Source organism: Corynebacterium sp. HMSC056E09 (assembly GCF_001813425.1).
Classification (GTDB): Bacteria; Actinomycetota; Actinomycetes; order Mycobacteriales; family Mycobacteriaceae; genus Corynebacterium; species Corynebacterium hesseae.
The window spans coordinates 1-114,778 of the sequence record NZ_KV812477.1 but is presented as its reverse complement, the minus strand read 5'-3'; the positions used below and the strand labels follow the sequence as shown (position 1 = coordinate 114,778).

General features: G+C 60.3%; 110 protein-coding genes and 1 tRNA gene (1 of these 111 cut by a window edge). 37 read left to right on the top strand and 74 right to left on the bottom strand.

Translation table 11 applies throughout. The features are described 5' to 3' along the window. Positions 1–16, top strand: partial view of a RecB family exonuclease gene (locus tag HMPREF2912_RS01115; protein WP_070520526.1) — the final stretch only. The gene continues 788 nt to the left of window position 1, outside the view; only the last 16 of its 804 coding nucleotides appear in the window; its start codon lies beyond the left edge, outside the window; it ends in the stop codon at positions 14–16. Between the two features lie 27 nt (positions 17–43). Here the strand turns inward: HMPREF2912_RS01115 and HMPREF2912_RS01110 are convergent, their stop codons facing one another. The 9 genes from HMPREF2912_RS01110 to HMPREF2912_RS01070 form a co-directional block, all read right to left on the bottom strand. Then, positions 44–1,711: a formate--tetrahydrofolate ligase gene (locus HMPREF2912_RS01110; RefSeq protein WP_070520529.1), complete on the bottom strand. Its 1,668-nt coding sequence runs from the start codon at positions 1,709–1,711 to the stop codon at positions 44–46. A gap of 72 nt (positions 1,712–1,783) precedes the next feature. Next, a complete protein-coding gene (locus tag HMPREF2912_RS01105; RefSeq protein WP_070520532.1) occupies positions 1,784–3,091 on the bottom strand; it encodes an anaerobic C4-dicarboxylate transporter in 1,308 nt (435 codons plus the stop codon). A gap of 309 nt (positions 3,092–3,400) precedes the next feature. After that, the gene (gene aspA, locus HMPREF2912_RS01100) at positions 3,401–4,933 is read right to left on the bottom strand and encodes an aspartate ammonia-lyase (protein ID WP_070520535.1); all 1,533 of its coding nucleotides are present in this window, start codon (positions 4,931–4,933) and stop codon (positions 3,401–3,403) included. A 91-nt stretch (positions 4,934–5,024) separates the two neighbouring features. Continuing rightward, on the bottom strand, positions 5,025–5,870 hold the full coding sequence (hisG, locus tag HMPREF2912_RS01095; RefSeq protein WP_070520538.1) for an ATP phosphoribosyltransferase: 846 nt from the start codon (positions 5,868–5,870) through the stop codon (positions 5,025–5,027). A 58-nt stretch (positions 5,871–5,928) separates the two neighbouring features. Continuing rightward, the gene (locus HMPREF2912_RS01090; protein WP_070520541.1) at positions 5,929–6,192 is read right to left on the bottom strand and encodes a phosphoribosyl-ATP diphosphatase; all 264 of its coding nucleotides are present in this window, start codon (positions 6,190–6,192) and stop codon (positions 5,929–5,931) included. A gap of 103 nt (positions 6,193–6,295) precedes the next feature. After that, positions 6,296–7,021 (bottom strand): HAD family hydrolase, encoded by a 726-nt coding sequence (locus HMPREF2912_RS01085; protein WP_070520544.1) that lies wholly within the window; start codon positions 7,019–7,021, stop codon positions 6,296–6,298. Next, complete coding sequence (locus tag HMPREF2912_RS01080; protein ID WP_070520547.1) at positions 7,022–7,405, bottom strand: hypothetical protein; 384 nt, start codon at positions 7,403–7,405, stop codon at positions 7,022–7,024. It abuts the gene before it with no gap. A gap of 24 nt (positions 7,406–7,429) precedes the next feature. Beyond that, positions 7,430–8,674, bottom strand: coding sequence for a cysteine--1-D-myo-inosityl 2-amino-2-deoxy-alpha-D-glucopyranoside ligase (gene mshC, locus HMPREF2912_RS01075; protein ID WP_070520550.1), 1,245 nt, complete (start codon positions 8,672–8,674; stop codon positions 7,430–7,432). Positions 8,675–8,771: 97 nt separating this feature from the next. After that, positions 8,772–9,623 carry an undecaprenyl-diphosphate phosphatase gene (locus tag HMPREF2912_RS01070; protein WP_198530948.1) on the bottom strand — a complete coding sequence of 284 codons (852 nt, stop codon included), beginning with the start codon at positions 9,621–9,623 and terminating at the stop codon, positions 8,772–8,774. A 69-nt stretch (positions 9,624–9,692) separates the two neighbouring features. Here HMPREF2912_RS01070 and HMPREF2912_RS01065 point away from each other — a divergent pair, with 69 nt between their 5' ends. Next, positions 9,693–10,730, top strand: a complete 1,038-nt coding sequence (locus HMPREF2912_RS01065; protein ID WP_070683049.1) for an NHL repeat-containing protein — start codon at positions 9,693–9,695, stop codon at positions 10,728–10,730. Between the two features lie 44 nt (positions 10,731–10,774). Continuing rightward, positions 10,775–11,887, top strand: a complete 1,113-nt coding sequence (locus HMPREF2912_RS01060; protein ID WP_070623429.1) for a quinone-dependent dihydroorotate dehydrogenase — start codon at positions 10,775–10,777, stop codon at positions 11,885–11,887. 45 nt (positions 11,888–11,932) lie between these two features. Here the strand turns inward: HMPREF2912_RS01060 and HMPREF2912_RS01055 are convergent, their stop codons facing one another. Beyond that, positions 11,933–12,328, bottom strand: coding sequence for a hypothetical protein (locus HMPREF2912_RS01055; protein WP_070520563.1), 396 nt, complete (start codon positions 12,326–12,328; stop codon positions 11,933–11,935). 23 nt (positions 12,329–12,351) lie between these two features. After that, complete coding sequence (locus HMPREF2912_RS01050) at positions 12,352–12,915, bottom strand: YbhB/YbcL family Raf kinase inhibitor-like protein (protein ID WP_070564536.1); 564 nt, start codon at positions 12,913–12,915, stop codon at positions 12,352–12,354. Positions 12,916–13,125: 210 nt separating this feature from the next. On the opposite strand from HMPREF2912_RS01050, the gene HMPREF2912_RS01045 reads away from it, so the two are divergent. Further along, a tRNA-Leu gene (locus tag HMPREF2912_RS01045) sits at positions 13,126–13,211 on the top strand. A gap of 75 nt (positions 13,212–13,286) precedes the next feature. On the opposite strand, the gene HMPREF2912_RS01040 is transcribed toward HMPREF2912_RS01045, so the two are convergent. After that, on the bottom strand, positions 13,287–13,958 hold the full coding sequence (locus HMPREF2912_RS01040; RefSeq protein ID WP_185964743.1) for a DedA family protein: 672 nt from the start codon (positions 13,956–13,958) through the stop codon (positions 13,287–13,289). 345 nt (positions 13,959–14,303) lie between these two features. Between HMPREF2912_RS01040 and HMPREF2912_RS01035 the strand changes: the two genes are divergently transcribed. Next, positions 14,304–15,044: a TVP38/TMEM64 family protein gene (locus tag HMPREF2912_RS01035; protein WP_070520569.1), complete on the top strand. Its 741-nt coding sequence runs from the start codon at positions 14,304–14,306 to the stop codon at positions 15,042–15,044. Positions 15,045–15,081: 37 nt separating this feature from the next. Further along, positions 15,082–15,654, top strand: a complete 573-nt coding sequence (locus HMPREF2912_RS01030) for a MarR family transcriptional regulator (protein WP_070520572.1) — start codon at positions 15,082–15,084, stop codon at positions 15,652–15,654. Here the strand turns inward: HMPREF2912_RS01030 and HMPREF2912_RS01025 are convergent. Then, a complete protein-coding gene (locus HMPREF2912_RS01025; protein ID WP_070564527.1) occupies positions 15,651–16,499 on the bottom strand; it encodes a DUF3097 domain-containing protein in 849 nt (282 codons plus the stop codon). The two genes, HMPREF2912_RS01030 and HMPREF2912_RS01025, sit on opposite strands and share 4 nt — an antisense overlap. A 33-nt stretch (positions 16,500–16,532) precedes the next feature. On the opposite strand from HMPREF2912_RS01025, the gene HMPREF2912_RS01020 reads away from it, so the two are divergent. Beyond that, positions 16,533–17,300: a hypothetical protein gene (locus HMPREF2912_RS01020; protein WP_070683048.1), complete on the top strand. Its 768-nt coding sequence runs from the start codon at positions 16,533–16,535 to the stop codon at positions 17,298–17,300. Here HMPREF2912_RS01020 and HMPREF2912_RS01015 read toward each other — a convergent pair. The 3 genes from HMPREF2912_RS01015 to HMPREF2912_RS01005 all read right to left on the bottom strand — a co-directional run bounded on the left by HMPREF2912_RS01015 (position 17,297) and on the right by HMPREF2912_RS01005 (position 22,216). Further along, positions 17,297–18,415 carry a ferrochelatase gene (locus HMPREF2912_RS01015; RefSeq protein WP_070532875.1) on the bottom strand — a complete coding sequence of 373 codons (1,119 nt, stop codon included), beginning with the start codon at positions 18,413–18,415 and terminating at the stop codon, positions 17,297–17,299. The genes HMPREF2912_RS01020 and HMPREF2912_RS01015 overlap by 4 nt on opposite strands. 26 nt (positions 18,416–18,441) lie before the next feature. Next, complete coding sequence (locus HMPREF2912_RS01010; protein ID WP_070683047.1) at positions 18,442–20,355, bottom strand: DIP1281 family NlpC/P60 protein; 1,914 nt, start codon at positions 20,353–20,355, stop codon at positions 18,442–18,444. A gap of 1,384 nt (positions 20,356–21,739) precedes the next feature. Next, complete coding sequence (locus HMPREF2912_RS01005; RefSeq protein ID WP_070683046.1) at positions 21,740–22,216, bottom strand: Rv1476 family membrane protein; 477 nt, start codon at positions 22,214–22,216, stop codon at positions 21,740–21,742. Between the two features lie 346 nt (positions 22,217–22,562). On the opposite strand from HMPREF2912_RS01005, the gene can reads away from it, so the two are divergent. The 5 genes from can (at position 22,563) to HMPREF2912_RS00980 (ending at position 28,596) form a co-directional block, all read left to right on the top strand. After that, on the top strand, positions 22,563–25,379 hold the full coding sequence (gene can / locus HMPREF2912_RS01000) for an aconitate hydratase (protein WP_210386600.1): 2,817 nt from the start codon (positions 22,563–22,565) through the stop codon (positions 25,377–25,379). A gap of 171 nt (positions 25,380–25,550) precedes the next feature. Beyond that, positions 25,551–26,123 carry a TetR/AcrR family transcriptional regulator gene (locus tag HMPREF2912_RS00995; RefSeq protein WP_070532884.1) on the top strand — a complete coding sequence of 191 codons (573 nt, stop codon included), beginning with the start codon at positions 25,551–25,553 and terminating at the stop codon, positions 26,121–26,123. 47 nt (positions 26,124–26,170) lie between these two features. Beyond that, on the top strand, positions 26,171–26,962 hold the full coding sequence (locus HMPREF2912_RS00990; RefSeq protein ID WP_070532889.1) for a hypothetical protein: 792 nt from the start codon (positions 26,171–26,173) through the stop codon (positions 26,960–26,962). A 96-nt stretch (positions 26,963–27,058) separates the two neighbouring features. Next, positions 27,059–27,841: a hypothetical protein gene (locus HMPREF2912_RS00985; RefSeq protein ID WP_070683045.1), complete on the top strand. Its 783-nt coding sequence runs from the start codon at positions 27,059–27,061 to the stop codon at positions 27,839–27,841. A 257-nt stretch (positions 27,842–28,098) separates the two neighbouring features. Continuing rightward, positions 28,099–28,596: a hypothetical protein gene (locus tag HMPREF2912_RS00980; protein ID WP_246816444.1), complete on the top strand. Its 498-nt coding sequence runs from the start codon at positions 28,099–28,101 to the stop codon at positions 28,594–28,596. On the opposite strand, the gene HMPREF2912_RS00975 is transcribed toward HMPREF2912_RS00980, so the two are convergent. Then, a complete protein-coding gene (locus tag HMPREF2912_RS00975) occupies positions 28,593–29,282 on the bottom strand; it encodes an SDR family oxidoreductase (protein ID WP_070683053.1) in 690 nt (229 codons plus the stop codon). The genes HMPREF2912_RS00980 and HMPREF2912_RS00975 overlap by 4 nt on opposite strands. A 79-nt stretch (positions 29,283–29,361) precedes the next feature. Here HMPREF2912_RS00975 and HMPREF2912_RS12810 point away from each other — a divergent pair, with 79 nt between their 5' ends. The 4 genes from HMPREF2912_RS12810 (at position 29,362) to HMPREF2912_RS00955 (ending at position 32,353) form a co-directional block, all read left to right on the top strand. Further along, positions 29,362–29,631, top strand: coding sequence for an ACT domain-containing protein (locus HMPREF2912_RS12810; protein WP_070524521.1), 270 nt, complete (start codon positions 29,362–29,364; stop codon positions 29,629–29,631). A 15-nt stretch (positions 29,632–29,646) separates the two neighbouring features. Then, positions 29,647–31,011 (top strand): PFL family protein, encoded by a 1,365-nt coding sequence (locus tag HMPREF2912_RS00965; RefSeq protein ID WP_070564503.1) that lies wholly within the window; start codon positions 29,647–29,649, stop codon positions 31,009–31,011. A gap of 72 nt (positions 31,012–31,083) precedes the next feature. Beyond that, positions 31,084–31,773, top strand: a complete 690-nt coding sequence (locus HMPREF2912_RS00960) for a MerR family transcriptional regulator (RefSeq protein WP_070565321.1) — start codon at positions 31,084–31,086, stop codon at positions 31,771–31,773. A 148-nt stretch (positions 31,774–31,921) separates the two neighbouring features. Continuing rightward, positions 31,922–32,353, top strand: a complete 432-nt coding sequence (locus HMPREF2912_RS00955) for a hypothetical protein (RefSeq protein WP_227485769.1) — start codon at positions 31,922–31,924, stop codon at positions 32,351–32,353. A gap of 30 nt (positions 32,354–32,383) precedes the next feature. Here HMPREF2912_RS00955 and HMPREF2912_RS00950 read toward each other — a convergent pair whose 3' ends face one another. Together HMPREF2912_RS00950 and HMPREF2912_RS00945 are read right to left on the bottom strand one after the other, a co-directional pair. Next, complete coding sequence (locus HMPREF2912_RS00950) at positions 32,384–33,121, bottom strand: DUF2785 domain-containing protein (RefSeq protein ID WP_070683041.1); 738 nt, start codon at positions 33,119–33,121, stop codon at positions 32,384–32,386. A 219-nt stretch (positions 33,122–33,340) separates the two neighbouring features. After that, on the bottom strand, positions 33,341–34,972 hold the full coding sequence (locus tag HMPREF2912_RS00945) for an ABC-F family ATP-binding cassette domain-containing protein (protein ID WP_070524251.1): 1,632 nt from the start codon (positions 34,970–34,972) through the stop codon (positions 33,341–33,343). A 161-nt stretch (positions 34,973–35,133) separates the two neighbouring features. Here HMPREF2912_RS00945 and HMPREF2912_RS00940 point away from each other — a divergent pair, with 161 nt between their 5' ends. Then, entirely contained in the window at positions 35,134–37,146 is a 2,013-nt protein-coding gene (locus HMPREF2912_RS00940; protein ID WP_070683039.1) for a fructose-specific PTS transporter subunit EIIC, read from the top strand. Here the strand turns inward: HMPREF2912_RS00940 and HMPREF2912_RS00935 are convergent. The 7 genes from HMPREF2912_RS00935 to HMPREF2912_RS00905 are packed head-to-tail and all read right to left on the bottom strand — an operon-like array spanning position 37,143 to position 43,418. Further along, the gene (locus HMPREF2912_RS00935; RefSeq protein WP_070524254.1) at positions 37,143–37,568 is read right to left on the bottom strand and encodes a metal-sulfur cluster assembly factor; all 426 of its coding nucleotides are present in this window, start codon (positions 37,566–37,568) and stop codon (positions 37,143–37,145) included. The two genes, HMPREF2912_RS00940 and HMPREF2912_RS00935, sit on opposite strands and share 4 nt — an antisense overlap. Further along, a complete protein-coding gene (sufU, locus tag HMPREF2912_RS00930; protein WP_070564486.1) occupies positions 37,569–38,018 on the bottom strand; it encodes a Fe-S cluster assembly sulfur transfer protein SufU in 450 nt (149 codons plus the stop codon). Beyond that, on the bottom strand, positions 38,015–39,262 hold the full coding sequence (locus HMPREF2912_RS00925) for a cysteine desulfurase (RefSeq protein WP_070683037.1): 1,248 nt from the start codon (positions 39,260–39,262) through the stop codon (positions 38,015–38,017). Before HMPREF2912_RS00925 ends, sufU begins: the two co-directional genes overlap by 4 nt. A 60-nt stretch (positions 39,263–39,322) precedes the next feature. Further along, positions 39,323–40,081, bottom strand: a complete 759-nt coding sequence (sufC, locus tag HMPREF2912_RS00920; RefSeq protein WP_070524257.1) for a Fe-S cluster assembly ATPase SufC — start codon at positions 40,079–40,081, stop codon at positions 39,323–39,325. Positions 40,082–40,108: 27 nt separating this feature from the next. Next, positions 40,109–41,299 carry a Fe-S cluster assembly protein SufD gene (sufD, locus tag HMPREF2912_RS00915; RefSeq protein ID WP_070683036.1) on the bottom strand — a complete coding sequence of 397 codons (1,191 nt, stop codon included), beginning with the start codon at positions 41,297–41,299 and terminating at the stop codon, positions 40,109–40,111. Continuing rightward, positions 41,300–42,745, bottom strand: coding sequence for a Fe-S cluster assembly protein SufB (sufB, locus tag HMPREF2912_RS00910; RefSeq protein ID WP_070524260.1), 1,446 nt, complete (start codon positions 42,743–42,745; stop codon positions 41,300–41,302). Positions 42,746–42,767: 22 nt separating this feature from the next. Beyond that, positions 42,768–43,418 carry a helix-turn-helix transcriptional regulator gene (locus HMPREF2912_RS00905; protein WP_246816447.1) on the bottom strand — a complete coding sequence of 217 codons (651 nt, stop codon included), beginning with the start codon at positions 43,416–43,418 and terminating at the stop codon, positions 42,768–42,770. Between the two features lie 198 nt (positions 43,419–43,616). Here HMPREF2912_RS00905 and mptB point away from each other — a divergent pair, with 198 nt between their 5' ends. The 5 genes from mptB (at position 43,617) to HMPREF2912_RS00880 (ending at position 49,275) form a co-directional block, all read left to right on the top strand. Continuing rightward, complete coding sequence (gene mptB, locus HMPREF2912_RS00900; RefSeq protein WP_070683033.1) at positions 43,617–45,380, top strand: polyprenol phosphomannose-dependent alpha 1,6 mannosyltransferase MptB; 1,764 nt, start codon at positions 43,617–43,619, stop codon at positions 45,378–45,380. Then, entirely contained in the window at positions 45,381–46,301 is a 921-nt protein-coding gene (locus HMPREF2912_RS00895) for an ABC transporter ATP-binding protein (protein ID WP_371441096.1), read from the top strand. A 45-nt stretch (positions 46,302–46,346) separates the two neighbouring features. Beyond that, the gene (locus HMPREF2912_RS00890; RefSeq protein WP_070683029.1) at positions 46,347–47,108 is read left to right on the top strand and encodes an ABC transporter permease; all 762 of its coding nucleotides are present in this window, start codon (positions 46,347–46,349) and stop codon (positions 47,106–47,108) included. Positions 47,109–47,190: 82 nt separating this feature from the next. Beyond that, positions 47,191–48,201 carry a COX15/CtaA family protein gene (locus tag HMPREF2912_RS00885; protein WP_070683027.1) on the top strand — a complete coding sequence of 337 codons (1,011 nt, stop codon included), beginning with the start codon at positions 47,191–47,193 and terminating at the stop codon, positions 48,199–48,201. Between the two features lie 102 nt (positions 48,202–48,303). Then, positions 48,304–49,275, top strand: coding sequence for a quinone oxidoreductase family protein (locus HMPREF2912_RS00880; RefSeq protein ID WP_070524523.1), 972 nt, complete (start codon positions 48,304–48,306; stop codon positions 49,273–49,275). Positions 49,276–49,294: 19 nt separating this feature from the next. Here HMPREF2912_RS00880 and HMPREF2912_RS00875 read toward each other — a convergent pair whose 3' ends face one another. After that, on the bottom strand, positions 49,295–50,239 hold the full coding sequence (locus HMPREF2912_RS00875; RefSeq protein ID WP_070683026.1) for a heme o synthase: 945 nt from the start codon (positions 50,237–50,239) through the stop codon (positions 49,295–49,297). A 340-nt stretch (positions 50,240–50,579) separates the two neighbouring features. Here HMPREF2912_RS00875 and tkt point away from each other — a divergent pair, with 340 nt between their 5' ends. The 5 genes from tkt to pgl all read left to right on the top strand — a co-directional run bounded on the left by tkt (position 50,580) and on the right by pgl (position 57,238). Continuing rightward, positions 50,580–52,655 carry a transketolase gene (tkt, locus tag HMPREF2912_RS00870; RefSeq protein ID WP_210396354.1) on the top strand — a complete coding sequence of 692 codons (2,076 nt, stop codon included), beginning with the start codon at positions 50,580–50,582 and terminating at the stop codon, positions 52,653–52,655. A gap of 44 nt (positions 52,656–52,699) precedes the next feature. Beyond that, positions 52,700–53,788 carry a transaldolase gene (gene tal / locus HMPREF2912_RS00865; protein ID WP_070623470.1) on the top strand — a complete coding sequence of 363 codons (1,089 nt, stop codon included), beginning with the start codon at positions 52,700–52,702 and terminating at the stop codon, positions 53,786–53,788. A 130-nt stretch (positions 53,789–53,918) separates the two neighbouring features. Beyond that, the gene (zwf, locus tag HMPREF2912_RS00860) at positions 53,919–55,451 is read left to right on the top strand and encodes a glucose-6-phosphate dehydrogenase (protein WP_083303832.1); all 1,533 of its coding nucleotides are present in this window, start codon (positions 53,919–53,921) and stop codon (positions 55,449–55,451) included. A 21-nt stretch (positions 55,452–55,472) separates the two neighbouring features. Then, on the top strand, positions 55,473–56,405 hold the full coding sequence (locus HMPREF2912_RS00855; RefSeq protein ID WP_070683023.1) for a glucose-6-phosphate dehydrogenase assembly protein OpcA: 933 nt from the start codon (positions 55,473–55,475) through the stop codon (positions 56,403–56,405). A gap of 71 nt (positions 56,406–56,476) precedes the next feature. Next, on the top strand, positions 56,477–57,238 hold the full coding sequence (gene pgl / locus HMPREF2912_RS00850) for a 6-phosphogluconolactonase (protein ID WP_070683021.1): 762 nt from the start codon (positions 56,477–56,479) through the stop codon (positions 57,236–57,238). Between the two features lie 107 nt (positions 57,239–57,345). Here the strand turns inward: pgl and secG are convergent, their stop codons facing one another. The 29 genes from secG to pyrR form a co-directional block, all read right to left on the bottom strand. Further along, entirely contained in the window at positions 57,346–57,579 is a 234-nt protein-coding gene (secG, locus tag HMPREF2912_RS00845) for a preprotein translocase subunit SecG (protein WP_070524288.1), read from the bottom strand. A 186-nt stretch (positions 57,580–57,765) separates the two neighbouring features. After that, positions 57,766–58,545 carry a triose-phosphate isomerase gene (gene tpiA, locus HMPREF2912_RS00840; RefSeq protein WP_070683017.1) on the bottom strand — a complete coding sequence of 260 codons (780 nt, stop codon included), beginning with the start codon at positions 58,543–58,545 and terminating at the stop codon, positions 57,766–57,768. 42 nt (positions 58,546–58,587) lie between these two features. Continuing rightward, positions 58,588–59,805, bottom strand: coding sequence for a phosphoglycerate kinase (gene pgk, locus HMPREF2912_RS00835; protein ID WP_070683015.1), 1,218 nt, complete (start codon positions 59,803–59,805; stop codon positions 58,588–58,590). Positions 59,806–60,042: 237 nt separating this feature from the next. Continuing rightward, positions 60,043–61,050 (bottom strand): type I glyceraldehyde-3-phosphate dehydrogenase, encoded by a 1,008-nt coding sequence (gene gap, locus HMPREF2912_RS00830; RefSeq protein ID WP_070623482.1) that lies wholly within the window; start codon positions 61,048–61,050, stop codon positions 60,043–60,045. A 481-nt stretch (positions 61,051–61,531) separates the two neighbouring features. Further along, positions 61,532–62,521: a DNA-binding protein WhiA gene (whiA, locus tag HMPREF2912_RS00825; RefSeq protein WP_070623485.1), complete on the bottom strand. Its 990-nt coding sequence runs from the start codon at positions 62,519–62,521 to the stop codon at positions 61,532–61,534. 165 nt (positions 62,522–62,686) lie between these two features. Continuing rightward, a complete protein-coding gene (gene yvcK / locus HMPREF2912_RS00820) occupies positions 62,687–63,685 on the bottom strand; it encodes a gluconeogenesis factor YvcK family protein (protein ID WP_070524298.1) in 999 nt (332 codons plus the stop codon). Positions 63,686–63,761: 76 nt separating this feature from the next. Further along, on the bottom strand, positions 63,762–64,643 hold the full coding sequence (gene rapZ / locus HMPREF2912_RS00815; protein ID WP_070524299.1) for an RNase adapter RapZ: 882 nt from the start codon (positions 64,641–64,643) through the stop codon (positions 63,762–63,764). A 38-nt stretch (positions 64,644–64,681) separates the two neighbouring features. Further along, positions 64,682–66,736, bottom strand: a complete 2,055-nt coding sequence (gene uvrC, locus HMPREF2912_RS00810) for an excinuclease ABC subunit UvrC (RefSeq protein WP_070683013.1) — start codon at positions 66,734–66,736, stop codon at positions 64,682–64,684. Continuing rightward, positions 66,736–67,359, bottom strand: a complete 624-nt coding sequence (locus tag HMPREF2912_RS00805; protein ID WP_070564436.1) for a PH domain-containing protein — start codon at positions 67,357–67,359, stop codon at positions 66,736–66,738. The genes uvrC and HMPREF2912_RS00805 overlap by 1 nt, the downstream gene beginning before the upstream one ends. An 83-nt stretch (positions 67,360–67,442) precedes the next feature. Next, positions 67,443–67,925: a 6,7-dimethyl-8-ribityllumazine synthase gene (gene ribH / locus HMPREF2912_RS00800; protein ID WP_070524305.1), complete on the bottom strand. Its 483-nt coding sequence runs from the start codon at positions 67,923–67,925 to the stop codon at positions 67,443–67,445. Positions 67,926–67,967: 42 nt separating this feature from the next. After that, on the bottom strand, positions 67,968–69,230 hold the full coding sequence (locus HMPREF2912_RS00795) for a bifunctional 3,4-dihydroxy-2-butanone-4-phosphate synthase/GTP cyclohydrolase II (RefSeq protein WP_070524307.1): 1,263 nt from the start codon (positions 69,228–69,230) through the stop codon (positions 67,968–67,970). A gap of 11 nt (positions 69,231–69,241) precedes the next feature. Beyond that, positions 69,242–69,880 (bottom strand): riboflavin synthase, encoded by a 639-nt coding sequence (locus HMPREF2912_RS00790; protein WP_070564433.1) that lies wholly within the window; start codon positions 69,878–69,880, stop codon positions 69,242–69,244. A gap of 18 nt (positions 69,881–69,898) precedes the next feature. Continuing rightward, the gene (gene ribD / locus HMPREF2912_RS00785; protein WP_083303831.1) at positions 69,899–70,924 is read right to left on the bottom strand and encodes a bifunctional diaminohydroxyphosphoribosylaminopyrimidine deaminase/5-amino-6-(5-phosphoribosylamino)uracil reductase RibD; all 1,026 of its coding nucleotides are present in this window, start codon (positions 70,922–70,924) and stop codon (positions 69,899–69,901) included. Further along, positions 70,921–71,598 (bottom strand): ribulose-phosphate 3-epimerase, encoded by a 678-nt coding sequence (gene rpe / locus HMPREF2912_RS00780; protein WP_070564430.1) that lies wholly within the window; start codon positions 71,596–71,598, stop codon positions 70,921–70,923. Before rpe ends, ribD begins: the two co-directional genes overlap by 4 nt. Before the next feature lie 28 nt (positions 71,599–71,626). Then, the gene (locus HMPREF2912_RS00775; RefSeq protein ID WP_070623488.1) at positions 71,627–73,201 is read right to left on the bottom strand and encodes an RsmB/NOP family class I SAM-dependent RNA methyltransferase; all 1,575 of its coding nucleotides are present in this window, start codon (positions 73,199–73,201) and stop codon (positions 71,627–71,629) included. Further along, positions 73,198–74,196 (bottom strand): methionyl-tRNA formyltransferase, encoded by a 999-nt coding sequence (gene fmt / locus HMPREF2912_RS00770; protein ID WP_070623491.1) that lies wholly within the window; start codon positions 74,194–74,196, stop codon positions 73,198–73,200. The genes HMPREF2912_RS00775 and fmt overlap by 4 nt, the downstream gene beginning before the upstream one ends. Before the next feature lie 88 nt (positions 74,197–74,284). After that, the gene (gene def / locus HMPREF2912_RS00765; RefSeq protein ID WP_070623494.1) at positions 74,285–74,794 is read right to left on the bottom strand and encodes a peptide deformylase; all 510 of its coding nucleotides are present in this window, start codon (positions 74,792–74,794) and stop codon (positions 74,285–74,287) included. A 152-nt stretch (positions 74,795–74,946) separates the two neighbouring features. Continuing rightward, the gene (locus HMPREF2912_RS00760) at positions 74,947–76,989 is read right to left on the bottom strand and encodes a primosomal protein N' (RefSeq protein ID WP_070623497.1); all 2,043 of its coding nucleotides are present in this window, start codon (positions 76,987–76,989) and stop codon (positions 74,947–74,949) included. A gap of 11 nt (positions 76,990–77,000) precedes the next feature. Then, positions 77,001–78,224, bottom strand: a complete 1,224-nt coding sequence (gene metK, locus HMPREF2912_RS00755; protein WP_070564415.1) for a methionine adenosyltransferase — start codon at positions 78,222–78,224, stop codon at positions 77,001–77,003. Positions 78,225–78,339: 115 nt separating this feature from the next. Further along, complete coding sequence (gene coaBC, locus HMPREF2912_RS00750) at positions 78,340–79,560, bottom strand: bifunctional phosphopantothenoylcysteine decarboxylase/phosphopantothenate--cysteine ligase CoaBC (RefSeq protein ID WP_070623569.1); 1,221 nt, start codon at positions 79,558–79,560, stop codon at positions 78,340–78,342. Positions 79,561–79,774: 214 nt separating this feature from the next. Further along, complete coding sequence (rpoZ, locus tag HMPREF2912_RS00745) at positions 79,775–80,077, bottom strand: DNA-directed RNA polymerase subunit omega (RefSeq protein ID WP_070524322.1); 303 nt, start codon at positions 80,075–80,077, stop codon at positions 79,775–79,777. Positions 80,078–80,115: 38 nt separating this feature from the next. Further along, positions 80,116–80,685 (bottom strand): guanylate kinase, encoded by a 570-nt coding sequence (gmk, locus tag HMPREF2912_RS00740; protein ID WP_070524324.1) that lies wholly within the window; start codon positions 80,683–80,685, stop codon positions 80,116–80,118. Between the two features lie 8 nt (positions 80,686–80,693). Continuing rightward, the gene (gene mihF, locus HMPREF2912_RS00735) at positions 80,694–81,014 is read right to left on the bottom strand and encodes an integration host factor, actinobacterial type (protein WP_010186801.1); all 321 of its coding nucleotides are present in this window, start codon (positions 81,012–81,014) and stop codon (positions 80,694–80,696) included. A 270-nt stretch (positions 81,015–81,284) separates the two neighbouring features. Then, entirely contained in the window at positions 81,285–82,133 is an 849-nt protein-coding gene (gene pyrF / locus HMPREF2912_RS00730; RefSeq protein WP_070623503.1) for an orotidine-5'-phosphate decarboxylase, read from the bottom strand. Further along, entirely contained in the window at positions 82,117–85,458 is a 3,342-nt protein-coding gene (gene carB / locus HMPREF2912_RS00725; protein WP_070564407.1) for a carbamoyl-phosphate synthase large subunit, read from the bottom strand. The genes pyrF and carB overlap by 17 nt, the downstream gene beginning before the upstream one ends. Positions 85,459–85,488: 30 nt before the next feature. Beyond that, a complete protein-coding gene (gene carA, locus HMPREF2912_RS00720) occupies positions 85,489–86,652 on the bottom strand; it encodes a glutamine-hydrolyzing carbamoyl-phosphate synthase small subunit (RefSeq protein WP_070623509.1) in 1,164 nt (387 codons plus the stop codon). 103 nt (positions 86,653–86,755) lie between these two features. Next, entirely contained in the window at positions 86,756–88,114 is a 1,359-nt protein-coding gene (locus HMPREF2912_RS00715) for a dihydroorotase (protein ID WP_070623510.1), read from the bottom strand. 44 nt (positions 88,115–88,158) lie between these two features. Then, entirely contained in the window at positions 88,159–89,130 is a 972-nt protein-coding gene (locus HMPREF2912_RS00710) for an aspartate carbamoyltransferase catalytic subunit (RefSeq protein ID WP_070623512.1), read from the bottom strand. After that, on the bottom strand, positions 89,131–89,721 hold the full coding sequence (pyrR, locus tag HMPREF2912_RS00705; RefSeq protein ID WP_070532978.1) for a bifunctional pyr operon transcriptional regulator/uracil phosphoribosyltransferase PyrR: 591 nt from the start codon (positions 89,719–89,721) through the stop codon (positions 89,131–89,133). Between the two features lie 161 nt (positions 89,722–89,882). Here pyrR and HMPREF2912_RS00700 point away from each other — a divergent pair, with 161 nt between their 5' ends. The 5 genes from HMPREF2912_RS00700 to HMPREF2912_RS00680 are packed head-to-tail and all read left to right on the top strand — an operon-like array spanning position 89,883 to position 93,387. Beyond that, a complete protein-coding gene (locus tag HMPREF2912_RS00700) occupies positions 89,883–91,280 on the top strand; it encodes a TIGR01777 family oxidoreductase (protein WP_070683011.1) in 1,398 nt (465 codons plus the stop codon). A 35-nt stretch (positions 91,281–91,315) separates the two neighbouring features. After that, positions 91,316–91,831, top strand: coding sequence for a YbjN domain-containing protein (locus HMPREF2912_RS00695; RefSeq protein ID WP_070683009.1), 516 nt, complete (start codon positions 91,316–91,318; stop codon positions 91,829–91,831). Then, the gene (locus HMPREF2912_RS00690; protein WP_070683007.1) at positions 91,824–92,345 is read left to right on the top strand and encodes a YbjN domain-containing protein; all 522 of its coding nucleotides are present in this window, start codon (positions 91,824–91,826) and stop codon (positions 92,343–92,345) included. The genes HMPREF2912_RS00695 and HMPREF2912_RS00690 overlap by 8 nt, the downstream gene beginning before the upstream one ends. Beyond that, complete coding sequence (locus HMPREF2912_RS00685; protein WP_070683005.1) at positions 92,342–92,860, top strand: hypothetical protein; 519 nt, start codon at positions 92,342–92,344, stop codon at positions 92,858–92,860. The genes HMPREF2912_RS00690 and HMPREF2912_RS00685 overlap by 4 nt, the downstream gene beginning before the upstream one ends. Further along, positions 92,857–93,387: a hypothetical protein gene (locus HMPREF2912_RS00680; protein WP_070524349.1), complete on the top strand. Its 531-nt coding sequence runs from the start codon at positions 92,857–92,859 to the stop codon at positions 93,385–93,387. Before HMPREF2912_RS00685 ends, HMPREF2912_RS00680 begins: the two co-directional genes overlap by 4 nt. A gap of 3 nt (positions 93,388–93,390) precedes the next feature. Here the strand turns inward: HMPREF2912_RS00680 and HMPREF2912_RS00675 are convergent, their stop codons facing one another. The 8 genes from HMPREF2912_RS00675 to HMPREF2912_RS00640 are packed head-to-tail and all read right to left on the bottom strand — an operon-like array spanning position 93,391 to position 101,295. After that, a complete protein-coding gene (locus tag HMPREF2912_RS00675) occupies positions 93,391–94,245 on the bottom strand; it encodes a PPK2 family polyphosphate kinase (protein ID WP_070564382.1) in 855 nt (284 codons plus the stop codon). Positions 94,246–94,270: 25 nt separating this feature from the next. Beyond that, positions 94,271–95,026, bottom strand: a complete 756-nt coding sequence (locus HMPREF2912_RS00670; protein WP_070596564.1) for a sulfite exporter TauE/SafE family protein — start codon at positions 95,024–95,026, stop codon at positions 94,271–94,273. Positions 95,027–95,032: 6 nt separating this feature from the next. Further along, positions 95,033–95,509 (bottom strand): pantetheine-phosphate adenylyltransferase, encoded by a 477-nt coding sequence (coaD, locus tag HMPREF2912_RS00665; RefSeq protein ID WP_070596563.1) that lies wholly within the window; start codon positions 95,507–95,509, stop codon positions 95,033–95,035. A gap of 2 nt (positions 95,510–95,511) precedes the next feature. Continuing rightward, positions 95,512–96,114 carry a 16S rRNA (guanine(966)-N(2))-methyltransferase RsmD gene (gene rsmD, locus HMPREF2912_RS00660; RefSeq protein ID WP_070683004.1) on the bottom strand — a complete coding sequence of 201 codons (603 nt, stop codon included), beginning with the start codon at positions 96,112–96,114 and terminating at the stop codon, positions 95,512–95,514. 42 nt (positions 96,115–96,156) lie between these two features. Then, positions 96,157–98,253 (bottom strand): ATP-dependent DNA helicase RecG, encoded by a 2,097-nt coding sequence (locus HMPREF2912_RS00655; RefSeq protein ID WP_070532991.1) that lies wholly within the window; start codon positions 98,251–98,253, stop codon positions 96,157–96,159. A gap of 3 nt (positions 98,254–98,256) precedes the next feature. Next, complete coding sequence (locus HMPREF2912_RS00650; RefSeq protein WP_070683002.1) at positions 98,257–99,642, bottom strand: DAK2 domain-containing protein; 1,386 nt, start codon at positions 99,640–99,642, stop codon at positions 98,257–98,259. Positions 99,643–99,652: 10 nt separating this feature from the next. Next, positions 99,653–100,261, bottom strand: a complete 609-nt coding sequence (locus HMPREF2912_RS00645; RefSeq protein WP_209167807.1) for a uracil-DNA glycosylase — start codon at positions 100,259–100,261, stop codon at positions 99,653–99,655. 35 nt (positions 100,262–100,296) lie between these two features. Continuing rightward, positions 100,297–101,295 (bottom strand): thiamine-phosphate kinase, encoded by a 999-nt coding sequence (locus HMPREF2912_RS00640; RefSeq protein WP_070524368.1) that lies wholly within the window; start codon positions 101,293–101,295, stop codon positions 100,297–100,299. A 57-nt stretch (positions 101,296–101,352) separates the two neighbouring features. Between HMPREF2912_RS00640 and HMPREF2912_RS00635 the strand changes: the two genes are divergently transcribed. Further along, positions 101,353–102,267: a DUF3515 domain-containing protein gene (locus HMPREF2912_RS00635; protein WP_070524370.1), complete on the top strand. Its 915-nt coding sequence runs from the start codon at positions 101,353–101,355 to the stop codon at positions 102,265–102,267. A 50-nt stretch (positions 102,268–102,317) separates the two neighbouring features. Here HMPREF2912_RS00635 and HMPREF2912_RS00630 read toward each other — a convergent pair whose 3' ends face one another. After that, positions 102,318–103,388, bottom strand: a complete 1,071-nt coding sequence (locus HMPREF2912_RS00630) for a D-alanine--D-alanine ligase family protein (protein ID WP_070524372.1) — start codon at positions 103,386–103,388, stop codon at positions 102,318–102,320. Between the two features lie 21 nt (positions 103,389–103,409). Beyond that, a complete protein-coding gene (locus HMPREF2912_RS00625; RefSeq protein WP_070623537.1) occupies positions 103,410–104,408 on the bottom strand; it encodes an NAD(P)H-dependent glycerol-3-phosphate dehydrogenase in 999 nt (332 codons plus the stop codon). A gap of 147 nt (positions 104,409–104,555) precedes the next feature. On the opposite strand from HMPREF2912_RS00625, the gene HMPREF2912_RS00620 reads away from it, so the two are divergent. After that, positions 104,556–105,554 carry an NUDIX hydrolase gene (locus tag HMPREF2912_RS00620; protein WP_070683000.1) on the top strand — a complete coding sequence of 333 codons (999 nt, stop codon included), beginning with the start codon at positions 104,556–104,558 and terminating at the stop codon, positions 105,552–105,554. Between the two features lie 46 nt (positions 105,555–105,600). Here the strand turns inward: HMPREF2912_RS00620 and HMPREF2912_RS00615 are convergent, their stop codons facing one another. From HMPREF2912_RS00615 to leuC, 3 genes are all read right to left on the bottom strand, one after another. Continuing rightward, a complete protein-coding gene (locus tag HMPREF2912_RS00615; RefSeq protein WP_070682998.1) occupies positions 105,601–106,485 on the bottom strand; it encodes a sulfur globule family protein in 885 nt (294 codons plus the stop codon). Between the two features lie 75 nt (positions 106,486–106,560). Continuing rightward, positions 106,561–107,151: a 3-isopropylmalate dehydratase small subunit gene (gene leuD, locus HMPREF2912_RS00610; RefSeq protein WP_070682996.1), complete on the bottom strand. Its 591-nt coding sequence runs from the start codon at positions 107,149–107,151 to the stop codon at positions 106,561–106,563. Positions 107,152–107,167: 16 nt separating this feature from the next. Continuing rightward, a complete protein-coding gene (gene leuC / locus HMPREF2912_RS00605) occupies positions 107,168–108,610 on the bottom strand; it encodes a 3-isopropylmalate dehydratase large subunit (RefSeq protein ID WP_070682995.1) in 1,443 nt (480 codons plus the stop codon). Positions 108,611–108,658: 48 nt separating this feature from the next. Between leuC and HMPREF2912_RS00600 the strand changes: the two genes are divergently transcribed. Then, complete coding sequence (locus tag HMPREF2912_RS00600; RefSeq protein ID WP_070682993.1) at positions 108,659–109,372, top strand: IclR family transcriptional regulator; 714 nt, start codon at positions 108,659–108,661, stop codon at positions 109,370–109,372. 76 nt (positions 109,373–109,448) lie between these two features. Here HMPREF2912_RS00600 and HMPREF2912_RS00595 read toward each other — a convergent pair whose 3' ends face one another. After that, on the bottom strand, positions 109,449–110,195 hold the full coding sequence (locus tag HMPREF2912_RS00595) for a S1 family peptidase (RefSeq protein WP_246816443.1): 747 nt from the start codon (positions 110,193–110,195) through the stop codon (positions 109,449–109,451). A gap of 223 nt (positions 110,196–110,418) precedes the next feature. Between HMPREF2912_RS00595 and HMPREF2912_RS12470 the strand changes: the two genes are divergently transcribed. Together HMPREF2912_RS12470 and HMPREF2912_RS00585 are read left to right on the top strand one after the other, a co-directional pair. After that, on the top strand, positions 110,419–110,709 hold the full coding sequence (locus HMPREF2912_RS12470) for a hypothetical protein (RefSeq protein ID WP_070708426.1): 291 nt from the start codon (positions 110,419–110,421) through the stop codon (positions 110,707–110,709). Between the two features lie 115 nt (positions 110,710–110,824). Next, complete coding sequence (locus HMPREF2912_RS00585; RefSeq protein ID WP_246816442.1) at positions 110,825–111,541, top strand: hypothetical protein; 717 nt, start codon at positions 110,825–110,827, stop codon at positions 111,539–111,541. 170 nt (positions 111,542–111,711) lie between these two features. Here HMPREF2912_RS00585 and HMPREF2912_RS00580 read toward each other — a convergent pair whose 3' ends face one another. The 4 genes from HMPREF2912_RS00580 to HMPREF2912_RS00565 all read right to left on the bottom strand — a co-directional run. Next, positions 111,712–112,161, bottom strand: a complete 450-nt coding sequence (locus HMPREF2912_RS00580; protein ID WP_070682990.1) for a hypothetical protein — start codon at positions 112,159–112,161, stop codon at positions 111,712–111,714. A 5-nt stretch (positions 112,162–112,166) separates the two neighbouring features. Then, positions 112,167–112,823 (bottom strand): Panacea domain-containing protein, encoded by a 657-nt coding sequence (locus HMPREF2912_RS00575; protein ID WP_070682989.1) that lies wholly within the window; start codon positions 112,821–112,823, stop codon positions 112,167–112,169. A 298-nt stretch (positions 112,824–113,121) separates the two neighbouring features. Further along, positions 113,122–113,754 (bottom strand): hypothetical protein, encoded by a 633-nt coding sequence (locus tag HMPREF2912_RS00570; protein WP_070682987.1) that lies wholly within the window; start codon positions 113,752–113,754, stop codon positions 113,122–113,124. Between the two features lie 473 nt (positions 113,755–114,227). Further along, positions 114,228–114,778, bottom strand: a 551-nt coding sequence (locus HMPREF2912_RS00565; protein ID WP_210396353.1) for a hypothetical protein, incomplete at its 5' end; no start/stop codon positions are given.

Sequence of the window (114,778 nt, the reverse complement as noted above, 5' to 3'; positions counted from 1 at the left end):
GGACCGGGCCTCGTAGACGGCGCCCCGAAGAGCGCGCCGCGGCTTAGAACAGGCCAGAGATGGAACCATCCGCAGCAACATCGATGTTGTTGGCCGCGGGCTTCTTCGGTAGACCCGGCATGGTCATGACGTCGCCGGTCAGCGCCACGATGAAGCCAGCGCCTGTGCGGGGCTGCAGCTCGCGGACATGAAGGACGTGGCCTTCCGGGGCGCCGAGCTGGCTCGGATCATCCGAGAAGGAATATTGAGTCTTCGAGATCACGACTGGGAACTCCTCCCAACCGTTGTCCTTGATGTACTTCAAATCCTTCAGCGCCTTAGACGAGTACTCCACCCGCTCGGCGCGGTAGATTTCCCTAGCAATGGTGTCGATGGAGGCCTCGATGCCCTCAGCGGGATCATAGAGCTGGTGGGAGTTACCCTCGGAAAGACTCTCCAGAAGGCGCTCAGCCAGCGCTGTTGCTCCCGCTCCGCCCTTGGCCCACACTTCTGCTTCTTCGAGCGCGACGTCGAAATCGGCGGCCCACTGGCGCATGAACTCGCGCTCGGCCTCGGTATCGCTCCAGAAGAGGTTGAGAGCGACCACTGGCTTGAGGCCAAATTTGCGCACGTTCTCAACGTGGCGCTCGAGGTTCACCACGCCCTTCTTTAGCGCCTCCAGGTTTTCGGTAGTGAGTTCCTCGCGGGGCTGTCCGCCGTTGTACTTCTGGGAGCGGATAGTCGCAACAACGACGGCACCGGCGACGTCAAGATCACCGAAGCGGGACTTGACGTCCATGAATTTCTCGCCGCCGAGATCCGCGCCGAAGCCTGCCTCCGTGAGGACAATGTCACCGAAGCGCATCGCAGTCTGGGTTGCCAGCAGCGTGTTGCAGCCGTGAGCGATATTGGCGAAGGGGCCGCCATGGACGAAGGCAGGGGTGCCGCCCAGGGTCTGGACCAGGTTAGGGTTCAGGGCATCACGCATGAGCGCTGTTAGTGCGCCTTCTGCGCCCAATTCGCGGGCGGTTACTGGCTTTTGGTCGTAGGTGTAGCCCACAGTGATGTCACCGAGACGCTTCTTTAGGTCTGCCAAGTCGGTTGCGAGGCCGAGGATGGCCATGATTTCCGACGCCGCCGTAATGGTGAACCCAGTCTCCCCCGGCACGCCGTGGGCGGGGCCACCGAGCCCGGTAACAACGTGGCGCAGGGCACGGTCATTGACGTCAACGCAGCGCTGCCAGGTAATGCGGCGCGGATCGATGTTGAGCGCATTGCCCTGGTGGATGTGGTTATCGATGATGGCGGCCAAGGTGTTGGTGGCCGCGGCGATAGCGTGGAAGTCACCGGTGAAGTGGAGATTGATGTCCTCCATTGGGACAACCTGAGAGTAGCCGCCACCCGCGGCGCCTCCCTTGATGCCCATGACAGGGCCCTGGGAAGGCTCGCGAAGGGCGACGATAGCCTTCTTGCCCAGCTGCGTGAGGGCGTCGGTCAAGCCGATAAGAACAGTAGATTTACCCTCGCCAGCTGGCGTCGGTGAGACGCCGGTGACGAGGACCAACTTGCCATCTGCGGGAGTATCCCCAACTCGAGTGATATCCACTTTGGCTTTGCTTTGCCCATAAGGAATAAGAGCCGTCTCCGGAATGCCTGCGCGTGCAGCAATATCCGTAATCGGTTCGAGCTGGTGAGCTTGAGCAATATCAACATCAGAAGGTTGCGTAGTCATGCTCTCCAGCTTAGCGCGCTAAAGAAGCGCGCTAAGCAACATCAAATTATTTCTAAATGATGCTAGGTGATGCTAGATAAGGACTGCGCCAAAGGCGTAGCACAGGAGGACCGACAAGACGATGCTCACAGTGCCTGGAATGATGAACGGGTGGTTGAAGACAGCCTTGCCAATGCGAGTCGAGCCAGTGTCATCCATTTCGACGGCCGCCAACAAGGTCGGGTACGTCGGCAGGATGAACAGCGCGGACACTGCTGGGAAGGCAGCCACTGCGGTAAGCGGGTTGACGCCGAGGGCCAGGGCTGCCGGCATGAGAGCCTTAGTGGTTGCGGCCTGCGAGTACAGGAGCGCCGCAGCGAAGAAGAGCACGATGGCCAGCAGCCACGGGGCGGACTCAATGATGGACCCGGAGATGGCCTGGATGTCCTCCATGTAGTGGTTGATCAGCGTGGTACCCAACCATGCGACACCGAGCACGCAGATACAGGCGGACATACCCGACTTGAAGACAGGCGTGTTGAGAACGTCGCCGGCGGGGACCTTGGTGACCATGACGATGAGTGTTGCGGCGGTGAGCATCACTGTCATGATGGCCTCGTTACGCGGCAGCGTCGGTTCCTCGATAAGACCCACCTGGGATGAGGTAAGGGTGGCCCACAGCATCACGATGACGATGGCGACTAGGAAGATGATGACCGAGGTCTTTGCACCTTGTGCCGGAGCGTAGTTCTGGGAACCCTGCGGCAGCTTCACCAAGCCCTGGGCCTTGCGCTCTTGGTAAACGGGGTCATCTTCGAGTTCTGCGCCCGAGCGGTTTGCTACCCAAGCGGCAGGGAAAATGGAGAGGAACGTAGCCGGAATAAGGACCGCGAGGATCTGCAAATAGCCCACGCCCATCGGCTCCAGCAGCGAAGCCAACAGAACAACGGCTGCGGAAATAGGTGAGGCACAGATTGCCATCTGCGAGGCTACGACGGAAATCGAAAGCGGGCGGGAAGGACGGACCTTGCCTTCCTTCGCTACCTCAACGATAACCGGGAGCGTGGAGAACGCCGTGTGGCCGGTGCCTGCCAGAACGGTCATCAACCACGTAACGATAGGTGCGTAGAACGTGATCCTCTTTGGGTTCTTGCGAAGAAACTTTTCGGCAAGGTAGACCAGATAGTCCATACCGCCAGCACGCTGCATGGCAGCAATGGCGGCGATCACGGTCATGATGATGCCAATGACATCAAAGGGGATGTCTTCACGCGTTACGGGGACACCGGTGAGGCCGAGTAGTAGAACGCCCAAGCCGCCGGCCATACCAATACCGATCGAACCAATTCGGGCACCGAGATAAATCGCCGCAAGGACGATAATGATGTGCACAACAACCATTATGTAACTCCAATATGTGCAGGTGAACTGCAGTATGGGTGGTAATTCGCGCTGTGGTCAGTACACGACCTGGGCGCGACAACTGACAGTTCTAATTCTGCCCTATTTATGTGGCTTTGGCGAGAATCCAGGCCCGATTGTGTCCGTTTACACACCGATGCCAACCACTGCACCCCCATCGGGGTATCCAGGGTGTCGGCAGCATCAGTCGGATTGAAAACAGCCAAACGCCCGTACCACCTTCAGCGAGGCAGTACGGGCGTGGACGAAACAGCAGAGCGTATTTACAACACTGGTGCTGACGAAGGTTTATTCATCGATGTAGAGCTGACCGCGGAACTCCGGGTGCATGAGGTTCTCAACGGACAGAACCTTGTTGAGGGTCTCCTCATCGAGCAGGCCCTTCTCCAGAACGAGCTCCTTGACGCCCTTGCCGGTCTTGAGGGACTCCTTAGCAATCATGTCACCGTTGTGGTGACCAATGAACGGGTTCAGGTAGGTGACGATACCGATGGAGTTCTCAACGTACGCGCGGCAAACATCAGCGTTAGCCGTGATGTCCACGACGCACTTCTCACGCAGGGTGTCGACGGCGTTGCCCATGATGCGGATGGACTGGAACAGTGCCTCACCGATAACCGGTTCCATGACGTTGAGCTGCAGCTGACCAGCCTCGGCAGCCATGGTGACTACGTGGTCATTACCGAAGATCTTGAAGCAGACCTGGTTGACAACCTCCGGGATAACCGGGTTGACCTTACCCGGCATGATGGAGGAACCGGCCTGACGCGGTGGCAGGTTGATCTCTGCCAGGCCGGCGCGCGGGCCAGAGGCCAGCAGGCGCAGGTCGTTACAGATCTTGGCCAGCTTCATCGCTGCGCGCTTAATGGTGGAGTGCAGAAGCACGTAGGCGCCACAGTCGGAGGTTGCTTCAATGAGGTCGCGGGCGGTCTTGATCTCAAGGCCCGTCACCTCAGACAGTGCTGCGGTGACCTGGTGGCGGTAGCCAGCCGGGGTGTTCACGCCGGTACCGATGGCGGTTGCGCCGAGGTTGATCTCCAGCAGGCGCTTCTGGGCGTCACGCAGGATGGCCTGCTCTTCGGCCAAGTTGTGAGCGAAGGCCTTGAATTCATCACCCAGGGTCATCGGCACTGCGTCCTGCAGCTGGGTGCGGCCCATCTTCAGGATGTCAACGAACTCATTGCCCTTGGCGTGGAATGCAGCCTGCAGCGCGTCGATACGCTCAATGAGGTCCTCCATCGCGTAGTAGATGCCGAGACGGAAGCCGGTCGGGTACGCGTCGTTGGTGGACTGGGACATGTTGACATCATCGTTCGGGTTGATGATGTCGTAGGCACCCTTTTCCTCACCGAGGTGCTCGAGCGCCAGGTTGGCCACAACCTCGTTGGTGTTCATGTTGAGCGAGGTGCCAGCGCCACCCTGGAAGACATCCAGCGGGAACTGGTCCATGCAGCGGCCTTCTTCCAGAATCTGGTCACAAGCCCAGATAATTGCTTCTGCCTTCTTCTTCGGAAGAACGTGCAGGCGGCGGTTGGCCATAGCGGTGGCCTTCTTGACCTGGACCATGCCGCGGATGAAGTCCGGGATGGTGTTGATGGTCACGTAGGAAATCTGGAAGTTTTCGATAGCGCGGAGCGTGTGAACGCCGTAGTACGCATCGTTCGGAACTTCCAGGGAGCCGAGAAGGTCAGTCTCAGTACGCGTCTTCTTGCTAGAGGCGGACTTCGAAGACTTGTTGGTGGCCTTTTCTTCGACCTGGGACTTTACATCCTTGGTCTCTTTGGCCTCTGCTTGTGCATCCTTCTTAGTTGTCTTTGCCATCGGGGCTGACTCCTTGCATAAAAATCGAAGAACGATGATGGTCAGTCCCCATCGTAGCTAGGAGCCCGAATAAAATGTTTGGAATCTCCCCCTAAAAGCGGGCAATCCGAAGATCCGAGGCAAGAATTGCCTCTGCCCCGAGCTCTTCGAGGCTGTCCATAACTTGGTTGGCCAGTTTGCGGGGAACCATGACGCGCACGGCAACCCACCCTTCACGGGCCAAGGGAGAGATGGTCGGTCCTGTAAGCCCAGGGGTCACTGCCTCGACGTCTGGCAGCTTTTCTTCTGCCACGTTGTAGTCGAGCATGACGTAGTGGCGCGCATTGAGGATTCCTCGAATGCGGCTAAGCACAACGTTTTCATCAGCGGTGACGTCTTCTCCCTCACGCTTTATCACCACGGCCTCCGAGGAGACGATGGGGTCGCCGAAGGGTTCAAGCCCCTGCTGGCGGAGGGTGGCTCCTGTGGAGACAACGTCGGCAATGACGTCCGCGACTCCAAGGTGAATCGAAATCTCTACTGCACCGTCAAGGCGGATAACCTCTGCATCGATTCCATTGGCAGCGAGGTGATCGCGCACCACGTTGGGATAGGACGTGGCGATGCGCTTGCCTTGCAGCTTGGCGACGTCCCACTGCTCCCCTGCTGGTGCGGCGTAACGGAAGGTCGAGCCGCCAAAATTGAGTGCTAGAACTTCATTGAATTTCGCGCGGGAATCGAGCGCTAAGTCTCGACCAGTAATTCCCAGATCCAAGACGCCTTGTGCCACGTAGATAGCGATATCCTTTGGGCGCAGAAAGAAGAACTCGACTCCGTTCTCCTCGTCCACGACGTTGAGCGATTTACTGTGTCCGCGGCCCTTGTAGCCGGCTTCCTTGAGGATTTCAAGGGCTGCCTCGGACAGCGATCCCTTGTTGGGGACGGCGATTTTGATCATCAGTGTGTGGTGCTTTCTACGCTGAATACGGTGAATGGTGGGACGGCTTTATGGCCGATTAAAGGTAGGTGTAAATGTCTTCGAGCTTCAGGCCACGCTTATGGGCCATAACCTGGAGCCAATACAGCAGCTGTGACATCTCCTCAGCGAGCTCTTCATCAGACTGGTATTCCGCGGCGATCCACACTTCGCCAGCCTCTTCGATGATCTTCTTGCCCAGATGGTGGATGCCTTTGTCAAAAGACTCCACGGTGCCGGAGCCCTCAGGGCGTTCGGCGATCTTCTGGGACAGTTCCTCAAATAGGCTCTCAAAATTCTTCACGGTGGTTTATTCTTCCACACCGCTGCATAAAATTCTGCTAGTCGGCCGAAATTCTCAGTTACGCAAAGCCGGCTGACATGATGCGCAACTGAAATCGGTACGTCTAGTCGGCGCGCAACCGGCTAAACCACTCGTGAACATTGGCCGCCGTCGCCCCCTTCAGATGACGGTGAGCAGAGCCCCGGAGGTCAGTAATTTCGGTGGCTTGCTCGGGCACCGCGACGTGGTCTCCCTCCGGCAGTCCGATGACGGTGCACCCGGCGTCGACAGCCGCGCGCATACCTGCCGCAGAGTCTTCAAATACAAGGCAGTCCCGTGGATCGGCACCCACTCGACGCGCCGCCTCGATATACATATCGGGGGCAGGTTTGCCTTGGGGTACTTCGTCACCGCAAATCGTGTCGACGAAGTACTCGCGGCCTAAGGCCGCAATCGCGGAATCAGCCACATATCGTTCCGTGTTTGTGGTCACGATCATCGGCATTCCCAGGCCCTTGAGTTCGTCGAGCAGCTCGGGAATCCCCGGGAAAATCTCCAGGTGTTGGGCAAAAAGGGACCTGACGTAATCGAACATGAGCGCACGATAGCGTTCGTTATCTCCTGGCTGAAGCGTAACGCCTGCTTTGTGCGCACAGATGCTGAGTGTGTCTTCGAAGGTAGCGCCAACCGTGGCCAAGCGCTCCGTGGGTGTTAAGCGGCGCCCCAGTGTTTCAGAGAGATAAAAAGTGGCCTCTTCCCACAGGGGCTCGGAGTTGGTCAGTGTGCCGTCCATATCCCAAAAGATTGCTGCTGGACGGGTAGTGAAAGCGGAAGTTGCGTGGTCAGTCACTTAGAAGTCCAGCTCCGGAAGCTGCGCGAGTGCCTCATCGTCCGCACCGGTTGCCGCAGAGGCGGAGTGAATAAGCTCCGTGAGCTCTTCCTTCTCCTCCGGTTCCAGCACTGCATCTGCGTTTTCTTGGTTGAAGGCCGCGAGCTTGTCCACGGTGGGGCGTACCGCGGCGCTCAGGAGTGACCCTTCAGGGTCATCCGGCAGCTTATCCATATCGTCAAGGAAGGACTCCAAGATAGTGCGAAGGCGTGGGAGTACCGCGGCATCAAACGGGGCCTCCCAGAACTCCTTTTCTTCTTCCTTGAGGTAATCCCCGGTAGCGAAGGACTGTAGGTTGGACATGAACTCATCAACGGTGGGCTGGAATTCTGCACGAATCGTCATGAGCTAAATCATGCCTGAAGTTACCTAGAGGCGCACGCCCAGCAAGGAATTAACTGCGGTGCGCAGCAAATCGGATGCCTCTTCTGTTGCTTCCCCGGATTCTGGAGCCTTCTTCGCCCATTCATCGAGAACCGCAATGGCGCGCGGAGTATCGAGATCATCAGCCAACGCCAACCGCAGGTGCTGAATGACCTCCTTGACCTCCTCCACAGTGCCCGGATGGCTTAAAGCTTCGCGCCATCGCTGGAGTCGCTCCTGCGCAGTGCGCAAAACGTCATCTGACCAGTCGCGGTCGGCACGGTAGTGGCCGGCGAAGACACCCAGGCGTATCGCTGAGGGATCGACGCCCGCCTCCACGAGCTTGTGGACGAACACGAGGTTGCCCAAAGACTTGGACATCTTGGTTCCGTCCAAGCCGATCATGCCGGTGTGTACATAGGACTGCGCCATGCGCTCCACGCCGAGCGCTGCTTCTGCGTGCGCTGCGGAGAATTCGTGGTGCGGGAACTTCAGGTCCGAACCGCCGCCTTGAATATCGAAGCTGGAGCCAAGCCGGTTGGTTGCGATGGCGGAGCACTCAATGTGCCATCCAGGGCGGCCCGGCCCAAAAGGCGAATCCCAGGCCGGTTCGCCTTCACGGTGCGCGCGCCAAATCAGAGCGTCAAGAGGATCGCGCTTGCCGGGGCGATCAGGGTCGCCACCGCGCTCGGCAAAGAAGGTCTCCATTTGCTCGCGGGAGTAATTCGACTCGTAGCCGAAGTTCTTCGTGGCCTCGATGGATGCGTAGACGTCCGGATAGTCGGGGTCATCGACGACGTAGGCCGCACCTGCGTCGAGAAGCGCCTGCACCATCTCCGTAATCTCGTCGATGGCTTCCATCGCCCCAACGAAGTGCTGCGGAGGAAACACGGAGAGCAGCTCCATGTCTGAGCGGAAAAGGTTGATTTGGGAGGTCCCCAACTCGCGCCAATCCACGCCATCGCGCTCCGCGCGCTCGAAGAGCGGATCATCCACATCGGTGATGTTCTGGGCGTAATTCACCTTGTAGCCGTTATCCAGCAGCTGGCGGTAAATCAGATCAAAGGTCAGATAGGTCGCGGCGTGGCCCAGGTGGGTCGAATCATATGGGGTGATGCCACAGACGTACATGGTGGCAGTCTCCCCACTGATGTCGAGCTTCTTTACCGCTTCATCAGCGGAGTCATAGAGGTGAAGCGGCGACGGAGCGCCAGGGACGGAATCGATGTGCGGGACAGGCCAAGATTGCATGCCCACAATCCTAACGTGTGCTGCCTCCGACGCGGGCGCATGGCCGGGCACATGGCTATGTATCGCAGGGTGCTGCGGGGCTGCGCCTCCTCACCACCTACGCGGCGAGCACGCCAAGGCCCAGCAAGAGCATGACGATCAGGCCGACGGGGATGCGGTAAGCGGCGAACCACTCGAAGGAGTGGCTGCCCACGAACTTCAGCAGCCAGGCGATAGATGCATAGCCCACAACGAAGGCGATGAGCGTGCCAACGAGTAATTGGGCGCCGGTGGCGGATTGTCCCACGGTGGGACCGAAGGCGTCGCCAAGCGAAAACAGCCCCGAGGCCATCACCGCCGGAATAGCCAAAAGAAAGCTAAAGCGCGTGGCCACCTCACGGTCGAGGCCGAGGAAGAGGCCACCGGAGATGGTGCCGCCGGAGCGTGAGACGCCAGGGATGAGTGCTAGGCATTGGCATAGTCCCATAACGATGGCATCGCGCATCGTGAGCTCGTCGAAGCCGCGGGTTTTCTTACCCACGCGCTCTGCCAGGATGAACACAAAGGAAAACAGGACGAGCATGGAAGCAGTAATCCATAGGTTGCGCAGATTATCCCTTATCAGGTCTTTCCCCAGCACTCCCAGGATGCCAATCGGAATTGAGCCAACGATGACCATCCAACCCATTCGATATTCCTGACCGCGCTGGTCCTTGTGTACGAGGCCCACGCACCAGCCTTTCAGGATCTGCCAAATCATCCCGGCGAAGTAGACAATCACCGCTAGCTCGGTGCCCAGCTGGATGACAGCGGTGAAGGAAGCACCGGCATCCTGTCCCCAGAAAAGAGTGGAGACGATGCGCAAGTGCCCGGACGAGCTCACGGGCAGGAATTCGGTGAGGCCTTGGACAAGAGACAGGACGATGACCTGCAGCCATGTCATGGCTTCAGTTGTAGCTGTTGTAGTCACCCGCGATAGCCTACTCGGGAGTCCCATCGCTTCCTGTTTCCACCACGCTGGCTGCTAGGATGAGGGATCGTGAAAACGCGTCGAGTCCTGCTTTCTTTTGCCCTCCTTTCCAGCGCATGCGCGCTTGCCGCCTGTAATCCTACGGTCGGGGTTGGCGGGGACCCCGACTCGGCGGTCTATGGCAAGGCCGAGCCCGCGTCCTCCCCGGCATCCGAGAAGCCGGTGGGTAACGTCGTGCCATTCGATGCAGCGACAGACCTCGCAGCCGTCGGCGACATCCTCGCCGTGCGCACCGAGGACTCGCTCGCGGTAGGTTCAGCTGCGGACTTTGAAGGCAAAAAGTCCGCGCAGGTTACCGTGGGCGAGAAATGTGGTGACCTCACCGCTTCTGAGAAGCACTTCCTTCTAGCGTGCGGGGATAGCGTTATGCTCATTGATCCGCTCAAGCCGGATTCCCCGCAGGAATTGGCTGTGGAAGAGGAGCAACCGGTGACGGTGGCTGCGGAAGCCTCCAGTGGCGAAGTCTTCGTTGGCTCGAAGGACTCCACCACCATCGGCGTGTACCTAGACGGCGAACGCACTACCGGCATCACTGTGGAAGCAGGCTCGGATCAGCTCATCTCCGTGCCTAATCCGGATGGCGCCGACGGCATCGTCCGTGTCTTGAGGGAAGACTCCACGATTCAATCGTTGGACTGGGAGAAGGAGCGTGCAGGAGGACGCCTTCGCGTGGGCCAGGGTGTAGGTCAGATCGCAGGCGGCGAGGGCGCCGTGGTTGTGGCTTCGGATACCGTCGGAAAGCGCATCGCCATTTACACCGCCAGCGACGTCATCCGCTTGCACCAGTACGGCAATACCGATGGCACCCCGTGGGGTGTGGCTTGGGACGCCGGGCGCAAGCTAGCGTGGGCGACAACTACAGACAACAACCTCCTCCACGCCTACACCATCGCTGCGGGTGTCCCGGAGAACGTCGGCACCATGGATACGGTGGCGGATGCGCGCAATATTGCCGTGCTTGGCAACGGCACCCTCGTCACCGCCTCCGCTTCTGGCGACGGGCTCCAATTCATTTCTGATCCACAGCTCGAGAAATCCCCGCGTTAGTATTTCAGTCCCCCCTTTAGCCTCAACTTTCCAAAGGACAATGCATGCAGTACTCCGCTCTTGACCGCGCCCGCCACGTGGCTTACCAAGCCGCCTTGAAGGGGATGTTTAAGCTCAGCCCGGAAAGAATTCACGGGATCATCAACGGTGGGTTGGCTGTGTTCCAATCGGCCGGCCCCTTCAACCGAGCTCTGGGCAAAGCTTTGCCGGTTACCGATCCCGTCCTTGAACAAGACGTGTTTGGGGTGCACTTTCCGCGCCCGCTGGGTCTAGCAGCAGGCTTTGACAAGAACGCGGCGGCAGCCGACGTCTGGTCCCCCATCGGCTTTGGGTACGCGGAGCTGGGCACCATCACCCCGAAGGCGCAGCCGGGAAACCCGGCTCCCCGGTTGTTCCGGCTCAAAGCAGACAAGGCCATCCTCAACCGCATGGGCTTCAATAACGAAGGGGCGCTGTCGGCCGCACGAAACCTCCGGAAGCGCCGCTACAACGATGTCATCGGCATCAATATCGGAAAGAACAAGGTCACCGAGGCTGAGCACGCAGTGGATGACTACCGTCAGTGCGCATCAGTTCTCGGGGAGCTGGCCGACTACGTTGTGGTCAACGTGTCCTCCCCTAATACCCCGGGGCTGCGTGATTTGCAGGCAGTGGAATCGCTGCGCCCCATCATGGAAGCCGTGGTGGAATCGACGTCCTCGCCGGTCTTGGTCAAGATTGCCCCAGACCTCAGCGATGAGGACATTGATGCTGTGGCGGATATGGCCGTTGACGTGGGGCTGGCGGGAATCGTGGCTACCAACACCACCATTTCTCGCGAGGGTTTGAAGACCCCATCCGCTGAGGTTGCCGCCATGGGCGCAGGCGGCGTGTCGGGTCCCCCGGTGGCTGCGCGTTCCTTAGAGGTGCTCAAGCGCCTCCATGCCCGCGTAGGCAACGACCTGGTACTCATTTCCGCAGGCGGAATCTCCACCCCGGAGCAAGCATGGGAGCGCATCACGGCAGGCGCTTCGCTGTTGCAGGGCTACACCGGCTTGATTTACGGCGGCCCGGATTGGATCCGTGACATCCACCGCGGCATTGCCCAGCAGATCCACGCTCACCGCCTCAGCAATATCTCGGAGGCCATTGGTTCTGGTCTTGAATGGATTGACTAGCCCGGCGAAGAGCTTTCAGGCCAGCCGCACGGAGCGCTTCAGCGTTTAGCGCAGTGTGCGGCGGATGATAACCGCGCACAGCCCTGCCGCCACTGCGTAGAGGAAGACGACGTATTGGCCCATCGTCGTGAGGACCGTACTAGGCAGCGCGCGGCTGGCGATGATAAGCACTAGCGCGAGAATCAGCGCAATGATTTGTTCGCGGCTACCACGCTGATCGCGGCGTTGGGTACTGAATGCGCCGACGAGGAGGGCCGCACCAACGATGGCGAGGCGGCGCCACGTCCATTCGAAGGTGGCGCCCCATCCGTCGGTGAAAATGGACACGAGCCCGAATAGTGCTAACACGGCAGCCAACAACATGAAAGCGCCGCCCACGCGCAGGGCGGCGGGGATTTCTACTCCGTCGGATGTGGGAGGGATGTCCGGGTTCTTACTCATTGTGATGAGTGTAATTGGGCCGCTTAGTGGGCCTCGTACCAGCCCCAGGTAATCGCGCGCCCGAGGGTGTGGAAATAAAGGTTGAAGCCGAGGACCGTAGGTGTTGCCTCCGGGTCGATCTCGAGGCGTTCGACGTCGACAGCGTGAACGGCGAAGAGGTAGCGGTGCGGGGCGTGACCTGCAGGCGGCTGGGGGCCATAATAGACGCGCTGGCCAGAGTCACCGCGCAGGCTGATAACGCCTTCGAGTCCGAGATCCTCAGCGGACCCTGCACCTGTGGGGAGCTCGCGTACGTCGGCCGGGATGTTGAAGGCCGCCCAGTGCCAGAAGCCGGACCCCGTCGGCGCGTCAGGGTCAAAGCACGTGACGGCAAAGGACTTGGTCCCTTCGGGCACATCCGACCACGACAGCTGGGGCGAGACATTTTCAGGTGCGCGGAAACGCTCTGCGATCTCCGCTCCCTCCTCGATATCGGACGAGGCCACGGTAAAAGCTGGGACATCCCCCAACGGTGCATAGGGGTCTGGACCGGGGAAACGGGAGTCGGTGGCGTAGTTCGCAGTGGAATGTGAAGTGTTACTAGTCATAAATCCATTTCTACCGGAAAGCTATCTGCCGCGTTGTCGCTTACTACCCGGCTGTCTCAGGAGGTGGCAGTGGATACGCAACTTTCATCGTTGTGTTTTCCTCGTTTAAGAACACAGTGAAAACCCGCTCTGAAGTGGCGATTTGTGAAGTTATGCCGGTTCGGGATACAGTATGCGAGTGCCCAGCCGAGAGGCTGAACAAACACCCTAGCCCGGGTGGCGGAATGGCAGACGCGCTAGCTTGAGGTGCTAGTGTCCTATTAACGGACGTGGGGGTTCAAGTCCCCCCTCGGGCACAGACCGAAGCCCCGTGCTTCACACCGTCAGAGATGATGATGTGAGGCGCGGGGCCTTCTTCATGCGTCTAGGGTCTATGCGTGCGATTCCGCAGTAGGTGCCGTCTCCTCTACTACCGTAGCCTTCTTCTTCGACGTGATGTAGCTATGCAGGCCCTTGATGACGATAGGCGCCACCGACAACGCGATGATAAGCAGCATAATCTTCTCAATCGAGTCAGCAATGCCCGGAATGTTTCCGAGAAAGACACCAACGAGATTCATGGAGAGCACCCAAGCGACTGCGCCGCTGACATTCCATCCAATGAATTTCTTGTACCGCATTCTCGCCGTGCCGGCGGCTACCGGAATGAAGGTCCGCACGATTGGGACGAATCGTCCGAGCACTAGTGCAAGCGGGCCGTGCTTGCGGAAGAAGTCCTCGGCGGTGTTGAGATACTCCAGTTTGAGAAGCCGTGCGTCCTTCTTAAACAGGCCACGGCCAAAACGGTGCCCAATCCAGTACCCCACCTGGTCACCAGCTATCGCGGCGATCATGCCTACAGCAATGAGTACCCACAGGGAGACCTGGAGCTCATGGCGCAGAATCGCGGCAGTTACGAGTAGTGAATCACCCGGAAGAAATGGGAAGAGCACACCGGACTCGATGAAGACGACAAGGGCTATACCACCGATGACCCAGGGCCCAAAGGCTTCGAGCAAGGTGGCTGCGTCCATATAAGACGTGAGGTTGTGGATAAAGTCCATAATGCTCTCCAAAGAAAAATGCAGGCGCCAGGGCGGGCGCCAAAAGTAGGTAGTGAATCAAGAATTCGCTCCGCAGCTAGGGCGTAGAGACAATAAAGGTGAAACTAGCTAAGACGGTCACAATAGAAGTGGACCTAGAGATGCTTGCGGATGCGCAGTGCTGTTCAGTATCCCGCGTGCAAGGCAATACTCATGCATCGAATCGCGGCTTAACAGTAAGTTGAGGTGCAGCTCTCAGCTGCTCCCCAGCCAGCCAAGCCGTCTCCTGCCTTCGTCTTTAGCCGTTCTCCCATGCTTTGGACTCAATGCGGGGTTTGGCGTCTTCGGCACTAGACTTCTATCTCTATGAACACAGGTTGGGTGCACAGCGTCGGGGACTTCTTCGCGTCTCTGGGCCGCGCTGCGTGGCAAAGCTGCAAGCGTTGGACGTGGAAACGTTGGACGGCAGTAGTCGCTGCCGGTGCGGCATTGATGCTACTCGCCGTGCTTGTCGACGTCCCCTCACTCGCCGCCCTCCGCACGTGGTCAGACCAACTCGGGCCGTGGTTTGTCGTTGCTTTTACGGGCGCCTACATCTTCTTCACCCAGTTCCCTATTCCCCGGACCGTGTGGACTTTGGCGGCAGGCCTTCTTTTCGGCCCGTGGCTTGGGCTTTCTGTTTCCCTTGTCGCGCTGACTATCTCCGCCACCATTTCTCTCCTTATCGTCCGCGGCTTACTTGGTGAGTGGATTCGCCCGCATCTCACGCACAAAGCGGTATATGCAATCAATGCCCGGCTTGAGCGCCGGGGTTGGCTAGCGGTGGCGTCATTGAGAATGGTCGCCGGAGTTCCGTTTTCCTTACTAAACTATGTTGCAGCGCTCACGCCGATTTCGGTGACTCACTTCGCCATCGCTACACTCATCGGTTCGATTCCCACCACCGCCATCGGGGTCTTCTTCGGGGATGCGCTCACCGGAGCGATGAGCCCCTACACGATCGCCGGCTTCCTTATCGCTGCGGCAGTGGGAATCGCTGGTCTCATCCTAGACACGCGGTTGCCGCTCGGCCCCGGAATGCGTGGCCCAGTCAAGCGCAAAGAGTAGACTGAGCGTTGTTTCTTGCTGGAAGGAGTCTCTCACTGTGCTAGCTGTCCATGCCCGCTACCGCGGACGCTCGGTACGCCGCGCCGATTTGGTCCAACGATCCGCCGCCGCGCTTTCCACCCTGGAGGGAATCGGCGAGTTTGAGGTCCTTGGTGTTGAGGATATTTGCGCTGTGGCCTATTCTTCTCCGGCGGTCTGTGATGTCGTTATGGCGCTTCTCGCGGACGGTGACTGGGCCATTGGCATTGGAATTATCCCTGGCGAAGGCGCAGGTGATGCCGAAACACGCGCAGTGGCAACCGCCGCGGTAAAGGGCTCGGCGCGGGCCGGACACGTCTACGCCAAAATTGATCGGCGCGGGCGCGCTGCGGAGGCGCAGGATATTGCAGCGGCATTCGCCCTACTCGGCTTTGTGCTGCACAAGCGCACAATGGAAGGCCGTGAGGCGACATCTCTTGTACGCGGCGGGTTGAATCAGAACGAAGCTGCGGAAGAGCTGGGCATTTCCAAACAAGCGATGTCCCAGCGCCTCCAAGCGGCGGGGTGGGCAGCAGAGACGGCCGGTTGCCAGCTCGCCATCAACCTCATTGACCGAGCGAATTCGAATTAGAGCAAATCTTCTTTGCTCAATTCCGGTGTTGTGACAAAGTCGACGAGCCGCTCGACGGCGCCGATGAGCGTGGAATCGAGATCCCGGAAAGAATTCACGGCGTTGTACACGCGGCTCCACCCTTCCTTGGGATCAGACCACCCCGCGCGCTTGCAGATGCCCGTCTTCCAGTCTTCCCCATAGGGAACCTCGGGCCAGGCGCGCAGCCCTAGGCGCTCAGGCTTTACAGCCGCCCAGATATCAATGAAGGGGTGACCGGTGACAAGCACGTGCTCGCCCACCGTTTGCGTCAACCGCGTTTCCTTTGATCCTTCGACTAGGTGATCCGCGAGGACGCCCACACGGCGTCCCGGACCGGGCTGAAACTCAGCCAGGCGTTCCTCAAGGTTATCGAGTCCTTCGAGGTATTCGACGACCACACCTTCCACCCGCAGATCGTGACCCCAGACCTTTTCAACGATGGCCGCGTCGTGAATGCCTTCAACCCAAATGCGCGAAGGTGCGGCAACTTTCGCCTCAAGATTTTCCACACGGCGCGACCCGGAGTTTGACTTCCGCGGCGCCTGCTTTTCGACGTATCGCGTTAACGTCACTGGCTGCCCCTCCAACAAGAACCCCCCTTTCACGAGTTTGAATACTCGCTCATTTCCATGTCGGTCCTCGAGGCGCACGACTGGGCCCCATACGGTTTTGTCGACGCCCAATACTGCCCCTACAAAGTCATCACCTCGAACCTCGACGACCATGCCTGGTTCAGCGGGTACCTCGGGGTACTCCGGCTTCTTGTTCCGCGCATGTCCTGCAAAAATATCGCCGCCATAGGGATCTCGGGAATTCAAGCTCATAGGGGTCTACCCTATCGTCTACACTGTCCAGCCATGGATATGCGCGCCGAAGTCTGGTCCCCTGTACAAAACGTTTCTGTTTGGCTTGGTGCATGGCTATGGGGGCACGAATCCACTGATGGCTTTCTTGATGCCCTCAGCGAGCTGGGTGGTGAGCAACAAGGGGTCGAAGGAGAGCCGTTTGTTGATGTTATGTCACTTCTCCGGCGTGAAACGGCCTCCGTCATCGAGCGTGGAGAGCGCGAACCGCTGCTTCGGCTAATTCTCTCCGGTCCTGGCGACGCGCCAGCACTTCCAGCCGGCACGGAATCGGCGCGAGCGGCGGCAGAAAATCCGGCAGGCGCAATCGTGGTGCGTACCAATAATCGGGATCGGAACCTGGTGTTGGTGCCCACTTATGCCGTGGGCGCGACGCGGTGGACGGTGATTGAAGAGACTGCCCCGTTACCCTCGCCCGCTTGGCTTAGCCCGGGCGAGGCCGATGAGCTCTTGAGTACTGCGACGAATGAGTCAGCAAACCTCATCGAGGCATTGGGCTATCGCAGCGATGCCCTCCCCAATCCCCGGCTAACAGTAGGCACACTAAGGGATTTCTACGACACCCCCGGATTACCCGCTGCAGTGCCGGGGCGAGCAGCGAAGCTCTTCGCCCGCGCTGACCGCGTGGCGGCCGTCATCGAGACGGTGACTGACCGCATTCAAGATCACAGTCTCGATCCGCAGCTTCTGCGCCTGTGGCGCCATATCCGCCAAGCACGCATGGCCGGCGTGGCTTATGCGCTCACCGATTTCGCGCGTTAATGCGGCTTGCGCAGAGACCAGATATCACAACAACCTTCAGCGCAGGGTGCGCCATTGACCGTACAGCCCTGAACGGTAACCTCACCGAGTGAGGCAGGTTCAGCGTCATGCTCTAACTCCTCGATGAGGTCCACGATGAGCGAGGCAAAACGTGCAGATGGGCCGGCGGTTCGGGTGCGATAGACGCTGACGCCCATTTCCTCAGCGGCTTGCTTCAGTTCAGTATCGAGATCCCAGATGACCTCCATGTGATCGGAGATAAATCCAATTGGGCACACGACAACGCTATCGACACCATCTTCCTCGTGGATTCGCGTGGTGTGGTCGACAATGTCCGGTTCCAACCACGGGGTGGCTGGGTTTCCTGAACGGGATTGCCACACTAGGTCATAATTCTGGACCCCGGCAGCCTTGGCTACGAGCCGTGCAGCCTCCGCTACCTGGCGGGAATAGATATGTTTATCGCCTTCTGCTCCCCCAACAGCATCGTGTGCCGATGGCACTGAATGCGCAGTAAAAAGCATGCGGGTGCTAGCCATCTTGTCTTCCGACACCTCCGCATAAGCCTCGCGGACGGCTGCGGCCATCTCCTCAATGAACTTGGGGTGATCGAAGAATTGGCGCAGTTTGGTGAAGTTCATGTCGGGCAGTTGCTCGTCCTCGAGGTGCTTGCGCAATGCAACGATGTCCTCGTTGTACTGGCGGCAAGCACTGTAGCCACCCCAGGCGGAGGTAGCGAATACGGCGACGTTGCGCACACCATCGGCGGCCATCTGCTCGACGGCTTTTGTCCCAAACGGGTACCAGTTACGGTTACCGAAATAAACCGGTAGATTATGTCCGCGTTCCTTCAGCTCTGCGGAAACATTAGAAATAATCTCTCGATTTAGCGCATTAAGCGGACTAATGCCGCCTAGGCGGAAATAGTGTTCCCCGACGACTTCGAGCCGCTCGCGCGGGATGCCTCGCCCACGGGTAACGTTCTCCAAAAATGGGACGACCTCCTCGTTTCCTTCCGGGCCACCGAAGGAAAGAACGAGGAGGGCGTCAAATGAGGAGGGCACCGAATCGGTGCCGCGGGTGTTGCCCTGGGCAGTACGCAGTGTGTCAGTCATGCAGCCCAGTTTAGCAACGGGCTGAACTAGATCAGTCGCACGGCATAGGGTGCCATGCCGGCTTGACGTACTGGGGAGATGCTGACGTTTTGACCGGACTGCGGAGCTTCGACCATGGTGCCGTCACCAAGATAGATTGCCACGTGCTGATTTCCGCTCGGGCCATAGAAGACAAGGTCGCCTCGCTGCATCTCGCTCGGGGAAATCTTGGTTCCCTTCTGATACTGGTAGCCGGTGTAATGCGGCAGGGAAATGCCGACGCCAGCAAAGGCATAGAGCACCAGCCCAGAACAGTCGAAGCCGACCTTGTTGTAGTCGCCATAAGAGTCAGCGACGCCGCCGTCGCGAATGCCCTGCGTAGGACCGTTGGCATCGCCACCACCCCAGGCATAGGGAACTCCCACCTGAGACGTTGCGCGCTCGATGACGGTCTCGATCTTTGCTTCGCGGGAGGCATCGCCCAGTGAAGCGGATGCCTTCTTCGTCACGCTATCGGTGGTGTCAAGTTCCTCCAGGACAGCGGAGACATCGGACTCAAGGGAATCCTCGTTATCAGTTGCGTTCGCTGCATCGCTATCGGACGTCTCCGTGGAATCCGTCGCTTCCCCAGTGCTGTCTTGCCCACCCTGGAGGGCAAAGAGCTTGGAAGAGCCTTCCGCCAGAGCATCGATTTCCTCTTGGCTCAAGCTGTTATTGTGGTCCGGCTGAGATGCGGCCACCATCGAGGCCACCGTTCCCACCGCTTCAATGCCAAGTGCAACGGTTTCCGCATCGATTCCGTTCGGATCGAAAGAGCTGGAGCTCCCGCCCTGGGAGTTCTCGGCGTTCTCTTCAGAGGAGCTGGCCGTGCTTGTCGACGACAACTCTTGCACGTTCGGATCGGAAGCCACAGTGCTTGCGGCGCTAGAGAGCTCTTCCAATTCGTCTGCAGAGGCAGAAGCCGTCGACGGCTGCGATTGAAGCGTGGGGTTCTGTGCCTCAGAGTCGGAGGGGCCGGCCACGGTGGACGCTGTGGACTCGGCGGTCGGCTCCGTGCTGGCCGGTGTCGAATGCCCCGCAGCGGACGGCGAGGATACCGTCGAGGAGTCGTGGGCAGGAGTCGTGGCACTAGACTCAGAACGACCCTGTGCAGAATTAGTCCCGTCCCGACCCTTGACCTTATATCCAGCTGTTGGGCTTGACTCATCTTCTTCGTCCAGACCCTTGGCTTGATTTAACGCTTTGTGCAGAGATGAGAGTTGGGAAAGCAGGTCCTCGCGTTCGGACGTAGATTCCTCAATCGAAGCCTCGGACGCAGAGAGTTGCTCGCGCGCAGCAGCCTCGGCATCGGCCGCCTGGTCCGCACGTTCCTCGGCCAGTTGTTGGGTCTTCCGCAGCTGGGATTCCTTGTTCGCCTTTTCCGTGCGCTGCTTCTCCAAGTCGCTAACGACGGCCTGCTGCTTCTCAGACTGCGAGCGAAGGTAGGACTGGCGCTCCAGCATGTCCGAACGCGCGTCTTTTCCTGCCGCATGGGAGACGGCATCGGAAGTATTGGCTCGGCGGTAGGCGGAACGGGAGACCTCATCCAGCTTGGCCTGGGCATCGGCGACGTCCGCTTGTGCGTCGTCAAGCTGCTCGCGCGCCGTCGTTGTTCCTTGGCGCGCTTGGTTTGCCTTAGTGCGGGCGTCGTTGAGATCGACCAGCGCACGGTTGACGGTTTCGCGCTGCGCACCTATGGAGGCTTCCGCTTGTGCGATGCGCTCCTCAATCTGGGCGATTGCGCCCGCGAGATCTGCGATGGATGGGTTGTCGGAGGATAGCAGGGATTTGATGTTGATCTGCTCAGGCTCCGCAGCCACTGCAGGAGTGAGCGCGGAGACAGTAGACAAGGCGGCGGTGGTCGCTATGGCAGCGCACGCTGCCTTAAAGTGCCGAAAGCCGAAAAATGATGTGGTGGCCACGAGGGTTATCTCCTAGACACCTACCCCGGAGAAGTCACGCATGTTGCGTATACGAGCTTGCCGGACATCGAGACCTCGAGGTGGCGAGTTGGACGAGCAAAAGGAACAGCGGTGTGTACGTAGCTAGTCTCGCCTTCAAGCAGGATGAGGCGGCAATCGATTTCCCAATGGGGGCAACAGATTCCCCAATGGGAATAGTGGACTTAATAAGGCTTGCGCCCGGAATTGACCGGGATACGCGAACGCGGCTTGCCCCTGAAGAGCTCTTTGCTCTCTACGCCACTAAATGCCGAATTGACGGGGCGGCATTTTCTCTTATAGAGGCGGCAGGGAAACCTGCGGGGCGTCTGGTGTGTGCACCAACATCACGTCGAACCGTGCGTTATAGCTAGCCACACTGCACACTCATGGTGCTCGTTGGGCTCACGGAGAGCGGCGCCGAGTATGGCTGCACGATCCGACGACGAAGGGACACACACATATTCAGGCTCGAGGTCCTGCGTCGGTTCCTCCTCGCTCGGCGCCGCGCTCGTGGAGGGCACTTCCGCGGTCCTTAGTGGCGCACGCGTAAGCACTCACAGCTGGCACCCAACCGGAAACCGATGGAACTCATGGCCATCACAGCCCTCGATGAGGGCGTGCGAATGAAGTGTATGAAGCCTCTTCCACTCGGGAGGTAGGTGTTTCGATATCTAAAAGGTTGAACACTGGTACCGACTGCGTCGAGAAAACTGCATTGCTACGCGCATCGCTAGCGCGGTGCGACGGTCATCCACCAGGCGGTGAACCCCAACGGTCCTCTTCGCTCGCGGCGTGCTTCCCCACATACCCGTGCGACAAATCAGTTGAGAGTCAAGGCTTGGTCCATGAACGTATGGAGCAATAGTCAACCCGTGAGTCGATACGTGAACCATACGTCACCGACACGCCATCTCGCACACTTTTCCCATCTTTCACATCAGCCACGGAAACCCACAGGGCGTTACAGGCGCACCTAACCTGCAATGATTTTGTTACCAATGCGTGACTGTGACGTTGATCACTCTTCCTTGGAGTGCCAACCTCTTCCCCCTTGGCTACCGCTTTGAATTACCTTCTGGGGCTTGTCTTAGAAGCTCCGGCTGCTCCCAGTGGAACCCGGCTTTCGGGGTGCAGGGAACGGGCCATTTCGGGACTGGGCGGAACCGAAGGGTTCGCCGATTTAAGGTGCCCGTGAGGTGTCCGATGTGGTTACTGCGCGGGCCGTATTCTTAGGGCTCTTACGCCCTATCAACCACTCCCCCGTTGCAAAAGTCAAGGCTTAGTGGTTGATTTATGCCACTTCCCTACCCCTGTGGTGGGTGTGGCGCATGTTTAGCGGAATTCTCGCGGCGGCCTCGATCGCTTAGTTTCTGACCGTGTCAGCTTTCTGTGTAGCGGCTCGAAATCCCGCCCAGCCCGCAATTGCCGCTACGAAGAAAAACAACGTCAAGATTGCCAGCCATGGCGCTGAAAAATGATCTGCAGTTGCATAGAAATCATTCAGCAAAGTTACCTGATCGAGTCCAGTTGGCAGCGAATCCTCGGCTGCCTCAATGGATGCCCGAGCATAAGAATTACTGACTGCGGACGCCCGCATTGGCGCCTGGAGAATCACGGTATCGAGTCCCGTTTGTTCTTGAAGGGTTGTCGCCAGGTCGCGCAGATCGGGAATCTTCTCGGGGAAGACATCTACCACTGCGATGCCATGGTTGGGCTGGAGGGAGTCTGCGATGCGGGTCTGGAGGTCGTCGTCTAGCGCCAGCTCTGGGTTGGAGAACGCTACACCGTCGGCCGAGAGCTGATCTGCAATGTCGTCTATATCTACGCCCGCCGGGATCATCCGCCACTCCTTAATCTCTATGGCCGTTAATGCTTGGTGGCACAGCCTTCTGCCCAAACACAATTCGGAGGTTCGTCCCCCGGATTCCCGATCGAGCCTAAACCTCGGAATGTGGGCGAGGCCGGCGACTCGCCGCTACCCCCGAAATGTAGGAAACAGAACGCCCGTACTGTTATCCTGGTGTCGACCGAGGGTTCTTGCATCTACAATAGATACGGAACATTCGCGTTCTGAGACCGCCGATACACCCGGCTCCATCTGGTCGCTAGGGCATATCGGCAAGTCCGATGAACCTTCGACCAGTGTTCGATAACCCACAAGCGAAAAGCAAGGAATGGAGCTCCTTATGACTGAAAGCCTGAACTCCTTCGGCGCCAAGAAGACTCTTGAGGTCAACGGTAAGTCTTATGACTACTTTGACATCAATGCAGTCGAGGGCCTGGAGAAGCTTCCTTACTCCCTCAAGGTCCTGGCTGAGAACCAGCTGCGCTACGAGGACGGGAAGAACGTAACCAAGGATCACATTAACGCTTTGGCCAACTGGGATCCGTCCGCTGAGCCGGATACCGAGATCCAGTTCACCCCGGCCCGCGTTCTGATGCAGGACTTCACCGGCGTCCCCTGCGTGGTCGACTTGGCAACCATGCGTGAGGCTATCGCCACCCTCGGCGGCAAGCCGGACCAGGTGAACCCGCTCAACCCGGCCGAGATGGTTATTGACCACTCCGTCATCGTCGAGGCTTTCGGCTCCACCGAGGCCCTGGAGAAGAATGTTGAGATCGAGTACGAGCGCAACCAGGAGCGCTACCAGTTCCTGCGCTGGGGTGCCGAGAACTTCTCCAACTTCCGCGTTGTTCCTCCGGGAACCGGAATTGTCCACCAGGTCAACATTGAGTACCTCTCCCGCGTGGTCTTCGACAACGATGGTGTTGCCTACCCGGATACCTGTATTGGTACCGACTCCCACACCACCATGGAAAACGGCCTGGGCATCCTGGGCTGGGGCGTTGGCGGCATCGAGGCCGAGGCTGCAATGCTGGGCCAGCCGGTGTCCATGCTGATCCCGCGCGTCGTGGGCTTCAAGCTCACCGGCGAGATTCCGACCGGTGTGACCGCTACCGACGTGGTGCTGACCATCACCGAGATGCTGCGCCAGCACGGTGTGGTTCAGAAGTTCGTTGAGTTCTACGGCAACGGTGTCAAGTCCGTGCCGCTGGCCAACCGCGCCACCATCGGTAACATGTCCCCCGAGTTCGGTTCCACCGCTGCGATCTTCCCGATCGACGAGGAGACCATCAAGTACCTCGAGCTCACCGGCCGTCCGCAGGAGCAGATCGATCGCGTCGAGGCTTACGCCAAGGCTCAGGGCATGTGGCTCGAGCAGGACGCTCCGGAGGCACAGTACTCCGAGTACCTCGAGCTGGATCTGTCCACTGTTAAGCCGTCCATCGCCGGCCCGAAGCGCCCGCAGGACCGCATTCTCCTCTCCGAGGCAAAGGAGCAGTTCCGCAAGGATCTGCCGACCTACGCTTCCGGCGAGGTTGTTGCAGACGAGTCCACCATCGAGGCAAAGCGCATGACCTCCGAGGGCGGCGACGAGAATGCTCTCGTCGACGTTACCGGTGGCCTGAACAAGTCTCGCGCAGGCGAAGGCGAGTCCGCAGCCAAGGGCGGCTCCGGCCGCCAGTCCAACCCGGTTACCGTCACCTCCCCGAACGGTGGTGAGTACACCCTGGACCACGGCATGGTTGCTATCGCTTCCATTACCTCCTGCACCAACACCTCTAACCCGTCCGTCATGGTTGGCGCTGGCCTCATCGCACGTAAGGCTGCTGAAAAGGGCCTGAAGTCCAAGCCGTGGGTCAAGACCATTTGTGCCCCGGGTTCCCAGGTTGTTGACGGCTACTTCCAGCGCGCAGACCTCTGGAAGGATCTGGAGGCGCTTGGCTTCTACCTCTCCGGCTTCGGCTGCACCACCTGTATCGGTAACTCCGGCCCTCTGCCGGAGGAAATCTCCAACGCCATCAACGAGCATGATCTGGCTGCTACCGCGGTGCTGTCCGGCAACCGTAACTTTGAGGGCCGCATTTCCCCGGACGTCAAGATGAACTACTTGGCCTCCCCCATCATGGTCATTGCATACGCTATTGCTGGCACCATGGACTTCGATTTCGAGACTCAGGCGCTGGGTCAGGATCAGGACGGCAACGATGTCTTCCTCAAGGACATCTGGCCTTCCCCGAAGGAGATCGAGGACACCATCCAGCAGGCCATCTCCCGCGAGCTCTACGAGGCTGACTACGCCGACGTGTTCAAGGGTGACGACGCATGGCGCAACCTGGACGTTCCGGAGGGCGAGACCTTCAAGTGGAACGAGGATTCCACCTACATCCGCAAGGCACCGTACTTCGACGGCATGCCGACTGAGCCGGAGCCCGTTCAGGACATCAAGGGCGCTCGCGTCCTTGCTAAGCTCGGTGACTCCGTGACCACCGACCACATCTCCCCGGCTTCCTCCATTAAGCCGGGTACCCCGGCCGCTCAGTACCTGGATGCCAACGGTGTGGAGCGCCAGGACTACAACTCCCTCGGTTCCCGTCGCGGTAACCACGAGGTCATGATGCGCGGTACCTTCGCCAACATCCGCCTCCAGAACCAGCTGGTCGACGTCGCCGGTGGCTACACCCGTGACTTCACCCAGGAGGGCGCACCGCAAGCCTTCATCTTCGATGCCTGCGAGAACTACAAGGCAGCCGACATTCCGCTGGTTGTCCTTGCTGGTAAGGAGTACGGCACCGGTTCCTCCCGTGACTGGGCTGCTAAGGGCACCAACCTGCTTGGCGTGAAGGCTGTCATCACTGAGTCCTTCGAGCGTATTCACCGCTCGAACCTCATTGGCATGGGCGTCATCCCGCTGCAGTTCCCGGAGGGCGAGTCCCACGAGTCCCTGGGCTTGGATGGCACCGAGACCTTCGATATCGACGGCATCGCAGCCCTCAACGAGGGCGGCATTCCGAAGACGGTCCACGTGACCGCCACCAAGGAGTCCGGCGAGACCGTTGAGTTCGATGCCAAGGTTCGCATCGACACACCTGGTGAGGCCGACTACTACCGCCACGGCGGCATTCTGCAGTTCGTTCTGCGCCAGATGGTCAAGGCCTAAAGCAGCCTTGCCCATTATGTAGGCACCCCGACTCTGGGGCGACCTACATAGTTAGGCACCAAGGCCAGCTAGCAACATGGAGTGCTGGCTGGCCTTTCTGCTTCTGTCCCTCCCCTCTACTTCCTCCACCCGTTTACCCGCCGCCGTGCTTAAAGGAGCTAGTTTTCAGCCATGCCGATTATGAGCGACTCTGAACTGAACCGCCGCCGCCACGACATTCTGGTTGGCGCACGTAAATGCTTCGCTGAGCACGGCTATGACGGCGCGACGGTGCGGCGTCTCGAAGAAGCCACAGGTAAGTCGCGTGGGGCAATCTTCCACCACTTCGGTGATAAGGAGTCCCTCTTTCTTGCCTTGGCCCGGGAAGACGCCGCCCGTGAGGCCGAAGTTGTTGCGAACAACGGTCTCGTCGAAGTCATGAGTGAGATGCTGCGCCATCCGGAGCGCCATGACTGGCTTGCCACCCGGCTTGCTGTGACCTCGATGCTGCGTACCGATCCGTCTTTCGCCGCGCGCTGGCATGAGGAGCAACAGATTCTTGATGAGGCGGTCCGTGCCCGCTTGGAATCCAACGCCGAGAAGGGGCGCATGCGAGACGACGTCTCCATCGACACCCTCGTGACATATCTTGAAACCTTTATGGACGGATTTATCAACCGCCTAGCGCTCGGGGACACGAAGAATCTCGAGCAGGTTTTGGATTTGGTCGAGCAATCGATTCGCGGCTCCCACGCCGATCACTAGGCGTCAGTACTCGGTGGCGATGTGTGGTTGGCGCTACACTGTGGCGCATGGACCATACTCCCCTACGACTTTCGCGCACGCAGTGCGGAATAAGTCTGAGCGCTACGCCGCGGCTTGCTCCAAAGGAACAGCGCACCCACGATGCTCAGCCGAACCCGCGGATGGACAATTCAGGTCTTCGCGAGGTCATCGAGGAGGCTGGGCCTCAGCCGGGACGCCTCTCGTTTGGTGTTGTCGCAGCCTGGGCTTTTATAGGTCTAGTCGGGCTGTTTATGTGCAGCATGTCGATTCCTTTCTTCACTGGTAGCTTTGGTCCTCCGCAAAGCAGCTTCTCAGATCTAGGAATATTTTCGCTTATCCCAGTCATTATTTGCCTCGTCAGTCTTACTGTTTTCGTCGTAGGTTTGCGGAGTATTCTCAAGGAAACCCGAAATGCACAGCGTCTGCGCACCGCGTGGCGCAACGGCTGGATAGAATACCGTCCTGCTCTTATTGGCGAGCTTGTGTACCTGCGAAGCGAAACCGAAGGGACCGACGACCGTAAGCGGACTTATTTCTATTATTCGGCGCCTCTTTTGATCCTTCAGCCAGACGGCACACTAGCGAGCGCAATGTCCGCTGAGTTCCGCGCTGACAATCCGAATAGGCTAAGGTCCCGGGGCGCTGCTCTTGCCGAAGGGGCTCGTATAGCAACCGTCGATACCGCGAACAATAATGGATGGACGGTCGCGGCTTACCGCGCCGATGGGATGAGCTCAGAGGCGGAACTATCCAACGGTCTCACCAACCGCCAAGTGGATGCCGTTCTCCAATTCGCTGAACAACGATGGGTACGCTAGCTCTCCCCGATTAAGACCGGGTTTTCGTCGGGGGCTAGTCCCCAGCCGCCGATGGTCACCGAGAAAATGGTGACCACGAACATTAAACTGTGATCCATGACTCACGCTCCCTTGCAGCTGCCCCGCACTCCGCTGAAGCTTCCTTCCTCAAGTGCAGGATCCCTCGCGCCTAAGGTTTTGAAGGATCACGATCAGCAACCCAACCCAAACACGGATCGCAGCGGCATCCGCGAGGCTATTAATAGCGTCGGGTCTCCGATCGGCCAATCCAATCTCGGCATGGTCATCGTTGGCTCCTTTTTCATCTTCATTGGCGGCTCAGCGCTACTCTTCTCGGTGGCTCACACGATCTTTATATCGGTCCTGTTTCCCGGAGCCGGCGGAACGATTGGGAGTATTCCGATAGCCAGCTTTATCACTGGAGCTGCAGCCCTCGTGTTCGTCTTCGTTGGAATCTTGATTTTGCGGGGGCGCTTGGGTTCCACAACAAGGCTTCGCACCGCGTGGGAGAATGGCTGGATTGAATACCGCCCCGCGTTGATCGGCGAGCTGACCTATAGGCGCCGCGTTGATTACGACGACAGTACCGACTTTTACTACACCGCCCCGGTTCTCATCCTGCAGCCAGACGGATCATTGACGAAAAGCATGACCGAGGAATTCATTGCTCCAAACCCGAACTGGCTGAAGCTGCGGGGGCGGCTGCTTGCCGACGGTCCCCTCGTTGCCACCGTGGACTTCAACCACAATAACGGATGGGGCGTGGTGGGATATCGGGCAGATGCAGACAACCCGCAGCCAGAACTGCACAATGGTCTGCGCCAAAAGAACATTGAAGCAGCACTGTCTTTTGCAGAGCGGAACTGGGTAAGAAGTTAGTGATAAGAATGTCTGACCACGCTTTAGCACCATTCGACTTCCCGGAACACCACTACTCCGAGAGGCTCATTCCCCGCACTCGGCGTTCTGTGTCCGCCCCGAACTTGAGATCAAGCACATCTAGTATTGTTCGCGCGATCGCCGCGACTGGGCCACTCCCAGGCGGCGCCACACCTGAATGGCGAAGCCTACGGAACAACCTCATCACGGCGGTAGTGGGCCTAGCTATCGCACTATCAGCCTTTATCGGCGAAGATATGTCTATTAGTTCCGGATGGCAGGGCTTGGCCGTTGCAGTCTTCGTCCTCTTCCTCGTCGTGGCGGCCGGTCGAAACATTCGAGCAATTCGGAGCTCTACGTGGGGTGCTCGCCGTCTACGGACGGCGTCGGAAAATGGGTGGATCGAGTACTACCCCGCGCTGCTCAGTGAGATCTGGCAAACAGGTCGACACGTGCCGCACGCAGATCCCACCGAGTACTACTACAAGGCGAAAGTACGCATTTTCCTTCCAGATGGCACAGTTCAAGAAATCATCAGCGATGAGTTTGAGTCCCACACTTCTCCCCGCTCCTTCCGGGAGCAGGGTGTGGCCGTGGTACGGTTCCAAAGCCAAGCGACGTTCAAGCACCCCACAGGGTGGTATATCGCGGCCCACCTGTCCACAAAGCCACTTCGTTATGCGAGCCTCCACCACCAACTGAGCAGAGAGCAAGTCATCGCCGCGCTTGACGCGGCGGCATCCGCTCGATTTTAGATATCCTTCACGCTGCCATCGCCATCGATGAACTCTAGCGGCGAAGTCGGGAAGCTTTCGCGGCCGGCGACCTCGGTGACCACCTCAGCGACAAGCTCTCGGGAGGTTGTCAGCTTACCGGTGCGCTCTGCGTCCTTATCTAGCACGGTGATGCCGCGCGAAGGCTCCTCCGTCAGGGCTGCCGGGCCAAGGATGAGGTAATTGAGGTCGGTGGAATTGAGCTTGTTGTCCACCTCCTTCTTCGACTCCACGTAGGCGTACCACTTCTCATCCGCAGGATCGGTCGTGTTCTCCGTGGCACCCATGTAGGAAATCGTGATGTAGGCGGGAGTGTTCTTGCCCTCGGCAGAAAGCTTTTCCAGACCCGCAATAGATGCCAGCGCCGCATCACGGTCGACCGCCCACGTCACCTCCGCACCAGCACGGCCACCATTTCCAGCGCCCCACACGACGACGTCATACTCGCTCAAAAGTGCAGCCCAGTCCTCAACAGAAAGCTCGGTGAGATCGCGAACCACCGCGGCGGCACCGAGGGCCTCAATATCAGAGACCTGGTCCGGGTTGCGGATGAGGGAATGGACGGTGAGGTTGGCGTCGACAAGCTTGGGCGCCGCCAAAAGCCCAACCTTGCCGTGGCCGCCGATGTACAGAACCTTCTTGCGCGTAGTTGTTGTCGTATCAGTCATGTGCGCCACCGTACGCGCCGGCTCGCTATCCTGCATGACCCCAGGGCAGCGTGAAAAACCCACGGGCTACAATCAAATTATGATCGCCATCATGACTGTTACCGGTGTTGATAACACCGGAATTATCTCTGCCGTTTCCACCGCCCTCGCTGAGCTCAAGATCAACATCGTTGACGTCTCGCAGACCCTCATGTCTGGGTACTTCACGATGATCCTGCGCGTCGAATTCGATGAGAATGAAGTCAGCATCCAGCAGATTCAGGAGCGGATGAACACCGTCGGTGAGTCCATCAAGCAATCCATTCGTGTGCAGTCGGAAGCACTGTTCACCGCCATGAATGAAATTTAGGAGCGAGAATCAGTCATGCTTAATCGCTTCAACACCGTCAGTATTCTCGACACCATCGAGATGATCGAGAAATACCGCCTCGATATCCGCACCGTCACCATGGGGATCTCGCTGCTCGGCTGCACGCGCTCCACCATGGAAGCTACCGCAGAGGCCGTTTATGATCGCGTGACCACCCGGGCGGCTCAGCTCGTGGAAGTCTGCGAAGGGATCGAGGCCGAGCTCGGCATCCCGATCGTCAACAAACGTATTTCCGTCACTCCGATCTCACTTATCGTGGCTGGCGTAGAAGGAAACCCCGTCGACGTCGCCCGTGCACTGGATCGCGCCGCTGAGACGACAGGTGTTAACTTCGTCGGCGGCTACTCCGCATTGGTTGAAAAGGGTGCCACCACTGCGGAGAAGACACTCATCCGCTCTATCCCGGAAGCGCTGGCTGAGACCAACCTGGTGTGTTCCTCGGTGAATATCGCATCCTCGCGCGCCGGCATCAACATGAACGCCGCAGCGCAGATGGGACGCATCATCAAGGAAGCTGCCGAACTCACCAAGGACCGCAGCGCCATCGGCTGTGCGAAGCTCGTGATCTTCTCCAACTCCGTGGGCGATAACCCCTTCATGGCCGGTGCCTTCCACGGTATCGAGGAACCGGACTGCGTTGTCTCCGTCGGTGTGTCTGGGCCGGGTGTTGTCGACCGTGCTCTCGGATCCCTGGAGGGCGCCACCCTTAATGAAGTCGCCGAGGAGGTCAAGAAGGCCGCCTTCAAGGTCACGCGTGCCGGACAGCTCGTTGGTTCGATGGCCTCGGAGCGCCTCGGGGTACCCTTTGGCATCATTGACCTCTCCCTAGCTCCCACTGCCGAGCTGGGAGATTCCGTCGCGCACATCCTGGAGCACATGGGTCTGGATCAGGTGGGCACGCACGGAACGACGGCAGCCCTCGCACTGCTTAACGACGCCGTCAAGAAGGGCGGCATGATGGCCTGCTCCCGCGTGGGCGGTCTGTCTGGTTCCTTCATCCCGGTTTCGGAAGACAAGGGCATGATCGATGCGGTGCGCACCGGCGCTATTTCCATCGACAAGCTGGAGGCCATGACCTCCATCTGCTCGGTGGGCTTGGACATGATCGCCATTCCGGGCGATACTTCTGCGGAAACTATTGCCGGCATGATCGCTGATGAAGCCGCCATTGGCGTGATGAATCATAAGACGACCGCCGTGCGCGTTATCCCCGCCCCGGGAACCAAAGCTGGCGATGAGGTCAATTTCGGCGGCTTGCTCGGCTATGCTCCGGTCATTCCGGTCAATGAGGTGGGCAACTCCACCTTCATCAACCGCGGTGGCTTCATCCCGGCGCCGGTGCACGGCTTCCGAAACTAAGACCTCAGCAACTCGGATTAGTTTTCACCAAGCACTTGACCCTCACACCATGTGAGGGTTTAGCTTTGTCCTATGAAGATATCGGACGTCGCCGCGGTCGCTGGATGCTCAGTTCGTTCTGTACGACATTTACACGAGACGGGCGCGGTTCCTGAACCCGCCCGCACCAGCGGGAACTACCGCGACTATTCTGTTTCTGACTTGGCTTCGGTGCTGCGCGCGCGGGCGCTGATCGACGCCGGTGTCCCCGTCGCCGACGTAAATCTGCCGGATGCTATCGATCGTTCATTTGGCGTGCTCGACGAGCGCATCGCTCGGCTCAAGAACCAACGTGAACGCTTACGCGCCCTTGCCCAAGCACCCAACGGGACTCCACGAGACATCCGCGAATCACTCAAAGAGGCGATCCATGATCCCGCGATGCTGCAGCTCGAGCTTGATTCTTGGGATCTGATGGCGCTGTGTGGTGTCGCGACGGAAGGAACCTGGCAACAATTGCGCGAGAACCTTGAAGATGCCGAATGTTTGAGAGTTCTCCGCGAGGTTGAATCGCTATGGCGAAAACTGGGTGCATTGTCCCCGAATGATCGCGAGGTCACGGTAATCGTCGCCAAGCTGCAGCATTTAGGCGAACGCGGCCTCATGCGGGGAATCTATCCTACGTTGCGCCCAGGTAAGGTCCCGCTGAGTCCCACCGATGCACCGACAACTGGTGCACAGGGCAGAGCGCTCGCGGCACTGTCGGGAGCGCCACATGGATAGGATATGGAGATTCCTGGGAAAACATCCTGGATTCCGATTGGCAAAGTATGAACTTAGCCTCTACCGCGATTTGTGGCTTTGGATACGCGGCGAGACTTTGCTCCCCGCTGGTGCTCAGGCACTTCCCCATCCCCCGGGCAGGCTGCAAATGCTTGGTTTTGTCACCGCGGTGCTGGTGGTTGAAATGGTAGTCGTCCACCTGATTCTCCCCGCAGGTGCGGTTCGGGTTGTGGCGTTACTGCTGTCGCTGTGGGCCATCATTTTCGTGTGGGGGTTGATTGCCGCTGAGCGCATTCGCCCCAGTTATATCTCCGACGATGCTACCGTTCTGCGGCGCGGAAAAACTGTCTTCGCTGAGATACCAACTGCCGTTGTGCAGCACAAGAGCGTTGATCGCAGTTTTACCTCAGCGATTGAAATACGCGATGGCGAGCTGACAGTAGGCGGCCCCGCAGGCACGGACACCCTCCTGCAGCTGAGCTCGCCTGTTATGGCCACCCCGGATCGCTATCCTTGGCAGCGGCCCCAGCCGATGGAGGTTGATAAGGTGCGCTTCTTTAGTGCTGCGCGCCAACACTAGATGGCGCTTTCACTGGTGGAAAGAGAATACTTATGCGCCGGCGTTGCGAAGTTTGTCTTCGAGTTCCGCTATCAGCGGTAGTGCTAGTTGCGCGCGGTCGACGTCGATTCCCCACTTCTCGGGTTCACTACGCACCATGTGCGCTGTGGCAGTGAGAAAGCGGGCGAAGTTTTCCACTACCGCGCGATTACCATTGCGCACTCCCTCGTTGAGGACTGTATTGCCCAGGCGCTCAGTCCATATTTCTAGAATGTGCGGCGATGTGCTCTTAGCAATCGTCGTGCACGCAGCACGCGCCAAGCGTTCTGCCTCATCGTCGTGCCACACTCCCCCTGGGACGCGCAGGCGGCAAGAAATAATTGCCGCACCCTCCACGGCAGGAATCATCCCCATGCGAACGCAGGTTTCTACATAGTCCGCGCCGTAGCCGACCGCCATGACGTGTCCGATGTCCTTGACTATGCCACGCGTGTCTTCTTCAGTGACATACCATGCGCGGAAGGTGAGATAGTCCTCGTAAAGAAAGTGGCCAGACTCAGCGAGAACAGTGAGTAAACGCGCGGCCATGACCTTGGTCCACACCTTGTCCGTGCGCAGGTAACCGGTAAGGCGATCCCGAACCTGGTCGATGTGTCCATCCCACTGCCCTGACTCAATACCTTCTTTAAGCTCGGCAAAGGCCCAGTCCACACGGACTTCAGGCCGCTTGCTCACTAAACCGGTAAGCAGTGGTTCAATGACAGAATCGAGGGTATCGGTGTGGCTCATGGCTTCAGTCCTCTCCTGCTGCAGCACGGCTGGGTCGTAGCGCTACTAGACCCTTGTGCGTGGGAAGCCGGAAGGACCCAAGAAAAGAGCCTTGAGCGGTGCGTGAGTGTGCCCCCGATTCTAGCGCACTATAGGTTTTATGGAAGGCCACGAAGTACCACGGTGTCCAGAAGAACAAAGAGCGTTGCCGTTGCTGCATCCGGGGTAAGGAACTAGCCCCTAGGCCAACTCAACGATCTCCATGTATTCGTCGTTCCACAGATCCTCATCGCCGTCAGGCATGATGATGACACGCTCTGGGTTGAGGGCCTTTACCGCGCCTGGGTCGTGGGTCACCAGAACTACGGCACCGGTATAAGTACCGAGCGCATCGAGAACCTGCTCGCGGGACTGGGGGTCGAGGTTGTTCGTGGGCTCGTCGAGAAGCAGCACATTTGCGCGCGAGGACACGAGCGTGGCCAAGGAAAGACGCGTCTTTTCACCGCCGGAGAGCGTGCCGGCGGGCTGCTCCAGCTTATCCCCGGAGAACATAAAGGCACCGAGCAGACCGCGCAAATCCTGCTGGCCTGCATCGGGGCAAGCCTCGATGGTGTTTTCCCACACGGTCTTGTCTGGGTCGATGTTGTCGTGTTCCTGGGCAAAGTAGCCGATGCGCAAACCATGGCCGGAGACAATACCGCCCTCACCGTCGGTGCGCTCCACGCCCGCTAGAAGCTTGAGCAGGGTCGTCTTTCCGGCACCGTTATAGCCCAGCACGACGACGCGCGAGCCCTTATCAATGGCCAAGTCCACGCCCGCGAAGACTTCAAGCGAGCCATACATCTTGGTCAGGCCCTTCGCGTTCATCGGGGTCTTACCGCAGGGAGCCGGCTCCGGGAACTTGATGTGGGCAACCTTGTCGGCCACACGCACGTCATCGAGCTCGTTCATCATGCGCTCAGCGCGGTGCAGCATCTGCTTAGCTGCTGCGGCCTTCGTCGCCTTAGCGCCGAGCTTTGCGGCCTGCTTGTGCAGGGCGGCCGCCTTCTTCTCCGCGTTGGCGCGCTCACGGCGGCGGCGGGCCTCATCGGTCGCACGGGCATCGAGATACTTTTTAAAGCCCATGTTGTAGACATCCGCCTCGGCGCGCACGGCGTCGAGGAACCAGACCTTGTTGCAGACGGCCTCGAGCAGGTCCACGTCGTGCGAGATCATGATGAGCCCGCCCTCATGCTTCGACAGGAAGCCGCGCAACCAGGTGATGGAATCTGCGTCGAGGTGGTTCGTGGGCTCGTCGAGAAGCAGCGTGGTCTGGGACTTGCCGGAGCCTGCCGACGCCGCGAAAAGAATCTGCGCCAGCTCCACGCGGCGGCGCTGGCCACCGGAGAGCGTCTTGAGCTGCTGATCCAAGACGCGCTGCGGGAGGCCAAGGTTGTCACAGATCTGTGCGCACTCGGAATCCGCCTCGTAGCCGCCGAGGGAATGGTACTCCTCTTCCAAGCGCGAGAACTTGCGGATGGCCTTATCGCGGAACTTGTCGTCCGTTGCCGTCTCCATGAGTTCCTGCTGCTTGGCCATGCGCCGCTTGATCTCATCGAGACCACGGGCCGAGAGCACGCGTTCGCGCGCGGTCTGTTCGATGTTGCCCTCGCGGGAATCCTGCGGCAGGTAACCAATGGGGCCAGAGCGCGTTACCGAACCGCCATAAGGCTCGGTCTCCCCCGCCAAAATGCGCATCGTCGTGGTCTTTCCTGCGCCGTTGCGGCCGACCAGCCCGATGCGGTCACCCGGCTGTACGCGGAGGTGCTGGCCGGGGGCGTCGAGAAGCGTGCGTGCGCCCACGCGCACCTCGAAATCATTGGTCACAATCACGTCGAAACAGTCTAGCAACCAGGGCAGTTAAACCCGAACCAGCGGCAGGGCGCTGATCGACGTAAAGCTAACGGTACGGAGGATAAGTCATCTGGAAATTCGTGGCCCGGATTCGGCGCGCTTGACCTATACAAGATGAAAGATGTGCCTACATTGACATCATGAGTACATCAGCCACATCGAAACCGCCATTAATCCTCGCGATTACCGCCTGCCCAACTGGTATTGCGCATACCTACATGGCGGCTGAAAACCTCGAGGCCGCTGCCGCGGAACTTGGATACCGGATCAAAGTTGAGACCCACGGCTCAATCGGTGTCGAAGGCACCTTTAGCGCTAAGGACATCGAAGAAGCCGATGCCATCGTAATTGGCGCCGACACTGTGATTGCCAAGGATCGTTTCCGCGGCAAGCGCTTGGCAGCAACGGGCGTCGATGAAGCTATTAAGCACCCAAAGGAGCTCCTCCGCCGTTCGCTGTCCGCGTCGAAATGGGAAGAAAAGCCTTCCGCCGAAGAGCCAAAGGGCTCTCAGCGCGAGGACAGCTCCGGTAACTCCAATGGCGTGCGCGCAGTGGGACAGACTCTCTACAAAGCGCTGATGAACGGTGTATCCCACATGATCCCGTTCGTGGTGACCGGCGGTCTCCTCATCGCAGTAGCACTGTCAATTGGAGGAACCCCGACGCCCGAAGGCTTGGCAATTCCCGAGGATTCCTTCTGGAATACGCTGAACGAGCTGGGTGGTTTGGCCTTTTCACTCATGGTGCCGATTCTTTCCGGCTATATCGCAGTGGGCATTGCGGACCGTCCTGGGTTGGCGCCTGGTCTGATTACTGGCCTCATCGCTACGACTGGATCACTCTACGGATCTGAAGCCGGTGCCGGGTTCTTGGGAGGTATCGTCACCGGCATCCTGTCCGGCTATGTGGCGCTTGGAATCAAGAAGATTCCGGTGAACAAATACATTGCCCCGATTTGGCCGATCATCGTTATCCCGATTTTCACCACCCTCATTGTGGGTCTTATCTTCATTTACCTGGTCGGCTCACCGATAGCTGGCGCATTTGAAGCCATGACCGAGTACCTCGCAGGAATGCAAGGCTCCTCTGTCGTTGTGCTTGGCCTCGTTATCGGCGCGATGATCGCGTTTGACATGGGCGGCCCCTTCAACAAGACAGCGTTCCTCTTTGGTGGAGGCATGATTGCCGCTGGTAATGCAGCCCCTATGGGAATGGCCGCTACTGCTATCGCTGTACCGCCATTGGCGGTGGGCGCTGCCACCCTTGCCCGCCGTGCCTGGTTTAATAAGGCCGAAAAAGACGCCGGTATCGCCGCGCTTTTCATGGGGCTATTCGGCATTACGGAAGGCGCAATTCCTCTTGCCGCTGCACGCCCTCTGCAGGTCATTCCGGCGAACGTCATCGGCGGTGCGGTTGCCGGTGGCCTAGCAGGCGCATTCGGAGTTAAAGACCATGTCATGCACGGCGGCCCCATTGTCGCAGTGCTCGGTGCTGTCGACAACGTCGTGGGCTTCTTCGTGGCATTGCTTATTGGCGTTGTCGTCTGTGCATCAGTCATGCTCCTCTTAATCGCACTTACTCAGCATAAGAAAACGACAGAGAAGAATGAGAGCAAGAGCGACCAGGGCGCTGCGGACAAAGCTTCAGCAAACGCGGCGGAAAGCTCGCATCTGGGACAACCACTGCTGTCTATCGAAACGGTGAGCCTCGACCACAGTCTGGGCAGTACTCGCGACGAAACCATCGAAGCACTAGTGCGGCTAGTTTCTCCTCGCTTTGCTGATCCTTCTGCGGTGCTCACAGCGGCTCTTGAGCGCGAGACGAAGCACTCTACCGGCGTGGGCCATGGCGTGGCGATCCCGCATGCCCGTTCAGCTGGCGTGAAGGTTCCTACCTTGGCTTTTGCACGTCTTCCCGAAGCAATCACGTGGGCACAGGGTGAGGAGCCCACAACGATGGTGTTCCTCATTGCCGTGCCAGACGACGCCGGCAAGCAACACCTCAAGCTGCTTTCCAAGCTGGCGCGGGCAATCATGAAGGAGGACTTCCGCGCTCGCCTTCAGTCCGCTGCAACCCAAGAAGAAGCCGTCGATATCATCTCCTCGGCGCTGGATCCGGCGTCCTTGCCCACTGTGGGGCAGCGAAACGATTAGACCGCGAAGCCGAGGGCCTGGAGCATCTCGCGGCCCTCTTCGGTGATCATGTTCGGGCCCCACGGCGGCATCCACACCCAGTTGAGCTGGACGGCGTCGGCAAGCTTGTTGCCCACGACGACGTCGTCGATCTGCTCACCGATGACGTCAGTCAGCGGGCACGCCGGGGACGTCAGCGTCATGTTGATGACGCAGGTGTTCTTGCCGTCAATGTCCTCGAGCCAGAGGTCGTAGACCAGGCCCAAGTCAACAACGTTGATGCCCAGCTCCGGATCGATGACGTCCCGGAGGTATTCGGTGATGTCGAATGCCTTGGCAATCTGCTCTTCGGTCTGCTCAGGCTTTACACCGCCGCCGGCGAAGGAGGCGTTCTCGTCCTGATACGGGTCGGTCGGCTGGCTATCGTTAGTGGTATCCGCCATCTACTTCTCCAATTCAGTCAGCGCCTGCGCGGTGGCAGCCTGGAAGGCCTTCCACCCCAGCAGCGCGCACTTAACACGGGCAGGGAACTTGGCCACGCCGGCAAAAGCGACGCCATCCCCAATGATCTCGTCGTCTCCCTCAACTTCGCCGCGGGAAGTCACCATGCGGTCAAACTCCTCGAGCTTGGCGTTGGCCTCCTCCAACGGGATGCCTACGATTTCTTCCGCCATGACAGAGGTCGAAGCCTGCGAGATGGAGCAGCCTTCAGCGTCGTAGGACACGTCCTCCACAGTCTTGCCGTCGGCCGACAGCTTCACGCGCAGCGTGATCTCATCGCCGCACGAGGGGTTGACGTGGTGAACCTCAGCCTGGCCATCGCGCAGGCCGGAGAATTTCGGGTTCTTATAGTGGTCCAGGATCACATCCTGGTACATGGAATCTAGGTTCATTCGCTCACTCCAAAGAAAGCACGGGCAGCCCGCACCGCCTCTACGAGGGCGTCGACCTCGTCCTCAGTGTTGTACAGGTAAAAGCTAGCGCGTGCGGTCGAATTAGCCTTGCACGCGCGGTGCAGTGGCCACGCGCAGTGGTGACCAGTTCGGATGGACACTCCATGAGCGTCGAGCACCTGGCCCAAATCATGCGGGTGGATGCCCTCCACGATGAAGGAGACCGCTCCCCCGCGATCCTCAGTGTTTTCGGGGCCGATGATCCGTAGACCAGGAATCTCGGAAAGCTTGTCCAAAGCCAATGCGGTGAGCTTCTGCTCGTGGGCGTGGATGGCCTCCATGCCCACTTCGCTCAAAAACTTCACCGCGGCCCCCAGACCAACGACCTGGCTGGTCATCTGAGTTCCGGCCTCGAAGCGAGTCGGCGGCTCGGCAAAGGTCGAGCCCTCCATCTTGACCACCTCGATCATGGAACCGCCAATAAGGAAGGGCGGCAGCTGTGCCAGCAGCTCCGCCTTGCCGTAGAGCACACCGACGCCGGTCGGGCCGCACATCTTGTGCCCAGAGAACGCGGCGAAGTCCACGTCGAGAGCGTGGAAGTCCACCGGCATGTGCGGAACGGACTGGCACGCGTCCAGAACCACCATGGCGCCTACAGCGCGGGCACGGCGCACCAGTTCCTCGACGGGGGCCACGGCTCCCGTCACGTTGGACTGGTGGGTAAAAGCCACGACCTTGACGGAGTCATCGAGCTCGAGCGAATCGAGATCAATGCGGCCGTCCTCAGTCATGGAGTACCACTTCAGCGTCGCACCAGTGCGCTGGCACAGCTCCTGCCACGGAACCAAGTTCGCATGGTGCTCCAATTCGGTGACGACGACGGTATCGCCCTCGCCGACATAAAGCTGACCCGCGCGCTCATCGCTAAGCACGTAGGCAACTTCATTCAACGCCTCAGTGGCGTTCTTGGTGAAGGAAATCTCATCGCGGTCCGCGCCAACGAAAGCGGCAATGGCCTGGCGGGCGGACTCATACGCGTCATCGGCTTCCTCCGCCAACTGGTAGGAGCCGCGGTGCACCGGCGCATTGGTGCCGAGTACGAACTCCTCCTCGGCCTTCCACACCGGGAGGGGACGTTGCGAGGTCGCACCCGAATCCAGGTACACCAGTGGCTTACCGTCGCGCACTGTGCGCGAGAGGATGGGGAATTGCTCCCTGATCGCATTAACGTCTAGTTCAGACATAGGTCCTTGTGCTCGGTTCTTTATCTCTTGCGTGTTGTGGTGTGTGCAGCCTGATGAGTTCTACTTGAGGAACTGCTCGTAGCCGTCCGCCTCAAGCTGATCAGCCAGCTCGGCGCCACCGGTCTTGATGACGTGTCCGTCTGCGAAGACGTGGACAAAGTCCGGGACGACGTAGTTGAGGATGCGCTTGTAGTGCGTGATGAGGAGGATGCCGCCCTTGGTTTCTTCCTGGTAGCGGTTAATCCCCTCGGAAACCACGCGCAGGGCGTCGACGTCCAGGCCGGAGTCGGTCTCATCCATGACTGCGAACTTCGGCTTGAGGATGTCCAGCTGCATGACCTCGTGGCGCTTCTTCTCACCGCCGGAAAAACCTTCGTTCACGGAACGGTGGGCGAAGGACTTGTCGATGGAGAGCTTCTCACGAGCTTCCGTGAGCTCCTTGTTCCACTCGCGCAGCTTCGGGGCCTCGCCACGAATAGCGGTCACGGCAGAGCGCATGAACTGCGACATCTTCACGCCCGGCACCTCGGTCGGGTACTGCATGGCGAGGAAGAGGCCAGCGCGGGCGCGCTCATCAACTTCCATCTCGAGGATGTTTTCGCCGTCGAGGAGCACCTCGCCCTCAGTAACCTCGTACTTGGGGTGACCGGCAATGACGTAGGACAGGGTGGACTTGCCGGAGCCATTGGGCCCCATGACGGCATGGGTCTCACCGGAGTTGATGGTCAGGTTGACGCCCTTGAGGATCTCCTTCGGCTCGCCGTCCTCCTCGTTGGGGAGCACCTGCGCGTGGAGATTCTTGATTTCCAAAGTAGACATTGAGTTGGTACCTGCTTTCGGGGAGTTTTAAGCGTTGATCTTGGCGAGCTCGTCGACGACGCGGGATTCCAGTTCCTCGCGCAGGGACTCGACCGGGATGCGTGAGATGACTTCGGAGAAGAAGCCGCGGATGATGAGGCGGCGTGCCTCGGCGGCCGGAATGCCGCGGGACATGAGGTAGAACAGCTCGAGGTCATCGAAGCGGCCCACAGTTGCGGCATGGCCGGCACCGACGATCTCACCGGTCTGGATCTCCAGGTTCGGGATGGCGTCTGCACGCGCGCCCTCGGTGAGAATCAGGTTGTTGTTCGTCTCATAGGTGTCCGTGTTGTTCGCGTTCTTGCGGATGAGCACGTCACCGACCCAGCAGGTGCGGGCCTCCGGTGTGCGGGAAGTGGAGCCAGCCTCGGCCTTCTGCGCGGCCGTAGCGCCCTGCAGCGCGCCCTTGTAGAAAACGCGGGAGCGGCAGTTCGGCACATCGTGGTCCACCAGCAGGCGGTTCTCGAAGTATTGGCCGGCGTCGGCGAAGTAGACGCCCAGCAGCTCGGCATCGCCGCCCGGGGCGTCGAAAACCACACGCGGAACGAGGCGCACAATCTCGCCGCCGAAGATGGCAGTGTTGTGGCGCAGGACGGCGTCGCGGCCCACCTTCGCAATCTGGTGGGACAGGTGGACGGCGTCATCTTCCCAGTCGGCGTCAACGACGACGGTGACGTGGGCGCCGTCGCCCAACACGAACTCAACATTGTCCGCGTGGGTGCCGGAGCCGACGTACTTGAGCACGATGGTGGCTTCTGCGTGGTGTCCCACGTGGATGGAGGTCGCACCAAAGGAGGTCACGCCCTCACCAGCACCGGTAATGGTGATCTCCACTGGCTTGTTCAACTGTGCCTCAGCGTCCACAGTGACAACGTGTGCCTCCGGCATGGAAGTCCAGGCCTGTGCGGCAACGCGGTCAGCAGGGGCGCCAGCGGTGCCGAGGCGGGCGTCGTCAGGCGCAACGGTTTCGGAGGTTACGCCTTCCGGAGCGGTGACGTCGATCTTCTGTGCGGTTGCCGGCGCAAACTCACCGTTGTGCAGGCCTCGCAGGTTGCGCAGGGCGATAAAGCGCCACACCTCATCGCGGCCATGCGGGACCGGGAAGTCCTCCACATTGAATGACGTGAACTGGTCACCCTTGGTGACGTCAGCAGGATTAAATTCGTTGGAAGCTACCACTTAGCCCACCGATCCTTCCATCTGCAGCTCGATAAGACGGTTGAGCTCCAATGCGTATTCCATGGGGAGCTCCTTTGCAATCGGCTCAACGAAGCCGCGCACGATCATCGCCATGGCCTCTTCCTCGGCGATACCGCGGGACATGAGGTAGAACAACTGCTCCTCGGAGACCTGCGAGACGGTCGCCTCGTGGCCCAAGGTGACGTGGTCGTTGCGGATATCGTTGTACGGATACGTATCCGAACGCGAGTTATTGTCCACCAGCAGCGCGTCGCACTCGACGTTGGCCGTGGAGTTGGCAGCATTGGCGTTGACCTGCACCAAACCACGGTAAGCGGCGCGGCCACCATTGCGGGCCACCGATTTGGACACAATGTTGGAGGAGGTGTTCGGCGCCATGTGGACCATCTTGGAGCCGGTGTCCTGCACCTGGTTGTCCGCCGCGAATGCCAGGGAGAGAACCTCGCCCTTAGCGTGCTCGCCGGTCAGCCAGCAGGAGGGGTACTTCATGGTGACCTTGGAACCGATGTTGCCATCGACCCATTCCATGGTGCCGCCCTCTTCCACCTTGGCGCGCTGGGTCACCAAGTTATAGACGTTGGTGGACCAGTTCTGAATGGTGGTGTAGCGGCAGCGGCCGCCCTTCTTCACGACGATCTCGATGACACCGGTGTGCAGTGAGTCCGAGTTGTAGATCGGAGCGGTGCAGCCCTCGATGTAGTGGACGTAGGCGTCCTCTTCCACGATGATGAGGGTGCGCTCGAACTGACCCATGTTCTCCGTGTTGATGCGGAAGTAAGCCTGCAACGGGATGTCCACGTGGACGCCCTTTGGCACATAGACGAAGGAGCCGCCAGACCAGCAGGCATTGTTCAGTGCGGAGAACTTATTGTCACCGGCCGGGATGACCGTGCCGAAGTACTCCTGGAGGATCTCCGGGTACTCGCGCACAGCGGTATCGGTATCGACGAAGATAACGCCCTGGGCTTCGAGGTCCTCACGAATCTTGTGGTAGACCACCTCGGACTCGTACTGGGCGGCAACACCGGAGACTAGACGCTTCTTCTCGGCATCCGGGATACCCAGCTTGTCGTAGGTCTCCTTAATGTCTGACGGCAGGTCATCCCAGGTTTGGGCCTGCTTCTCAGTGGAGCGGACAAAGTACTTAATGTTGTCAAAGTCGATGTCGGACAGATCCGGACCCCACGTGGGCACCGGCTTCTTGTTGAAAACGCGCAGTGCCTTGAGTCGGGACTCAAGCATCCATTCCGGCTCGTTCTTCTTCTCCGAGATATCGCGGACGACGTCTTCGCTCAAACCTCGGTGTGCTGCCTGGCCGGCCGCGTCCGAATCGTGCCAGCCGTAGTCATATCCACCGATGGAGGAGATGATCTCATCATCGCTCATCTTGGTCTCAAGCCCTGGTGCTGGTTGTGCCTGTGTCAAAGCCCGCTCCTTTCTATGTTGATTAGTCTCTTTCCCGTTCCACCGCAGACGGCGGGACAGGTTTTAAGGGGATATTCGTGGTGCAGATTCCGTGGCCATCCGCGATGGAGGCCAAGGGCTGCACATGTTTGCCTAATAGTGCGGAGAAAACTTCTTGTTCAGCTTCACACAACTCCGGATGCTCAGCCGCCACATGGGCCACCGGGCAATGGTGCTGGCAAATCTGTACTCCATTTCCCACCGATGTCACCGTGGCCGCATAGCCGTGTGCATCAAGCACAGCGGCTAGCTGGCGTGCCACCTCAGGTACGGATTCTTCTTCCTCAACCAAAGGGCGCACGTCTTCCACGAGCCGCTCGAAGCGGGCTTTGGCAAAGCGCCGGACCGCCTCGGGCCCACCCGCTTCCCGCAACGCGGTGAGTGCTTCCGCCGCCAGTTGGTCATAGGCGTGACCGAATTGGGCACGGCCTTGATCCGTGAGGCGAAAGTGCTTGGCGGGGCGACCACGGCCTGCCGACTGCCCGGGGCGGGCTGCTGGGCGGCGGTGTACAACCTCGGTGAGTCCTTCCTCCACCAAAATGTCTAAGTGCCGGCGTATGCCGGCTGCAGAGAGACCTAGGCGTTCACCTAAGTACGACGCCGTCACCGGGCCGTCCTTGAGAAGCAACAACATGACGTGGCGGCGAGTATCGCCCTCGGTCGAGCGAGTCTCCCTGGGTAACTCCTTCGTCACGGTGCACACCTCCTTGAGTGAATCATTCCCTGTTTAGACAACACTAGTGTTCCTTAATTCATTCCCAATTTCCACTCTTTCATTCGTGTCGCGGGCAGCTAGTTCCCGCTCACCACTGAGCCGCTAAGGTAGACAGTCATGAATATGGAACGCGACTACACCCGATCGGGGCGACTGCCCCGCGTCATCTGGGGCGTGCGCGATGAGCTTCCCCGCATGGGTGTTCCTGGTTCCCGTTCCGCGCTCCTTCACCAAGACTTCCCCGACTCCGCCGAGGGCGCAGATCACGCCGCGCTTGGCGACGCCCACCGCCGCACCATCTCCCAGCTGCGTACACTGTTCACGCTTCGCTGGCTCGGCACGATCGGCGCATTGCTCATTGCACTCGGCGGCCTGGGCGCCGGCGCGCTCCCAGTGGTGGGAAACCCGTATGAGTCCTTACCTTTCGGTTCACTCATGTCACGAATGCTGCAGTCCTCCTCCGCCATCGTGTTTATCGGTGTCGGTTTCATGGTGACCGCGTGGATTTGTATGGCCCCACTCGTGGGAGCACCACTGCGCCTGCGCAAGGCCGAACATAATCCAAAGCTAACGGGCGACGGGGAAGATACGAGGTTTAGCCACTCCCCCCGAGTGCTGACGCAAAGCCAGATGTGGCGAACCTGGCTGGGATGGGTACTTCCACTACTGGTCACCGCTCCCCTTTTCACCCAAGACATCTACTCCTACCTGGCCAACGGATCCATCGTGCTGCAAGGCCTCGATCCCTATTCCGCAGGCCCCGTGGAACTTTTGGGCGCAGATAATGACCTTGCCCGTTCGGTCCCTTTCATCTGGGCAAACTCCCCCTCCCCGTATGGCCCTGTGGCGTTAGGACTGGCCGCATTGGTCAGCTGGCTCACCCACGACTCCATCATCTGGGGTGTAGTCCTGCACCGAGTGTTTTCCCTCGTCGGCATTATCGCTGCTGGCTGGGCCATTTCACGTCTCGCCACCCGCTGCCGCGTGGCCCCAGAGGCAGCACTCTGGCTCGGCATCCTCAACCCCTTGACCATCCTTCACCTGGTAGGAGGCATTCACAATGAATCCTTCATGCTGGGGCTGGCTCTCGTCGGAGTGGAATTGGGTCTTCGGGCTGTCAACGATTCCCACGCCGCCCGTTGGCGGGTATGGGCACTGTTCATCGCGTCTGGCGTCCTCATTTCGTGCGCCGGCATGGTGAAGGTTACCGGCTTTATTGGACTTGGGTTTGTCGGGATGGCGGCTGCTCGCGGTCTCGTCGACAAGCACGGTGTGCCCGCCGTCCGGGCGGTCCTTGGCGCCGGTCTTGCCCAGCTGCTTCTGCTCGCCGTCTCTATTGCGGCAGTCACGATAGTCACAGGTATCGATATTGGATGGATCTTTGGTCAAGGCGGCGCGGCTACGATCCGCTCCTGGCTCTCTGCGACAACCTCCGTGGGCGTCGGCGCCGGCTTCCTCGGGATGCTGTTGGGTTTGGGTGATCACACCGAGGCCATTCTCAGCGTCACCCGCACTGTCGGCGTCATCATTGCCGCCGGTTTTATGCTCCGCATGCTGTATGCGACTTTCCGCGGAGCCATCCACCCGGTGGGCGGACTCGGTGTGTCCACCTTCGCGCTCGTGGTTTTCTTCCCCGTCGTCCAGCCTTGGTACATCCTGTGGGCGGTGCTGCCGCTCGCGGCGTGGGCAAACCGGCGCTTCTTCCGTATGGCGGTAATGATTTACTCCGGGTTGATGAGCTTCATCGTCCTACCGCGCGGGCTAGGCCTGCCCCCAGGCACGGTCTTCGTTATCTACTTGGCCGCTGTGGTGACGTTCGTAGCACTGATTGCTGCGGGGTGGGTTGCGTTGCGTCGAGCGGGCGTGCGTGTCTTAAACTAACTGCCTGTGACTAGATCGGCTCTCATCCTAGAAAACGTCATAAAGACCTATGGCGACGTCAACGCGGTAAATGGGCTGAGCTTCCGCGCTAATTACGGCGAGATTCTATGTCTGCTTGGCCCCAATGGTGCGGGCAAGACAACCACCATCGAGATGTGTGAGGGATTTAAGAAACCCACCTCCGGCCACATTGAGGTTCTGGGGCTTGACCCTGCGCGCACCCCTGACGCGGTGCGCGCCCGCATTGGCATCATGCTGCAGGGCGGAGGTTCTTATTCCGGAATCAAGGTTAAGGAGATGCTGCAACTTAGCGCCTCCTATAACGACAACCCCTTAGACCCGGAATGGCTACTGGATACCCTAGGGCTGCGGGCGGTGGAAAAGAATAGTTACCGCCGTTTGTCGGGCGGGCAGCAACAGCGGCTTTCTCTCGCCTTGGCCATCATTGGACGTCCAGAATTGGTCTTCCTCGATGAACCCACGGCAGGTATGGACGCGCAATCGCGCCTTGCCGTGTGGGATCTCATCCGTGCGTTGCGTGCAGATGGTGTGACAGTCATCCTCACCACGCACCTCATGGATGAAGCGGAAGCACTCAGCGACCGCGTGGTCATTATTGATCACGGCCAGCTCGTCGCCAGCGGCACCGCAGCGTCGTTGACGAGTTCCGCTGATATCCCACAGGTGAGTTTTGAGACCGCGACTCCAGTGGACCTTGAGGCGCTGCGTAAGGCAGGCATCTCCGCCGACGCTACCCGCCCCCTCCACTACCGACTCACCTCTTCGGTCAGCCCGGAGGTCATCGCAGAGCTCGCCACGTTCTTAGCCGCGCACGACGTTGTCCTCCGCAACCTGCAAACCTCGCACCGTAACCTCGAAGAGGCCTTCCTAGATCTCACCGGCCGCGAGATGCGCAGTTAGCCCGCATCTGACACCTACCACTTTGTTTGATCAAGGAGAAGCTCCATGAGCACCTTCGCACCCGGCACATTCAGCCCGAATCCGCAGCGCGTTGGCGTTGCCGCCATGGCCCGTGCCCAAGGGGCAATCGAGTCAAAGCTGATGCTGCGGCACGGCGAGCAACAGCTACTGAGCATCATCATTCCGCTCGCTATCCTGATCGGCGCCGCCAAGATGCAGGACAGTACGGGCCACGGCGTAGAGGAGATCTTCCCCATGGTCCTAGCCGTCGGCACTACATCCTCTGGGTTTACCGGCCAAGCTATTTCTCTGGCTTTCGACCGTCGCTATGGCGCGCTCAAACGAACGGGCGCATCAGGAGTTCCGGCTTGGGCCATCGTGGTGGGAAAGATCCTTGGCGTTCTTTCAATGGTGGTACTTCAGGTCCTTGTACTGGGCACAGCAGCTGCCATCCTCGGGCTGCGTATTACTGCCGGCGGTGCCGCCATCGGTGTGGTGGTGTTGGCGTTTGGTGTTGCCACATTTACAGCGCTCGGCTTGCTGCTCGGCGGGACCCTCAGCTCTGAGGCTGTCCTGGCGGTGTCCAACCTCATTTGGTTCATTCTGCTCGGCACCGTCGGCTGGGTGATGTATTCTCAGGGTCTGGGCGATAATGGGGTACTCACGCTCGTACCCACTGTGGCGATGGCCGGTGGGCTCGACATCGCTCTTAAAGGAGCGTTCCCTGTCTTTGAGATCCTCGTCCTCATCGGTTGGTCAGCGGTAGCGTCGTTTGCAGCGGTGCGTTGGTTCCGCTTCGAGGGCTAAAAGTGATTCTTCTCCCTTGCACGGCGTGACGCACATGCTGGTTTTGGTTCCGGAGCGGTGCCGAGCGGTAGGCTGAGTACCCGTGAGTACTGCCAACATTTCTTCTCAACGCACCCCTGTGCCTGCTACAAATCCTGCAGGACCCTCGCTGAAGACACAGCGCATTATCGCACTCGTCCTCTTAATCTGTCAGGCTGGCATTACAGTATCGGGTTCCATCGTCCGCGTGACCGGCTCCGGCCTTGGTTGCGTGACGTGGCCCAACTGCCACCCCGGCTCCCTCGTTCCTATCCAGGGCGCGGCCCCCATGCTGCACCAGGCCATTGAGTTTGGTAACCGCCTGCTGACCTTTGTTGTGGCGGCCGCGGCCATCGCCAGCATCGTGGCCGTTCACAAGGCGCAGCGCCGCAAGGAGCTCAAGGTCTATGCCTGGACGGGGCTCGCAGGTATCTTCGTGCAGGCACTCATTGGTGCCCTGTCGGTCGTGCTGAAGCTTTCTTGGTGGAGTGTGGCAATTCACTTCCTCCCCTCTATGGCCCTAGTGTGGATTGCGGCCATGCTGTTCTCCCGCATCAACGAACCCGATGACGGAACCCCTACTCGCCTCTTCCCCGCCGCCGTGCGCACGCTCGCGGTCGTTGCTGCGGTAGCGCTCTCCATCGTGCTTCTCACCGGTACCTTTGTCACCGGCTCTGGAACACACTCCGGCGACGCTGGCGTGGGCATGGAGGGGCGCCTCGGTGTCGATACCTATGGCATGGCCGTCATCCACGCTATCTGCATGTACGTCTACTTGGCGCTGACCCTCATCGTGGTCATCCTCCTTCACCGCACTGGTGCGCCCAAGGCAGCCAGGAAGGCCGGCTGGGTACTCATTGCCTGCATCGTCATCCAATGGGCTCTTGGCGTAACGCAGTTCTACCTGCACATTCCACGCTGGACGGTCCCCTTCCACGTTGGCATGTCCTCGGTGGTTACGGCCTTCACCGCCCTACTGTGGGCGCATGGACTGCGCCGCGTCCGCACCACTGAAATTGCTTCCTCCAGCGCTACTCAACCTGGTGTCGAAAGCAGCTCCGCAACCCAAAGCTAGGGCAACCCGGTAGGTGCTCACAGCGCCGTCTTCCCCACCACGCTAGGAGGAAGGCGGCGCTTTTGCTGCGCGGGGGCTGGGGTGTCGTTTAGCCTAGACACCATGCATGCTATTCAGGTGACCACGACCGGAGGGCCTGAGGTCCTCACCTACGCTGAGGTAGATTCCCCCACGCCATCGCAGGAGCAGTTGCTTGTCGACGTCTCCGTGGCCGGCGTCAACTACATCGACACCTACTACCGCGAAGGCATCTACAACGCCTCTGTGCCTTTCATTCTCGGCCTCGAAGGCACCGGCCGGGTTGTGCACGATCCCCAGGGGGAGATCGCCCCGGGCACGATGGTTGCCTGGGATCACGCATTCGGTTCCTATGCCGAGCAAGTCTGTGTGCCGCGCGACCGCGTGGTGGCCGTCCCGGATGAGATCCCGTCCGCCGTCGCAGGGTCCATGCTCCTCCAAGGCATGACGGCCCACTATCTCACCCACGGTGTATATCAGCTTGGGGAAGGCGCATCGTGCCTGATTACCGCCGGTGCGGGCGGCGTCGGCCTAGTCCTTACGCAGATGGCCAAGTCCCTCGGCGCCACCGTTTACTCAGTGGTCTCCACCGATGAGAAAGAAGAGCTGGCCTACGGTGCAGGTGCTGACTGTGTCTTCCGCTACAGCAGTGGCCTGGCCGAACAGGTACGCCGCCACAACGGTGGGCGTGGGGTTGACGTGGTTTACGACGGCGTCGGCAAGGCGACCTTCGGCGAGTCCCTCGAAGTCGTGCGCCCGCGCGGTACTGTGGCGCTCTTCGGCGCCGCATCGGGACCAGTCCCGCCCATGGATCCGCAGCTGCTGAATAAGCACGGCTCCATCTTCCTCACCCGCCCCTCACTCGGCGCCTGGACCTCCCAAGAAGGCGAGTTCCAGATGCGTGCTCAAGCCGTGGTGCAGGCTGTTATCGACGGCGAGCTTGACTTCCGCGTATCTGCAGAATATCCGCTTGCAGAAGCCGCTCAGGCCCACCGCGACCTCCAAGAGCGCAAGACCACCGGCTCAATTGTTTTGCGCGTGCGGGAGGAAGAATAGCTAGATAAACACTAGCTAATTAAAAGAGCGTGGCTGACCAACCCAGCATGCGCCCGATGGGCTCCCAACCCACGATGGCGTCGATGGACAGGCCGATGAAAAGAACTGACAGATAGTTGTTGGAGTAGATAAACAGGCGCATGGGCTTGACCTTTGCGCCCTTCTTTACTCCTTGGTGCAGGCGGATGGCCATCCACAGGAAGACCACACCGGAAGCCACCGCGGCCACCAGATAGATCCACGAAGCGGCCGGGATGATGAGGAAGGTTACGATGACCGTTCCGATTGTGTACCAAACGATTTGGCGAGTTACTTCCACTTCTCCGGCAACAACGGGCAACATCGGTACCCCAGCCTTGCGGTAGTCCTCTTTGTACTTCATTGCGAGTGCCCACGTGTGTGGTGGGGTCCAGAAGAAAATGATGAGGAACAACACCACGGCCTGCCACCACTTATCGGGCTCCCCCGCGGGCGCGTTATCCCGAATCACTGCCCAGCCCACCATGGCGGGCATACAGCCAGCGAGACCGCCCCACACGATGTTCTGGGAATTCCGCATCTTGAGGAACTTCGTGTAGACGATGACGTAGAAAAAGTTGGTCAACAGCACGAAGAACGCGGCCAGCCAAGAATGCGCCAGCACGCCCAGCCAAAAGACGGACAGCACCAGCATGACCCAGGCGAAGGCGGCGGCATTGCGGCGCGCAATGGTCTTGCGCACCAGCGGGCGAGCGCGCGTACGTTGCATCTTCTGGTCGATTTCATAGTCCACAACGTTGTTGAACGTGTGGGCTGCTGCGGCACCCATCCAGCCACCAAAGATGGTGGATAAGATGAGCCAGAAATTCGACGACACCGCCTCGAATCCACGCTGGGCCTGGAGCATAGCCGGGATTGCTGCCACGAGGAGGAGCTCAATGATCCTCGGTTTCGTTAGCGCAAAATAGGCCTTGATGGTCTCCAAGGAACAGTCCTCCGTAAATCCGGCACGTGGGTGAATGGCTTATTGGTCTGAAGTAGTGGTCGTCTGCTCGTGCTAGAAAGTTCCCAAGGACGTCTAGAACACATCCTGAAAACCTCGTGGCGAGAATCCAGATCATTCTCCGGAGAAAACTCGCCGGCCACTGGCCGATAGCAGGGAGCAACGGCGTCAACCATGCCAGATTACCGTCCGAAACCTGGTTTCTATAATCCCCCGCCGAGGATCGAAAAACCTTTACACTGATAAACGGTATATCTGTTTCCAGAAGCGAAGTGAGGTTTTCGCCGTGTCGCACGATAAGTTGTCCCCGGAACTGCAGGCTATGGTCCAGCGCCGCTACCCTTCGGACTGGAGTGACCTCGATACCCGCGCCGTGGATACTGTGCGCGTGCTAGCTGCCGACGCAGTCCAAAACTGCGGCTCCGGCCACCCGGGTACCGCTATGTCCCTGGCCCCGTTGGCCTACACGCTCTACCAACGCGTGCTAAACCACGATCCAGCAGACGTCCACTGGGCCGGACGCGACCGCTTCGTCCTTTCCGTCGGACACTCGTCCCTGACGCAATACATTCAGCTCTTCCTCGGTGGCTTCGGCCTCGAAATGGAGGACCTCAAGTCCTTGCGCACCTGGGGTTCCAAGACGCCCGGCCACCCGGAGGTGCACCACACCGACGGCGTAGAAATCACTACCGGCCCGCTGGGCCAGGGCCTAGCCTCCGCGGTTGGTATGGCAATGGCCGCGCGCAAGGAGCGCGGATTGTTCGACGCCTCCGCCCCAGCTGGCGAGTCTCCCTTCGATCACTTCATCTACGTCATCGCCTCGGACGGTGACCTGCAGGAGGGCGTGACTGCTGAGGCTTCGTCCCTGGCGGGTACGCAGAAGCTGGGGAACCTCATCGTCTTCTGGGACGACAACCGCATCTCCATTGAGGACGACACCAACATTGCCTTCAATGAGGATGTGGCCAAGCGCTACGAGGCCTACGGCTGGCATGTGCAGACCGTCGAATCCGGCGAGGACGTTGAAGCCATCGAGGCAGCCGCTGCTGCTGCCCGCGCCGAGACCTCCCGGCCTTCCTTCATCCGTGTGAAGACGGTCATCGGCTACCCGGCACCGAACAAGATGAACACCGGTGGCGTCCACGGCGCCGCCCTCGGTGAGGATGAGGTCGCCGCCACCAAGGAAGTCCTCGGCTTCGATCCCACACAGTCCTTCCACATCGACGAGGAAGTCCTCGCTCACACCCGCGAGCTGACTGCCCGCGGTGCACAAAAGCACGCCGAATGGCAGGAGAAGTTCGACGCATGGGCTGCGGCCCACCCGGAGGAAAAGAAGCTCTTCGACCGCCTCCAGGCCCGGGAACTTCCGGCTGACTTCGCCGCTGACCTTCCCACCTGGGAGGCAGGCGAATCTCTGGCCACGCGCAAGGCCTCTGAGGCCGCCATCCAAGCGCTCGCAGCCTCCCTGCCGGAGATGTGGGGCGGCTCCGCCGACCTGGCGGGTTCCAACAACACTGTCATCAAGGGCGCGGATTCCTTCGGCCCGGAGTCCATCACCACGGGTGCCTGGACGGCCACGCCTTACGGCCGCAACCTGCACTTCGGTATTCGTGAGCACGCCATGTCCGCAATCATGAACGGCATCGCGCTGCACGGTAATACCCGCGTTTACGGCGGTACCTTCCTCATCTTCTCCGAGTACCAGTACCCGGCTGTGCGCCTCGGTGCGCTCATGTCTACTGATACCTACTACGTGTGGACCCACGACTCGATTGGTCTGGGTGAGGACGGCCCGACCCACCAGCCGGTAGAAACCCTCGCAGCACTGCGTGCCATCCCGAATCTCTCCGTCATCCGTCCGGCAGATGCCAACGAAACTGCCCAGGCATGGGCCGCGGCGATGGAATACAAGGCTGCACCGAAGGGCCTAGCACTCTCTCGTCAGAATCTTCCGGTTCTCGAGGGCACCAAGGAGAAGGCCGCCGAAGGCGTTCGCCGCGGCGCCTACGTCCTCGTTGAAGCGTCGAAGGAAACCCCGGACGTCATTCTCCTCGCCACCGGTTCCGAGGTTCAGCTCGCGGTAGAAGCCGCCAAGCAGCTCGAGACTGAAGGCACGGCAACGCGCGTTGTCTCCGCTCCGTGCCTGGAGTGGTTCGACGAGCAGGACGCCTCCTACCGCGAATCGGTCCTTCCCTCCTCAGTCCGCGCTCGCGTCTCCGTGGAGGCTGGCATCTCGATGCCGTGGCACAAGTACACCGGTACTTTCGGCCGCACTGTATCCCTGGAACACTTCGGTGCCTCCGCACCGGCGGCGGAGCTCTTTGAGAAGTTCGGCTTCACCGCCGACGCTGTTGCCGACGCCGCCCGGGAATCACTGAACGCTGCCAAGGAAAGCTAGTTTCCCGTTCCGAGTTCTCACCACGAAAGGATCTGCACAACACCATGACGCATATTGATGAATTGGCTCGCCTCGGGACGTCGACCTGGCTCGACGATCTTTCCCGCGAGCGCCTAGACTCCGGCAATCTTCGTGAGCTCTTGGACACCAAGTCCATCGTGGGCGTCACCACGAACCCAGCCATCTTTGCCGCGGCAATGTCCTCCGGCACCTCCTATGACGCCGACATCGCAGCGCTGAAGGAAAAGTCCGCTGCCGCAGATGAGGCGGTGTACTCGCTGGCAATCGACGATGTCCGCAACGCATGCGATATCTTCACTGAGATTTACGAGAAGTCGGGCGGGCGCGACGGCCGCGTCTCCATCGAGGTTGACCCACGCATCTCCGCCGATGCAGACGCAACCTTGAAGCAGGCGCGCGAATTGTGGGCCAAGGTTGACCGCCCCAACCTCATGATCAAGATTCCGGCTACGGAAGGCTCCCTACCAGCCATCACCGAGGCGCTTGCGGAAGGTATCTCCGTCAACGTCACCCTAATCTTCTCCGTAGAGCGTTATGCCCACGTCATCGCTGCGTACAAGGAGGGAATCAAGCGCGCTGCCGAGGCTGGCAAGGACGTCTCCACGATTCATTCCGTGGCATCCTTCTTCGTCTCCCGCCTGGATACCGAAGTGGACAAGCGCCTCGAGCTGATCGGCACTGAGGAGGCCCTCGCACTGCGTGGAAAGGCCGGGGTTGCCAACGCCCAGCGTGCCTATGCCCTGTTCCTCAAGGAATTCAAGGAGCCAGGCGCACACCTGCCGTCTGGTGCACACCCGCAGCGCCCCCTGTGGGCGTCGACGGGCGTCAAGAACCCCGACTACCCCGCCACGCTGTACGTCTCCGAGCTAGCTGGCCCAGATACCGTCAACACAATGCCGGAGAAAACCATCGATGCCGTTCTCGAACAGGGCAACCTGCACGGCGACGCTCTCAGTGACTCTGCTGAGCAGGCAGAGAACGTGTGGTCACAACTGAAGGCAGTCGGCATCGACTTCGACGATGTTTTTGCTGTGCTGGAGAAGGAGGGCGTCGACAAGTTCGTCAACGCCTGGGAGGAATTGCTTGCCTCCATGACTGATCGCCTCTCCTAATCGAACGTGAATTCTTGACCGCCTACAATCGCCGCGCGCACCGCAAATGGCCATGCAACTATGGTCGGCGGGGCGCGTGTCGCTATGCTGGGCTGTTGGACTTACCTCACACAGACCGAAAGGACACTTAGTGAGCACTAGCAGCGCGTGGGTCAACCCGTTGCGCAACTCGAAGGATAAGCGCCTGCCACGCATCGCCGGCCCCTCTGGCATGGTGATTTTCGGCGTCACGGGTGACTTGGCGCGCAAGAAGCTCCTCCCCGCCATCTACGACTTGGCCAACCGCGGATTGCTTCCGGCAGGCTTCACTTTGGTCGGCTACGGCCGTCGCGACTGGGACAAGCAGGCATTCTGTGACTATGTCCGCGAGGCCGCCGAAGCAGGTGCGCGAACCACCTTCAACCAGCATGTGTGGGAGCACCTTGCCAAGGGAATCGAGTTTGTGCAGGGCAACTTCGATGACGCCGGCTTTGACAAGCTTTCTGCGCGGCTGGCGGAGCTCAATGACTCCCGCGGCACGGGTGGAAACTGGGCCTACTATCTTTCGGTACCGCCGGAGTTTTTCTCCGATATTTGCCACCAGCTTGAGCGCGTCGGTATGGCCGATAGCACGGATAATTCCTGGCGCCGCGTCATCATTGAAAAGCCATTCGGACACGATCAGGCTTCCGCGCGCGAGCTCAACGAGATTGTCAACGCCGTCTTCCCTGAGTCCTCGGTTTTCCGCATCGACCATTACCTGGGCAAGGAAACGGTCCAAAACATCATGGCCCTGCGCTTTGCCAACCAGATTTTCGAGCCAATGTGGAATGCGCATTACATCGATCACGTGCAGATCACGATGGCTGAGGACATCGGGCTGGGCGGGCGTGCCGGCTATTATGACGGCATCGGCGCCGCGCGCGACGTCATCCAAAACCACCTCCTCCAATTGCTTGCTCTCGTAGCAATGGAGGAGCCCTCCTCCTTCGACCCCGAGGCTCTTCAGGCGGAAAAGATTAAGGTGCTGCGAGCCACCAACGCCGTGCATCCGCTGAACAAGACCACTGCGCGTGGCCAATACTCCGCCGGCTGGCAGGGATCGCAATATGTCAAAGGCCTCCGGGAGGAAGAGGGTTTTGATCCGGAATCCACGACGGAAACCTATGCAGCCTGCACTCTTGAGGTCAATTCCCGCCGCTGGGCGGGCGTTCCTTTCTACCTGCGCACTGGCAAACGCCTAGGCCGCCGTGTGACTGAAATTGCGCTCGTGTTTAAGACAGCACCCCACCAGCCTTTTGATCAAGGCCAAGCTGAGGCTCTAGGCCAGAATGCCGTGGTGATCCGCGTTCAGCCAGATGAGGGCGTCACCATGCGCTTTGGTTCCAAAGTCCCCGGATCCACGATGGAGGTCCGTGATGTCAACATGGACTTCGCGTATGCCGAGGCCTTTACGGAGGAATCTCCCGAGGCCTATGAGCGCCTGATTCTCGACGCCCTCCTTGACGAGTCTTCCCTCTTCCCCACCAATGAAGAGGTTGAGTTGTCTTGGTCCATCCTCGATCCCATCATTGAATACTGGTCCAACATTGGTCAGCCGGAGCAATACCGCGCCGGCACGTGGGGACCGGAGTCTGCCGATAAAATGCTGCGCCGCCGGGGACATTCCTGGCGTCGTCCGTAGGTCCCTAGGAGGAATGGCTTAATGATTATCCCCTTGCCCGATACGACTACGCGCAAGATCTCCAAGAAGCTCGTGGAAATGCAGGAGCATTACACGCTCACGACAGGCCGCGTCCTCACCCTCATCGTCATGACTGAGGAGGGCGATGACCTAGACAACCTTCTCGCCTCGGTTCGTGATGCCTCCCACGAGCACCCTTCTCGCGTCATCGTGATTGCCACAGGTTCCTTGGAGGAAGAGACGCGGCTCGACGCCGAGCTGCGCGTGGGCGGCGAAGCGGGCGCTTCCGAAATCGTCGTGATGCACCTGCACGGCGCGCTAGCGGACCAAGCGGAGTCCGTGGTTACTCCCCTTCTTCTTCCCGATACCCCAATCGTGGCATGGTGGCCCACCGCGTGCCCGCCGTCACCAGCCGCGGTGCCCATCGGCGCACTCGCCCAACGCCGCATTACGAACGTGGCTTTCGGCAGCGGCGTTGACCAGTATGACCTGCACGTGTTGTCTTCGGGCTACACGCCTGGTGATTCCGACATGTCGTGGGGCGCTATTACCCTGTGGCGAGGCATCGTAGCCTCGGCGCTTGACCGTCACCCCCATGAGCCGGTCACTTCCGTCGAAATTTCTGGTGCTGAGCACCACGCTGCAGTCGACTTTGCAGCTGGCTGGCTTCTCGACGCCCTCTCCGTCCCCGTCACCCGCACCGTCTCGGACTGCGCCGCGGGTCCTTTCCCGATCTCCTCGGTAGTCTTCCGCCGCCCCACTGCAGATGTCAGCGTGACCGTTGTCGATTCCGAGACGGTCAGGGTCAGCGTTCCCGGCTCCCCAGAGTCCCTCGTAAGCCTCACCGTACGTTCCGAAGCGGAAGTACTCTCAGAGGAACTCCGCCACCTCGACGCAGATAAGACATACGCCCATTCTCTCCGCGCTTTAGCTCGAGTGGACTACAGTGTGTAGTCGTAAACTTTTCTTTTTCACCTAGACCCCTAGACCCCTAGACACAGCATTCACAAGGATCTTTCTGCACTATGGTCACGCTTCGCCGCGTTAGCGACATCGATGAGCTCATATCCTCCGCCGCACTCGCCTTTATTGAGACGGTTGCGGCGGTTCAAGCCCCGGGCGGAGGCCTTCACAAAGACGGAGTAGCCCGCGTAGTCCTCACCGGTGGCGGTGCAGGCATTGGTGTCTTGCGCGAATTGGCTCGCCTTGCTCACGCCGCCCAGCAGCAAGGAACCGACTTCCCTGCCCTCTCGGTGGACTGGACGCGAGTCTATGTCTTCTTCGGCGACGAGCGCAACGTGCCGGTCAGTGATCCTGATTCCAACGAGGGCCAAGCCCGCGAAGCTCTCCTGAGCCAGGTCGGCGTTCCCGAGCGCCATATCCACGGCTATGACTTGGGCGCCGTGTCCATGGAACACGCCGCCCAGGCTTATGAAGGCGAGATTCGTGAATTCGCACCTGAGGGTTTTGATCTGCATCTCCTCGGCATGGGACACGAAGGCCATATCAATTCCCTCTTCCCGCATTCGGTGGCAGTCTACGAGGACTCGGACTATGCATTCGCAGTCCACGATTCCCCGAAGCCACCTTCGGAGCGTGTCACGCTAACCTATCCCGCGATCAACCGCTCTCAGCGCATTTGGTTCCTTGTCTCCGGCGAGGAAAAAGCCGAGGCGGTATCACACCTCGTTGCTGGCGCTACCGCAGAAGACTGGCCGGCCGCTGGCGCCCAGGGAACAGAAGAGACCCTGCTTTTCGTGAGCGAAGACGCCGCGCAGAAGCTCTAACAACGCGTGCGCGCAACCCGAGAAAACCTATAACGCCGCGTGTCCCCTCGACGTGAGGAGGCACGCGGCGTTAATCGTGTCCGGAGCCGGAGGCTCGTCAGCGGCCTTTAGCTATAAGCCTGCAGCAGGTTCAGGGCTACGATGCAGGCGAGCCAGATGACCACCATGACCACGGTATAGCGGTCGAGGTTCTTTTCCACCACGGTGGAACCAGACAGGTTGGACTGTACGCCGCCGCCAAAGAGGCTGGACAGGCCGCCGCCCTTACCTTTGTGCAGCAGCACGAAGATAGACATCAAGATTGCGGCAATCACGAGGATGATTTCCAGTGCCAAGATCATGAAATAGTTCCTTGTTGTACGCGTTCAAACGGTTAGTGTGGCGCGTGAAGGTGTGCATCACTTTCACGCTGGAAAAGGGGCGCCAGCGAACGGGCGCAATAAACCTTGATGATACACCACGTGACGGGCCAGAAACCATTCCGACCCGCCACGACAGAGTGGTGCAGATGCGATCAGCTGGGAGGACTAAGCGCCCTGTGCAGCGTTAGCCGCCAACTTGGCAAACTCCTCGCCCTTCAGGGATGCACCGCCGACGAGGCCGCCGTCTACATCAGGCTTGCCCACGATTTCTGCGATGGAGTCGACCTTGACGGAACCACCGTAGAGAATGCGGATGCCTTCGGCCACTTCATCGCCACCCAGCTCGCGAACGAGCTCACGGATAGCGGCGCACACTTCCTGTGCGTCATCAGCGGAGGCAACCTTACCGGTGCCGATTGCCCACACGGGCTCGTATGCGATGACGGTTTTGGCAAGATCCTCTGCGGAAAGCCCCTGCAGGGAGTTGCGCGTCTGGGTGACCACGTAGTCGACGTGGGTGCCAGCCTCGCGCACGTTGAGGGGTTCGCCGACGCACACAATCGGGCTGATTCCGTTGGCCAGCGCCGCTGCAGCCTTTTCCGCAACGAGCTGGTCGGTCTCGCCATGGTACTGACGGCGCTCGGAGTGGCCTACGACTGCCCACGAGCAGCCCAAGGCGGACAGCATCTTGCCGGATACTTCACCGGTGTAGGCGCCAGACTCGTGCTTGGAAATATCCTGTGCGCCATAGGTGAACTGGAGGTCGTCGCCGTCGACAAGCGTTTGCACAGTGCGGATATCAGTGAACGGGACCATGAAGGCCACGTCGACCTTTTCGTAGTAGTCCTTCGGCAGAGAGAAGGCGAACTTCTGCAGGGAGCTGATGGCTTCCTTGTGGTCGAGGTTCATCTTCCAGTTACCAGCAATAAGCGGGGTACGTGCCATGATTAGCCTTTCTAGATCAGACTGTGTTGACGGTGTATATGACTAGGATTCCAGGACCTTAACGCCCGGCAGCTCCTTGCCCTCCAGGAACTCCAAGGAAGCGCCGCCGCCCGTGGAAATGTGGGAGAAGCCTTCTTCGTCGAGGCCGAGCAGGCGGACGGAGGCTGCGGAGTCGCCACCGCCAACGACGGTGAAGGAGCCGTTCTTCGCGGTGGCGTCGATGATGGACTGAGCGACACCTGCGGTGCCCTTGGAGAAGGCCTCCATCTCGAACACGCCCATCGGGCCGTTCCAGAAGACGGTCTTGGAGGAAGCGATGACCTCGTCGAACTTCTTTACAGACTCCGGTCCAATATCGAGGGACATCCAGCCCTCCGGAATTCCGTCGAGTGCAACGACCTTGTTCTCTGCGTCAGCGTTGAACTCGGTTGCAGCAACGAGGTCGACCGGCAGGACGATCTTGTCGCCAAAGCGCTCGAGCAGCTCCTTGCAGTTGTCAATCTGGTCTTCCTGCAGCAGGGAATTCTGAACGTTGTAGCCCTTAGCAGCCAGGAGCGTGTAGCACATGCCGCCGCCGATGATGACCTTGTCGGCCTTGCCAGCAAGGGCTTCGATCACACCGAGCTTGTCGGAAACCTTAGCGCCGCCGAGTACGACAACGTACGGGTGCTCAGGATTCTCAGCCACTGCTGCGAGGGTCTCCACTTCCTTCTGAACCAGCTTGCCGGCGTAGGCAGGCAGGCGCTTGGCGACGTCATACACCGAAGCCTGTGCGCGGTGGACGACGCCAAAGCCATCAGAAACGAAGGCGCCATTATCCGCAGCGAGTGCAACGAGCTCATCGGCAAAGGCCCCACGCTCGGCCTCGTCCTTGGAGGTTTCGCGAGGATCGAAGCGAACATTCTCGAGCAGCAGGACATCGCCATCATTGAGGCCGTTGGCGCGCTCATGGGCATCCTCGCCGCTGACGTCGCCGGCCAGGGCAACGTACTGGCCCAGGGCCTCAGACAGTGCCTCAGCAACCGGTGCCAGGGAGTACTTCGGGTTGACCTCGCCCTTCGGGCGGCCCAAATGCGCGGACAGGATGACCTTGGCTCCGCCTTCGATCAGTGCCTTGATGGTCGGCAACGAGGCGGTGATACGGCCAGAGTCGGTGATGTTTCCCTCGTCATCGAGCGGAACGTTGAAGTCCGAACGAACAAGGATGTGACGGCCGGAAACGCCTTCTGCGAGCAAGTCGTCCACAGTCTTGAAAGCCATAGTGTTCTCCTTAAAGGTAGGTATTCAAGCTAAAGGTTAATGCTATTCAATTAGAAAGTGTGGTGAACGCCTAGCACGGCGGGATCGGGGCGCCGTGTGCGTTCTAGATAGACGAATAACGGCCCAGCGCACGCCACGTAATCATGAGGCGTGGCGCATGGGCCGGTTTTCTAACCTGTGGTGCTACCGCAGGCAATCACAGCTTGGTTCACTGTGCTCATTCTAAGAATTTAATCCTTAGAGCTTGGAGGCAACCAAGGAGGTGGTGCGGACGAGCTGGTTGGTGTAGCCCCACTCATTGTCGTACCAGCCGAGTACCTTGACCAGGTTACCGTTGGAGACCTTGGTCATGCCGGCATCGAAGATGCAGCCGTGCGGGTCGGTGATGATGTCAGTGGAGACAATCGGGTCCTCGGTGTAGCCCAGGGTCTCACCGAATTCGCCGGTAGCAGCTTCCTTGATGGCAGCGTTGATCTCCTCGGCGGTAACCTCGCGGGAAGCCTCGAAGGTCAGGTCGGTGGCGGAACCGGTGATGGTCGGAACGCGCATTGCGTAGCCGTCCAGCTTGCCCTCGAGCTCCGGCAGAACCAGAGCGACAGCCTTAGCAGCGCCGGTGGAGGTCGGAACCATGTTCACGGCGGCGGCGCGGGCGCGGCGCAGGTCGCGGTGCGGAGCATCCTGCAGGCGCTGGTCACCGGTGTAGGAGTGAACGGTGGTCATGAGGCCCTTCTCAATGCCGAACTTGTCGTTGAGGACCTTTGCCATCGGAGCCAGGCAGTTGGTGGTGCAGGAAGCAGCGGAGATGACATTGTGCTTCTCAGCATCGTACTTGTCGGAGTTGACGCCGTAGACGAAGGTGCCGTCGACGTTCTTGCCCGGTGCGGAGATGATGACCTTCTTGGCACCGGCCTCGATGTGAGCCTTGGCAGCCTCACCGTCGGTGAAGAAGCCGGTGGACTCGATGACGATGTCAACGTTGTGCTCAGACCACTGCAGGTTCTTCGGGTCACGCTCTGCGGAGACAGCGATGCGGTGACCGTTGACGGTGATGGACTCCTCGTCGTGCTCGATGGTGCCGTCGAAGCGGCCCAGCACGGAGTCGTACTTAAGCAGGTTGGCAAGGGTGCCGTTGTCAGTCAGGTCATTGACGGCTACGACCTCGAGGTCGGTGTTGCCCTGTGCAACTGCACGGAAGAAGTTACGGCCGATACGGCCAAATCCGTTGATACCTACGCGAATGGTCACTGTAATGTCTCCTCAAATAATCGAGTGAAGTTCTGTTGTGGGGCTTCCGAGACTCTGTCTTTAACGGCAGTGCGGTAAACCGCTTCCGCGGAACCGTTGCTCTGCCACTTCCGTGACGTGCTCGGTGGTTTTCCCAACACGGCCGATAGTACCGACCCATTGTGCTTCCCGCAGTGAGCATGTGAGCTCCTGTTGCAAGCTCTCACATGACGGCACAAAGAGGCGTACACTGTTAAGGCTTCTATCGGGGATGGTGGGGGACCAAAGTTCAGACACCTGCGGTAATGCCCGATTATGTGGGATTGTGTTGGGTGCCGGAATTGTAGGGTGGGATATCTCACTTAACCGGAAAAGAGCGGGTTAACCCAAAACAGTACGGGCACCCAAACCGTGAAAAATGCCCCAGACGAGCCTTTCAGTGCCCGAACGGGCACCCACGACTCTGTCTGGGGCAAGGATTGGAAACTACGACGTTTGGATTCTAGGACTCCTCAAAGAGATCCTCAGTCACCGCTTTCGTCGTATCCGGTACACCAAGTTCCTTGGCGCGTTTATCCGCCATGGACAATAGGCGGCGAATACGCCCAGCCACCGCGTCCTTGGTCATCGGCGGATCTGCCAATCGCCCGAGTTCTTCCAAGGAGGCTTCGCGGTGCTGCACACGTAGACGGCCAGCATCAGCCAAGTGCTCCGGCACGTCATCACCCAAGATCACCATGGCACGCTCGACGCGGGCCGCAGCGGTTACTGCCGCTCGAGCGGAACGGCGCAAGTTGGCATCGTCAAAGTTGTCGAGGCGGCGGGAGGTGTCGTGAGCCTCCCGCTGGATGCGCTTCTTTTCCCACGTCAGGCGAGTCTCCTGAGCGCCCATACGGGTCAGCAACGCGCCAATGGCGTCGCCATCGCGCACCACGACGCGGTCGGCGCCGCGTGTTTCCTTGGTCTTCGCCACCACGCCCAAACGGCGCGCGCAGCCCACGAGGGCGAGAGCCGCCTCCTGGCACGGACACGTCACCTCGAGCGCTGAAGAGCGGCCCGGCTCTGTCAATGATCCTTGAGCCAAGAAGGCTCCACGCCACGCCGCTTCATTATCAGCAACAGAACCTGAAATGACCTGCGGTGGCAGGCCCACCACGGGGTGTCCGGAGCGAGTTACCAATCCCAGCCGCCTCGTAAGCTCCTTGGCCCCAGAGGTGATTCGCACTTGCACCCTGCTCTTCTTAGAGGATGCAGCGGGACCCGCCACATGGGTGCTCGCCGCGATTGAGTACAGCTCATCGAGCGCGGTGACTAAACGATTGGCCACGCTCTGGGATTCCAATTCGACCTCGTACATCACTCGATCCCCGGTGATGTGGAGGTCACCGGCAAACCTGAGAATTGCGGCAACCTCCGCCGCACGAGCGGAATGGCGCGGTACGGACACCGCCGTAAGCTCTTCCTTGACCTGATCGGTCAACGACGCAGACACCTCGTGCCTCCCCTTTCAACTCTTGACACAGTGCACCGCGAACGTCGGCAGTAGCGCAGTACGACGCAACCTGACCTCACTCTGGAAGGCACGCAACGCGTCGCGCCGCACTTGTGCGCTATGACGTAGCAGTGAACAATGAATGCCCCATAGTCTATCGTGCGCCTAGCCCCGATGAGTGCCCGGGGCACCCGCCGTCGCCCCACGTTCGGCAGCGTACTCGGAATACAGTTCGGTGAGCACTTGCGCTAGCTTGTCTGGACAGTGTTTGTTCAGCGAGTTCCCATCAGCGTCCGTCTGACAGACATCCCGAAATACTGCGCTGGCGCCGAGCACACTAGCAGCGCGCTGCACAAAGACTCGCTCCGATTCATTGGGGAGACCGGTGCCGTCGACGATGACTTTGTCGACCCGCAGGTTTGGCGCATGCTGCGCTAGCACGTGCAGGTGGCGCTCCGCAGAAAACCCCTGGGTCTCCCCTGGTTCGGCGGAAAGATTGAGCACCACCACGCGAAGGGCATCCGACGACGTTATAGCGTTGACGATGTCCGGAACGAGAACGTGCGGGAGCACGGAGCTAAACCACGAGCCGGGGCCCAAGGTGATCAGATCCGCGTCGTGCAGCGCAGCGATCGTTTCCGGGTTAGCTTCCGGCTTCTCCGGGATGATGCGCACGCGGCGCACCTGCCCCACAGTTGAGGCAACGGCCACCTGGCCGCGCACGGAGCGCATGATACGGGGGTCGTCGTCAAGCCCGGAAACATCCGCCTCAATCTCGAGCGGTAGATTGACGGCCGGCAGCACCCGTCCGGCCGACTCCGTCAAACGCGCAACGGCATCGAGCGCCGCCTGGAAGTCCCCCAACACCTCGTTGAGACCGGCGATAAGGAGATTGCCCACAGCGTGCCCGGCCATGGCACCAGTGCTCTGGAATCGATGCTGCAAAGTAGAAGCCCACAGCTGTCCTTCTTCCGAATCGCTCGACAGAGCGGCAAGGGCCATGCGCAAATCACCAGGCGGGATTATATCCATCTCACGGCGTAAGCGGCCGGAGGAACCGCCATCATCGGCCACGGTGACGATGGCGGAGATTGTCTCCGCGCCCGTACGGCGTGCGGCCAGCAGAGTTTGATACAGCCCATGGCCGCCGCCCAGGCTAGCCATGTGGATAGGGAGAGTCGTCACGGGAACACTAGCTTTCAACTACTCAGGTAGGGAATGAATACGTATCTTATCGCACCTAATCGCGAGAAATATCTCGGTGCAACGTGCTCACATCGAGGTCACCGCGGTCCCTGAGGCGGCGGGCAATCTCTTCCGTAACGGCCACGGAGCGATGGTGTCCACCGGTACAACCGATACCCACGGTGATGAAGTTCTTCCCCTCATGGCGGTAGCCGGTGAGCATCGAGTCAAACATGGTGATGAACCGCTCGATAAAGGGCTCAGCCGCCTCTTGAGACAAGACATAATCCGCAACCGGCTCGTCGGTGCCACGGTACCCCCGCAGCTCAGGTACCCAATAGGGATTGGGAAGAAAGCGAACATCAACGACAAGGTCCGCATCACGCGGGGAACCATGCTTGAAGCCAAAGGACTCAAGCGTGACGTGTTGCTTCTCATGACCCATTTCGCCGAAGGATGCTTCTATCGCGCGACGCAGATCATGGACGGACAGGTTGGTCGTATCGATGATGATATCCGCGCGCTCGCGAATTGATTGCACCGCTGCGCGCTCACGTTGGATGCCTGCTTTGAGGGTTTCACCCTCCTGCATCGGGTGGGTACGCCGCACCGAATCGAAGCGACGGATGAGCACATCATCGCGCGCATCGAGGAAAAGCAGGGTGGGCTTCATATCCAGCTTTTCGAGTTCCTCCAAGGTTTCCGCTAAAGAACCCGGAAACATTCGGGAACGCACATCGGTCACCGCGGCAATCTTTGTCACCGGGGAATCGGGCCGAGCGCACAGCCTCAGTAGGTCGACGATAGACTTCGGCGGAATGTTGTGGGCTACGTAATAGCCCTTATCCTCCAGCACTTTAGCCGCCGACGTCAGGCCACCGCCTGACATGCCCGTGATCAAAATGGGTGGGGAGTCTAACAGCGTCATGACTTCCATTCTTACCATCTGATCACGAGGCAAGGAGGGAAACCTGCTTAGGAATCCTGGAGATGATCAAATACCGTCTGCGCCAGCTTCGGGCCAAACCCCTTCACCGCAGCAATCTCCTCCACGCTGGCCTCTTTGAGCTTCTTCACTGACCCGAAGTGCTTCACCAGATCGGTGCGCCGCTGCGGCCCCAATCCCGGTACCGCATCGAGTACGGACGAGCGCATCCGCTTCGACCGCTGCTGTCGGTGGTACGTAATAGCTACGCGGTGCGCCTCATCGCGGAGGTGCTGAAGAAGAAATAGCGCCTGCGAATTACGCGGCAGAATCACCGGCTCATCATCGCCCGGGACCCACACTTCTTCCAGGCGCTTGGCCAGGCCGATGAGTGTCACATCGACGATGCCGAGCTCGTCGAACACCGCCTGCGCCGCCGCCACCTGCGGTGCGCCACCGTCGACGATGAACAGTTGCGGCGGGTAGGAGCTGCGTTTGGTCTGGCTCGCGGCCTCCTCGCGGACCATTTCTTCAGCGAAGGTGGTGTTTTCCAGCTCCTCGTCCGGAACCGCTCGTTTGTCCTCGTGGTGGTGCTTGAAGCGGCGCCGGGTCACCTCAGCGATGGATCCCACGTCGTTGGAGCGGCCATCGCCCGCCGCCTCCTTGATGCGGTAGCGGCGGTAATCGGACTTGCGCGGTAGCCCATCTTCGAAAACCACCAGGGAGGCCACGACATCGGTGCCCTGAATGTGCGAGATATCCGTGCACTCGATGCGCAGCGGCGCGGAATCCATGTCCAACGCTTCCTGCAGCTCCTGCAGGGCTGCGGATCGAGCAGTAAGGTCTCCGACTCGCTTGAGTTTGTGCTGCCGCAGCTGCTCCTTCGCATTGCGCTCGACGGTCTCCATCAAGGCGCGCTTGTCACCGCGTTGCGGAACCCGCAAGTCAATCTGCGCGCCCCGCAGGTCCTCCAGAACTATCTTCACTTCACCGGCTTCGTCCGGCAGCGTTTGGACCAAGATCTCACGGGGGATGGCGTTTCCCCGATGAACCGCGGTATGGGATTCCTGGTCTACTCCCCTGCGCTCCAGCTTGGCGTCTTCCGCGGCCTCCTGGCGCTGACGCTCCACGGCATCCGAATAGAACTGGATTAAGAAATTCTGGATGAGCGCCGGAAGCCCCGGATCAGGCTGTCCTTCCTCGATTGGCTCCGTGATGGCTTGGTCACCGGAGCGTTCCACCACCCAGCCTCGCTGGCCGCGGATGCGCCCCGCGCGCACGTGAAAGATCTGAACTGCCGCCTCCAACTCGTCGGAGCTAAACGCGATGAGGTCGGCGTCGGTGCCGTCGGAAAGCACCACAGCCTGTTGCTCCATGAGCTTGTCAATCGCGCCGAGATCGTCGCGCAGGCGGGCAGCCAACTCGAACTCGAGGTTCTCTGAGGCCTCCTCCATTCGCTGCGTTAGTCGCTTGCGCACAGGACCGGTATTGCCGTTCATGAAGCTCAGCAGCTGGTTCACCGTCTCACGGTGTTCCTCGGCGCTCACCCTGCCAATGCAAGGGGCATCGCATTTTCCGATATAACCCAACAAACAAGGCCGCCCCAAGCGCTCATGGCGGTTGAATACCCCTTTGGCGCACGTGCGCATGGGGAAAATTCGCGTCAGCAGGTCAAGCGATTCACGCACTGCCCAGGCGTGGGAATAGGGGCCAAAGTAGCGCACACCTTTACGGCGTGGGCCGCGGTAGAAAAACGCTCGCGGGATGGTTTCCCCCACAGATACCGCGAGCATCGGATACGTTTTGTCATCGCGGTACATGACGTTGAAGCGTGGATCGAAGCGCTTAATCCACGTGTACTCCAACTGCAGCGCTTCCACTTCGCTGGCCACCACGGTCCATTCCACCGAAGCCGCAGTGAGGACCATTTGGCGGGTCCGCGGGTGCAGTTGCGTGATGTCTTGAAAGTAGTTCGATAGCCGCGCCCGCAAATTCTTTGCCTTGCCCACATAGATGACGCGGCGATTGTCATCGCGGAACTTATAAACGCCCGGATCCGTGGGGATGCTTCCGGGCGCAGGGCGGTACTCAGAGGGATCGGCCACTAGTCATCCTGCGGCATGTAGCGGGCTTCCAAGTCACGGAAAGAGCGGACCTTGGTGATAATGTCCTGCTTATCGCCCGATTGCAGGGCCCACACCGGAACATATTCAAAGTCAGGAAGTTCGATGCGTGCCATGCGCGAGCCTTCGGGAAAGGACAGGCCATAGATGACCTGCCACGGGTAGAAGCGGGTTCCCACAATGTTGCGGATCTCTACGCCATCGGAGTTCGCGCGCAGCCGCGGACGCGTCAGTGCCAACCAAGACAGGATGGAGATAATCACGCCGACGCCGGGGAAGGCAAACTTATCAATCGTCGTCACAGTCGCGCCGGTAAAGGACAAGCCAACCGTGAAGCCCATAAACAGGTGCGCTGCCATCACAAGGATGATCCAGATGATTGCCACCTTGCGCAGATAGGGCGAGGTGGCCTCATACTCCCAGGGCTTGGATGAAGTCTGGGCGAAGGGATCGGCGCTGGTATAAGCCCGCACCTGCTCATCGCTCACGCTCGAGGAACCCCCAGACGCAGCGGCCGCCACCGGCTGCGAGGATTGGGAGGCCTTGCCAGCGCGGGCTGATCGCGCGCGCTCTTCGTGCGCCGAAGGCACCTGTGGATCCGTCATCGAGTTTCCATCTCCTCATCACTCCGCTAAGAAAGGCCACGGACCTGCGCGGTATGCAGATCGCCGTGGTTGCGCTTGGCAGCCTACTTTAGGGTCGACTCGTTCAGTGTACGCAACGTATGCACGGTTTCTAAAGCTGCATGCATAGCCTCCGCGCCTTTATCTTCTGAAGAGTTCTCAAATCCGGCGCGATCGACGGCTTGCTCATAGTCGTTCACCGTCAGGACACCATTTCCCACAGGCGTCGACTCGTCGAGAGCAATGCGCGTCAGTCCCTGCGTGACCGAATCACACACGTAGTCAAAGTGCGGAGTGCCGCCGCGGACGACACAGCCCAGCGCCACGACAGCATCGTGGGTGCGCGCCGCAGCTTGGACCACGACGGGCAGCTCAAGGGCGCCGACGACGCGCAACGGAGTGACCTCAGCGCCAGCGGCTTCGGCGGTCTCAAGCGCGCGGCGGTGCAGCTGATCGCAGATCTCGGCGTTCCACGTGGCGGTGACTACGGCGACGCGCAGTCCCTCTCCCGAAACATTGTTCGGGGTTGGCAGGCCTTCCTTGCTCACGGTGTGCTCCTTTGTTTTGTTCTAGTGTTCGGTCTTAATGCTCTAAGAGTGTTTGAGATCCCATTCGGCCACCTGTGGCAGGTCGTGGCCCATCCTGTCGCGCTTCGTGCGCAGATAGCTAATGTTTTCGGCCGTGGCGGGTGTAGCCAGCCCGGTGCGGGCGGTGGCGTCAATGCCGAAGCCCTGTAGCCCTTCACCCTTGTGTGGGTTGTTGGTCAAGAGGTTGACGGATTTCACGCCCACATCGCGCAGGATTTGTCCGGCAACGGAGTACTCGCGGGCGTCTTCAGGCAGCCCCTGTTCCACGTTGGCGTCGACGGTGTCCATCCCGTCATCTTGCAAGCGATAGGCCTTGAGCTTGTTCACCAAGCCAATGCCACGCCCTTCCTGTCCGCGAAGGTAGATGACAATGCCACGCCCGGCCGCTTGGACCGCGCGGAGGGATTCCTGCAGCTGCGGGCCGCAGTCACAGCGCTCAGATGCAAAGACATCACCGGTCAGGCACTCAGAGTGCACGCGGACAGGTACGTCTTCCGCACCGGAATAGCTCTCCACGTCACCGACGAAGAGGGCAATGTGCTCGCGCTTGTCGACGCCATTCACATAGCCCACCGCGCGAAACTCGCCGTACTCGGTGGGCAGGCGGGTTTCTACCTCGCGGTGAACCTGTTGCTCATTGTGGCGGCGCCATTCGATGAGCTGCTCGATGGAGATCATCGTGAGCCCATGGGCGTCGGCAAAGCGGCGCAGCTCCGGCGAGCGAGCCATATCCGTGGGGTCTTCTTCGGAAACGATCTCACAGAGCACGCCGGCCGGGCGGAGCCCCGCCAACCGTGCCAGATCGATCGCGGCTTCCGTGTGGCCATCACGCTCGAGCACACCATTCGGGCGGGCAGCCAGCGGGACGACATGGCCCGGGCGCGTAAACTGCGACGGCTCGGAGGAGGGATCAGCCAACTTGCGGATGGTCTCACAGCGCGAGGTAGCGGAGATGCCAGTGGAGCCATTAGCCAGGTCCACGGTGACGGTGTAGGCGGTCTGCCGCACGTCCTGGTTAACCGCCATCATCGGGGGCAAGTTCAGGCGCTTGCAGTCCTCTGGGAGCAAAGGTGCACAAATATATCCGGAGCTATAACGCACCATGAAAGCCACGAGTTCCGGGGTGGCGAGCTCGGCGGCGAAGATGAGATCACCTTCGTTTTCCCGATCTTCATTGTCCACGACGACGACGGCCTTGCCGGCCGCGATGTCGGCGATGGCTTGCTCGACGCTATCTAAACTAAAAGCTGAATCTGCAGCGCTCATAAGGACTAACTCTATCCCTCTGTGCCCGCGGCGTGGGCGTTAGGGTGAACCATTTTCTCAACATACTTTGCAACCACGTCTACCTCGAGGTTTACGCGGTCGCCGGGCGCCATCGCACCAAACACGGTATCGCGCAATGTGGTGGGAATGAGAGAGACCTCAAAAAAGCCATCCGCGCCAGGTTTATCTTCATCCGCCGACACCGCGGACACCGTCAGGGACGTTCCTTGGACGGCGATGGATCCCTTCTCCACGACGTATCGGGCGAGCTCCCGCGGCAGGCTAAAACGCAACACCTCCCAGTGCTCCGAGGGGGTGCGGGAAAGCAGCGTGCCGGTGCCATCGACATGGCCTTGCACGATGTGGCCGCCCAAACGAGTCGTTGGGAGCACCGCCCGCTCGAGGTTAACCGCCGAACCCACTTCGAGTTCTCCCAATGAACTACGGTTCAAGGATTCCTTCATAACGTCTGCGATGAAGGTTCCTTCTCCCAGCTCGGCTACTGTCAGGCAGACGCCGTTGACAGCGATGGAATCACCCAACTGCGCATCACTCAGCACGGTGGATGCCGCGATGCCCAAACGGACTGCATCGCCCTGCGGTTCCACGCTATCGACGCGCCCGACTTCTTCTACGAGTCCGGTAAACATAGTCCGTACTCCCCTTTCCTACTTCTCGTTCTTCCGGTATTCCACGAGCAGGTCGGCGCCAAGCTCGGTAACCGCCGCGCGCTCCCACCTCGGAGCCAGCGCCAAGCTCGAGGCCACAGCCCGAGTGAGAACTCCCCTGCCCTGGCCAAGGATGACGTTGCCGATGTATGCCTGAATGAAATCCACGCTGCCCAGTTCCATAAAGCTCGTCGCGAGTCCAGCGCCGCCTTCGACGAGAATGTCGCGCGCGCCGCTGGCGTATAGCTCGGCTAGCGCCTCCTGCGGGGTGGCATAGTGCTCGAAACCTAGCTTTGCCAGATTACTGCTTCCGCCTCGGTCCACGTCCCGGGAGCCGATGACGACGCGCCGCGGCTGCGTTTCACGCAATGAGCCGTCCGGGTAGCGTGCCGTCAACGACGGGTTATCTGCCAGCGCGGTGCCCGTGCCGATGAGGATGGCATCCCTTTGTGCCCGGTCGCGGTGCACATGCTCGCGAGCCTGCTCTCCGGTAATCCATTGGCTGCTGCCATCCACTGCGGCGGTGAACCCGTCGAGGCTTTGGGCAAACTTGAGCGTCACGTGCGGCCTGCCCAAGCGCACCGAACCCAACCACCCGGCGAGTGCATCGCTCACGCCTTCCGGCGCCTCAATATGCCCCACGGTAATGCCGGCGCCGCGCAATGTGGCCGCGCCGCCGCCGGCCTCCGGGGTGGGGTCTGGGTGGAGGAAGTAAACGGCGGCCACAGAGGCATCGATAAGCGCCTGCGCACAGGGCCCAGTACGGCCGGTGTGGTTACAGGGTTCCAAGGTAACGACCGCCGTGCCGCCGCGCGCCTTGTCGCCCGCATCGCGCAACGCCATGACTTCGGCATGCGGACCGCCCGGGGGCTGGGTTGCGCCGACACCGGCGACGCGGCCGGCGGCATCAAGTATGACCGCTCCTACAGGCGGGTTTGGGCTCGTCGTGCCGCGCACCTTATCGCCGGCCTCCATGGCCACACGCAGCGCCCGCGTGAGAACCGCTGAGTCTAGGTGTGGGATCACAGCGTGGCCAAGCTACGCAGCTCGTCGACGGCCGCTGCCTTATCTGCTTGTTTGTAGATGGCGGAACCTGCGACGAAAGCATCGCAGCCCGCCTCGGCGGCGGAGCGAATCGTTTCAGCGGAAATGCCACCGTCAATCTCGATGAGGACGTCCAGACCGCGCTCGTCGATGGCCGCGCGCAAGGCGCGCACCTTGTCCAGCTGATCCGGCATAAAGCTCTGACCGCCAAAGCCCGGCTCAACTGACATAACGAGCACTTCGTCGAAGTGCTCGAGGGCGTCCAGCCAAGGCTCGATCGGCGTGCCCGGCTTAATGGAAAAGCCCGCGCGCACACCTAAATCCCGGATTGTGCGCGCCAGGGCGATGGCCGCGTCCTTGTCGGCGACGGCCTCGACGTGGAAGATGATGCAATCGGCGCCGGCCTTTGCGTAGGTTTCTACCCACTTCTCGGGTTCCTCAATCATGAGGTGAACGTCCAGCGTCTGCGGTGTAATCCCGTCCACCGTCGCAGTGATATCCGGGCCAAAAGACAGGTTCGGGACGAAGTGTCCATCCATAATGTCAACGTGGATCCAATCCGCGTTGGCCACGGCGCGGACCTCGTCGCCCAAACGGGTGAAGTCGGCGGCCAAGATGGACGGGGAAATAATGGGACCAGACGAGAGTGCAGACATGACCTTCAGCCTAGTCCCTCTCGCAGCCTCAGTCCGCTACTCGGCGCAAGACCGCGAAAAACATCGCATCGGTGCCATGGCGGTGCGGCCACATCTGCGCGGACAGCTCGGCGCCAAGGTCCCCCATCTCCGGCAGCACGTCGCGCGCATCCAGTTCTTCGATGTGAATCGCTGATCCCTCTGCGTGCCGTTGCACGGCGGCATCCACGATGCCCCTGGTCTCACGCAGGTCCGGCGAGCAAGTCGAGTACACCACGACGCCACCTGGGCGCACCAGCTCCAACGCGGACTCGAGCAGCTCGGTTTGCAGCTGGTTAAGCTCCGCAATGTCTGATTCGGCCTTGCGCCAGCGAGCTTCCGGGCGCCGGCGGAGCGCGCCTAGGCCGGAGCAGGGGGCGTCGACCAGCACGCGGTCGAAGCCTGGTTTCAGTCCTGGTGCTCGGCCGTCCGCTTGGTGCACGCGCACTGGCAGGTCCCCCACCGTCTTTTCCACCAACGTGGCGCGATGCGGGGAGACTTCGACGGCATCGACTGTCGCGCCCTCTATGCGTGCAATTGCACCCATGAGGGCGGCCTTGCCACCAGGTCCGGCGCACAGATCCAGCCAGCGTCCGGTGTCTTCACCACTGAGCTCGGCTTCCGTTACCGCGCGGGCAATGAGCTGCGAACCTTCGTCCTGGACCGCCGCTAGCCGCTGGCGAACCGGCTCTAGCGAACCAGGATCCCCGTGCTCAAGGTAGACCGCATAGGGAGAATAGCGACCTTCCTCGCAACCGGTGATCAGGGCGAGTTCTTCGGCGGAGATCTCACCGGGGCGCGCTACCAAGTGCACAACAGGGCGTTGGGAGTCCGCCTCGAGCGCGCACTCCAGCTCACGCGACTGGTCGGCGCTGAGCGCACCAGTGCTATCGGGGCCCAATACGCCCAAGGCACGGCCGAAGGAGCGGGCAATCCACTCCGGATGGGCATGGCGGAAGGCCAAAGCAGCCACCTGGCCTTGGGGAGCAAGCTGATCCAACCACGCTTGCGCCGGCGTACGGGTGATGGTGCGCATGATGCCGTTGGCAAAACCTTTAGCCTTGTCCTGGCCAGCTGCCTCCACGAGGCGCACGGTAGTATCGACAGCCGCGTGTGCCTCAACGCGGGTATAGAGCACCTGGTAGGTTCCCATTCGCAGGGCGGTGAGCACGTCGGGGGCGATAGCGTCGAGGCCACGAGAGGCGCACTCGGCGATGACGGCATCGAGCACGCCCTCGGTCCGCAGCGTGCCGTAGGTTAACTCGGTGGCGAAGGCAGCATCGCGGCCACTGAGGCTATTGGCACGTACGGCTTTCGGCAGCGTGAGGTTGGCAAAGGCATCGTCTGCATCCACGCGTTGCAATACTTCGAAAGCCACCGCGCGTGGACGATCCACCCCGCAGCGCTGCGCGGCAGAAACCACCGAGGTCGACGGCGCTGGGCGACGTGTATCGTGACGCTGACCGCCGCGACGCTCCCTGTTGCCCTTGGCAGTGCGTTTCGCACCGCCGCGTTGCTGCTTCCCACGCTGCGCGCGGTCTGCAGGATCGCCTGACTTGCTGCGGGATCTAAAACCTCCGCTCATGAGAACTTCACCTCATCCTCGCCGCCTTCTACTGACTGCGAAGCCTGGTGTGCAAGCCCGCGGCCCCAGTCGGCGGCATTCATCATCTTCTTGCCTGGCGGTTGAATCTTTCCCAAACGAACCGGGGAGCTGCCAGTACCGACCATCACTTCCTTCTTGGCCACGTGGACTTCACCCGGCTGCAATGCGGAAAGCGCGGAGTGTTCAGTACGGTCCTCAAGTTCTGTGGGTGGCACAGGTTCTACTGGACCAAGCTTTAAGCGTGACTGCCCCAACAGGGTCCAAGCACCCGGCCCCGGGGTATGCGCGCGAATGTGGCGATCAACGGCCTCGGCGGGCGCAGTCCAGTCAATGCGGGCATCGTCGGTAGAGATCTTGTGCGCGTAGGAGGCTTCACCTACTTGCGGCTGCGGCGCGATGCTGCCGTCTTCCAACCCATCCATGGTCCGCACGAGGAGGTCGCCACCGGCATAGGCCAACCGCGTCAATAAGTCATCCGCGGTATCGGTGTCTTGGATGTCCTCGTCGATCGTAGCGAGGATGTCCCCAGTATCCAGGCCTTGGTCGATGCGGAAGGTCGTAGCACCCGTGCGAGTATCCCCAGCCGCAATGGCTGCTTGCACCGGTGCCGCGCCTCGCCACGCCGGGAGCAGGGAGAAGTGAAGGTTCACCCAACCGTGCGTCGGAAGGCTCAGCAAGTCCTCGGTGATCAGGTTTCCGTAGGCAACCACGGGGATAGCCTCGGGAGCAATGTCTGCTAGTCGTGCACGCAGGGCATCACCGTCCTCGGTGCCAGGCTTAAGTGTGGTCGGCGTGAGCACCTCGATACCGTGCTTTTCCGCCAGTGCCTTCACCGGACTTGGATGAACGGTGCGGCCACGGCCCCGGCGGGCGTCAGGCCGAGTAATGACGGCGGCCACCTCATGGGGTGAGTCGATGAGCTTCTCCAAAGCCACAACTGCGGGCTCCGGGGTTCCGGCAAAAACAATACGCACTGCTAGAGCATGCCTTTCTCGTGTGAGAGTTTCTAAATCTAATGTTCAAAAGTAAGTCTGCTGTACTGCTGATTAAGAAGGGCTACGGCTATGTGTTGAACCACTCCGATTGGCGGATGGTTTTCATAGAGTCCTTCCGCAGTTCATCGCTCAAACGCTGCAAGAACAAGATCCCATCCAAGTGGTCCGTCTCGTGTTGGATACAACGCGCCATCAGCCCAGAGGCAAGCATGGATATCGGGCGGCCGTGTGGGTCGAATCCGCGCAGACGTACGGTAGAAAAGCGTTCAGTGGGCTGAGAAATGCCGGGGATGGACAAGCAACCTTCGGTCCCCAACTGCATGTCCTGGCCCACCGCTTCCCATACCGGGTTAATGACGGCACCGCGCAAACCATGCTGATAATGCGAGCAATCGAAGACAAAGATGCGTTTGGTCACACCGATCTGGTTGGCCGCTAGACCTACTCCCCCTGCGGCTTCCATTGTCTCCAGCATGTCCTGAGCCAAGCGTTCCAGTGATGGCCCGAACTCGGTGATTTCCTCAGCTCTGGTGGTGAGGACCGGGTCGCCGTAGAGACGAACCTCTCGCACGGTCATAGTGGTACTCCTCGTGGTTGACGGTGTGGCACGTCGTGCGGGGGTTGTCGGCCTAGGCATTCCTCGCCTGCCCAGGACCCTCCGCGCTCCTGCACCGAGAATAGTTCACCTTCCGCGGGAGGCGCTCGACAGGGGTGGAAAGGAGCGCAGCGTTAACCGATGTTTATCGGATCCACGGCGATACGCAGAGGCAAGACATCCTTGCGAGCGCTGCGCAAGGAATTGGCTGTGCGCAAGGCCTGGCCCAGCAGGGACCTCGGGCCCAGCGGGGTTCGAATTAGCAGACGCTGTGGTTCGCCGCCGCGCTCATGATCGTATTCACCCGGCAAGCTCACGCCAGGCGGCAACGGTACGGGCCCGAGAAGCTCCGCATGCTCCGGCAGTTCCGCTAGCTCCAGGAAGGCATCGAGGGAGGCGTCCGCCCCGTCGATCGCCGCCATATGCACCGCGGGCGGAAAGCGAACCTCGCGGCGCGCCTGCAACTCGGCCGCCGCGGCACCTACCATGTCCCACCGGCTAAAGAAATCCACAAGCGGCAGCTGTTCATCAGCGGCGACGATAACGACACCACCCTCCTTGGCTGGCGCAACGAGGGTGGCCGCCGCGGCCCATGTGGCCAACGTGTCCTCCGTGGCGCGCAGATCCTGGCGGCCAAGCAACGCTCCGGTTTCCACAAGGAGCGCAGCCCCGTACATCCCGTTCTTCGCTACGCGCGGCTCCGCGCCGGGTGTCGCGATGACGAGCGCCGGCGCGTCTGGGATTTCATTTACGACGGTGGATCCACCGGATTGAATCACGCGTGTATTGGGAAAGGCCCGGCCCATCTCTTCCGCAGTGCGCTCGGAGCCCAACACGATGGCGCGTAATCGCGGTGAGCCGCACTCCGAACAGCGGTAATGCGCGTCAACGCGCCCGCACCACCGGCACGTGGGCAGCGCCGCAGAATCGGTCGACTCGTGCTTCGAGCCGCGAGCGGAAGGCAGACCTAAGGGACCGTTGCAATGACGACACCGTGCAGGAGATGCACACTGCCCACAGGCGAGGATTGGGGCGTAGCCCTTGCGCGGGACTTGAACAAGGACGGGCTCGCCGCGGTCGAGGGCTGCGCGCGTGGCTTGGAAGGCGGGGCCGCTTACCGACGTCGTGCCTCCCCGCATATGGCGGGCCACGTTGACGCCATACGCACCCACCGCAACGATTTCGGGGCGCCTATCTTCCAGTGTGTTCGCGGCGGGTAGAAGATCGTGGGCCCACCCCGATTCAACGAGCAGTTGGGCTTCCGCGGTGCGGGCGTGGCCGGCGAGGATGAGGCTGCAACCTTCCTGCGCGGAGCGTGTGCTCAGCACTTCCCTGGAGTGGACATAGGGCTTGAGGTTGTCAACCAGGCTATCGTCGCCATCGTTGAGCAGGACGGCCAATTGGAGGCCCTTGACTGGGGCGAAGGCGGCGGAGCGAGTTCCGATGACGATTCGAGCTTGACCCGTCAACGCCGATAGATAGCGGCGATAGCGCGCCTGGGGGCCGGTGCTGTGCGCGAGCACCGTGATTTGTTTGGCAGAGACGTGGCGGCGAAAGGCCTCCTCGAGCTGATCCAGGTCCTTCTGGTCCGGTACGACCATGAGCACGCCGCCGCCTTGGAGCGCCACACTGGTGCCCAGCGCTGCCAGCGCGCTTGCCCAATCCTCCCCCGGCGCTATCTGCCATGCTGCTCGCGCAATATGGCCCGACAGCACCGAGTCCACGAAGGACTCACCATGCTGGTACCCGGACCACGCAGAGAGATCCGGGTGCTCCGCTGTACCTAATTCTTCCCACGGTGTATCGACATCCGCTTCCTCAGCCTTGGCATGACGCGCCGGGATGGCGGCGCGGATGATATCGGAGCGCACGCCGCCATAACGGGCTGCAAGGGATTCGATGAGCGCCGACATTTCCGGCGAGTACACCGCAAAGGGGGAAATGACGCGATCGATATAGCGAAGCGATCCAGCGAAGTCGGAATCGCTGGCGCGGGAGAGCAGGATGGCGTCGACCAGTCGACCATTGAAGCGAATGCGCACGCGTACGCCTGGCTGGGCGGCCTGCGAATCCGATTCATCGATGAGGTAGTCGAATTCGCGGTCCAGGTGCGCTACCCCCAACAAAGGCAACACCCGCGCGACCGGTTGCTGGGCGGCGGGTGTCTTCTTGGGCATAGCGCCCGATTCTACAGGCCGGCGGCGCGGCGCAAGTCGACGGCCCGCGAGGTGTCCTCCCATGGAAGGTCAACATCGGTGCGGCCAAAGTGGCCGTAGGCCGCGGTTTGACGGTAGATCGGGCGCTGCAGGTTGAGCTCGCGGATAATGGCGGCGGGGCGCAGATCAAAAACCTTGTCCACCGCAGCCTGAATGTCGGCATCGCTCAAACCGGCTTGAGCAGTGCCGAAGGTCTCGACATAGAGACCAACGGGCTTCGCGCGGCCAATAGCGTATGCAACCTGCACTTCGGCGCGGTCGGCCAGACCGGCGGCCACGATGTTCTTAGCTACCCAACGCATAGCGTAGGCGGCTGAGCGGTCCACCTTGCTCGGATCCTTGCCGGAGAAGGCACCGCCACCGTGGCGGGCCATGCCGCCGTAGGTGTCGACGATGATCTTGCGTCCAGTCAGGCCTGCATCGCCCATTGGCCCGCCAAGAATGAAGGAACCAGAGGGGTTGATGAGGAGCTCGGTGTCTTCGGTGTAGTACTTGCTCAGGTTCGCATCGTTGACGACCCACTCGACTACATGGGTACGAAGCTGCTCCGCGAGCCATTCCTGGGTCACCTCCGGATCATGCTGGGTGGAGATGACAATTGTCTCTAAGCGAGTCGGCACATCGTTCTCGTCATATGCAAAGGTGACCTGGGTCTTGCCATCTGGGCGCAGGGAAGGAACGATGCCTTCCTTGCGGACCTGGGTGAGGCGACGCGAAAGGTGGTGTGCCGTAGAGATCGGCAGCGGCATGAATTCTGGAGTCTCATTCGTTGCGTAGCCGAACATGAGGCCTTGGTCGCCAGCGCCATATTGATCGTCGTCCTCAAACTGGCCCGAGCGAACCTCGGTTGAGGCGTCCACTCCGGCGCCAATCTCTTGGGATTGCTCACCAATCGCTACGTTGACTCCGCAGGTGTGGCCGTCAAATCCCACGTCAGAGGAAGTAAACCCGATCTCAACGAGGGTCTTGCGTACAATCTGCGGGATCTCCACATACCCGGAGGTGCGCACCTCACCCACAACGTGAACTTGGCCCGTGGTGACAAGAGTCTCCACGGCGACGTGTGCGTTTGGGTCTTCCTTAAGAAGGGCGTCAAGAATGGCGTCCGAGATAGCGTCACAAATCTTATCCGGGTGACCTTCTGTCACGGATTCGCTGGTAAAAAGACGTACCGCCTGAACAGCTGTTTCAGTCACAAATCTTCCTTAAACTAGTTCTGCGCGCCGTGGGCAAGGCAGCGCCTATCCCACGCCCCGGCTAATAACACGGCCCCATCGTAGACCAAGCGGTCTACAGCTGCAAGAACGAGCGCTACCTTTCCAGAATTTCATTCACCACGTTAAGTATCTGGGCAGCTACAACCTGCTTCGATCCCGGTTCAACCTCCACCGGATCAGCACCCTTCCGAAGGATCCACCCTGCACTCGTTGGCTGTCCGAAGACCTTGCCCTCCCCAACCTCGTTGGCCATGAGTACATCGCACCCCTTCTTCACGAATTTTTGCTGGGCGTACTCGAGCACGCTCGTGTGTGCATCCCCGGTCTCCGCTGCAAAACCGACGATGATGGCATCGCGCTTCAAGTCCCCATTCTCGCGGCGTTCGACCAACCCCTTGAGGATATCCGGGTTTTCCACCAGCTCGAGATGATCTAAGTCCTCGTCAGCGGTCCCCTTCTTCATCTTGGAGTCCGCGACGGAAGCCGGCCGATAGTCTGAAACAGCTGCAGCCATGATGACGATATCCGCATCCGCTGCTTCGGCGTTCATTGCCTTGTGCATATCGCGAGTGGAAGTCACCCGCACAACGGAGGCGCCTGATGGAATAGGAAGCGCGTCAGTATTCCCGGCAACGATAGTAACTTCTGCACCGCGCTGCGCGGCTACTTCTCCCAAGGCAAAGCCCTGGCGACCAGAGGAACGATTGCCCAGGTACCGCACCGGATCTAGGTTCTCCTGCGTTCCCCCAGCAGAAATCACGACCTTGAGCCCCTGCCAATCATGCGCCACGCGGTGGCCAGCCATAATCGTGCGGGCAAACTCCGCTATCTGCCCCGGTTCCGGCAAGCGGCCTGCGCCGGTATCAACGCCGGTGAGCCGCCCATGGGCCGGTTCCATCACGATAACGCCGCGACGACGCAATGTCGCCACGTTGTCTTGCGTCGCTGGATTGAGCCACATCTCCGTGTGCATAGCTGGGGCAATGATGACAGGACACGTAGCAACCAACACAGAGGCGCTCAGCAGATCATCGGCGCGGCCACAGGCCAACCGAGCGATCAAGTCAGCGGTGGCTGGGGCGATGACGACGGCATCGGCCTGCTGCCCCAGCGCGACATGCTGCACCTCATCGACTGCATCGAAAACGGTAGTCGAGACCGGATGCCCTGACAGGGCCTCGAAGGTGGCTGCACCGACGAAATTTAACGCGGCTTCTGTAGGAATCACGCGGACATCATCGCCGTGCTCAGTGAAGTCCCGAATCAGATGACACGCTTTATAGGCTGCGATACCGCCGGCCACGCCAACAAGGATGCGACGCGGCTGCGCGGTTCCGCCTGCACCCGATGAAGCCGCCTCTGCGGGAGCCGAGGCAGTGCTGCTCTCTGGACTATCTGGGGTTTGCTGTACATCCTTCACTCGGACGATAGTACCCAAGACACAACAAACCCACCCAAGCGCCTCAAGCGACACTAGGGTGGGTCTATTTCGGAATACGCGCTAGGCTGCTGCCTTCACGGGGCGAAGGCTAGTTGCCTTCCTCGTGGTCCAGCAGGCCGGCGTCGATCTCGCGCAGTGCGATGGACAGCGGCTTCTCGCCCGGCTCCGGGGTCACCAGCGGTCCGACGAACTCGAAGACGCCTTCGTCCTGTTCCTTGTAGTAGCTGTTGATCTGACGTGCGCGCTTAGCGGCGAAGATCACCAGGGCGTACTTAGACGAGACCTTGCCCAGCAGCTCATCGATAGGCGGGTCAGTGATACCCGTCGGCGGATCGAATACTGGCTCCGGCTTTGCGGCCTCAGAATTGGCAGGTGTGGTCACGTTGGTCACATGCACCTTTACTGTTGGTAGATGGTCAAAATCGTGGTCTATCCACGCAGGATAGCACTAATTGCAGCAACGGCCTCATCGAGATTGTCATTGACAACGATGTGGTCGAACTCTTTTTGCGCGGCAAGTTCCGTTTCTGCGGTGTGCAAACGGCGGTCAATCACATCCTGTGGCTCGGTACCGCGCCCAGTCAGGCGCTCCACCAAAACCTCCCAGGACGGTGGGGCCAGAAACACGGTTTCCGCCTCCGGCATCGCCGCCTTCACGTTGCGGGCGCCTGCAAGATCAACCTCCACCAACACTGGGCGACCAGCCAACATCGCTTCCCTAACGGGTTGAGCCGGCGTACCAGAACGCTGCAAACCACCGTGGATCTCTGCCCATTCGAGCATGTCTCCGGCGTCTATGTGTTCCTGGAAAGCCTCCGGGGAGACAAAGAAGTAGTCCACCCCATCAGACTCGCCGGGGCGGGGTTGGCGCGTCGTCATCGAGACGCTGAAGTAAAGGTTGTCTACATCATCGCGCAGGCGCGAAACCACAGTGGACTTACCCACAGCGGACGGCCCGGCCAGAACGACCAGGCGCCCGCGTGCAGTTTCGTCAGCCATTGCGCTAATTACTCGCCGTAGCCGAAACGCTCGAGCAGGGCGCGGCGCTGACGGTCACCCAGGCCACGCAGGCGGCGGGTCTGAGCAATCTCCAGGTCCTCCATGATTTCCTTAGCCTTGACCTTGCCAACCTTCGGCAGAGCCTCGAGAAGCGCGGAGACCTTGGTCTTACCGATGATCTCATCGGTCTCGGCCTTCTCCAGTACTTCCTGTAGGTTGGTTTCGCCGCGCTTCAGCGCAGCCTTGAGCTCAGCGCGAGCCTTGCGAGCCTCAGCGGCCTTTGCGAGAGCTTCTTTGCGCTGCTCATCTGTCAACTTGGGAAGGGCCACGGGTTTCCTCCGATTTCATTAGTACGAACATTGTCATCTGATGGCTAACACCAGAATCTCGGCTCACGGTGGGAAGATTTCCCCAGCGCGGGGTAGCTTTTGCTACCGCCGCGAACCGACTTCTGGCAATCCTAGCACTGGTCTGTACGCGATGACGTAACCCGGCCCCTTTCTATTAAAGGTTCCTGCACGTCAACGCACATGCCTTAAACAAAATACCAGGTAAACGGCGCGCCTGTTAATCCAGCGCGCCGTTTGAGACCGAGCTCTTTAGTCTCGGAACTCGGCAGCCGTATCTATTACGGCTTTGCGCAGGTCAGCAACGTCTGGACCTGCCGAAAGGATGGCTCGAGAGACGTTGGCAAAGCCCAGCTCGGGCGCCGCGGAGGTGAGTTGCCTAACATCAGCTGGAGTCGCGCCCTGCGCGCCCACGCCCGGAAGAAGAACCGGACCATGTAAATGGTCTAATACCGGCGGCGCGTCGAGTGTCGCACCGACAACCACTCCGAGCGCTCCTACAGCGTCATCCGTGGCCATTGCCGCGGCATTGCGCTGTCCGAGTTCATCAACGACGCGCTGCGCTACGCTGCGGCCATCGACGCTCAGCGATTGCAACGCTACGGCCTCCGGATTGGAGGTCGCCGCAAGGACGAAGACACCAGCACCGGTCTTTTCCGCAATGTCGAAGACAGGACTCAACGCTCCCACGCCGAGGTAAGGCGATACCGTCACCGCGTCCGCGCGCAACGGCGAGTCCTCCCCCAGCCAGGCCTCGGCATAACCAGCCATGGTGGAGCCGATATCGCCGCGTTTAGCATCGGCCAGACTCAGGCAGCCTTGCTCGCGCAGTGCTGCCAGAACCTCTTCGAGGACGGCGAATCCGCGCGAACCACAGCGCTCAAAGAACGCCACTTGCGGCTTGACTACAGCTGCCGTGTCGGCGAATGCCTCTACGCAACGCATACTGAAGGTGCGCAGGCCGTCGACGTCGACTGACAGGCCCCACGCCTCCAGGAGGTGTGGGTGTGGGTCAATACCTACGCACAGACGCCCTCGTTGCCTACCGGCGGCGACAAGGCGATCGCCAAAGGTAGGTGCAGCATTAGTTGGCTGGGTCATGCTTGAGCTCCTGCAGCGCGCGTACCTTAAGATCTCCCTGACGCAGCGCCTCGATGCCCTGCACCGCCGCGGTAACGCCCTGAACGGTCGTCACCAGCGGAACCCCGACGGATACTGCCGCGGCGCGAATGTCATAGCCGTCGTGGCGTGCACCGGCGGAACCGGCCGGGGTGTTGAGGATGAGGTCGACCTTGCCGGCCAGGATGGCGTCGACGATGGACTCTTGTCCCTCCTCAGCCTCGGAGACCTTGACTGCCACCTCGCACTCCACGCCATTGCGGCGCAGCATCTGCGCGGTGCCTGCCGTGGCGACGATGGTGTAGCCCATGTAGGCCAGGCGCTGAATCGGGAAGATCAGCGTGCGCTTGTCGCGGTTGGCCACAGACACGAAGACCGTGCCCTCCGTCGGCAGCTCGCCGAAGGCGGCCATCTCACCCTTGGCATAAGCTGCGCCGAAGTTGTCGGCCAAGCCCATGACCTCACCGGTGGACTTCATCTCCGGGGAGAGCAGCGTGTCGAGCAGCTGACCGTCCGGGCGGCGGAAGCGGTTAAACGGCAGCACGGCTTCCTTAACCGCAATCGGGTGCTCAATGGGCAGGGAGCCGCCGTCATAGGTGGACGGGATGATTCCCTCATCCTTGAGCTGCGCGATGGACGCGCCGAGCATGACGCGAGCTGCGGCCTTAGCCATCGGCACACCGGTGGCCTTGGACACGAACGGCACCGTGCGGGACGCGCGCGGGTTGGCCTCGATGACGTAGAGGGTGTCGTCCTTAAGCGCGTACTGGACGTTCATCAGGCCCTTGACGCCGATACCGTGCGCTAGACGACGCGTCGACTCCCGCACCTTTTCAATATCCTCCGGGCCGAGCGTCATCGGCGGCAAGGCGCAGGAGGAGTCGCCGGAGTGGATACCCGCCTCCTCGATGTGCTCCATGACTCCGCCGAGGTAGACCTCCTCGCCGTCGCACAGCGCGTCGACGTCGATCTCGATGGCGTTGTCGAGGAAGCGGTCCACCAACACCGGGTGATCCGAGGTGATCTCGGTGGCGCGCTCGATGTAGTCACGCAGGGAGTCTTCGTCATAGACAATCTCCATGCCGCGGCCGCCCAGCACGTAGGACGGGCGGACCAGCACTGGGTAGCCGATGCTCGCGGCGACCTCGCGGGCCTCATCGAAGGAGGTGGCGGTGCCGAAGTCCGGTGCTGGAAGCTCGGCAGCGGCAAGCACCTTACCGAACTCGCCGCGGTCTTCCGCCAGGTCGATGGCGGCGGCAGAAGTACCGACGACCGGAACGCCCGCGGCGGTCAGGCGCTCGGCCAAGCCCAACGGAGTCTGCCCGCCCAGCTGGACGATGACACCGGCTACCTCACCACAGGCGGCCTCTGCGTGGTAGACCTCCATGACATCCTCGAAGGTCAAGGGCTCGAAGTAGAGGCGGTCTGCAGTGTCGTAGTCCGTCGATACTGTCTCCGGGTTGCAGTTGACCATAACCGTCTCATAGCCCTCGCGGGAGAGTTCCAGCGCGGCATGCACGCAGGAGTAGTCAAACTCAATGCCTTGACCGATGCGGTTCGGGCCGGAGCCCAAGATGATGACCTTGCCCTTGGTCTTTTCGGAGCTGGCTCGAACCTCGGATTCCGCGTTCGGATCCATCTCGTAGGTGCTGTAGTGGTACGGAGTTTGAGCCTCGAACTCGCCCGCACAGGTATCAACGGTCTTGTAGACCGGGCGAATACCCAGGGACCAGCGCAGGGAACGCACGCCATCCTCACCAGCGAACTCCGGGCGAAGCGCGGCAATCTGGGCATCAGAGAGGCCAAAGACCTTGGCGCGGCGCAACAACTGCGCGTCGAGCACTGGGGCGTTCTCGAGCTCCTCGCGGAACTGCACGAGTGCTTCGAGCTCCGCCAAGAACCACGGGTCCAGGTGGGAGTGCTCGTGGAGCTGCTCAACGGTAGCACCCAAACGCAGCGCCAGCTCGATGTCGTACATACGGCCCTCGGTCGGGCGCTCTAGATCCTTGAGCACGGCGTCGAGGTCGGTGGCGCGCTCACCGGCGAAATACTCATCCGGCTTGGTCCAGAAACCAGAAGGCTTGCCCTCCAGCGAGCGCATGACCTTATTGAGGCCGGAGATGTAGTTGCGGCCAATGCCCATGGCCTCGCCCACAGACTTCATCGTGGTGGTCAGGGTGTCATCAGCGCCCGGGAACTTCTCGAAGGCAAAGCGCGGAGCCTTGACAATGACGTAGTCCAGCGTCGGCTCGAAGGCGGCCGGGGTCACGCCGGTGATGTCGTTGCGCACCTCATCCAGGGTGTAGCCGATAGCCAGCTTGGCAGCCAGCTTGGCAATCGGGAAGCCGGTGGCCTTGGAAGCCAGTGCCGAAGAGCGGGACACGCGCGGGTTCATCTCGATGGTGATGATCCGGCCGTCATCCGGGTTCACAGCGAACTGGATATTGCAGCCGCCGGTGTCGACGCCGACCTCGCGGATGATGGCGATGCCTTGGTCGCGCATCTTCTGGTACTCGCGGTCAGTCAAGGTCAAGGCTGGGGCCACGGTGACGGAGTCGCCGGTGTGGACGCCAAGGGCGTCGACGTTCTCGATGGAAGCGATGACCACGACGTTATCGTCGCCATCGCGCATGAGCTCAAGCTCGAACTCCTTCCAGCCCAGGATGGACTCCTCGATCAGGACGTTCGCCTCCGGGGAAGCAGCCAGGCCGCCGCCGGCGATACGGTCGAGGTCCTCCTCGTTGAAGGCCAGACCAGAGCCCAGACCGCCCATAGTGAAGGACGGGCGCACGACAACCGGGAGGCCGAGCTCGGCGACGGTCTCGTGAACCTCATCCATGGTGTGGCACACGCGGGAGCGTGCGGATTCGCCGCCGATGGAGGCCACGATGTCCTTGAACTTCTGGCGATCCTCGCCGCGCTCGATGGCGTCGATATCGGCACCGATGAGCTCGATATCGTACTTCTTCAGGATGCCCAGGCGGTCCAGCTGTACGGCGGCGTTGAGGGCGGTCTGGCCACCGAGGGTTGCCAGGACGGCGTCGATAGGATTGCCCTCTTCTTTTTCCTTCTGGAAAATCTTCTCGATGAACTCGGGCTCGATGGGTTCCACATAGGTGTGGTCGGCGAACTCCGGGTCGGTCATAATCGTTGCCGGGTTGGAGTTGACCAGCGTGACGCGCAGGCCTTCCTCCTTGAGCACGCGGCAGGCCTGGGTGCCGGAGTAGTCGAACTCGCAGGCCTGGCCAATAACAATCGGGCCGGAGCCGATAACCAGGACGTGATTGATGTCGTTGCGCTTTGGCATTAGTTTCTTCTTCCTCTTCCTGGTTGCGTTCTACTTGTTCGGGGACTTCTCAGTCATGAGCTCGATGAACTGGTCAAAGAGCGGGTTAGCATCGTGCGGGCCGGCGGCGGACTCGGGGTGGTACTGCACGGAGTAGGCCATACCGTTCTTGAGCGCTACGCCCTCGATGGTGTTGTCGTTGAGGCAGGTGTGGGACACAACTGCCGGGCCGAAGTCAGTATCGAACTCCTCGCCCGCCGGGTCTTCCTTGCCCGAGGGGCTGGCCAGGGCGAAGCCGTGGTTCTGGGAGGTGATATCGATCTTGCCGGTGAGCTGGTTGCGCACCGGGACGTTGATACCGCGGTGACCGAACTTCAGCTTGTAGGTGTCCATACCCAGCGCGCGGCCGAGGATTTGGTTGCCAAAGCAGATGCCAAAAAAGGGGTACTTGGCAGCAAGGATATCGCGCACAATGCCCACCATGGTGTCAGCGGTAGCCGGGTCGCCCGGACCGTTGGAGACAAACACGCCATCCGGGTTGTACTGCTTGATCTCCTCAAAAGGAGTGTTGGCTGGAACCACGATGGTCTCGATGCCGCGCTCGGCGAAATTCTTCGGGGTTGCGGTCTTCACACCCATGTCATAGGCCACGACGGTGAAGCGCTTCTCCCCTACAGCTGGGAAGGTGTAGACCTCATCGGTCGAGACTTCTTCGGACAAGTCGAGACCTGCCATGGATGGCTGATTCTTGACCTCAGCGATGAGCTCCTCGACGTCCCGCTCAGCTGCCTCGCCGGAGAAGATACCGGCCTTGATGGAACCGTGGTTACGCAGGTGACGCACCAGGGTACGGGTATCAATTCCGCCGATGCCGATGATTCCCTGCTTCTCCATCTCCTCCGGCAGGGAACGGGCGGCGCGCCAGTTGGAAACACGGCGGGCAAGGTCACGGATAACAAGGCCGGCAACCCAAATCTGGTCGCCGTGGGACTCGCTGTCCTCATCGTTCCAGCCCGTATTACCAATCTGGGGCGCGGAGGCAACCACGATCTGACGGTGATAAGACGGGTCAGTCATGGTCTCTTGGTAGCCAGTCATGGCGGTAGTAAAGACGGCCTCGCCCAGGGTTGTGCCCGTGGCGCCGAAGCCGAAGCCACGGAAAGTACGGCCATCGGCGAGGACCAGGATGGCGGGAGTGGTGCTAGTGGAAGTCACTGTGCGTTAAACCTTTCAGTGATTTTGTCGGTGAAGGGTTGGTTGTGTTGGCTATGAGCGTTGGGTACTCGGGTTGAGCAACTCTGACTCTCGATTATCCCGATTATTCGTCTGCCTCGTCACCACTTTCAGCTGAGAGGTCATAGGTCACCGCGCCGCGCAGGATGGTGTAGGTAACGCGCGCGCCAAACTCCTCCCCCTCATAGGGGTTGTTCTCCGACTTCGAGGCCAGGCGGGTGGAATCTGATACCCACTCATGTTCCGGATCAACGATGGTGAGGTTGGCCGGCTCGCCGACTGCAATCGGGCGACCATGGCCGGGCAGGCGGGTAATCTCCGCCGGACGCTCCGACATGACGCGAGCAACGAAGCGCCAATCCGCCAGGCCAGTGGCGACAAAGAGCTTGGCGATGACCGCCAGGGAGGATTCAAGTCCCAACATGCCCGGCTTGGCGTGCTCGAACTCGACACACTTGTCTTCGCTGCCGTGCGGGGCGTGGTCCGTTGCCACGACGTCGATAAGCCCGTCGAGCAATGCCTGGCGCAGGACCAGGGTGTCGGATTCCTCGCGCAGCGGCGGGTTGACGCGGAAGACGCCGTCATAGGTCACCAGCTTGTCATCGGTCAGCAGCAGGTGGTGCGGTGTCACCTCAGCGGTCAGCGGAATCCCCTGCTCCTTAGCCCACTTGAGCAGCTCGACTGTGCCCTTCGTCGAAGCGTGGCAGATGTGCATGCGGTTGCCGTAGTCACGCGCGAGCAGTGCGTCGCGCGCCACGATCGATTCCTCAGCCACGCGCGGCCAGCCGCGCAGACCCAGGCGGGCGGCAACCTCGCCCTCATGGGCACTCGCGCCTTCGGTCATACGGTGATCCTCCGCGTGCTGGGCCAGCAGGACGTCGAGCCCCTTGGCGTATTCCAAGGCACGGCGCATGAGCTGCGGGTCCTGGACACACTTGCCGTCGTCCGAGAACATGCGCACCTTGGCATCCGAGCGGGCCATCATGCCGAACTCGGTCAGCGTTTTGCCCTCCAAGCCCTTCGTGATGGAGCCAACCGGATGGACGTCGCACAAACCGCGCGCCTGGCCCTTGGCCCAAACGGACTCCGCAATGATCGGCTGGTCCGTGACCGGGGAGGTATTCGCCATGGTGAACACGGCAGTAAACCCGCCCTTGGCGGCCGCCCGCGAGCCGGTCTCGATGGTCTCGGTGTCCTCGCGGCCTGGCTCACGCAGGTGGACGTGCATGTCCACCAATCCCGGAAGCAGCACGTTGCCGCCCCCGTCGATAGTGCGGTCGACACCTTCCGCTGGGGTGATATCGGCGGCGCCGATCGCCTCGATGACGCCATCCTTGATCAGGATGTTAGTGGGTTCCCCTTCCCCATAGGGGCGAACATTGGTGATGAGCAAGGTGCCCGCCGCGGGAGCAGAGAGCACGCCGGTGTCTGGATAAGTAGTCATGGTTTCTGAAAAGCTCTCCTCGTTGATTTATGAGATAACTCGTTTTAGATACCGGCGTTCTCGCCGTTGGTGAGCAGCGTAAAGAGGGTGGCCATGCGCACGTGGACACCGTTGTGGACCTGCTGGAGCACCGCGGTGTTGTCATAGTCAGCCACCGCGTAGTTGATTTCCATGCCGCGGACCATGGGGCCCGGGTGCATGATGATGGCGTCCTTCTTCATGGCAGCAGCGCGGTCCTTGGACATCCCGTAAAGAGCTGCATACTCGCGGTGCGAGGGGAAGAAGCCGCCGTTCATACGCTCTGCTTGGACGCGCAGCATCATGACGACATCAGCCTTGGCCACCTTGGAGTCGAAGTCATGGGAGACGCGCACCGGCCAGGTGTCGACGCCAAAGGGCAGCAGCGTCGGCGGAGCGACAAGCGTAACCTCAGCGCCCAACGTCGACAGCAGGTCCACGTTGGAGCGCACGACGCGGGAGTGCAGGCAGTCACCGACGATGGTGACGTTCAGGCCCTCGAAGCCGGTGCCAGAGGCGGAGCGATCCGTACCAAGGTGTAGGCGCTGGCGCATCGTGACGGCGTCGAGAAGCGCCTGCGTGGGGTGCTGGTGGGCACCATCGCCGGCGTTAATCACGCTCGGTCCCTGTCCTCCCGGTGCTACCCAACCGGCCAGCTGCTGCGCCGCGCCGGAGGAAGGATGGCGGATGATGATGGCATCGGCGCCGATGGAGGTCAGCGTCAGCCCAGTGTCCTTGAGGGACTCGCCCTTCTTCACCGAGGACGTCGACGCAGAGAGGTTGATGACATCCGCCGACATCCACTTTCCCGCCGTTTCAAAGGAGGAACGAGTACGGGTGGAGTTCTCATAGAACAACGTAAACACGGTTCGCCCGCGCAGAGTCGGCAACTTCTTGACTTCGCGGCCGTCCAAGGCTTCCCGGAAACGGTCGGCCTCATCCATGAGCCCAAGGATTTCCTCGGCGCTGTGGTCGGCGATATTAATGAGGTGCTTCATTTATGCCTCCTTGCCGGGCTGTGCAGTGAAGCGGGTAAGAACGACGGCGTCACGGCCATCGATGTCGGCGTTGTAGACGGTGACGTCCTCGTCGCGTGCGGTGGGGATGTTCTTGCCCACGTAATCAGCACGGATGGGAACCTGGCGGTGTCCGCGGTCCACGAGGACGGCAAGTTGAATAATGTCGGGGCGCCCGATATCTGCCAGGGCGTCCAACGCGGCGCGGATGGTGCGGCCGGAGTACAGCACATCATCAACAAGGATGACCGTGGCGCCGTTGATACCACCGGCTGGGACTGTGGTGGGCTGCAATGCCCGGTGCGGGCGAGCATAGAGATCGTCGCGGTACAACGTGATGTCAAGGGAGCCCCAGGGAACCTCCACCCCGGAGAATTCCTCAATCTTTTCGGCAAGGCGCTGCGCTAAAGGCACGCCACCAGAGGGAATGCCTAAGAGCAGGACCCGAGGAGATTCACTCGAATCAAGCGCCGTTTTCTCAATGATCTGGTGCGCGATGCGTGCGACAGTACGCGCGACGTCTTTCGAGCTCAGCAGCTCGTTGGACTCCGCGTGGGTGCCGGTTTCACTCATCGTGACCTCCTTCCCCGCCTCACGGTGCGGTCTTTAAAGGATGTCGGACAATGGTTAATAGGACTTGTCTATGCTTGAAAGCCAGCACCAACCATAGCACTCTTCATCCGTGCTGTATACGCCCTCGCACCCCCGAATTTTCTGAGGCAGGTCCATAGACAGTGAGTTTTACTACCCAGCACGTTGTTCCAGCCCCGCGCGAAGAGGTATGGCAATGGCACACCCGCCCCGGGGCGCTCGCCCGCCTCACCGCGCCATTTGGATTCATGTCTCCCCTGCAGCAGGCCGAGTCACTGGCAGACGGAACATCGGTCTTGAGCTTGCCTGGCGGCCTGAAATGGGTTGCCCGGCATGATTTGAGTAGGTACCAGCCGCGGCGTTCCTTTGCGGATGTGTGCATCAACGCCCCCTTCCGTTCGCTGGCGAACTGGCGCCATGAGCACTTCTTTGAGGATCACCCGGAAGGCACACTCATCACCGACAAGGTGGACACACGCATTCCCACGGGTGCGGTGGAGTCGGTCTTTGCCTACCGTCAGCAACAGCTCATCGAAGACTTTCGCTTTGCGCAACGGCTCGGTGAGCTCAACGCCGAGCCCCGCACTATAGCGATTACGGGAACACACGGGACGGTTGGCGCTGCTGTAGCCTCGCAACTCGGCACCTTGGGTCATACCGTCGTGCCTCTAGTGCGCTCCTCCCCGGGCGCCGGCGAACGCTTGTGGCGCCCAAACATTCCCGCCAAGGATTTATTGGAGGGAATCGATGTTCTCATCCACCTAGCCGGGGAGCCAATCTTCGGTCGTTTTAACACCGCTCACAAGGAGGCGATCCGGGATTCGCGCGTGGGCCCCACTCACCTGTTGGCCCAGCTTGTAGCCCAGACACCGTCCGTGTCAGCGATGGTCTGCGCCTCCGCCATCGGCATCTACGGTCCGGACCGGGGCGACGAGGATCTCACCGAAGAATCGGAGCGTGGGGATGGTTTCCTCGCCGACGTCGTGGGGGCGTGGGAGGAGGCCTGCGCGCCGGCGCGCGAGGCGGGAAAGCGCGTGGTGAACCTGCGCACCGGCATAGTGCAATCAGCCAACGCGGGTATCCTCCCGCTGCTACGTGCATTGTTTTCTACTGGACTCGGCGGCGCGTTCGGCAAGGGCACCATGTGGAATAGCTGGGTTGCACAGGACGATCTTTCAGACATGTTTGTCCGCGCCGCACTCGACTCAGAGTGGCAGGGCGCGATCAACGGGGTCTCCCCGCAGCCGGTGCTCAACCGAGACTATGTCGACGCCCTCGGCGCCCTGCTCCACCGTCCCACCTTCATCCCCATTCCCAGCGTCGGGCCCGCCCTGCTGCTGGGTAAGGAAGGCGCACGCGAGCTCGCACTGGCTAACCAGAAGGTGGTGCCCAGCCGGCTGGAGAATCTGGGCCACGTCTTCCGCTACCCAGAGCTAAAACCAGCGCTTGCCCACGAACTCGGCGGCGAACAGCTCGTCGATGCCCCCACCTGCGCACCCGAGGAGGACGGCTCCGGTAGTGTCGGGGCCGGAAAAGATTAAGAAATATGTAGCAAGTAGCAAAGTGAGTAGAAGAATTGACGGACACCACTAATCACGACGACACGCAGCAGCGCCAGCTGCAGCCCGACACCCCCATCGAGGAGGTCACCCTCGAGCGCATCGCGGAGATCTTTGAGTCAGAGAACTTGGAGTACCGCATCGAAGAGCAAAAGACCCAGGACGGCCAGACGGTCAACCTTCTGCGCACCGGTTTCTCCAACGCCGCCATTGCCTTCCAGCTCGTTGGCTCCTCACTCATCGTCGATTCCGTGTGGCGCGGCTCGGTCCCCGCCTCTGAGGGACCTGCGCTCCTCATGCACATCAACGCGTGGAACCAGGGCCATTTCACCCCGACTTTCCGCTTCTTCGAGGCGCCCGACAACGCCCTGGCGGTGTCTGGTGCGCGTGATCTCGACGTGACACATGGCGCCTCCCGCAACCAGCTTGGCGCGTTCGTCATGTCTACCTTGGATGCCGTGTTGCAGTCCTTCGAGTGGATTGAACAGCAGTACCCGCAGCTCGTTACCTGGAAGGAGCACAACCATGACTAATCCGACAACCACCGCCGCCGAAGACCCGCACGCACTGCCGGAGGTCACCCTCGACCGCATCATCGAGGCGATGAAGACCTTCGACATCGAACTCGAGCCAGTCACCGGCCGCGACGATGCCGCCACTGCAAACCTCAACGGTCTGCCCTGCATGTTCGCCGTGTTGGAGAGCGTTGCCATCGTGCGCTGTGATGTGCCGACGGACGTCAACTACGCCAAAGCTGATGCAGGCCTTTTCCTGGCGGCCAACCAGATCAACTCCGTGGCCATGGGTGCCCGCGCGGTGATCGCGGACTTCGACGGCATGCTCCTCGTTCGCACTGAAGCCGACCTTCCATTCGCGGCCGGGATGACCGACGAACAACTCGCAGCCGCACTGCGCGCCTCCGTGGACGGCGTCATCAACGCCCAGAACGCCATGGTCGCCGCCGCCGAAGAAATGGCCAAGCTCGGGTCCGAGTCCGCCGCGCAGGCAGGCGAGGGATCCGAGGACGCCCAGGGTGAACAGCAGTGACCGATCTCCACGTGGTTGAGCCGGTCACCATCGACCGGTTGGCGCAGTTGTGCGAGCTTATCGACGCCGACTATGCCCTCGTCGAGGCAGCACCGGAAGCCACCGAGGACGCTGACACTGGCGACACCGCATCCGCGCGGCGCGTGCTGCAGACCGGTGTCCCCCATATCGCGGTGCACTGTGACCTTGACGCCGAGGGTGACGTGTTGAGCGCCTTCGCCTCCTGGGAAGGCACGCTTCCCGCACACCTGGAGCAAGACGTGGCCGCCGCCGTGGCGGAGCTGAACTGGGCTAGCGTTGCACCGACGTTGAGTTACCTCGTGGAAGAGGATGCAAAGGGAAACGAGGAAATCCACCTAGGAGCCAACCGCGCCATGGCTGTGGGCGAAGGCCTCTCCTTGGCCCAGCTGGGCCACTTCCTGCTGAGCTCGCTCGCCAGCTTCGCGGAAATCTTCGATATCGTGGCGCAGCGCTTCCCGCAGGCAGTCACCTGGGATAAGGAGGAGCAAGCATGAGCCACAACTCGACAACGAACCAGAATGCATCCGTAGGTTCCGATCCCTTCGATATCATGTCCGGCTCACCACTGCCCGCCGTGAGCCGGGATCGCGTGCTCACCGCGCTGAACAGCACCGAACTGGACATGGCGGCCACTGCGCACCCGGAGGATGCGACTGCCGCAGTTGCCCGCCTCAACGATCTGGACTGGGTCATCACCGTGGAAGAGGGCCTCGTGCGCATCGAGTGCGTACTCTCCACGCAGCTCAACGCCGACATGCTCCCCATCTTCCACGTCCTGTGCAATGAGTTCAATGCAGGCGCATTCGATGGGCGCGCGCTCGTCGGGCTGGTCGAGGATGAGGTGGAGCTGCGCGGTGACGCCTGCTTCGTCACCACTGCCGGACTGAACGAAGACCAGCTCTTCCACGCGCTTAACGTGGGCGTCATCAATGCCCAAGAAGCTCTGCTCTCTGTTCTCGATACCTTCAACGCCGCGGCCCGTGAACTTGCCCGCGACGTCGATGACGCAGAAAGCGACTAGCTCTTAGTCGGCGTCCTTAATGCGCTGGCGCTCTACTTCCGGATCAAAGTCGGGCGCTGGCCATTCCAGGTCCAGGTGGCGTAGGAGATCCACGATGAGGAACTTCAGCGCCATCCGGGCATACTTTTTATTATCGGTGGGGATGACGTACCAGGGTGCGTAGTTTTCATCTGTGCGCCGAATGGCATCCTGATAGGCCGCCATGTAGTCATCCCAATAGGCCCGCTCTTCCACATCGGAAGGGTCATATTTCCAGAACTTGTCCTCCCGTTCCGTGCGCTCCAGTAGGTTCTTCTTCTGCGCGTCCTTGGACAGATGCAAGAAAACCTTGATGACTTTGACGCCCTTCGCCGTCAGATCCAGCTCATAGTCGCGGATGGCTTCGATGCGTCGGTCCACTTCTTCTTCATCGACCCACTCGTGTACGCGTTGGATGAGGACATCTTCGTAGTGCGAGCGATCAAAGGCCACGATTTGCCCCGGCTGTGGGTCATGCTTGCGGATGCGCCACAAGAAGTCGTGTTCTAATTCCTCCTCGGTGGGCTTACCAAAGCTCACGGTCGTGGTTCCCTGAGGGTCAAAGGTGTTCAACACGTGGCGGATAGCCCCGCCCTTGCCCGAGGTATCCATGCCCTGCAAGACAATGAGCACCGCTGGGGCGTCCTCACCATAGCTGCGACCATTGGCAAAAAGCCGCTCTTGGAATTCATACAGCTCATCATCGTACTTGGAGAAGCGAGCGGCGAGCTCCTCCTTATCGCCGTCAAAACCGGGGGTTGCCGAAGCATCGACCGAATCAATCTGAAAATTCTTGCCAGCGCGCAGGGACAGTGCGTCCTCAATCTTGAATTTCGCCATGGGTCCCACCCTACCCAGGCGCTGTCTAAGCACCCAGAGTGAACAAGCCTCGCAGCAATGCGCTGAGCGCCCCCAAGCTTGCCAGCGATAGCGAGAGCTTATGCGCCTTGTCCCGTGAGACCCGTCCTGCAATCTTCTTACCTAGGAAGATGCCAATGCACATGCCAACGACGCCGCAGGGCCACACCAGCCAGTGCAAGCCCTCAAAACCGCCGGATCCCAAGAAGAATTTGGTCAACACCGACGACAGGCCGCCAATGAAGAAGCAGGGCTGTAGGGTTGGCGCGAGGACCTCCTTGGGCCACCGCGCAGCCTGCGCATACACAGTGATGACCGGGCCGGCCACGCCCGCAAGCGTGTTGGTGAACCCACCCAAGATGCCCGCGGAAATGGCTGGGCCCGTACCGCGCATCTCCGGGACGAACTTTCGCCCGAAGACCACCACACCCAACGCGATCAACAAGGCCGCGCCAACGAGTACCAACAATGCTGCGGTATCAGTACGCGCGATGAGCAGGGCTGCCGGGATCGAGCCGAGGATCATGAAGGGGCCGATGCGCAGCCACTTTCCCCAATCCACATTCTCACGCATCGAATAGGTCGTGAGAACAGCGTTAAGGCAGGCCAAAACATTGATGACCATGATGCCTTCCACCGGGCCGAGGAAGAGGGTCAGGATTGGTCCACCAATGAGGCCAAGGCCCATGCCGGATACTCGTTGCAGGCAGGAGCCAGCTAGAACTGTGAAGAGAACAACGAGCGGTATTGCCAGTACAGACATGTCCCCTTAGCCTCGGTACCGTTCCATGACAGCAGCAGCCACATGCTCCGGGAACATACCCGTGACGTCGCCTCCGTAGTGTGCCACCTGCTTGCACAGCGAGGAGGAAATGTAGCCGTACTTCTCATCTGTTAGCAAGAAGACCGTATCGATTCCGGAAAGGCGCCGGTTCATCTGCGCCATGGGCAGCTCGTATTCATAGTCCAAGGAGGAGCGAAGGCCCTTCACAATCGTGTCTATGCCATGCGCGCTGGTGTAGTCCACGAGCAGACCGCCCCACCAGTCCACCTCGATTTCCGGGGCGACGGTACGGCGAATCAAATCCACGCGCTCCTCCACGCTGAACAACCCGGAAGGCTTGTCTGGGTTGCCCGTCACCAGCACCGTGACCTTGTCAAAGAGCTCGCTCGCACGGTTAAACACGTCAACGTGCCCTAGCGTGATGGGATCGAAAGAGCCGGGGCATACGGCGTGGGTCGGCATGGCTAGTCCTCCTGGTTGTCGGTGTGATTGGTGTCCGAGGTCTCCGCGTCGCGGTGATAAATCGCCATATCAAAACGCGCGATACCGAAGGTCCGCTTCTTGAGCTTCTGACCGGTGGGCTCGAAACCTTCCGGCCATTGTGTCTGTGGGGAATCTACATGGCGCTCGATGACAACAATCGCGGCATCATCCAGCACCGGCTCGATCGCCGCGAGAAGTCCGTCGACGTCATCGAAGCTATACGGCGGATCCGCGAGCACCATGTCGAAATAGCCGCGCGGTGCGGTGGCCAGGTAGGAGGAGGCATTCATTTCTCGTACCTCGACGCGCGGGTGCTTGACCTCCCCAATGTTGTGGCGGATGACTTTTACGGCCGCGGCGTTGTTCTCCACGAGGACGACTTCTTCGGCACCGCGGCTGGCCGCCTCCAGACCCAGCGCACCTGAGCCCGCAAACAGATCCAGCACGCGGGAATCAATGAAACCCCAACGCACGTTCAGAGATGAGAAAAGTCCCTCACGGGCACGGTCGGACGTGGGCCTCGTCCCGGCTTCGGGCACCTTGATGGTGCGCCCGCGGGCCTCCCCGGCGATGATTCTGGTCATGGCTTCTACCCTATCTCCCCTGTCCCAGCCGCGGAGACTCCCCTAGTTCTTCTCCAAAAATCCCTGCTCATCGGCGCTCAGATTGTGCGTCAACTGCTCCGCCAGGTCAGGATTGCGCTCAACCAATGCGGCGGCATCGGCATGCGTGCGCTCGATGATGTCCCTGTCATAAACAAGGTCGAGCAGTTTGAGCGTGCGCTTCGTGCCGGATTGGAGTGTTCCTAAGATGTCGCCTTCGTGGCGTTGCGTGAGATCCAATTCGGCAAGGTCAAAGCCGGACGGCGTATCCGCAATGGCTTTGATGCGCCGAAAGGACTTGCTGTCTGGCTCGGCCAGCGTATGCAGCAAACACACGGATTCGTTTCCCCCGCGGCCCACGCGCCCGCGCAGCTGATGCAACTGCGAAACTCCAAAATTCTCCGATTCACGGATGAGCATGACGGTGGCGTTGGGCACATCGACGCCGACCTCGATGACCGTGGTGGCCACGAGGACGTCAATCTCCCCGCGGGCGAATCGCTCCATCACCTCATCCTTATCCGGCATCTTGCCGTGGAGCATCTCCACTCGAAGCCCGCGAAAAGGCAGGTTGCGCAATTGCACAGACATGGTTTCCACCCCGCCCTCGCCTTCAATTCGCGGGCAGACGATATAGGCCTGGTGGCCTTTGCTCACCTCTTCGCGAATGCGCTCGATGGCGCGGCGCACCCATTCCGGTTTCCATTCAGGCACCACCGCCGAGAGGATGGGTTTGCGCCCACCGGGCAGCTCCTTGAGCGTCGAGACTGCCAGGTCACCGAAGACGGTCATGGCAATGGTGCGCGGAATGGGGGTTGCTGTCATCACCAGTACGTGCGGGCTGATGCCCTCACGCGTCTTGGTGCGTAGACTATCGCGCTGCTCCACGCCGAAGCGGTGTTGCTCATCCACGATGACCAGGCCAAGATCGAAAAACTCCACGCTGTCCTGGATGATGGCGTGGGTGCCGATGACGATATCGGCCTCACCAGAAACAATCTCCAGCAGAGCCTTGCGCTTCTCCGCCGTCTTCATCGACCCCGTCAAGACCGTTACGGTGACACCATCCGGAACGCTGGCGCTTATCGACGCCCCATGCTGCGCCGCCAGCACCTCCGTCGGTGCCAAGAGCGCGGCCTGCTTGCCGGCGTCTACCGCTTGCAGCATGGCGCACGTGGCAACGAGCGTTTTTCCCGAACCCACCTCGCCTTGCAGCAGTCGCATCATGGGCGCGGTGCCGCAGAGATCAGCATCGATTTCGGCGATGACGCGGCGTTGGCCGTCGGTTAGCGCAAAGGGCAGCTCAGAAAGCAGCTCATCGCGGTAGCCCTCCAGAATGGCCGGCATTGGGGTTGCCGTGCGCGCCTTGACGTCACGCTGACGGAGGGCCATGACCAACCCGATCGACAAGGCCTCGTTGTATTTCAGGCGCTGGATGGCGCGTTCCGGCCCGCTATCTCCCGGCTCGTGGATTTCGCGCACTGCCTGATCGAGCGTCACCATCATCCGATAGTCCAGCGGCTCCGGAATAGGCGGGGTGTGTTCGAGCACCTTGTGGATGGCACCCATGATGTACCACGACGTCACCTTCCCGCTGGCCGGGTAGACGGGGATCCATTCACGTTGCAAGAAGGTGTCTAGTGAACCGAACTGGGAGAGCTTCTTGAGTGAGCCTGTCCCCTGCCCGGTTGCGCTATCCAGTAGGGACTCCTGATAGCGGCCGGGATCAAGGATGAGAAAGTCGGGGTGCTGCAGGCTGGGATATCCGCGAAAGTACTTCAGCTTGCCGGAGAGCATGACGCGCATACCTCGGCCCAGCACGCGCTGGACGTAGTGCGCGTTAAAGAAGGAGGCTTGGACTCCGTTATCCATGTAGAGGATAAACACCATGGCTTTAGAGGTGTGCTTGACGCGGGCCTCCTCGATGACGCCGGTGATGGTGACGTGATCTCCGTCCTCGGCACCGCCGAGGCCCACGTCCTTGTTGTGGCGGATATAGTCACGCGGATAATGGCTAAGCAGCTCCCCGCACGTGGTGTAGCCGAAGGCACGCTTGAACGCCGCGGCATCCTTCTTTGCCAGTACTTCCGTCAGCGCCCGATCGTCTTGCCATCCCAGCATGGTCTACTCCACCCCGATCTCCGTGCGCAATCCGGGAACTCGAAGCACAACGACGTCGACGCCAAGCATTTGCGTCAACTCTTCGGCATTGATGTCACAGCCGGACAACACAGTGATTTGTTCGCCCCCATAGGCCAACTGGGTGCGGCATGCCGCGATGATGCCGTCGAGGCTTTCTGTTTCCGGATGAGCCACCCGCATGGAACGCGCGGCATCGGACATAGCGGCCACTACTTCGGCCGAACGAGAGGGGTTGGGCGAATACACCGATAGCGCGGCGAGCCCGGCCACGATGGAGCCAGTCGGTATGACTGTCGCCCTGCCTGGATCCCCACCGCACCCGTTGGGCAGGAAAAGATCGCCTACCGCAGCGTTCTCTAGATCCTCGCCGGGCCCAATTGCTCGCGCCCCAGCCTTCTCAAATAGCTCCCGCGCGGCCCCTTCGGGCACCGCAGCAAAAATGCGCCGCTGTGGGCTCTCGCCCTCGCTGTGCTTCGTGGCGCACGCCCCCGCCTCTGCGGGCGGCAGCGCTTCGAGCCGCAGGTTGCTGACCTTTCCCAGGCCGTAGGCCGTTTCGATCACCGTGCCGGCCTCCGGACTATGGATGTGAACGCTGCCAGAGGTGTCCGTCGCCCGCGCGATGACGAGGCTATTGCCCAGCGAGGCCAAGGCTTGTTCAACCTCAGCGAGGTTTCCCTCAAAGAAGAAGACGGCTTCGATCTCTGCAAGCTCCTCAGGTTTCTCTGGCGCCGAAACGCTCAACGGCTGGTTGGCGGGTTCTTCACCGGTGACCTGTGCAAGCAGGCACTCCAGCAGAATCACGAAGCCGGTACCGCCGGCATCCACGACACCCGCCTCGCGCAGCGCGGGCAGTTGCGACGGAGTCTGCGCCAAGGCCTGCCGTGCGGCGTCTAACGCCGCAACCAGGATGCCGTGCAGCTGGGCACCGGGCTGCCCGGCGGCCTCACTGGCAGCGGCCGCTGCAGCGCGCAAAACGGTGATGATGGTGCCTTCTACTGGGGCGGCAAGCGCGCGGTCGACCAACGTGACAGCCAGCGTCAAAGCATCAGCGAGGACCGCGCCATCCACGCGCGAGTCCGTTGTGGCATCGGCAACGCCACGCAGCACCTGCGAGAGCACCATCCCCGAGTTGCCGCGGGCACCGCGCACCGAGCCGATGGCCAATGCTTCGGCGACGTCCGCCTCACCCTTATCGGCCTCCGCCAAGGCGGACTCCATGGTGTGCGCCATGTTGGATCCCGTGTCCGAATCGGGCACCGGGAAAACGTTGAGGGCATTGATTTCAGCGCGGCGGCGCTGCAGCTCCTCCACGGTTCGTGCGGCCCACTCGTGCAAGCCACGAGCATCCAACTCGGCGGGATATGACATGGTGGCTAGTTTACAAGCGCCAGTCCACCGCGGGGACGCCACGGGCCTCTAAGGCCGCGTTTGCGCGGGAGAAAGGGCGCGAGCCGAAGAAGCCACGCCGCGCTGACAGCGGCGAGGGATGCGGGGAAATAATGCAGTCCGTGCCCGGTAGGAAGGCCTGGCAGGACTGGGCGTCGCGGCCCCACAGGATGGCCACGATATCGCGCCCTGCCAGCGCCCTAATGGCTGCCTCGGTAATCGCCTCCCACCCGAGCCGGCGGTGCGAGCCCGCCTGGCCCGGGGCCACGGTGAGTACCCGGTTGAGCAGTAGCACGCCCTGGTCAAACCAGGCCCGCAGGTCACCATCGGCGCGGCCGGGGATGCCGAGGTCGGCGCCAAGCTCGGCGTAGATATTCTTCAGCGAACGCGGGGCCGGAACACCCGGCCGCGTGGAAAAGGACAAGCCCATGGCATGCCCCGGTGTGGGATAGGGATCCTGGCCCACGATGAGCACCCGCACGTCCTCGAGGGGCATCGACAGGGCGGCAAAGACGTCCTCGGCCGGCGGCAAGAACGCTGCCCCAATCTCACGCTCGATGCGTGGGAGGTTGTCCTCCAAGGCCTGCCTGATGTGCGGCATCCACGAATAGTGGATGTGAGAAGTATCGATGTGGCTCACGCAAATCCCTCCCAGCCCTCGCTATAGCGAGGTTCCTCTCCGTCAATGGTCACGCCGGTGCCGCGCATCACTCGGCCAATTTCCCGGAACCCGGAGGGGGCAGCCTTAAACGTCGTAGCCAACAGCGTGTGGTCCTCCCCACCCGCCAAGACCCACTCCCAAGGGTCGATGCCGAGCACCGCACCGGCGGCGGCCACAAGCGGATCGGGAGCAATGGCGCCGCGGTCAAAATCGATGCGCACCCCGGAGCGCTCAGCCAAGTGCCCCACATCGCGCACGAGACCATCCGAGTTATCCGTCATCGCGGTCGAGCCGGTTGCCCGAGCGATGACGCCGCGCCCGGGTGCGAGGGTGGGCGCGCAGTGGGCGTCGATCAACGGCCAGAGCTCGTCCAGCTCCGGGGGCAGCGCGCGGCCATAACGTTGCAAGAGGGCCAAGCCCGCCCCGGAATACCCAATCTTGCCGTGCGCCACTAGCTTCTGGCCCGCACGCGCACCATCCAGAGTCAACGGTGCGCCGCTTCCGCCCAAAGAGCCCATCGCTGTGACGTTGATGACCAGGCTGTCGCTGCGGGTCAAATCACCGCCGACCAGCTCAGCGTTGTACACCGCGCAGCGCTCAGCAATGCCTTGCGCGATCCCACGCACGAAATCCACCGGGGTATCGCCCGGGGCGGCGATCGCCAGAAGCGCTGCAGTGGGCCGAGCCCCCATTGCCTCAATATCGGCAAAGTTGCGCACGATGGCCTTGTGACCGACTTCCGCGGCGGTGGACCAGTCCCGCCGAAAATGCCGGCCCTCCACCATCATGTCCGTCGAGGCCACAGTGCGCGAATTAGGCGCCGCCGGATAAAGCACCGCGGCATCATCGCCGTTGAGTGCACTCGGCGCTGCGGTGACGATTTCATGGATAACGTGCCGTTCGCCGGCTTGGTCGAGGGTATGGGATAAACCCACCGTCACGGACTCCTTTTCCTTGCGCAGATGGCGCACCATTCTGGCACGCCTTCAACGTTCGTTCTTCTTGGGCTATCAGCGATAGGATAAGCCCCTATGGATACCCAATTTAACCGCACCGCTATATACATCTCACTCGGGATTGCCATCGCGATGGTCTTCGCGGTGATTTTTGGGGCAAAGTACGTCATCACCAGCGCCGCGCAACAGCCGGTCGCGCTGCCTCCCACTCCGTCTGAAGCAGCGGACTCCCCCGAATGCGCCGCTGTCGTCGACTCTCTGCCGGAAAAGCTCATGGGATACTCACGGGTCGAACTCGTCGACCCAGCCCCGGCGGGTGCCGCAGCCTGGACGAAGAGCTCGGAGGACAAAGTAACCCTGCGCTGTGGCGTTGACCTGCCGCAGCAGTTTACGGATTATTCCCAGACCATCGAGGCCGACGGCGAATCCTGGTTGCAGGTCATTGACGCCACCCCCGGCTCGAACCTCACGACGTGGTACAGCACCCAGCGCACTCCTGCGGTCGCCGTGACTACGTCTACAGGCGACGCACATTCCGACGCCCCGCAAGGGCTAACAGAAGCCCTCAACAAACTAGATAAAAAGCCTCAAGACCCCAATCCGGCACCGCTATCCAAACTCAAGGCAGGTCCGGATTCCATGTGCCCCGCGCTGGACAAGGCTCTGCCAGACTCACTCGCGGAGGGCTATACGCGCCGCACGGATGCTGGCGCTAAGAACACCTGGGTCTACAGCGCGCCGGGCCATGAGGAAATAGTCGTGCGCTGCGGTGTCGCCGCTCCGGAGAACTACCGCGCGGGCGTTCAGCTCCAGCAGGTTAACGACGTCCCTTGGTTCGAGGACACCACGCTGGCGGAAGGCACCACGGCCGGCACGTGGTTCGCGCTCGGCCGCGCGGAGGACCTCGCGCTGTCTGCCCCGCAAGAAGCGGCGAACTCGGCACTGGTGCGGCTTAGCGACGCCCTCGTTGAAGCCACCCCCGCTCAGTAGGTGTCGCGGCCTCTTTCTTCACCACCTTCCTTTCGCGCACTGCTCAGGGACTAGGAACGCGCGAGAGCGGTCTGGATGAGAGTATCGAGCAGCTCGGCGTAACCCACTCCCACGGCGGCGAAGACCTGCGGGTACATCGAAATCGGCGTGAATCCAGGGAAGGTATTGATCTCGTTGATGCAATAAGAGTCTTCGCTAACGAAGAAATCCACGCGCGACAGCCCCGTTGCGCCCAGCGCCCGGAAGGCCTCGATGGCGCGCTGACGCAGCTCGTCGATGAGCTCCGCGCTCAGCGGCGCAGGAATCGCCGCCGACACTCCCTCATCGATGTACTTGGCGTCGAAGTCATAAAAGCCTTCCTCCGACTCGGTGGTCCCCAAAAGCTTGGCCGGAACAGAGGCTTGCAGGCTTCCGTCCGGGTGCTCGAGGACGCCCACCTCAACCTCGTCTCCGCGGATCTCTGGCTCGACTAGGACCTTGTCATCGGACTCATAAGCCAGGGCCAGCGCCGCGTCAAAATCTTCCCACGCGGAAACCTTGGAGACACCGATGGAGGAACCGCCCCGCGCCGGCTTCACGAAGACAGGCAAACCAAGGCGCTCTTTCTGAGCATCATTCAGCGTATCTCCACCGCTAAGCACTTCTTGGGGTGCGACGGGAAGACCTTCGGCCACCAGGAGCTTCTTGGTGAACTCCTTGTCCATACCCACCGCAGAGGCCAGTACGCCCGCGCCGACGTAGGGGATTCCGGAAAGCTCAAAAAGGCCCTGCACCGTGCCATCTTCCCCATAGGGTCCATGGAGAACTGGAACGATGACATCCACCTCTGTGTAGTGCTCGTGGCGGGTGACATTGTGGATGCGCCCGCGTGTTGCGGGGTTGAGGGATAGCGCCAACTCATCGTGGAGTTCCACCTCAGGCAGGCGCCCATCGACGATGGCAAGGCCCGCGCGGTTGCCCTGGGTCCAGGTGCCTTCCCGCGTGATACCGATCGGCACGACCTCATACTTTTCTGGATCTAGGTGCTCCATGATCGCGCCGGCGGAAATGCATGACACCGAGTGCTCGGAGCTGCGGCCGCCGTACACAACGGCTACGCGCACAGGTTTCGCTTCAGTCATACCGAGCAACTTTACTCGGCTTTACTCAGCTTTCTTGGTACGACCCATCAGAGCGACGATCATGTCGTCGACAGTCACGCCACGGTGACACACTCCATAGACCGCCTGGGTAATGGGCATCTCCACGCCCGCGCGCTGCGCCAACCTAAAAATGGAATCGGAAGAGATAACGCCTTCCGCGACCTGCCCGTTGGTAGCCGCGGTAGCTTCCTCCAGAGTCCCGCCCTGGCCAAGGCGGTAGCCAAAGGTACGGTTGCGCGAGAGCGTCGAGCTGCACGTCGCCACAAGGTCACCCATTCCAGCTAGACCAGAGAAGGTAAATGGATCCGCGCCCAGTTTCACACCAAGGCGGGTAATCTCAGCAAGCCCGCGCGTGATAATGGTCGCCATCGTGTTATTGCCCAACCCCTTGCCAGCGGCCATACCACACGCAAGAGCAATAACGTTCTTGCAGGCGCCACCAATTTCTGCGCCGATAACATCGGTGTTGGTATAGGGGCGGAAATATGGAGCGGCAGCTGCGTGCTGGACGGCCTCCGCGCGGGCAGCATCGCTGCAGGCAATAACCGTAGCGGCCGGCTGCTCCTGAGCCACCTCCTTGGCCAAGTTGGGCCCTGAGAGCACGGCAATGCGGTCAACGGATACGCCGGCGGCGTCCGCGATGACCTCGCTCATCAAGTTAAGCGTAGCTTTCTCCACGCCCTTCGAGATTGAGACCAAGGTAGCGTCCTCCGGCAAGAGCGGCGCCCATTTCTCCAGGTTTCCGCGAAGGGTTTGGGAAGGAACGCCGAAGATGACGATGTCTGCAGTTTTCAGAGCAGCGGCGGGTTCGGTGGTTGCCCGGATCGACTCAGGCAGTAAGAGCTCCGGGAGATAGTCCGGGTTTTCGTGGCGCGTGTTGATGGTGTTTGCCAGTTCCTCGCGGCGCGCCCACAAGCGGACGTCATTGCCGGCGTCAGCAAAGACTTTCGCCAGCGTGGTTCCCCACGAACCCGCGCCCATTACTGCCACGTTTGCCATGTGCCACCTCACGATCAATTCCACTGCATCGACTTTTCCCATTAAAGCACGCCCGGCATTGAAATACGTTCGGCGCGTAAAGCTGCATCGTGGCGGCGAGTGGAGGAAGATGGAGAAGGTCACAAGCTACAGGCACAAAGGAGCAGCATGCCCAAGGCAAAGAACATGCATGAGACGGATAAAGATATCCGATCGGAGGTCTTCATCTCTGGTCGCCACCAGGAGATCCCTGTCGATCCGGCGGATGAGTTCAAGCGGACGACGCTTGCCGCTGGTGCGGTTCTCTGGCGTGGGGATCCACACGATCCGGAGGTTGCTATCATCCACCGCCCGCACTACGACGATTGGTCGCTGCCTAAGGGCAAGGTCGATCCGGGCGAATCCCTTCCCGTCACCGCCGCGCGCGAGATCTTCGAGGAAACCGGCTACACCGTGCGCCTGGGCAAGCTCATTGGCAAGGTGGCTTATCCCGTTCAAGGACGCACGAAGGTTGTCTACTACTGGCTGGCACGTGTACTCGACGGCGAATACACCACGAATTCGGAGACCGATGAGCTGCGTTGGATGACAATCGACGAGGCCTGCACGCTGCTCTCCTATGACGTTGATACGCAGGTGCTGGCGAAGGCTAAGAAGCGCCTACGCCTGGCTCCGACGACGCGTGTGCTGTATGTGCGCCATGCACGCGCTCACCAGCGCCGCTCCTGGGAGGGCGATGATGACCTGCGCCCGCTGGACAAGAAAGGCCGCCGCCAAGCAGAGATGCTCGTGCCGATGCTCACGCCTTTTCACCCGACCGCCATTTACAGCGCCCCGCCGCAGCGCTGCCAGCACACCGCTGCCCCGTTGGCGGATGAGCTCGGCATGGACATCGCTGTGAACAAAGCATTCGGCGATGATGTTTTCACCGAATCGCCTGACGACGCCCGCGCGGCCTTCCAGCGCGTTGTTGACGGTGGCGGTGTCCCCGTCATCGTGAGCCAGGGACTAACCATTCCGGGGATTATCGAATCCTTCGCGCCGAAGTTCATCACGACTCCCATCGACGAGCTCAAGTTCAAGAAGGCTTCGGTGTGGGTGCTCTCCTTCAACGACGGTGAGCTTACCGGCGCAGACTACCTAGCTAGCCCGCTGCCCGTGCGATAAGCACTACATCGCCACTTCACCAGGTACCTTTCGCCGCCCTGCTGTTCTATTCCCACCGCACAGCAGGGCGGCGCTGCATAGCGCGGGTGAAAAGGACCATCCCCAAAGCCCAGATCGGGTAGGCGGCAAGGAAGCCGACGATGGGGATAAATATGACAAAGCTCGTGATGAGGGAACAGACCAGAATAAAGAGCAGGGATTGACCCAGGTTCTCAATGACCAAGTTCAAAGCCTCCCGGAAGCACTCCATGAGAGGCTTATCCGGGGCATCAGCCTTGATGACAGGCGCTGGCCACAGAAGCGCAAAGAGAATCAGTCCGGGGAAGCCGCCCGCAATTGTTCCGAGCATTGCCAAAATAAAGAAGCAAGCATAGACGCCGGCGCAACCATTCAGCTGGGCAAACCTAAAGTAGTCGCGGAAGGTGACCTTCTCCCCATCAGCGATCTTCCGGGAGCCATTAAAGAGGTTCGCCATCAGCCAGAAAAGATAAGCGAAGGCGGCTAGCCCCATGACAACCATGAGAGGGATCCCCACGGTAGTCGCTAAAGGCTCGATGTCCGTGCCATTTCCTTCCATTACTGCGAATACACCGCCTACAACGGTTCCCGGCACAAGAAGAAGAGCAAACGTGATAATGAGATGCACCAGCATGGCCAGCATTCCTGGCACCGGTTGCTTTAAGTAGCCCTTGAATGACTGGCCCAGAATATCCATGGCGTCAATGGGCGGCGCTCCTGCCCCGCCGGGTGGGTTGCCAGGTACTGCGCCGGGCTGGTGGTACCCGTAGCTTCCTGTCTGCTGGTAGCCGTAGCCGTTGGGTTGCTGGTAGCCGTAGCTCCCGGGCTGGTGATAGTCGTAGCCACCGTACCCGGTGCTGCCGCCGAATTGATTGCCGTTCTCTCTGCTAAAGCCGTCAAAAGGATTAGTCATGCTGAGGATGTTAACGGCGCTATGTGCACCGCGCCACAGGAGGCGGGGAATACTACCCCACCGGTGCCGCCTCCGCTAAGACGCAAGGACGCGCGGTTTGAATCCCGGGCGCTTGGATTCAAAGGCATCGATATCGTCCTCGTTACGCAAGGTCAGGCCGATGTCGTCGAGCCCCTCCATAAGGCGCCAACGGGTGTAGTCATCGATATCGAAGGTATAGCTATTGCCGCCCACGGTGACCGTGCGCGCCTCCAAGTCGACGGTGGTTTCGGTCTCCCCGGCCTCCAACTGCTTCCAGATGAGCTCAATATCTTCTTGTTCCATGAGTCCCGTCAGCAAGCCTGCTTTACCGGAGTTGCCGCGGAAGATATCTGCGAAGCGCGAGGAGAACACCGCCTTGAAGCCGAATTCCGCAAGCGCCCACACAGCATGCTCACGAGAAGAACCGGTACCAAAGTCCGGGCCTGCGAAGAGCACGGAGCCCTCTTTAAACGGTTCTTGGTTGAGCACGAAGTTCTTATCGCTGCGCCAATTGGAGAACAGGCCGTCGGCAAAGCCGGTGCGCTTCACGGATTTCAGGTAACGCGCGGGAATAATCTGGTCGGTGTCCACATTGGAGACACGCAGCGGAACGCCGACGCCCGTGTGAGTAATAAACTTCTCCATTGTCTTTTTCCTTTCCTTAAACGCCGGCGACGGCGGAATCGTCGATGTCTGCTGGTGCGGCCAGGTGGCCCAGAACGGCAGTTGCCGCGGCGACGGCCGGGGACACCAGGTGGGTGCGGCCACCAGGGCCCTGACGGCCCTCAAAGTTGCGGTTGCTTGTCGACGCCGACCTCTCCCCCGGCTTCAGCTGGTCCGGGTTCATGCCCAAGCACATCGAGCAGCCAGCGGTGCGCCACTCGGCGCCGAAGTCGGTGAAGATCTTGTCCAGCCCTTCCTCCTCAGCCTGGGCCTTGACCACGGCCGAAGACGGAACCACCATCATGCGGGTATCAGCCGCGATGCTGCGCCCCTTGACCACTTCGGCGGCCGCGCGCAGATCCTCGATGCGCGCGTTCGTGCACGATCCAAGGAAGACCGTGTCGATCTGGATATCGCGCAGCGGCGTGCCGGGTTTCAGGTCCATGTAGGCCAAGGCCTTCTCGACGGCGGCTTTTTCGCCGTCGTCGCCGCACTCCTCTGGGTCGGGCACCGCAGCGCTCAATGGCAAGCCCTGTCCCGGGTTAGTACCCCAAGTCACGAAAGGCGTCAGCGCGGAGCCGTCGATCTCCACGACGGTGTCGAATTCGGCGCCGTCGTCAGTCGGCAGCGTCTTCCAGTACTCGACGGCCGCGTCCCAATCTTCTCCTTGGGGTGCGAACTCACGGCCCTTGACGTACTCAAAAGTGGTCTCATCCGGAGCCACCATGCCGGCGCGAGCACCGGCCTCGATGGACATATTGCAGATGGTCATGCGGGCTTCCATCGACATCTTGCGAATGGCCTCACCGCGGTACTCGATGATGTGGCCTTGGCCGCCGCCGGTGCCAATCTTGGCAATGATCGCCAAAATCAAATCCTTGGCGGAAACGTCCTCCGCCAGCTCACCGCTGACCTCGATGGCCATTGTTTTAAAGGGCTTAAGTGAAAGTGTCTGGGTGGCCATGACGTGCTCCACCTCAGAGGTACCGATGCCCATGGCAATAGAACCGAAGGCGCCGTGCGTCGACGTGTGCGAGTCACCGCACACGATGGTCATGCCGGGCTGGGTAATGCCCAGCTGAGGACCCACTGTGTGAACGATGCCCTGTTGCGCATCACCCATCGAATGCAGGCGCACGCCGAACTCTTCACAGTTCTTGCGCAGCGTGGACACCTGCGTGCGGGAGACCTCATCCTTGATTTCTAAAAGGTTGCCGGACTTAATACCCACGGTCGGAACGTTATGGTCCTCAGTGGCCAGGTGCAGCTCTGGGTGGCGCATCCTACGACCGGCCAGGCGAAGACCATCGAAAGCCTGCGGGCTGGTAACTTCATGCAAGAGCTGGAAGTCAATATAAAGGAGATCGGGCTCACCGTTCTCACCTTTACGCACGACATGGTCGCGCCATACCTTCTCTGCGAGTGTCAGTTTCTCAGTCATGTGCCTCTCCACTTGAAATCTCAATTAATGGGACGTAGATTTCATTATATGGGAGAGTATAGCGCAGTATCAGGAATTAAGGTATTGGATCGCGCAGTAGCCATCATGATGGCCGCGACCAATCAACCTTCTACGCTCAACGAGCTTTGCGAGACCACCGGACTGCCTCGGGCAACGGCACACCGTCTCGCCACAGCGCTCGAGGCGCACCGAATCCTCACCCGCACCCCCGATGGAAAGTGGGGCGCTGGGCCGGCCCTACCCGGCAACCGTGATCGCATAATCGAAACCGCAGGCCCCATTATGGAGGAGCTTCTCGACGCCACCGGTGAGTCCGTCCAGCTTTACGAACTCTCCGGCACCACGCGCACGTGCATCGCCACGCGTGAGCCGGAGATCGGACTCCACAACGTGGTGCCCGTAGGCCGCCAGCTTCCACTCACCTCCGGTTCCGCCGCCCGCGTCTTCGCCGCCTTTGCTGATGTCCATGTTCCCGATGCCATCTTTAGTGAGCACGATGTCGAGCTCGCGCGCACCAACGGCTACTCCGAATCCATCGAAGAGCGCGAGTCAGACCTCGCTTCCGTTTCCGCCCCCGTCTTCGACGGCGCAGGAAACTTCATCGCCGTCCTTTCCGTCTCCGGTTCCGCCGAACGTTTCCGCCCTTCCCCGGCAGAAAAGTTCGCAGATGTCCTGGTTAACGCATCCAACCGCTTAAGTGCCGCACTCTCCAATGGCACGCCACGCGACGGCCACCGCTAAGACAACCCGCTAAGAACTGGCCACTTAGCGCAGCGCAATGCAGCGCAGAGGAGTCTAAAGCCTCGAGGCTGCGTTCCTAAATACCGAGACCGAAATACATCGCAAGGCCGCGCAGCCCTTCCGGTCCCGCGCTACTCGTCGAGGACAATGCCTCACCTGTTTCTTGGGCCACCCGGACTGGATTTCCTGGCTCCCGGTTGGGGCGGCGCGGCACCCAACCCTGATGTGGCAGGCGCGCTAGTTCATCCGCATGTGGCATGCGCGCATAATTTGAGAATGTAACTGTCCGGCCGTCCCGGTTAGCCTGGGTAATCCCCTGGTAGATGCCCACAACGCCCGGCTGCCCTGGGACGGACACTGCTCCACCGCTATCCCCAGGCGCCAGCGACACATCGGCCGCATAGTTCATGCCCGGAAAGACACCCGGCCCCTTCACCGCGGTGCCACACTGACGCGACGCGGCCTGTCCGTCGAAGCACACCGTTGAGCCTTCACCAGGCACCGGTGCCATGCCATCCCCGGTGAGCGGGTTGCCTGCCGAATAGGTTCCGCCGGCGAATTGAATATAGGCCAAGTCATGCCCCGCTGCCCCCGAGGGCGTGAACCAACGCAACGTTCCTAGGTGCTGGCCTGCTTCGTTATACACTTGTTCGCCATTTAAGCCACAGTGCGCCGAGGTCCACGCCCGATTAGCCTCGACGTAACCAACAGTGCACAACGCGCCATCAGAAGCCGCGATCTTTTGTCCTTGCCGAACCGGCACCCCCTCAGCAGCGGTCGCGGGGGCGGCGAGAGCAAAGGCCAGCGAGCATGCGCCAGCCATGAATGCAAAGCCTGGTAAGACACGGGAAAAGCGAAGTTGCGGAGACCTTTTCATCATCACCCCACTCTAGCCTGGGCTAGGCCAATTCTCCCTTCACGCCCCGCGTTCAGCTCCGGCGATACCCCCACCCACCCCCGCTATTGAAAGTGTATTGGAAACGCGCTTTACTAACATTGACAGCTACTGAAAATGTAGTGAAAATCCCCGACCTCCAGGAGGAGCCATGACCCACACCATCCACGACGAGCACACCCACGTCCACGGCGAAGGCTGCGGCCACGTCGCCTTCCCGCACGGCGATCACACCGACTACGTACACGACGGCCACATTCATCGCGAGCATGAAGGCCACTGGGACGAGTGCGAGGCATCCGAGCACACCGTTCACGATGCCCACGAACACGAGCACGGCGAGGGTTGCGGGCACGTCGCTATTCCCCATGGCGACCACGTGGACTACCTGCATGATGGTCACCGCCACGCGGCACATGACGGCCACTGGGATTGCCACTAAGAGCTACCCCGATTCTGTTTATTGAGCTGCCCAATCTGAGTGCACGTCACTGTGATTGGGCAGCTTTCCCCGTTTTCCCCAGCGCATCGCCACACATCTCGTTAGGGTGGGCTTTATGACTTCCACGCGCGCCCACCGTCCCATCGCAGCTTTTGCAGCCATAATCACCGCCGGTGTTCTTACGGTCGGATGCTCCACGTCATCCGAGATGGCAGCGCCGTCGAGGACGGACGTGGCATCGGGTGAGCCAACGTTTGAGAACACTTACCCGGCATTTCAGCCGCTTAACGATGACGCTGAGCTTCACGTTCCGAACACTGTCGACGAGGCAGCCCCCGACGGCCCTGAACCAACCTTGCCGGACAACGCAAGCGATCAGCCTGCGGACCAGGCTCAACAACCTGACACACAGGTCCAGAGTGCACAAGGAGCCCAAGCCGCCCAACCAGCCGCAGGCCAACGCCAAACCTCTCAAACGGCACAAACGGCCACGTATAACAGCCTTTCCGAACAACTCCCCGAGGGCGACGCCAACGGCGCATCAGTCAACGTTTACGGCACGCCCGCCACTGTGTGCCAGATGGGCGATGGCTATAACATCGCTTTCGTCATGGCCGGTGCGAACACCAGTTGCGATTTCGCCCGTTCCACTGCAGGCCGTTTGATGACCTTGGCACCAAGCTCTAAAGATGACCTCCGGTCCTTCATCCCCGGACAGGTCACCGTCAACAGCCCCATTACCCAACAGAACTATTCACTGACATGCCAAACCGATGAGCACGAGGTCATTCGCTGCACCGGCGGCAATAACGCCGAGGTCCTCATCGTCTAGTCTTTAGCCCAAAGCGAAAAGGTGGCGAGCATCATGCTCGCCACCTTTTATTTTTGGCGGTTTCACGAAACTCCCTCACCAGTCTGAACCCCTGGCCTGCTAATACCCCTGCACCACAGAATTTCAGAGATTGCACCACGACCACATGACTACCAGCACTGAATTCGAAGTTACTGAGCTCTGACACATTTCTTGATGGCCGGTGAGTGCGCTTTACTCTTATTGACTGCAGCCACGATTGCCTGCATCAGCTCCACCTCTGCATCAACTTCTCGAAACCCCGTCAGGCCCTCAGCAATGTCGTCGGCTTTCAATGCCCACACCTTATTGCCATCGATGAGAGTATCTTGCCAAAACAGTGCCGAACTACCTTGTCTCACGACAACGAACGTTTGATCAACGTTTTTGTTGCGGGAATGATCTTCCAAAATCTTATCTCTATGGAAGCTCACCTTAGAAGTTCCATGCACACACAAATAAGTGCCGTCATCGCGAGCGCCAATGACGATGAAGGTGTGTGAAACAGTTGAGTCAAAAGGAGGGTTGCGATTAAACCAGAAGGCAGTACCAAGTCCAACCGTATTTCGAATGAGCTGAATAAGCTCTTGATCATCGAGCATGGTCCTTAAACCAACAAGCTCTTTCCACCCAACAATTCTTGGTCTGCGACATATGAACGCCGTGCTGCAGCGAGCACATCAGCGTCCATTGTAAAATAGTGATCTTCGTCGGGGTTCTCAAAGAAATCAATTTGATCCATTGCCACAGACTTTCTCCGACCCAGAGGTGCCAAGACCGCCTCGTGCTTTTTCCATTCGGGGTATTTATGGCTGACGTGGTTCGCAAGGAAAAAGGGATCAAAGCCGCGAAAGACGGACTCAGATTTCTGAATAAATTCTTTGTTCAACTCACTCAGATAATCTTCGCCGGGATCGCTAATGAGCTGCACTACCTCAGAATTGGCCCCAGACAGCGCGAAAATATTGTTCACGTAGTCGGAATCAATAGAAGATAGATAGCCATGCCCCGGCTTAATCAAGTCGAGGATTCGCGACGGGACAGGTCCTAACTTCATTGCTGAATATGATGTCTGGCTCACTGACCGTCCACAATTTCGAAGACTAAAGCGATCAGCCGCCCACATAAGTTTGGTAAGCAACAATCGTTTCTCAGCGTTCTTCGAGCCATTTTTGATAAGCGCTGCAACTTGCTGCGTGTTCATTACAACTTCAAGGCTAGGTCCTTGTACTGGTTCGAAATTAGCAAACAGGGGTTCCGCCATATGCGATCCTCCTTTCGTTGGTCTCCTTACAGCTTAACAGGCCCTTTGAATAGATCGTGAAATAATTCCTTTCGGCGATTTATGATGTCGCGACGTGAATAGAGACTGCAACACACAGCCGATTCCGTCCTGTCGAATACTCGTCGGCAATACACCGTTCGCGTCCCATCTGTCTGCGAACTTCGGTAGGCACGCCATACCGAGGTCAGGGCGTTTCACGAGATGCTCGCACTCTTCTTTCGCCGTGAGTCTAGGGCCTTGCGTGTGAATTCAACAGTTAGGTTCCATTCATATCTGACTAAAGGCTAGTGAGCCACTCCCTTACCGACGCGAACCCCCTCGCCTGCCACGCAGGTAACTTATTCCCTTCCATCTCCGCTGCCACGGCATTCTGAATCAGCCAGTGTAGATAGTTACGCCGCAGCTCCGAGTGCCACAACTCCAGCTCCCCGCCAGCAAGCCCAGCTGGGTCATACGGGAACGCCAACAAGGCCTCGGGGCTTTGTACCCCATGCTCTTTGAGCACCTTGCGGCCTTCCATCGCCGACCGTTCATCGTTCATCACCCATAGGAACAGGTCCTCGATAATGCCGCTGCAAAAAGAAGCCAGCTCCTTATCCTCGACCTCACCTGTCACTTGCTCAACGATTCGCTGAGCCTGAGCAGATTCCCACAGTCCCGTCCAGCCGCCGAGCATGTCCCACTCGTTGTGCAAAGCGCGCTTCAAGTCAGTGATTAGTTCCTTGGCTCCTGGGTGGTGAGCCTCCATTAAGTCAAGGTCCGCGTGAGGGAGGTAAGGCCAGTACCGCCGAGCCGTGAGCAGATCAATCATAGCCACGACGTCGGGCGGGAACTCGGATTGTGGGATCGCAGCTTTGGTCTCGGCTCCGATGATCCAGAACCCATCGGAAGTAAATAAAGGTGCGGGCATACAAGCTCCTGCGTCGTAGGGACAGGAACGAGTATGCCGGATGGGAGCAGAATCAGCGCCCCCCCGCTCCGTCGAGTTGGCGGAACCGGGTTGGTGTCAAAGGCTGAGATTAGAAGGTCAGACCAGGAATGTTGAGGTTCTGAGCCATGAACCCAGCAACACCGCCGAGGCCCAAGGCGACGAGAATGCCGATGATCCAGCCAATCACGGAGCCGTCAGATGAGCTCAGGCGTAGGCCCTGATGCCTGCGGTTGAACGAAAACTAACGGAATCGTTACAGACCTTGATCTGGTCCTTTTTGCGATCCTAGAGCATTCGTTGGATACGGCAAAGCGAGACGGCTATTATCCACAAGGCAAGTGGATTGGCCGTATTGTCACCGGACGCGAAAATGGTCAATTCCTGATGGAACTCAAAGTGCTAATCAATTTCAAGCAACCTCAGCTTCCAGAGCCAGAATGGTTGTAGTCAAGCTAGTGATCACGCCCCGTTAGACGTAGAACTTCGGCATAGATCTCCTGAAGCTCCGCGAGCAACGCATAGCCCCTTTTCTGCTTGGTCTGCGCCATGTACATGGCAGAGAGCTTTTCAACAGGCTGGAGAACTGGGTCATTTAATTGCACGGTTAGTTCCTCCAACTCCGCCCGAACCTTTTCAAGGTCCCGGTAAAGGAATGCGACTCGCGTGTAGTCGTCCCAGGTATTGAGTAGTTCACGGATTGGTCCTTGAAACATTTCCCGATCTCGCATGAAGAAGTTTGGTTGAATGCCAAAGGTGAGTGGCGGAATTTGTTCAAGACTTGGTTCTGCCCACTGGAACACGACTCCGACAGGGCCGTCCTGAATTACGGCAGCAAAATAACCCAACGGTTGACCCGGTACGTATGCATTTCCGTCCAGACCGACAGCGCTCGCTCTAGCGTACGTATTCATGAAATCAGCCTGTTCCCCACCACCTATTGTGCTGAGGATCCTAAAGGCTTCGTCTACTTCGGGCCTGACCCCCGGAAAGTAGACACGTCGGG

Coding starts and splice junctions, on each gene's coding strand:
- HMPREF2912_RS00795 (WP_070524307.1), bottom strand. CDS start 69,230: ATGAGCGCTGCAGATTCAGCTTTTAGTTTAGATAGCGTCGAGCAAGCC.
- HMPREF2912_RS01015 (WP_070532875.1), bottom strand. CDS start 18,415: ATGACTGACACACTGCGTACTGCCCAGGGCAACACCCGCGGCACCGAT.
- HMPREF2912_RS01060 (WP_070623429.1), top strand. CDS start 10,775: ATGCAGTACTCCGCTCTTGACCGCGCCCGCCACGTGGCTTACCAAGCC.
- HMPREF2912_RS00630 (WP_070524372.1), bottom strand. CDS start 103,388: ATGACTGAAGCGAAACCTGTGCGCGTAGCCGTTGTGTACGGCGGCCGC.
- aspA (WP_070520535.1), bottom strand. CDS start 4,933: ATGGCAAAGACAACTAAGAAGGATGCACAAGCAGAGGCCAAAGAGACC.
- HMPREF2912_RS00570 (WP_070682987.1), bottom strand. CDS start 113,754: ATGCCCGCACCTTTATTTACTTCCGATGGGTTCTGGATCATCGGAGCC.
- tkt (WP_210396354.1), top strand. CDS start 50,580: ATGGTCCAGCGCCGCTACCCTTCGGACTGGAGTGACCTCGATACCCGC.
- HMPREF2912_RS00690 (WP_070683007.1), top strand. CDS start 91,824: ATGACTAATCCGACAACCACCGCCGCCGAAGACCCGCACGCACTGCCG.
- HMPREF2912_RS12470 (WP_070708426.1), top strand. CDS start 110,419: ATGACCCACACCATCCACGACGAGCACACCCACGTCCACGGCGAAGGC.
- HMPREF2912_RS01080 (WP_070520547.1), bottom strand. CDS start 7,405: ATGACGATTCGTGCAGAATTCCAGCCCACCGTTGATGAGTTCATGTCC.
- rapZ (WP_070524299.1), bottom strand. CDS start 64,643: ATGGAAGTCATGACGCTGTTAGACTCCCCACCCATTTTGATCACGGGC.
- mshC (WP_070520550.1), bottom strand. CDS start 8,674: ATGCAATCTTGGCCTGTCCCGCACATCGATTCCGTCCCTGGCGCTCCG.
- sufC (WP_070524257.1), bottom strand. CDS start 40,081: ATGTCTACTTTGGAAATCAAGAATCTCCACGCGCAGGTGCTCCCCAAC.
- secG (WP_070524288.1), bottom strand. CDS start 57,579: ATGATCTTGGCACTGGAAATCATCCTCGTGATTGCCGCAATCTTGATG.
- rsmD (WP_070683004.1), bottom strand. CDS start 96,114: ATGACCAGAATCATCGCCGGGGAGGCCCGCGGGCGCACCATCAAGGTG.
- HMPREF2912_RS00955 (WP_227485769.1), top strand. CDS start 31,922: ATGCTTGGTTTTGTCACCGCGGTGCTGGTGGTTGAAATGGTAGTCGTC.
- HMPREF2912_RS00775 (WP_070623488.1), bottom strand. CDS start 73,201: ATGAGCGGAGGTTTTAGATCCCGCAGCAAGTCAGGCGATCCTGCAGAC.
- HMPREF2912_RS00995 (WP_070532884.1), top strand. CDS start 25,551: ATGCCGATTATGAGCGACTCTGAACTGAACCGCCGCCGCCACGACATT.
- HMPREF2912_RS00595 (WP_246816443.1), bottom strand. CDS start 110,195: ATGGCTGGCGCATGCTCGCTGGCCTTTGCTCTCGCCGCCCCCGCGACC.
- HMPREF2912_RS00760 (WP_070623497.1), bottom strand. CDS start 76,989: ATGCCCAAGAAGACACCCGCCGCCCAGCAACCGGTCGCGCGGGTGTTG.
- HMPREF2912_RS00575 (WP_070682989.1), bottom strand. CDS start 112,823: ATGGCGGAACCCCTGTTTGCTAATTTCGAACCAGTACAAGGACCTAGC.
- HMPREF2912_RS00715 (WP_070623510.1), bottom strand. CDS start 88,114: ATGACTACTTATCCAGACACCGGCGTGCTCTCTGCTCCCGCGGCGGGC.
- HMPREF2912_RS00640 (WP_070524368.1), bottom strand. CDS start 101,295: ATGGTGCGCCATCTGCGCAAGGAAAAGGAGTCCGTGACGGTGGGTTTA.
- HMPREF2912_RS01020 (WP_070683048.1), top strand. CDS start 16,533: ATGGATATGCGCGCCGAAGTCTGGTCCCCTGTACAAAACGTTTCTGTT.
- HMPREF2912_RS01105 (WP_070520532.1), bottom strand. CDS start 3,091: ATGGTTGTTGTGCACATCATTATCGTCCTTGCGGCGATTTATCTCGGT.
- mptB (WP_070683033.1), top strand. CDS start 43,617: ATGAATATGGAACGCGACTACACCCGATCGGGGCGACTGCCCCGCGTC.
- HMPREF2912_RS00880 (WP_070524523.1), top strand. CDS start 48,304: ATGCATGCTATTCAGGTGACCACGACCGGAGGGCCTGAGGTCCTCACC.
- HMPREF2912_RS00585 (WP_246816442.1), top strand. CDS start 110,825: ATGACTTCCACGCGCGCCCACCGTCCCATCGCAGCTTTTGCAGCCATA.
- def (WP_070623494.1), bottom strand. CDS start 74,794: ATGACCGTGCGAGAGGTTCGTCTCTACGGCGACCCGGTCCTCACCACC.
- HMPREF2912_RS01040 (WP_185964743.1), bottom strand. CDS start 13,958: ATGGACTTTATCCACAACCTCACGTCTTATATGGACGCAGCCACCTTG.
- HMPREF2912_RS01035 (WP_070520569.1), top strand. CDS start 14,304: ATGAACACAGGTTGGGTGCACAGCGTCGGGGACTTCTTCGCGTCTCTG.
- HMPREF2912_RS00940 (WP_070683039.1), top strand. CDS start 35,134: ATGAGTACATCAGCCACATCGAAACCGCCATTAATCCTCGCGATTACC.
- HMPREF2912_RS12810 (WP_070524521.1), top strand. CDS start 29,362: ATGATCGCCATCATGACTGTTACCGGTGTTGATAACACCGGAATTATC.
- HMPREF2912_RS01055 (WP_070520563.1), bottom strand. CDS start 12,328: ATGAGTAAGAACCCGGACATCCCTCCCACATCCGACGGAGTAGAAATC.
- leuC (WP_070682995.1), bottom strand. CDS start 108,610: ATGACTGAGAAACTGACACTCGCAGAGAAGGTATGGCGCGACCATGTC.
- HMPREF2912_RS01025 (WP_070564527.1), bottom strand. CDS start 16,499: ATGAGCTTGAATTCCCGAGATCCCTATGGCGGCGATATTTTTGCAGGA.
- HMPREF2912_RS00890 (WP_070683029.1), top strand. CDS start 46,347: ATGAGCACCTTCGCACCCGGCACATTCAGCCCGAATCCGCAGCGCGTT.
- gmk (WP_070524324.1), bottom strand. CDS start 80,685: ATGGCTGACGAAACTGCACGCGGGCGCCTGGTCGTTCTGGCCGGGCCG.
- HMPREF2912_RS00975 (WP_070683053.1), bottom strand. CDS start 29,282: ATGACTGATACGACAACAACTACGCGCAAGAAGGTTCTGTACATCGGC.
- HMPREF2912_RS00650 (WP_070683002.1), bottom strand. CDS start 99,642: ATGTCATATCCCGCCGAGTTGGATGCTCGTGGCTTGCACGAGTGGGCC.
- HMPREF2912_RS00855 (WP_070683023.1), top strand. CDS start 55,473: ATGATTATCCCCTTGCCCGATACGACTACGCGCAAGATCTCCAAGAAG.
- HMPREF2912_RS00790 (WP_070564433.1), bottom strand. CDS start 69,880: ATGTTTACCGGACTCGTAGAAGAAGTCGGGCGCGTCGATAGCGTGGAA.
- HMPREF2912_RS00670 (WP_070596564.1), bottom strand. CDS start 95,026: ATGTCTGTACTGGCAATACCGCTCGTTGTTCTCTTCACAGTTCTAGCT.
- hisG (WP_070520538.1), bottom strand. CDS start 5,870: ATGATCAAAATCGCCGTCCCCAACAAGGGATCGCTGTCCGAGGCAGCC.
- HMPREF2912_RS00680 (WP_070524349.1), top strand. CDS start 92,857: ATGAGCCACAACTCGACAACGAACCAGAATGCATCCGTAGGTTCCGAT.
- yvcK (WP_070524298.1), bottom strand. CDS start 63,685: ATGGCTAGCCTGGGCGGCGGCCATGGGCTGTATCAAACTCTGCTGGCC.
- HMPREF2912_RS00710 (WP_070623512.1), bottom strand. CDS start 89,130: ATGAAGCACCTCATTAATATCGCCGACCACAGCGCCGAGGAAATCCTT.
- HMPREF2912_RS00990 (WP_070532889.1), top strand. CDS start 26,171: ATGGACCATACTCCCCTACGACTTTCGCGCACGCAGTGCGGAATAAGT.
- HMPREF2912_RS00935 (WP_070524254.1), bottom strand. CDS start 37,568: ATGGCGGATACCACTAACGATAGCCAGCCGACCGACCCGTATCAGGAC.
- pgk (WP_070683015.1), bottom strand. CDS start 59,805: ATGGCTTTCAAGACTGTGGACGACTTGCTCGCAGAAGGCGTTTCCGGC.
- HMPREF2912_RS00675 (WP_070564382.1), bottom strand. CDS start 94,245: ATGGCGAAATTCAAGATTGAGGACGCACTGTCCCTGCGCGCTGGCAAG.
- HMPREF2912_RS00985 (WP_070683045.1), top strand. CDS start 27,059: ATGACTCACGCTCCCTTGCAGCTGCCCCGCACTCCGCTGAAGCTTCCT.
- pyrR (WP_070532978.1), bottom strand. CDS start 89,721: ATGAGTGAAACCGGCACCCACGCGGAGTCCAACGAGCTGCTGAGCTCG.
- leuD (WP_070682996.1), bottom strand. CDS start 107,151: ATGGAGAAGTTTATTACTCACACGGGCGTCGGCGTTCCGCTGCGTGTC.
- HMPREF2912_RS01050 (WP_070564536.1), bottom strand. CDS start 12,915: ATGACTAGTAACACTTCACATTCCACTGCGAACTACGCCACCGACTCC.
- HMPREF2912_RS00600 (WP_070682993.1), top strand. CDS start 108,659: ATGGGAGAGTATAGCGCAGTATCAGGAATTAAGGTATTGGATCGCGCA.
- HMPREF2912_RS00580 (WP_070682990.1), bottom strand. CDS start 112,161: ATGCTCGATGATCAAGAGCTTATTCAGCTCATTCGAAATACGGTTGGA.
- HMPREF2912_RS01005 (WP_070683046.1), bottom strand. CDS start 22,216: ATGATCCCGGCGGGCGTAGATATAGACGACATTGCAGATCAGCTCTCG.
- tal (WP_070623470.1), top strand. CDS start 52,700: ATGACGCATATTGATGAATTGGCTCGCCTCGGGACGTCGACCTGGCTC.
- HMPREF2912_RS00805 (WP_070564436.1), bottom strand. CDS start 67,359: ATGACGGATCCACAGGTGCCTTCGGCGCACGAAGAGCGCGCGCGATCA.
- rpe (WP_070564430.1), bottom strand. CDS start 71,598: ATGTCTGCACTCTCGTCTGGTCCCATTATTTCCCCGTCCATCTTGGCC.
- HMPREF2912_RS01110 (WP_070520529.1), bottom strand. CDS start 1,711: ATGACTACGCAACCTTCTGATGTTGATATTGCTCAAGCTCACCAGCTC.
- HMPREF2912_RS00625 (WP_070623537.1), bottom strand. CDS start 104,408: ATGGCAAACGTGGCAGTAATGGGCGCGGGTTCGTGGGGAACCACGCTG.
- HMPREF2912_RS00655 (WP_070532991.1), bottom strand. CDS start 98,253: ATGCTGGGATGGCAAGACGATCGGGCGCTGACGGAAGTACTGGCAAAG.
- sufU (WP_070564486.1), bottom strand. CDS start 38,018: ATGAACCTAGATTCCATGTACCAGGATGTGATCCTGGACCACTATAAG.
- pgl (WP_070683021.1), top strand. CDS start 56,477: ATGGTCACGCTTCGCCGCGTTAGCGACATCGATGAGCTCATATCCTCC.
- HMPREF2912_RS00635 (WP_070524370.1), top strand. CDS start 101,353: ATGGATACCCAATTTAACCGCACCGCTATATACATCTCACTCGGGATT.
- tpiA (WP_070683017.1), bottom strand. CDS start 58,545: ATGGCACGTACCCCGCTTATTGCTGGTAACTGGAAGATGAACCTCGAC.
- HMPREF2912_RS00950 (WP_070683041.1), bottom strand. CDS start 33,121: ATGAGCCACACCGATACCCTCGATTCTGTCATTGAACCACTGCTTACC.
- HMPREF2912_RS00620 (WP_070683000.1), top strand. CDS start 104,556: ATGCCCAAGGCAAAGAACATGCATGAGACGGATAAAGATATCCGATCG.
- coaD (WP_070596563.1), bottom strand. CDS start 95,509: ATGCCGACCCACGCCGTATGCCCCGGCTCTTTCGATCCCATCACGCTA.
- can (WP_210386600.1), top strand. CDS start 22,563: ATGACTGAAAGCCTGAACTCCTTCGGCGCCAAGAAGACTCTTGAGGTC.
- HMPREF2912_RS00960 (WP_070565321.1), top strand. CDS start 31,084: ATGAAGATATCGGACGTCGCCGCGGTCGCTGGATGCTCAGTTCGTTCT.
- HMPREF2912_RS00615 (WP_070682998.1), bottom strand. CDS start 106,485: ATGACTAATCCTTTTGACGGCTTTAGCAGAGAGAACGGCAATCAATTC.
- HMPREF2912_RS00965 (WP_070564503.1), top strand. CDS start 29,647: ATGCTTAATCGCTTCAACACCGTCAGTATTCTCGACACCATCGAGATG.
- pyrF (WP_070623503.1), bottom strand. CDS start 82,133: ATGACCCAGCCAACTAATGCTGCACCTACCTTTGGCGATCGCCTTGTC.
- HMPREF2912_RS00645 (WP_209167807.1), bottom strand. CDS start 100,261: ATGCCGCACATCAGGCAGGCCTTGGAGGACAACCTCCCACGCATCGAG.
- HMPREF2912_RS00905 (WP_246816447.1), bottom strand. CDS start 43,418: ATGTTGTTGCTTCTCAAGGACGGCCCGGTGACGGCGTCGTACTTAGGT.
- HMPREF2912_RS00980 (WP_246816444.1), top strand. CDS start 28,099: ATGTCTATTAGTTCCGGATGGCAGGGCTTGGCCGTTGCAGTCTTCGTC.
- carB (WP_070564407.1), bottom strand. CDS start 85,458: ATGCCAAAGCGCAACGACATCAATCACGTCCTGGTTATCGGCTCCGGC.
- HMPREF2912_RS00925 (WP_070683037.1), bottom strand. CDS start 39,262: ATGTCTGAACTAGACGTTAATGCGATCAGGGAGCAATTCCCCATCCTC.